Annotated in this window: 101 protein-coding genes, 5 tRNA genes, 1 pseudogene, 2 riboswitches and 1 other annotated feature (1 of these 110 cut by a window edge); of the genes and pseudogenes, 8 read left to right on the plus strand and 99 right to left on the minus strand. The window is 40.4% G+C overall.

Features of this window, described 5'->3' with window-relative positions:
* The 8 genes from VEB00_14865 to VEB00_14900 form a co-directional block, all read right to left on the minus strand.
* Nucleotides 1-131: the start of a sigma-54-dependent Fis family transcriptional regulator gene (locus tag VEB00_14865; protein ID HYF84299.1), read on the minus strand. The gene continues 1,585 nt to the left of window position 1, outside the view; the window shows 131 of its 1,716 coding nt (coding positions 1-131); it begins with the start codon at nt 129-131; the stop codon falls past the left edge of the window.
* A 117-nt stretch (nt 132-248) separates the two neighbouring features.
* A complete protein-coding gene (locus VEB00_14870; GenBank protein ID HYF84300.1) occupies nt 249-1,880 on the minus strand; it encodes a hypothetical protein in 1,632 nt (543 codons plus the stop codon).
* Between the two features lie 25 nt (nt 1,881-1,905).
* Nucleotides 1,906-3,120 carry a CdaR family protein gene (locus VEB00_14875; protein HYF84301.1) on the minus strand — a complete coding sequence of 405 codons (1,215 nt, stop codon included), beginning with the start codon at nt 3,118-3,120 and terminating at the stop codon, nt 1,906-1,908.
* Nucleotides 3,113-3,931 carry a diadenylate cyclase CdaA gene (cdaA, locus tag VEB00_14880; GenBank protein ID HYF84302.1) on the minus strand — a complete coding sequence of 273 codons (819 nt, stop codon included), beginning with the start codon at nt 3,929-3,931 and terminating at the stop codon, nt 3,113-3,115. Before cdaA ends, VEB00_14875 begins: the two co-directional genes overlap by 8 nt.
* Before the next feature lie 181 nt (nt 3,932-4,112).
* The gene (locus VEB00_14885; GenBank protein ID HYF84303.1) at nt 4,113-4,898 is read right to left on the minus strand and encodes an undecaprenyl-diphosphate phosphatase; all 786 of its coding nucleotides are present in this window, start codon (nt 4,896-4,898) and stop codon (nt 4,113-4,115) included.
* Nucleotides 4,899-5,190: 292 nt separating this feature from the next.
* Nucleotides 5,191-6,144 carry a polyprenyl synthetase family protein gene (locus VEB00_14890; protein ID HYF84304.1) on the minus strand — a complete coding sequence of 318 codons (954 nt, stop codon included), beginning with the start codon at nt 6,142-6,144 and terminating at the stop codon, nt 5,191-5,193.
* Nucleotides 6,134-6,661 (minus strand): Gx transporter family protein, encoded by a 528-nt coding sequence (locus VEB00_14895; GenBank protein ID HYF84305.1) that lies wholly within the window; start codon nt 6,659-6,661, stop codon nt 6,134-6,136. The genes VEB00_14890 and VEB00_14895 overlap by 11 nt, the downstream gene beginning before the upstream one ends.
* Nucleotides 6,662-6,784: 123 nt before the next feature.
* Nucleotides 6,785-7,168, minus strand: a complete 384-nt coding sequence (locus VEB00_14900; GenBank protein ID HYF84306.1) for a NusG domain II-containing protein — start codon at nt 7,166-7,168, stop codon at nt 6,785-6,787.
* Nucleotides 7,169-7,518: 350 nt separating this feature from the next.
* Between VEB00_14900 and VEB00_14905 the strand changes: the two genes are divergently transcribed.
* Entirely contained in the window at nt 7,519-8,589 is a 1,071-nt protein-coding gene (locus VEB00_14905; GenBank protein ID HYF84307.1) for an FAD:protein FMN transferase, read from the plus strand.
* A 244-nt stretch (nt 8,590-8,833) separates the two neighbouring features.
* Here VEB00_14905 and VEB00_14910 read toward each other — a convergent pair whose 3' ends face one another.
* From VEB00_14910 to VEB00_14940, 7 genes are all read right to left on the minus strand, one after another.
* On the minus strand, nt 8,834-9,655 hold the full coding sequence (locus VEB00_14910; GenBank protein ID HYF84308.1) for a nitroreductase family protein: 822 nt from the start codon (nt 9,653-9,655) through the stop codon (nt 8,834-8,836).
* A gap of 114 nt (nt 9,656-9,769) precedes the next feature.
* The gene (locus VEB00_14915; GenBank protein HYF84309.1) at nt 9,770-10,063 is read right to left on the minus strand and encodes a hypothetical protein; all 294 of its coding nucleotides are present in this window, start codon (nt 10,061-10,063) and stop codon (nt 9,770-9,772) included.
* A 93-nt stretch (nt 10,064-10,156) separates the two neighbouring features.
* Nucleotides 10,157-10,594 (minus strand): GNAT family N-acetyltransferase, encoded by a 438-nt coding sequence (locus tag VEB00_14920; GenBank protein HYF84310.1) that lies wholly within the window; start codon nt 10,592-10,594, stop codon nt 10,157-10,159.
* 30 nt (nt 10,595-10,624) lie between these two features.
* The gene (gene helD / locus VEB00_14925) at nt 10,625-12,910 is read right to left on the minus strand and encodes an RNA polymerase recycling motor HelD (protein HYF84311.1); all 2,286 of its coding nucleotides are present in this window, start codon (nt 12,908-12,910) and stop codon (nt 10,625-10,627) included.
* A 142-nt stretch (nt 12,911-13,052) separates the two neighbouring features.
* Entirely contained in the window at nt 13,053-14,654 is a 1,602-nt protein-coding gene (locus VEB00_14930) for a methyl-accepting chemotaxis protein (protein HYF84312.1), read from the minus strand.
* 242 nt (nt 14,655-14,896) lie between these two features.
* Complete coding sequence (locus tag VEB00_14935) at nt 14,897-15,175, minus strand: hypothetical protein (protein HYF84313.1); 279 nt, start codon at nt 15,173-15,175, stop codon at nt 14,897-14,899.
* Nucleotides 15,176-15,239: 64 nt separating this feature from the next.
* Nucleotides 15,240-16,103 carry a class I mannose-6-phosphate isomerase gene (locus VEB00_14940; GenBank protein ID HYF84314.1) on the minus strand — a complete coding sequence of 288 codons (864 nt, stop codon included), beginning with the start codon at nt 16,101-16,103 and terminating at the stop codon, nt 15,240-15,242.
* Nucleotides 16,104-16,406: 303 nt separating this feature from the next.
* Here VEB00_14940 and VEB00_14945 point away from each other — a divergent pair, with 303 nt between their 5' ends.
* Nucleotides 16,407-17,201 carry a nitroreductase family protein gene (locus tag VEB00_14945; GenBank protein HYF84315.1) on the plus strand — a complete coding sequence of 265 codons (795 nt, stop codon included), beginning with the start codon at nt 16,407-16,409 and terminating at the stop codon, nt 17,199-17,201.
* Between the two features lie 34 nt (nt 17,202-17,235).
* Here VEB00_14945 and VEB00_14950 read toward each other — a convergent pair whose 3' ends face one another.
* The 9 genes from VEB00_14950 to VEB00_14990 form a co-directional block, all read right to left on the minus strand.
* A complete protein-coding gene (locus tag VEB00_14950; protein HYF84316.1) occupies nt 17,236-17,562 on the minus strand; it encodes a metal-sensitive transcriptional regulator in 327 nt (108 codons plus the stop codon).
* A gap of 17 nt (nt 17,563-17,579) precedes the next feature.
* Complete coding sequence (locus VEB00_14955; GenBank protein HYF84317.1) at nt 17,580-17,795, minus strand: copper ion binding protein; 216 nt, start codon at nt 17,793-17,795, stop codon at nt 17,580-17,582.
* Nucleotides 17,796-17,995: 200 nt separating this feature from the next.
* Nucleotides 17,996-19,450, minus strand: a complete 1,455-nt coding sequence (locus tag VEB00_14960) for an MFS transporter (protein ID HYF84318.1) — start codon at nt 19,448-19,450, stop codon at nt 17,996-17,998.
* Between the two features lie 231 nt (nt 19,451-19,681).
* Entirely contained in the window at nt 19,682-22,126 is a 2,445-nt protein-coding gene (gene leuS, locus VEB00_14965; protein HYF84319.1) for a leucine--tRNA ligase, read from the minus strand.
* 52 nt (nt 22,127-22,178) lie between these two features.
* Nucleotides 22,179-22,426 (minus strand) — a binding site (T-box leader).
* 211 nt (nt 22,427-22,637) lie between these two features.
* Nucleotides 22,638-23,591 carry a TIGR01212 family radical SAM protein gene (locus VEB00_14970; protein ID HYF84320.1) on the minus strand — a complete coding sequence of 318 codons (954 nt, stop codon included), beginning with the start codon at nt 23,589-23,591 and terminating at the stop codon, nt 22,638-22,640.
* A gap of 26 nt (nt 23,592-23,617) precedes the next feature.
* Complete coding sequence (locus VEB00_14975) at nt 23,618-25,843, minus strand: PAS domain S-box protein (protein ID HYF84321.1); 2,226 nt, start codon at nt 25,841-25,843, stop codon at nt 23,618-23,620.
* A gap of 161 nt (nt 25,844-26,004) precedes the next feature.
* Nucleotides 26,005-26,724 (minus strand): L,D-transpeptidase family protein, encoded by a 720-nt coding sequence (locus tag VEB00_14980; protein ID HYF84322.1) that lies wholly within the window; start codon nt 26,722-26,724, stop codon nt 26,005-26,007.
* Between the two features lie 105 nt (nt 26,725-26,829).
* Nucleotides 26,830-27,489, minus strand: coding sequence for a DUF4397 domain-containing protein (locus VEB00_14985; GenBank protein ID HYF84323.1), 660 nt, complete (start codon nt 27,487-27,489; stop codon nt 26,830-26,832).
* A gap of 135 nt (nt 27,490-27,624) precedes the next feature.
* Nucleotides 27,625-28,749 carry a peptidoglycan-binding protein gene (locus VEB00_14990; protein ID HYF84324.1) on the minus strand — a complete coding sequence of 375 codons (1,125 nt, stop codon included), beginning with the start codon at nt 28,747-28,749 and terminating at the stop codon, nt 27,625-27,627.
* A riboswitch (cyclic di-AMP (ydaO/yuaA leader) is annotated at nt 28,750-28,897 on the minus strand.
* Nucleotides 28,898-29,078: 181 nt separating this feature from the next.
* Here VEB00_14990 and VEB00_14995 point away from each other — a divergent pair.
* A complete protein-coding gene (locus tag VEB00_14995; protein HYF84325.1) occupies nt 29,079-30,416 on the plus strand; it encodes an aminotransferase class V-fold PLP-dependent enzyme in 1,338 nt (445 codons plus the stop codon).
* Nucleotides 30,417-30,487: 71 nt separating this feature from the next.
* Entirely contained in the window at nt 30,488-30,964 is a 477-nt protein-coding gene (locus tag VEB00_15000) for a DsrE/DsrF/DrsH-like family protein (GenBank protein HYF84326.1), read from the plus strand.
* A gap of 28 nt (nt 30,965-30,992) precedes the next feature.
* Here VEB00_15000 and VEB00_15005 read toward each other — a convergent pair whose 3' ends face one another.
* From VEB00_15005 to moaC, 10 genes are all read right to left on the minus strand, one after another.
* On the minus strand, nt 30,993-31,253 hold the full coding sequence (locus VEB00_15005; GenBank protein ID HYF84327.1) for a hypothetical protein: 261 nt from the start codon (nt 31,251-31,253) through the stop codon (nt 30,993-30,995).
* Nucleotides 31,254-31,437: 184 nt separating this feature from the next.
* On the minus strand, nt 31,438-33,279 hold the full coding sequence (asnB, locus tag VEB00_15010) for an asparagine synthase (glutamine-hydrolyzing) (protein HYF84328.1): 1,842 nt from the start codon (nt 33,277-33,279) through the stop codon (nt 31,438-31,440).
* 525 nt (nt 33,280-33,804) lie between these two features.
* Nucleotides 33,805-34,923, minus strand: coding sequence for an amidase domain-containing protein (locus VEB00_15015; GenBank protein ID HYF84329.1), 1,119 nt, complete (start codon nt 34,921-34,923; stop codon nt 33,805-33,807).
* Nucleotides 34,924-35,053: 130 nt separating this feature from the next.
* On the minus strand, nt 35,054-35,665 hold the full coding sequence (locus VEB00_15020) for an HD-GYP domain-containing protein (GenBank protein HYF84330.1): 612 nt from the start codon (nt 35,663-35,665) through the stop codon (nt 35,054-35,056).
* A gap of 142 nt (nt 35,666-35,807) precedes the next feature.
* Nucleotides 35,808-38,477 (minus strand): formate dehydrogenase subunit alpha, encoded by a 2,670-nt coding sequence (fdhF, locus tag VEB00_15025; protein ID HYF84331.1) that lies wholly within the window; start codon nt 38,475-38,477, stop codon nt 35,808-35,810.
* 238 nt (nt 38,478-38,715) lie between these two features.
* Nucleotides 38,716-40,452, minus strand: coding sequence for an NADH-dependent [FeFe] hydrogenase, group A6 (locus tag VEB00_15030; GenBank protein HYF84332.1), 1,737 nt, complete (start codon nt 40,450-40,452; stop codon nt 38,716-38,718).
* A gap of 401 nt (nt 40,453-40,853) precedes the next feature.
* On the minus strand, nt 40,854-41,609 hold the full coding sequence (locus tag VEB00_15035; GenBank protein ID HYF84333.1) for a flagellar motor protein MotB: 756 nt from the start codon (nt 41,607-41,609) through the stop codon (nt 40,854-40,856).
* A complete protein-coding gene (locus VEB00_15040; GenBank protein HYF84334.1) occupies nt 41,602-42,411 on the minus strand; it encodes a flagellar motor protein in 810 nt (269 codons plus the stop codon). The genes VEB00_15035 and VEB00_15040 overlap by 8 nt, the downstream gene beginning before the upstream one ends.
* Nucleotides 42,412-42,479: 68 nt before the next feature.
* Nucleotides 42,480-42,977, minus strand: a complete 498-nt coding sequence (locus VEB00_15045; protein ID HYF84335.1) for a MogA/MoaB family molybdenum cofactor biosynthesis protein — start codon at nt 42,975-42,977, stop codon at nt 42,480-42,482.
* 31 nt (nt 42,978-43,008) lie between these two features.
* Nucleotides 43,009-43,521 carry a cyclic pyranopterin monophosphate synthase MoaC gene (gene moaC, locus VEB00_15050; GenBank protein ID HYF84336.1) on the minus strand — a complete coding sequence of 171 codons (513 nt, stop codon included), beginning with the start codon at nt 43,519-43,521 and terminating at the stop codon, nt 43,009-43,011.
* Between the two features lie 262 nt (nt 43,522-43,783).
* Between moaC and VEB00_15055 the strand changes: the two genes are divergently transcribed.
* A complete protein-coding gene (locus VEB00_15055; GenBank protein ID HYF84337.1) occupies nt 43,784-46,138 on the plus strand; it encodes an EAL domain-containing protein in 2,355 nt (784 codons plus the stop codon).
* A gap of 11 nt (nt 46,139-46,149) precedes the next feature.
* Here VEB00_15055 and VEB00_15060 read toward each other — a convergent pair whose 3' ends face one another.
* From VEB00_15060 to VEB00_15100, 9 genes are all read right to left on the minus strand, one after another.
* Nucleotides 46,150-47,859, minus strand: coding sequence for a methyl-accepting chemotaxis protein (locus tag VEB00_15060; protein HYF84338.1), 1,710 nt, complete (start codon nt 47,857-47,859; stop codon nt 46,150-46,152).
* A 356-nt stretch (nt 47,860-48,215) separates the two neighbouring features.
* A complete protein-coding gene (gene groL / locus VEB00_15065; protein ID HYF84339.1) occupies nt 48,216-49,844 on the minus strand; it encodes a chaperonin GroEL in 1,629 nt (542 codons plus the stop codon).
* 17 nt (nt 49,845-49,861) lie between these two features.
* Nucleotides 49,862-50,146 (minus strand): co-chaperone GroES, encoded by a 285-nt coding sequence (groES, locus tag VEB00_15070; GenBank protein ID HYF84340.1) that lies wholly within the window; start codon nt 50,144-50,146, stop codon nt 49,862-49,864.
* A gap of 289 nt (nt 50,147-50,435) precedes the next feature.
* Nucleotides 50,436-51,119, minus strand: coding sequence for a DUF554 domain-containing protein (locus tag VEB00_15075; protein HYF84341.1), 684 nt, complete (start codon nt 51,117-51,119; stop codon nt 50,436-50,438).
* Between the two features lie 274 nt (nt 51,120-51,393).
* Nucleotides 51,394-52,281, minus strand: a complete 888-nt coding sequence (locus tag VEB00_15080) for a DNA glycosylase (protein HYF84342.1) — start codon at nt 52,279-52,281, stop codon at nt 51,394-51,396.
* Nucleotides 52,282-52,428: 147 nt separating this feature from the next.
* Entirely contained in the window at nt 52,429-53,235 is an 807-nt protein-coding gene (locus tag VEB00_15085; protein ID HYF84343.1) for an Asp23/Gls24 family envelope stress response protein, read from the minus strand.
* Nucleotides 53,236-53,361: 126 nt separating this feature from the next.
* Nucleotides 53,362-53,493 carry a hypothetical protein gene (locus VEB00_15090; protein HYF84344.1) on the minus strand — a complete coding sequence of 44 codons (132 nt, stop codon included), beginning with the start codon at nt 53,491-53,493 and terminating at the stop codon, nt 53,362-53,364.
* Between the two features lie 30 nt (nt 53,494-53,523).
* The gene (locus tag VEB00_15095; protein HYF84345.1) at nt 53,524-54,627 is read right to left on the minus strand and encodes a sodium ion-translocating decarboxylase subunit beta; all 1,104 of its coding nucleotides are present in this window, start codon (nt 54,625-54,627) and stop codon (nt 53,524-53,526) included.
* 260 nt (nt 54,628-54,887) lie between these two features.
* Nucleotides 54,888-55,541, minus strand: coding sequence for a redox-sensing transcriptional repressor Rex (locus VEB00_15100; GenBank protein HYF84346.1), 654 nt, complete (start codon nt 55,539-55,541; stop codon nt 54,888-54,890).
* A 255-nt stretch (nt 55,542-55,796) separates the two neighbouring features.
* Between VEB00_15100 and VEB00_15105 the strand changes: the two genes are divergently transcribed.
* Complete coding sequence (locus tag VEB00_15105; protein HYF84347.1) at nt 55,797-57,713, plus strand: ABC-F family ATP-binding cassette domain-containing protein; 1,917 nt, start codon at nt 55,797-55,799, stop codon at nt 57,711-57,713.
* A gap of 33 nt (nt 57,714-57,746) precedes the next feature.
* On the opposite strand, the gene VEB00_15110 is transcribed toward VEB00_15105, so the two are convergent.
* The 12 genes from VEB00_15110 to VEB00_15165 form a co-directional block, all read right to left on the minus strand.
* Nucleotides 57,747-58,742: an isocitrate/isopropylmalate dehydrogenase family protein gene (locus VEB00_15110; GenBank protein HYF84348.1), complete on the minus strand. Its 996-nt coding sequence runs from the start codon at nt 58,740-58,742 to the stop codon at nt 57,747-57,749.
* A 35-nt stretch (nt 58,743-58,777) separates the two neighbouring features.
* Nucleotides 58,778-60,097 (minus strand): DUF512 domain-containing protein, encoded by a 1,320-nt coding sequence (locus VEB00_15115; GenBank protein HYF84349.1) that lies wholly within the window; start codon nt 60,095-60,097, stop codon nt 58,778-58,780.
* 18 nt (nt 60,098-60,115) lie between these two features.
* Nucleotides 60,116-61,132 (minus strand): tRNA (adenosine(37)-N6)-threonylcarbamoyltransferase complex transferase subunit TsaD, encoded by a 1,017-nt coding sequence (gene tsaD, locus VEB00_15120; protein HYF84350.1) that lies wholly within the window; start codon nt 61,130-61,132, stop codon nt 60,116-60,118.
* A gap of 48 nt (nt 61,133-61,180) precedes the next feature.
* Nucleotides 61,181-61,408: a hypothetical protein gene (locus VEB00_15125; GenBank protein HYF84351.1), complete on the minus strand. Its 228-nt coding sequence runs from the start codon at nt 61,406-61,408 to the stop codon at nt 61,181-61,183.
* 233 nt (nt 61,409-61,641) lie between these two features.
* Nucleotides 61,642-62,514: a hypothetical protein gene (locus tag VEB00_15130; protein ID HYF84352.1), complete on the minus strand. Its 873-nt coding sequence runs from the start codon at nt 62,512-62,514 to the stop codon at nt 61,642-61,644.
* The gene (locus tag VEB00_15135; protein HYF84353.1) at nt 62,507-63,418 is read right to left on the minus strand and encodes a hypothetical protein; all 912 of its coding nucleotides are present in this window, start codon (nt 63,416-63,418) and stop codon (nt 62,507-62,509) included. The genes VEB00_15130 and VEB00_15135 overlap by 8 nt, the downstream gene beginning before the upstream one ends.
* 12 nt (nt 63,419-63,430) lie before the next feature.
* Complete coding sequence (locus VEB00_15140) at nt 63,431-63,988, minus strand: zf-HC2 domain-containing protein (protein HYF84354.1); 558 nt, start codon at nt 63,986-63,988, stop codon at nt 63,431-63,433.
* The gene (locus VEB00_15145) at nt 63,966-64,541 is read right to left on the minus strand and encodes a sigma-70 family RNA polymerase sigma factor (protein HYF84355.1); all 576 of its coding nucleotides are present in this window, start codon (nt 64,539-64,541) and stop codon (nt 63,966-63,968) included. The genes VEB00_15140 and VEB00_15145 overlap by 23 nt, the downstream gene beginning before the upstream one ends.
* Before the next feature lie 77 nt (nt 64,542-64,618).
* Complete coding sequence (gene tsaB, locus VEB00_15150; GenBank protein HYF84356.1) at nt 64,619-65,755, minus strand: tRNA (adenosine(37)-N6)-threonylcarbamoyltransferase complex dimerization subunit type 1 TsaB; 1,137 nt, start codon at nt 65,753-65,755, stop codon at nt 64,619-64,621.
* Complete coding sequence (gene tsaE, locus VEB00_15155; protein HYF84357.1) at nt 65,736-66,212, minus strand: tRNA (adenosine(37)-N6)-threonylcarbamoyltransferase complex ATPase subunit type 1 TsaE; 477 nt, start codon at nt 66,210-66,212, stop codon at nt 65,736-65,738. The genes tsaB and tsaE overlap by 20 nt, the downstream gene beginning before the upstream one ends.
* A 192-nt stretch (nt 66,213-66,404) precedes the next feature.
* A complete protein-coding gene (locus tag VEB00_15160) occupies nt 66,405-67,562 on the minus strand; it encodes an amidohydrolase (GenBank protein HYF84358.1) in 1,158 nt (385 codons plus the stop codon).
* A gap of 20 nt (nt 67,563-67,582) precedes the next feature.
* Entirely contained in the window at nt 67,583-69,733 is a 2,151-nt protein-coding gene (locus tag VEB00_15165; protein HYF84359.1) for a Tex family protein, read from the minus strand.
* 311 nt (nt 69,734-70,044) lie between these two features.
* Here VEB00_15165 and VEB00_15170 point away from each other — a divergent pair, with 311 nt between their 5' ends.
* The gene (locus VEB00_15170) at nt 70,045-70,485 is read left to right on the plus strand and encodes an ACT domain-containing protein (protein ID HYF84360.1); all 441 of its coding nucleotides are present in this window, start codon (nt 70,045-70,047) and stop codon (nt 70,483-70,485) included.
* 31 nt (nt 70,486-70,516) lie between these two features.
* Here VEB00_15170 and VEB00_15175 read toward each other — a convergent pair whose 3' ends face one another.
* The 39 genes and pseudogenes from VEB00_15175 to VEB00_15365 all read right to left on the minus strand — a co-directional run bounded on the left by VEB00_15175 (nt 70,517) and on the right by VEB00_15365 (nt 110,150).
* Nucleotides 70,517-72,709, minus strand: a complete 2,193-nt coding sequence (locus tag VEB00_15175) for a methyl-accepting chemotaxis protein (protein HYF84361.1) — start codon at nt 72,707-72,709, stop codon at nt 70,517-70,519.
* 157 nt (nt 72,710-72,866) lie between these two features.
* Nucleotides 72,867-73,974 (minus strand): annotated as a pseudogene (prfB, locus tag VEB00_15180) (peptide chain release factor 2).
* 204 nt (nt 73,975-74,178) lie between these two features.
* Entirely contained in the window at nt 74,179-76,680 is a 2,502-nt protein-coding gene (secA, locus tag VEB00_15185; protein ID HYF84362.1) for a preprotein translocase subunit SecA, read from the minus strand.
* 132 nt (nt 76,681-76,812) lie between these two features.
* Complete coding sequence (locus tag VEB00_15190; protein HYF84363.1) at nt 76,813-77,178, minus strand: hypothetical protein; 366 nt, start codon at nt 77,176-77,178, stop codon at nt 76,813-76,815.
* A 182-nt stretch (nt 77,179-77,360) separates the two neighbouring features.
* The gene (locus VEB00_15195) at nt 77,361-77,939 is read right to left on the minus strand and encodes a DUF5317 domain-containing protein (protein ID HYF84364.1); all 579 of its coding nucleotides are present in this window, start codon (nt 77,937-77,939) and stop codon (nt 77,361-77,363) included.
* Entirely contained in the window at nt 77,929-79,206 is a 1,278-nt protein-coding gene (locus VEB00_15200) for an HD-GYP domain-containing protein (GenBank protein ID HYF84365.1), read from the minus strand. Before VEB00_15200 ends, VEB00_15195 begins: the two co-directional genes overlap by 11 nt.
* Before the next feature lie 218 nt (nt 79,207-79,424).
* Nucleotides 79,425-80,057, minus strand: a complete 633-nt coding sequence (locus VEB00_15205; GenBank protein ID HYF84366.1) for a hypothetical protein — start codon at nt 80,055-80,057, stop codon at nt 79,425-79,427.
* A 248-nt stretch (nt 80,058-80,305) separates the two neighbouring features.
* Nucleotides 80,306-80,836 (minus strand): ribosome-associated translation inhibitor RaiA, encoded by a 531-nt coding sequence (gene raiA, locus VEB00_15210; protein ID HYF84367.1) that lies wholly within the window; start codon nt 80,834-80,836, stop codon nt 80,306-80,308.
* 573 nt (nt 80,837-81,409) lie between these two features.
* Nucleotides 81,410-81,697 (minus strand): zinc-ribbon domain containing protein, encoded by a 288-nt coding sequence (locus VEB00_15215; protein HYF84368.1) that lies wholly within the window; start codon nt 81,695-81,697, stop codon nt 81,410-81,412.
* Between the two features lie 428 nt (nt 81,698-82,125).
* Nucleotides 82,126-82,608, minus strand: a complete 483-nt coding sequence (gene flgN, locus VEB00_15220; GenBank protein HYF84369.1) for a flagellar export chaperone FlgN — start codon at nt 82,606-82,608, stop codon at nt 82,126-82,128.
* 162 nt (nt 82,609-82,770) lie between these two features.
* Nucleotides 82,771-83,208 (minus strand): flagellar export chaperone FliS, encoded by a 438-nt coding sequence (gene fliS, locus VEB00_15225; GenBank protein HYF84370.1) that lies wholly within the window; start codon nt 83,206-83,208, stop codon nt 82,771-82,773.
* An 84-nt stretch (nt 83,209-83,292) separates the two neighbouring features.
* Nucleotides 83,293-85,788: a flagellar filament capping protein FliD gene (fliD, locus tag VEB00_15230; GenBank protein ID HYF84371.1), complete on the minus strand. Its 2,496-nt coding sequence runs from the start codon at nt 85,786-85,788 to the stop codon at nt 83,293-83,295.
* Between the two features lie 5 nt (nt 85,789-85,793).
* A complete protein-coding gene (locus tag VEB00_15235) occupies nt 85,794-86,177 on the minus strand; it encodes a flagellar protein FlaG (GenBank protein ID HYF84372.1) in 384 nt (127 codons plus the stop codon).
* Nucleotides 86,178-86,327: 150 nt separating this feature from the next.
* Entirely contained in the window at nt 86,328-87,506 is a 1,179-nt protein-coding gene (locus VEB00_15240) for a polysaccharide pyruvyl transferase family protein (GenBank protein HYF84373.1), read from the minus strand.
* 21 nt (nt 87,507-87,527) lie between these two features.
* Nucleotides 87,528-88,691 (minus strand): FkbM family methyltransferase, encoded by a 1,164-nt coding sequence (locus VEB00_15245; GenBank protein HYF84374.1) that lies wholly within the window; start codon nt 88,689-88,691, stop codon nt 87,528-87,530.
* 11 nt (nt 88,692-88,702) lie between these two features.
* On the minus strand, nt 88,703-89,641 hold the full coding sequence (locus tag VEB00_15250; GenBank protein ID HYF84375.1) for a LicD family protein: 939 nt from the start codon (nt 89,639-89,641) through the stop codon (nt 88,703-88,705).
* Between the two features lie 14 nt (nt 89,642-89,655).
* Complete coding sequence (locus tag VEB00_15255; GenBank protein HYF84376.1) at nt 89,656-90,720, minus strand: acyltransferase; 1,065 nt, start codon at nt 90,718-90,720, stop codon at nt 89,656-89,658.
* A gap of 12 nt (nt 90,721-90,732) precedes the next feature.
* Entirely contained in the window at nt 90,733-92,235 is a 1,503-nt protein-coding gene (locus tag VEB00_15260; protein ID HYF84377.1) for a CDP-glycerol glycerophosphotransferase family protein, read from the minus strand.
* Between the two features lie 18 nt (nt 92,236-92,253).
* Complete coding sequence (locus tag VEB00_15265) at nt 92,254-93,360, minus strand: NAD-dependent epimerase/dehydratase family protein (GenBank protein ID HYF84378.1); 1,107 nt, start codon at nt 93,358-93,360, stop codon at nt 92,254-92,256.
* 8 nt (nt 93,361-93,368) lie between these two features.
* Nucleotides 93,369-94,097: an IspD/TarI family cytidylyltransferase gene (locus VEB00_15270; protein ID HYF84379.1), complete on the minus strand. Its 729-nt coding sequence runs from the start codon at nt 94,095-94,097 to the stop codon at nt 93,369-93,371.
* A 13-nt stretch (nt 94,098-94,110) separates the two neighbouring features.
* Nucleotides 94,111-94,971: a LicD family protein gene (locus VEB00_15275; GenBank protein ID HYF84380.1), complete on the minus strand. Its 861-nt coding sequence runs from the start codon at nt 94,969-94,971 to the stop codon at nt 94,111-94,113.
* Between the two features lie 131 nt (nt 94,972-95,102).
* Nucleotides 95,103-96,989 (minus strand): glycosyltransferase, encoded by a 1,887-nt coding sequence (locus VEB00_15280; protein HYF84381.1) that lies wholly within the window; start codon nt 96,987-96,989, stop codon nt 95,103-95,105.
* A 131-nt stretch (nt 96,990-97,120) separates the two neighbouring features.
* Nucleotides 97,121-97,882, minus strand: coding sequence for a flagellin (locus VEB00_15285; protein HYF84382.1), 762 nt, complete (start codon nt 97,880-97,882; stop codon nt 97,121-97,123).
* A 251-nt stretch (nt 97,883-98,133) separates the two neighbouring features.
* Entirely contained in the window at nt 98,134-98,367 is a 234-nt protein-coding gene (gene csrA, locus VEB00_15290) for a carbon storage regulator CsrA (GenBank protein ID HYF84383.1), read from the minus strand.
* Nucleotides 98,361-98,801 carry a flagellar assembly protein FliW gene (locus tag VEB00_15295; GenBank protein HYF84384.1) on the minus strand — a complete coding sequence of 147 codons (441 nt, stop codon included), beginning with the start codon at nt 98,799-98,801 and terminating at the stop codon, nt 98,361-98,363. Before VEB00_15295 ends, csrA begins: the two co-directional genes overlap by 7 nt.
* Before the next feature lie 125 nt (nt 98,802-98,926).
* Nucleotides 98,927-100,201 (minus strand): flagellar hook-associated protein FlgL, encoded by a 1,275-nt coding sequence (gene flgL / locus VEB00_15300; protein ID HYF84385.1) that lies wholly within the window; start codon nt 100,199-100,201, stop codon nt 98,927-98,929.
* A 12-nt stretch (nt 100,202-100,213) separates the two neighbouring features.
* Entirely contained in the window at nt 100,214-101,683 is a 1,470-nt protein-coding gene (gene flgK, locus VEB00_15305) for a flagellar hook-associated protein FlgK (protein HYF84386.1), read from the minus strand.
* Nucleotides 101,684-101,693: 10 nt separating this feature from the next.
* Nucleotides 101,694-103,142 carry a flagellar hook-associated protein FlgK gene (gene flgK / locus VEB00_15310; GenBank protein HYF84387.1) on the minus strand — a complete coding sequence of 483 codons (1,449 nt, stop codon included), beginning with the start codon at nt 103,140-103,142 and terminating at the stop codon, nt 101,694-101,696.
* Nucleotides 103,143-103,154: 12 nt separating this feature from the next.
* Nucleotides 103,155-103,673, minus strand: a complete 519-nt coding sequence (locus VEB00_15315; GenBank protein HYF84388.1) for a flagellar protein FlgN — start codon at nt 103,671-103,673, stop codon at nt 103,155-103,157.
* A gap of 172 nt (nt 103,674-103,845) precedes the next feature.
* Entirely contained in the window at nt 103,846-104,151 is a 306-nt protein-coding gene (gene flgM, locus VEB00_15320) for a flagellar biosynthesis anti-sigma factor FlgM (protein HYF84389.1), read from the minus strand.
* A gap of 101 nt (nt 104,152-104,252) precedes the next feature.
* The gene (locus tag VEB00_15325; GenBank protein HYF84390.1) at nt 104,253-104,678 is read right to left on the minus strand and encodes a TIGR03826 family flagellar region protein; all 426 of its coding nucleotides are present in this window, start codon (nt 104,676-104,678) and stop codon (nt 104,253-104,255) included.
* 68 nt (nt 104,679-104,746) lie between these two features.
* Entirely contained in the window at nt 104,747-105,451 is a 705-nt protein-coding gene (locus VEB00_15330; GenBank protein ID HYF84391.1) for a ComF family protein, read from the minus strand.
* Nucleotides 105,452-105,464: 13 nt separating this feature from the next.
* A complete protein-coding gene (locus tag VEB00_15335; protein ID HYF84392.1) occupies nt 105,465-107,675 on the minus strand; it encodes an ATP-dependent RecD-like DNA helicase in 2,211 nt (736 codons plus the stop codon).
* A 336-nt stretch (nt 107,676-108,011) separates the two neighbouring features.
* The gene (gene metK, locus VEB00_15340; GenBank protein ID HYF84393.1) at nt 108,012-109,202 is read right to left on the minus strand and encodes a methionine adenosyltransferase; all 1,191 of its coding nucleotides are present in this window, start codon (nt 109,200-109,202) and stop codon (nt 108,012-108,014) included.
* Between the two features lie 89 nt (nt 109,203-109,291).
* Nucleotides 109,292-109,397: riboswitch (SAM riboswitch) on the minus strand.
* A 193-nt stretch (nt 109,398-109,590) separates the two neighbouring features.
* Nucleotides 109,591-109,675: transfer RNA gene (locus tag VEB00_15345), tRNA-Tyr, on the minus strand.
* Nucleotides 109,676-109,679: 4 nt separating this feature from the next.
* Nucleotides 109,680-109,755 (minus strand) — tRNA-Thr (locus tag VEB00_15350).
* Nucleotides 109,756-109,889: 134 nt separating this feature from the next.
* Nucleotides 109,890-109,965: transfer RNA gene (locus tag VEB00_15355), tRNA-Val, on the minus strand.
* Between the two features lie 15 nt (nt 109,966-109,980).
* Nucleotides 109,981-110,055 (minus strand) — tRNA-Glu (locus VEB00_15360).
* 19 nt (nt 110,056-110,074) lie between these two features.
* Nucleotides 110,075-110,150: transfer RNA gene (locus VEB00_15365), tRNA-Pro, on the minus strand.
* A gap of 378 nt (nt 110,151-110,528) precedes the next feature.
* Between VEB00_15365 and yyaC the strand changes: the two genes are divergently transcribed.
* Nucleotides 110,529-111,083, plus strand: coding sequence for a spore protease YyaC (gene yyaC, locus VEB00_15370; GenBank protein ID HYF84394.1), 555 nt, complete (start codon nt 110,529-110,531; stop codon nt 111,081-111,083).
* 66 nt (nt 111,084-111,149) lie between these two features.
* Here the strand turns inward: yyaC and fabZ are convergent, their stop codons facing one another.
* The 5 genes from fabZ to VEB00_15395 all read right to left on the minus strand — a co-directional run bounded on the left by fabZ (nt 111,150) and on the right by VEB00_15395 (nt 115,136).
* The gene (gene fabZ / locus VEB00_15375) at nt 111,150-111,578 is read right to left on the minus strand and encodes a 3-hydroxyacyl-ACP dehydratase FabZ (GenBank protein ID HYF84395.1); all 429 of its coding nucleotides are present in this window, start codon (nt 111,576-111,578) and stop codon (nt 111,150-111,152) included.
* Complete coding sequence (locus VEB00_15380) at nt 111,568-111,945, minus strand: rod-binding protein (protein HYF84396.1); 378 nt, start codon at nt 111,943-111,945, stop codon at nt 111,568-111,570. The genes fabZ and VEB00_15380 overlap by 11 nt, the downstream gene beginning before the upstream one ends.
* A 74-nt stretch (nt 111,946-112,019) precedes the next feature.
* Nucleotides 112,020-112,814 carry a flagellar basal-body rod protein FlgG gene (gene flgG / locus VEB00_15385; protein ID HYF84397.1) on the minus strand — a complete coding sequence of 265 codons (795 nt, stop codon included), beginning with the start codon at nt 112,812-112,814 and terminating at the stop codon, nt 112,020-112,022.
* A gap of 13 nt (nt 112,815-112,827) precedes the next feature.
* Nucleotides 112,828-113,877, minus strand: coding sequence for a flagellar hook-basal body protein (locus tag VEB00_15390; protein HYF84398.1), 1,050 nt, complete (start codon nt 113,875-113,877; stop codon nt 112,828-112,830).
* A 224-nt stretch (nt 113,878-114,101) separates the two neighbouring features.
* Entirely contained in the window at nt 114,102-115,136 is a 1,035-nt protein-coding gene (locus tag VEB00_15395) for a rod shape-determining protein (protein ID HYF84399.1), read from the minus strand.
* Nucleotides 115,137-115,343 lie beyond the last annotated feature (207 nt).

Genomic DNA, 115,343 nt, shown 5'->3' on the forward strand with positions numbered 1-115,343 from the left:
ATAGCATCTTCTGAAGGTATCTCAGTGAGCCTTTCGGCGGCTTTGTTGAAAAGCGTTATTATACCCTCAGTATTGACGCCAATCATAGCATCATGAGTAGAGTCCAATATTAGTTCTATATCCCTTTCCATAAAACAACCTTCCTTACGTCAGGTTCGAGGTTCGCGGTTCGTGGTTCGTGGGCTTGGGTTGCTCTTCGGAGCATCGCTCAAATCCTCGTACCTCGCACCTCGCACCTCGCACCAGTTTTATACCGGCTTAAAAGTTTCAATTATCCTTTCGGCTGCCTTCATGCCATCCACTGCTGCGCTCATGATTCCCCCTGCGTAGCCTGCCCCCTCGCCTATCGGATAGAAATTTTTTACTGTCTCGCTTTCCATGTTTTCCTTTCTGACTATCCTTATGGGTGCAGAAGTCCTTGTCTCAACGCCTGTAAGAATTACGTCCCTGCTAGCAAAACCTTTTATCTTCCTGTCAAAGTCCCTGAGAGCTTCCTTCATTGTCTGCGTTACATAATCAGGCAGACACAAATGCAAGTCGCAGAGCTTTATCCCAGGCTCATAGCTTGGTCTGACTCCACCCAGCCTCTGAGATGCCTTACCTTGAAGAAAATCACCCACAAGCTGTACCGGTGCATGAAAATTCCTGCCGCCCAGCTCATAAGCCTTGCTTTCCCATGTTCTTTGATACTCTACCCCCGATAAGGGATGACTGCTCCCAAAGTCATCGGGAGTTACAGAAACAACCAGTGCACTATTGGCATTATCCTTATCCCTTTTATACTCACTCATGCCATTGGTGACAAGCATGCCCTGCTCTGAAGCAGCTGCCACTACCTGACCTCCCGGGCACATGCAGAAGCTGTATGCTGCTCGCCCTGTTACTCTGCTCCTTGTCGTAAGCAGATAATCGGCAGCACCAAGTCTTGGGTGCCCCGCAAAACTGCCATACTGCGCTTCATCTATCATGCTCTGCACGTGTTCAATCCTTACCCCTATGGAGAAGGGCTTCGGTACAATGCTTACACCTTTCCCGAAAAGCATTTCGTAGGTGTCCCTTGCACTATGTCCCAGTGCTGCTATTATTACATTGGATTCAATAGTTTCGCTGCCGTTTACAACTACAGCCTTTGCTGCACCATTGTCAACTAAAATATCAGTAACCTTGGAGGAAAACCTTACTTCTCCTCCAAGCTCAATTATTCTGTTCCTTATATTTTTTATGACAGTCTTTAAAATGTCAGTCCCTATGTGGGGCCTGCCGAGATATAGTATCTCTTCTGGAGCCCCTCCTCCTACAAAAGCATCAAGCACCATGCCGATTCTTCTATCCTTTATTCTTGTCGTGAGCTTTCCATCCGAAAAGGTACCCGCTCCTCCTTCTCCAAACTGTATGTTGGAGTTCTTATCAAAAGCGCCGAGTTTAAAAAAGGAATCAATTGCCTCAGCCCTTTTATCAACATCACAACCTCTTTCGAGAATCAGCGGTCTGTACCCATGTTTTGCTAAAATTAAACCGGCAAACAATCCTGCCGGTCCACTGCCTATAATTATAGGCCTGTTATTTATTTTCCCGCTGCCATACTGAACCTCAGCTTCAATATCAGCCTGGCTGGCTTCTTCATCTATTATTACAGCATCCTTTATCTGACGATACTTGGAAATACTCATATTCCCCACTGTCTCAATCTCTGCGGAGTATATCAGCAGTACATCCCTCTTATCTCTTGCATCTACAGATCTTTTTAATATTCTGATACCGGATATTTCCTTTTCACTTACCTTGAGCTTCCCGGCGGCAAGAAATCTAACCGTCTCGATATCACTATTATTGGTTATCTCTTTAACAGGCTGCTTCAAGTTATTTATCTCAAAACGCACTTAATCATCTCCAAAATGTTTCGAACTATGTACCGCTCTTTTTCAACACCACCTCAGTCTGCTGCGGTGATACTCCCATAACCTCAACCCCTTGGGGCACTTCCCACAATATATTCAGGACATTGGTGCCCTCATTGGCATGCTTCAGGTCAACATAGAATTTGATGGTATTCGTGGCATCAATCAATAAGCCCTCTGCACCTCTCAAGCTAACCACCATACCGTTTTGTATGCTTCCAACCTCCAAGCCCTCTGCAAGATTCACATATTCGATGCTGCCGATAGTCATATCACTTGTTATTACCTTCTCTATATTGATGAATATGCTCATCTTTTCACTGGCATTCACAAGTTCAACACCATCAGGCATTACCAGCTTTACTTCCCTCGATACATCTGCTGTTCCATCAGTAATATCAATTTTCTCAGTTTTTATAGAATTTATACCTTCAAGGATCTGCTGCTTTCCGGTAACAAGTATCTCCGCAGGAGATACTGACATATTGCTTATTACATATCCAGCAGCCGGCTGTCCTGACAAATCCATTTGCAAGCCGACACGCTTCGTATTCTCTATAGGAATGCTTACTTCTATATTGCCGGGTTCTATAGTGATATTTTGTATATCCTTCCCGTTTTCATCCAGAGCCCTCACAGGCAGTATCTTCTTTACTTCCGCATTAACACTGGCAATATCCACATCAACCCTTACGGTATTTATTTTGTTGATTTGGGATTCTGCCCCGGTTATGACAACATCATTTGGTGCTATCATAGGGGTCATAGCCGCCAAGCCGTGGGATGGATTCCCCATTATATTAACGTGTACGCTTTTCTGAACGCTTACTTTGGGTTCGAGCACTACCTTAAGGCTATCCGCTGATTTCATCAGGATATTCACATCCTCAGGTATGCCATTGATATTTATTTTTACAAAGTTATCACCCTTAAGCCTATGACCTTCTAAATCAGCAACAGCGTCAACAGTGGTCTCGTTAAGCTTATCCAACTCATTATTCTTGCCTTTTAATCTAAGAGTAAGTTTAAAGCTGTTAGGGTCGTTAGCCAGCATCATGTTGCTCTTCTCAAGGAATACAGTGTTAATAAGCCTGACCGGAATTGTTATATCCTTTGTAATTTCAGGATTCTGCTCTGTTATAACATAGAACCAGAGCAGCAACGCCAGCATAACTGAAAATATCCGTATAGTAATATCCTTGTTTAAAAATCTATCATTCATTTTTGGCACCCCACTTCATCCATACGGGCTGCTTGCTTTCCTTGATCTTATAGCTGTTCTTGATTATTTCCTTCATGGACTTGGTATCCAGATACCTTGACAGTCTTCCCATTTTGGCGAAGGATATGACACCAGTCTCCTCAGATACGATTATTACCAAGGAGTCGGATATCTCGGTTATACCTATTGCAGCCCTGTGCCTGGTACCGAGCTCCTTGCTCAGGTTCTGGCTCTGGGTAAGGGGCAGGAAGCACCCTGCAGCAGTAATTCTATTCCTTCTAATTATCACAGCACCATCATGGAGAGGAGTGTTGGGAACGAACAGGTTCACCAATAGTTCATTTGTAACTATGGAATCAAGCTTGGTGCCCGTCTCTATATACTCATTTAAACCAGTTTCCTGCTCTAATACTATGATGGCCCCGATTTTATTCTTTGAAAGGTGTGTGACTGCAATATTAATTTCATCCAGCATCTTATCAATTTCTTGGTCAAGCAGCTCCCCCTTCACGAAGAACTTGCCCCTCCCAAGGTGCTCAAGTGCACGTCTTAGCTCTGGTTGGAAGATTATCAGTATTGCAATAACTCCCACTGTCATTGCGTTTTTCAGCAGCCAGTATACAGCATGGAAGCCAAGGACCTCACTGAGCTTGGTTGCAATTATAAGCATGGCGATACCCTTAATCAGCTGCTCTGCCCTTGTTTCTTTTATTAAGTTCATTATTTTATAAATAATAACGGCGATTATTCCAATATCTACATATGTATTCCACATTTTGAGATACGGAAGCAGCTCCCTAAGTTCCTCCACGTCTATGCACCTCTCATATTGCAATTTTTTTCATACTTCAATTATATATTAATTTCCCGTTGTTTTAATATTACAAATATGTATCATTTTTAAAAATTCCGGCAATAGGCTATAGGCAATGGGCAATAGGTTTCTGCAGGGCTTCGAAGCCTTTCTGATTCCTCGAAACCCGAACCAATCCCTAAAAGAACAGATGTGTGATATATTGATCAATTATTACCAGTGTTCCAACCGCAAACACATAATAAGAAAAATACCTCATACTGCCCTTTTTCAGCAGAACAATCATAAATCTTATAGAGAAATAGCCTGCCGCCGCCGCTGCTATAGTCCCTGCAACCATTGGCGTTGTGATGATGCTGCCGCCTCCCGCCTCGAAAATGTCCTTTACCTGAAATACCGCAGCTCCTAATATAGCAGGGATTGAGAGCAGAAAGGAAAACTTAGCAGCAAACTCCCTGTCCAGACCCCTAAGCAGCGCACCCGAGATAGTAAGTCCCGACCTTGAAATAGCAGGCATGATTGCAGCCCCTTGCATAACCCCGATAAAAGCGGCATCAAGATATGATGTCTCCTTTATATTCTTTCTTCCTGTGCTCAGCCTTTCAGCAAAAAGAATAATTACACCGGTCGCCAGGAACTCAAAGCCTAAGGTGCTGCCGCTCTTGTACATTGCTTCGAAGGAATCCCTAAACATTATTGCTATGATTCCTGTCGGTATAGTACCAGCAACCAACAGCCATGTAAGCTTTTGAAAGGGTTTTTTAAGAAGGGAGAATATTTCTTTCCATAGCACCGTAACTACAGCCGCAAGTGTTCCTACATGCACCATGGTATCAAATATCAGTGTAGGCTCAGTTATTCCGAATATCTTTTGAAACAGCACCAGATGTCCTGAGCTGCTTATAGGCAGAAACTCCGTAAGTCCCTGAATAAGTCCCAGTATTATTGCTTGAATAGTGTTCATTATTAAACCTCCCAATAGTTCGTTTTGTGAAATATCCTTTTATTAATTATTCAGATTTCACAAAAAGTTTCCTTAATGTTATTGAATTTGCACCATACCCAATATAATTACTTTTGTGCGTTCAATATATATATCCATTATAATTATGATACAATTCCTGCCATCATTCAATATATCTTCAGCAGTTTTCACAACTGGTATAATTGTCCTATTTAAACACCCGCTGAAAAACAATATGGGTGCGTTGCATAGCAATACACCCAATGACAACAGTATATATAGACGAAAGCGATTAGAATTTTCTTTCAAGTTGGTCGTTAATTATTTCTATTATTATTTCTTTTCCCATCGAATCAGGCAACTCCTTGGCACTTTTCAAGGCTTTACTTATATATTTCTCAGCAAGGTTCTTTGACCTTTCAATAGCCTTTGAGGCATCCATGACTGCATACAGTGATAATCCATTATCCTTGCGTATTCTGCTTAAGGCTTCCAAAACCTGCTTTTTATATTCTGAACGAAGTGCATATATTATCGGCAAAGTATATACTCCCTGTGCGGCATCATTTAGCAATGGTTTGCCCACCTTTGCCGCATTGCCGGTTAAATCCAGAATGTCATCAATAATCTGGAAGGCCATACCAATATTATTGCCCAACACCCCCAGCTTATTCACAAGCTTCTTGGGACATCCCGCCTTATAAGCGCCCATATACAGGCTTATTGCAAATAAAGCGGCGGTTTTTCCGCCAATCCTTTTGAGATACTGTTTAACACTTACATCAGTATCAAATCTCTGCTCATTTTGGGATATTTCACTATCACAGATATATGCCGAAGCTTTTGCCACCTGTCTTAGCATATCCATATCCGAATAATCAGCTACCAGCATGAAGCCACGGGTAAGCAGAAAATCTCCGCTGTATACAGCTACATCTTTGCCCAGTACCGAGTGTACTGTTTCCTTTCCTCTCCTGAGCTTTGCATCATCTATTATGTCATCATGTATGAGAGTGGCCATGTGGATTATTTCCAGAGCTGCAGCTACTTTCACAATAGTATTGCTATGATATTCACCAAAGGTTCCGCCAAGTATTGTAAAAGCAGGCCTAAGTCTTTTGCCTCCGCTGTTTACAAACTCCACCAACGCTTCTTTGACCGTTTTATTTCTTGTTCTCAAAGACTTCTTTATTGTATCTTCTACAGATTCCAGCTCTTTTCTTAAAAATTCATTATCATTCCACATTTCCATCACTTCCTATTCCAAGTATGTGTCTCATTGGTCTCATGGTATATTGTACTGCGAATCCTATAAATAATCCTGTAATCACTGCTGAAACCAATAAAAGGGGTAAGTAGTAAAATAGCTTCATATTCTGTACTATAAGGCTGGCTACCAATATTTGTCCAATGTTGTGAAACACAGCGCCCACTACACTTATCACAGGCAGACTGAAAAGGTTCCTGAAATTTTTATACATCACTGCCATTGCCAGCGTGCTTATCGAACCTCCTATGAAGCTGTATATGAAACCAGATACTCCGCCGCCAAATACAGACCCCAGAAGGGTTCTCATACCCACAACCATAAGAGCTTCCTTAGGTCCGAACAATATGATTGTCACAAGCGAAATTGCGTTCGCCAGACCAAGCTTTATCCCTGGGACAGGAATCGGTACAGGAATCATTCTCTCAATTATATGAAGTATTAATGCTTGTGAAACCAGAATGCCCAGCAACACCATTTTTTTTGTCCTACTCATACTATTCTCCTCACTAAACATTTCACACCAATACATTATGCTTAATTCAAAATATGCAAATGTTTTCCTTGCTTGTCATAAATCGCATATAATCTTATAATCTGTCACGGCGATTTATACATATCAAAATGAAATATCATCAACTTCAGATTCTGTCTTTCCCTCAACGTAGACAGCAACTTTGTTAGGCAGGCATACTATGCTCTGTCCAACTTTGTTCACCACTCCTGTCTTCTGGCACACCTTGTCCGGACATATTACATCTTTAACATAGGCACCATTTTCATCAATTAGGATATCAATGTATTTTCCATCTTCAAAGTCTATATGGACCTTCTGCTTCTTCATTCCTGCTTCTATAGGAATCGATTTATAAAAATTCCCGTTTGTTTCTACCACAATCTGTCTCTCATCTTTCGACTCACTCATATTGTTAATCCAAAACCATGAAATTGCCGCGACAGCTAGTATTATTACGATGATCAAATCGCCTTTTTTTAGCTTCATTATATCCCCCGTCCATTAGTTTTGCGAAAAAAATTTCATTACCGGCTTAGGTTTCGCAAAACGTTTCCTTATCACTCAAATACACTACAATTGTATATTATACAACAAAAAAAGCCTATAGTAATAGTATGGATTTAATTATTTTTCATAACAGAATATATACTGTAATTAAATCCAATTGCACCCATATAAGCATATGACAGACTTCCTTTTGAAATGAATTTAATTATCATTATTAAATTTTTGTTGCATTGATATTAATGTATCATATAGAATTAGATATGTAAATTTAATATCGCATTTTGTAATATTACTGTAGATTATCATCTATTTAATGGAGGTGCCCTATTTTGATTCTAAAAAGAAAAATGCTTCTCGTTACTACCATAGCCTTAATAACTACATTCGCATTGGCTGGATGTCAGACACCAGCTTCCACTCCCGCTCCTGCTCCCGCAGCAAAAGGAGAGCCTATATCCAGAACTGATTATATGCTGGGAACAGTTATTGACATAACCATATATGATAAGAGCGACACAACAATACTGGATAAGGCCTTTGCCAGAATAGCTGAAATAGAGAGTAAAATGACTATTAATAACGCTGAAACCAGTGAAATCATTGCTCTCAATAATGCTTCAGGCGTAAACGAAGTGAAGCTTAGCCCCGACACCTTCTTAGTGGTGGAAAAAGGGAAGCAGTATTCTGAGCGATCCGATGGAAAGTTTGATATAACTGTAGGCCCAATAGTTAAGCTTTGGAATATTGGTACCGAGTCTGCAGCGGTACCTGATAAAGATGAGCTGGCAGAAGCTGTGAAGCTGATAGATTATAACAAACTGATCCTTAACAAGGAAAACCTTACCGCCAAACTTGAAACCCCGAATATGAAAGTGGATTTGGGTGCTATTGCAAAGGGCTATACTGCTGATGAAGTTGCCAGAGTCCTCAAGGAGAATGGGGTAGAGCATGCCATTATAAACCTCGGTGGAAACGTTATGACCGTGGGTGGGAATCCAAATGGCAACCCATGGAAAATCGGAATTCAGGACCCCTTCAACCCAAGAGGTGATTTCCTTGGTATAGTCCCTATAACGAACTGGACTGTAGTGACCTCAGGCACCTACGAAAGATTCTTTGAAGAGAACGGTAAGAAATACCATCATATTTTGGACACAACAACCGGCTATCCTACTGACAATAATTTGTACAGTGTATCAATTATAACTGACAAATCCATAGACGGAGATGGGCTGTCCACTACCACACTGCTAATAGGGCTTGAGGAAGGCATTAAGCTTATCGAAAGTCTCGAAAATACAGAAGCCATATTTGTGACCTCAGACAAAAAGGTTTATGTTACTTCAGGTCTAAAGAAAGACTTTATAATCACTAATCCTGATTTTAATCTAGCTAATTAAAAATCTGGAGCAGAATATCTGCTCCAGATTTTTTCTTTAATATCCAATCCTTATATCAGGCATAGTAACAACAAGTATAAAAAGAACAAGCAAAACGAAAAGAAGCAGCAGCTGCTTTCTCAACACAATCCCCCCTAATTATCTACCGCAAATATATACGTTATTACTTCTTCGTTAAATGCTTTAGTTAAATATATGAGGCAGGGATTGTATTTCTTGCCTAAAAGTTATAAATTGCACTCATTTATATCCATTTTACCTTTGGCAGATTGCCTTCCACCGTTTTCGTAAAGCTTACCGCAGGGTATCCCATAAACAGTATGCCCTGAATTTTCTTACCTTTTGGCATCTCTAATAATTCTTCTGCTTTTTTACTCCTGGCTAATATCATTTTCCCCGCCCCGGATATGCAAGAACCCAAACCCATTGTTTGTGCCGTCAGCATCATATTGTACATGGCATACTGGCAGCTCTGCTCGGTATAATGGATTTTGGGGTCTGCAGTCAGTATTATCAGTACAGGCGCCTTTTGAAATATATTTCCTCTCTCCAATACCCTTTTTATCTTTTCTCTATCAGTGTCATTCGCTGCTGTTTTAAATAGCTTAAGAATATTGAATACCAGAGGGTTCTTGTATATAAGCCCATCCATTCTTTTAATATAGGAAAGGTTTATCTCTTCCAGCTTTGCCATTTTCTCCACATCCCGTACTACAATAAGCTCAATATCATAGTTGTTCGTAGGAGCCAGCTTTGCAGCAGCGCAGATCTTCTCCAGCTTCTCCGTCTCGACGGGCTTATCCTTGAAGCTTCTTATGGAATGCCGTGCTTTGAGAAGCTCAGTTAGGCTTTCATCTTCAGGGAGCAGCTCCCTTATTATCTTTCTCGATTTAATACCATTCCAGGACAACGCGCCCGTCGGGCAGCAAGCTATACACTGGCAGCATGTGCTGCACAGCTTGTAATCTATCTCTATACTTTCACTGCCATTAGAAATCGCAGATGCATGGCATATACTTCTACAGTCACCGCATCTTACACACTTGGAACTGTCAATTGTTATCATAAGTACCCCCATCGCATTTCCATAAATAAGTCATTTTACTGTATATTTCTAGAAATGTTCCGGAAGTCCTTCATTTTACCGTCTCAATCTATTGCCTATAGCCCATTGCCTTTCTTAGTGGCTGTTATCCTCTTGATCCTTGAGGTACTCCCTTAAAAATACTATAAGCTCTTTTTCATCCTTGCTCAGAAATTCAAGACCTCTGGACTCATCCACTATATATTTCTTAAGAAGCAGTGCGCTCTGGTTCCAAAGCTCAGGGATATACTGCTTCATAAGTATTATGCAGTTGGCTACCCTATCATCATCCATTGACTTAAGGCATTCCATGATTTTCTCATATTTAGACCCTGCATCCTCGTCCCCTGCTTCAGCCATAGCCTTTAATCCATCAACATATTTGTACATTCTTCTACCTTCCTGCATTAATGATTTTGTTTTCTCATATATTCTGGCATATACAGCTTTTTTAATGCAGGCAAATATGAAAAACCCGGCCAATCAAGCCGGGGACAGTGGCACTCTTCTCTTTGCCATATATGTATTCGTTTCAGGCGACGGCACTACAAATCCATACCTTTGGTATAATCCCTGAGCATCCTTGGTACACAAGGTTCCGTTTAAGTGCATTAAATCCGGGTGATTCACAATAAATTCCACCAGGAACTTACCGATACCCTGCCCTCTGTATTCCTCATCCACAAAAACATCACACAGCCAGTACATCACAGAATAGTCTGTAACAGCTCTTGCAAAACCCACCTGTCTTCCTGCATCGTACACTCCAAAGCACAGAGAGTTTTTTATAGACTTTTCTATCTGTTCCTTCGTTCTGTATTTTGCCCAATATGCTTTGTTGACCAGAAAATCATAAACAGTATCTACTGACAGAAGTGATTTCTCAGTACTTATCAGATATTTCCCGTAGGTCTGTTCCATAATCTATACCCCTCCTTTAGAATAATTGTCTTATAACTTCTCAATCAGCTTACTGGGAGTGCCGCAGTGATATATATAAAGTCTATGCAGAGGCCTTGTCATCGCCACATACAGCAGCTTGATATCCAGTTCGCTGTCCCCATAGCTTTCAGTCTCTGCATCCGCAATGAACACCACATCAAACTCCAAGCCCTTTGACAAGTGTGCGGGAACAATGACTACCCCACTCTTGTACTCCCTGTCCTTTTCTGTGATTATCCGCGGAGCATCCTTTCCTGCCCTGAAGCCCTTGCGCAGTTCGCCGCAGGTATCCGCAGTCTTGCATATGATTGCTATAGACTTGAACTTCTGCTTTTTTAGCTCCTTGATTTTCTCCCATATATCAGAAGCAATATCATGTCGACTTTGCTTCTCTATTACCTCTACTTCGCCTCCATGTCTTATAACCGGTCTGGCAGGAATCAAATTCTCATTTTTTAAATTAGCAATAACCTTGTTGGCAGCCTCCATAATCTCTACAGTTGTCCTATAACTCTGCTCCAGCACAAGCTTGCCGCACCTGCCCTCGAAAACATGCTCATCCACATCCCCCCAGTCCTTTATTCCCCTATAGGAATGTATCCCCTGGGCTAAATCACCAAGTATCGTAAAGGAACTGTCCCTAATTATGCTTTTCAGTACATAAAGCTGGAATACGCTGAAATCCTGCGCTTCGTCTATTACTATATGTTTAACGGGAAGCTTTTCGTCTACTCCATGGATTTTATACTTCAGATATATTATAGGTGCCATATCTTCAATATCAATACTTTCTGATTTCAAATTCAGAATAGTGCTCTCCCTGATAAAACCTGCTGCTTCCCTGCCTATTACCGCATCCACCAGGCTGTGAAACAATTCCTCATTAGACACAAAATCTTTGTAATATTCATACGGGTTGAGTCTGGAGATTTTATTCACATATTCTTTTACAGCACCTTTACAGTACTGCTCAACTCTCCCAATGAACTCATTTTTCTTGTCGATAAGCTCAGTAATTACCTTCTGCCGCTCTTCTCCCTCCTCAAGAACCAGCTTTGCACGGACTATCCTCTTATCACATGCTGATTGGGCTTCCTGGAGAATTGCCTGCTTTTTAGCTTTCAGTCTGTTTGCAAGGTGTTTCTTTATTTCCTCTATCCTTTTCACAAAGGGCTGTTTCCTGTAATCTATACTGAAGAGTTTATTTATTTCTTCATAGCTGTATATGACCTTCGTCAGCAGCCTAAAGTCCTCTTTAGGTATGAAATCCTGTTCTGCTGCAGTTATATAATCATCCAGCACATCTCTGAAGGTCATGGAGCTTTTAAACTCCGACTCCTGCCGCAGGAGTCTGTTCCGCTCCTTCTGTTCCGGACTTGGGTTGTTTATAATAAAGCTTAATAGCTTTTCGTTGGCATCTCTTACTTTGAACTTCTGTCCAATTATGTTTGCTGCAAATTCCTCGAAGGTGGTCTGCTTTGTCTTCTCCACCCCCAGCTCCGGCAAAACGTCAGATATGTAATTCAGGAAGAATTTAGTAGGTGCAATAATCATAAAGTTGTCCGGCATGAAAGTCTTTTCGTATGTATATATCAGGTAAGCTATCCTATGGAGGGCTATGGTGGTTTTCCCGCTTCCGGCTGCTCCCTGGACAATCAGGGGCTTCCACATATCAGCTCTTATAACACGGTTCTGCTCCTCCTGTATGGTTGATACGATTTCCTTCAGCCTGCTGTCGGCATTGGCACCCAAGGATGCCTGAAGAAATTCATCATTTGTGGTAATGTCTATGTCAAATATCTCCCTTAGCTTGCCCTCTTCAATGGAAAACTGCCTTTTTAGCAGCAGCCTTCCGTTTATATTCCCGCCAGGGCTCTGGTAGCTCGCATCCCCCAAACGCCCTTCGTAGTATAAATTGGCTATTGGCGCCCTCCAGTCAACAATGATAAGCTCTTGATCCTCATCCCGTATAAGTGCCATTTTCCCTATATATAAGTTCTCCGCTTTTACTTTTTCATCCTCATGGAAGTCAATTCTGGCAAAATAAGGCCGGCTCCTTGCACTCATCAGATTTCTGAGCCTTAATGCAGCTCTCTCCTGCAGCATCGAGTTAATCATAAGATCAATGTACTGCTGACTGTTATCACCAGTACCATGCCTTTTATTCCTATCTATATCGTTTTCAAGCTTTCCCTTTTTCTCTGACATTCCCGCTATGCTCTTTTCCACATAGCCAAGAGTTGTTTCCAGCCTAAGCTTTTCTTCTTTATACTGCGGATGCTTTTCGGCAGCCATGGCAACACCTCCATAAATGGATTCTAATCGTAATTTCAGCTGTAGTCAACACAAATTAGAAAGAGGTTATCGTCTGACAACGTAACCTCTCTCTAATTTGTAATCCCTTGCTTTTAACTATTCAAAACCTATTTTCATTGCATTAATTTTCATTAATATTTATATCTGCCATTACAACCCCTTTAAATACTCCGTCCTTTTGAATGGGCATGGACACTGATATATTGTAGTTGTTAGAAACAACTGAGATATATTCCTCCGATACAACGGTTTCCCCCAGGGCAGCCCTTGTAAAATAAGGCTTTGCGCTGCAATCCCTGAAATTATCAGGAACTTCAACAGTTGCTGCTGTAAGATAGCCATTGCCGTCAATAATTGCCATAAGTTCTATATATTCAGATTTCTTCTGCTGCTCTTTAAGATACTTCTCTGCTGTTTTCTCGTTCATAACAAGCAGGTTTTCCTTTTGTACCATTTCGTTGAGCAATGCTTGAGCTTTACTGATTTTCCCTTTGATTGCCCCAGTAACCTCAAAGCCCTTCATGAAATTTCCCACAATTGCATCAGATTCTTCAAGCCTCTCCAGGAGCTTTACAATATGCCCGTGCACCGATTCAATAGTTGCCAGCTGCTCCTGTGTTGATGCGCCTATTTCCTCCGATACCGCCGCACTTTGCTGTGTTATGTCGTTTATCTTTTCTATTTCTCTTTCAATGCTGTCAATGTTCTTTATCTGCTCTTTGGTAAGCACTGTTATTTTCTCTGCAGCATGCATGTTTCCGGTCAGTGTATCATTTATTACGTCGGATTTCTTCAATACCTCTGTTGCATATAGCAGATTCTTATCAATAGCATCCGCTTCCTCCTTTATATGGAGAGACAGTTCACTTATCTGTCCTGTTATGCCATCGACCAGCTGCTTGATTTCCTTTGCAGACTGAGAAGAGTCATCAGCAAGTTTTCCTACCTCACCGGCAACCACCGCAAACCCCCTGCCGGCCTCACCCGCTCTGGCCGCTTCTATAGCGGCATTCAAAGCCAGAAGTTGAGTCTGGGCTGCGATTCCTTCTACTGCTTCTGTTATTGAATCTATGGCTCTTATCTTATCATCCAGGCTGCCCAAAGCTGTGAGCACCTTTTTATTGTATTCTTTAGACTCTTCTATTTTGGACCTTATATCTGTAAATTTGCCAAAGCTGTCCTCTATGGTTCCTTTTGTTTCTTTTGCAACGTTAAGGCTTGTCTCTGCGTTTTCGCTGATATCCTTGGCATCTCGTGCAAAGCTCTGTATCATATCCATCATGTTTTGAGTGTATGCTGCCTGATTGCTTACAGACTCTGCAATACTTTGTATCGTCGAGGCTATTTCCCCAGCTGCATATTTGATTGTCTCTGCCTGCTTCTCAACCTCATGGGCATCCTTCATTACTCTCTTGGATACATCTCCGAAAGAAGCGATTAGCCCTCTGATTTTAAACAAAAAGTCATTTATCCTGGATGACAGACGGTCCAACATCTTGATGCGTGTTTTCTTGATGTTTTGGTTCAACTGTCCTTTGTTTATTACTTCAATATTATTTTTGATCTTTCCCGCAGCACTGTTCAGCCATACTAGAAAACCAGCTCCCGAAGCAATCATAAGTGCAATTAGCACAGCAGCCGCTAATTCATTGCTGCGCATCATGAAAAGCGCAGCTCCAAGAACAACGTTAATTAGAATATAACCTGATAATAAACCTGTCATCCAAACCACTCCCTCATTCTTGATTTGTCTTGAGTATGAGCTAGCTGCAGTTCTATTAAATTACAACGAAAGTCACTATTAGCATCACTTAAACTAATTTAATAATATTACAAATAGTTCAAATAATCAATTAAATATTCCACAATAATGCAACATTCAACATGGCAATCTGCAAAAACAATAAATTCCAGTCCGGAGATGCCTTTGCAAAGCTTTTCTCCAGACTGGAATTGGCTAGATTTCTAGTTGAGGCTGTTTTCATAAAGTGACAATATATCATTCACACTTTTCATTGAGTTCTTATCACTTATATATAGCCTGACCTTTCCTGTCAACTTTTTGTTATACCTGATTTTTGTGTTTTTCTTAAAGAAACTGACTATTTGCTTTACCTGCTTTACTTCACTATTATCCAGTTTAATACTTGCAATCATATTGCCACCCCTTTCAATTACTTGAAGAGCCTCTGTTTGTCTGGAACCTGACTCCAGCAGCAACTTCGGGTAAAATAATCCTACCATGTGCATCATCTGGTGTCAATCTCAAAAACTATCCATGCTATATTTAATAATATTATATCATATATCAAATATTGCATGCGGTAACAATATATTCCGCAGCTTCCAAACCCTCAATACTTACAGTTCTGTCATACTCCTCCGGTATTATGATAGTATCGCCCTTATGAGCCAGTATTAGAGAATCCTCAAATCTTAGCACAACAGAGCCGGATATGGTAGTGAACGCCCTGAACCTGCCTGGTTCATAGCTTTGAAATTCTTTATGCTTCAAGCATCTATAGCTGCTCTCAAAATGCTTGCAATTGATTATATTAATAAAGTTATCCTTTAATGAATTATATATATTGGTGATTTGGGGCAGTTTGGCAGAGTAATTGATAGCCTCTGCAGCTTTATCTACATGCAGTTCCCTGCTTTTCCCCTGCAGATCTTTTCTGTCCCAATCATAGATTCTGTAGGTCAAGTCAGAGGGCTGCTGAACCTCATATGCAAGTATCCCTTTGCCCAGGCTGTGCACCGTACCTGCCGGTATATATATGCAATCTCCCTTTCTAACCTTTACATAATTCAGTACCTCAGCTATTGACCCTTTTCCCAGAAGGCTCATGATTTCTGCCTTCTCAACAGGCCTGTTGAACCCATATATTATAAAGGCATCCTCTGAACACTCCAACACTACCCAAGCTTCACTCTTGCCGTTCTTCTCATTTTCAATCTTAAATGCGAATTCGTCATCAGGATGCACTTGCACCGACAGAGTCTCCCTGGCATCTATGAGCTTGATAAGGACAGGAGTGTCCCCTTCAAGAGACCCCGTCTCCCAGCTTTCTCCGATTGTGCTTCCTTGAATACTCTTATTGTATCCACATAATCTGCTTCCCCCCCAAACCCTTTCTACAATCACAGGATTTGTCTTATATGGTCTCACATTTCCTCCTCCCAACAGAACTAAATGCGGGCTAAAGGTCCCTTACTACAATCTATTAAAGTACAAGAAAATGTGAAACCCTTTAATATCAGAATACAATGCCTATGACACAGATTTTATTTATCGATGAATTGTATTGGTGGGGATATGAACAAGCATTGACTCATTTCAACCTAATTAGTATCCTATATATATCAGCAGTGAAGCATAGCTTCACTGAATGGACTGATTAAGGAAACATTTACGCTCCATTGGAATGAAGAATATAAATTGTTTTTCGCGAAATGTATAGGAGGGTATCTTATGGAATTATATGACGCAATTATATATAGAAAGTCCACAAGGAAATACTCCGACCAGAGTCTGACAGATGAGCAGCTTCAAGCTGTAAGGGGTGTTGTTGATACTGCCGAAAGGCTTTATAATAACATAAATTTGGGAATCCACCTGATAGAAAACGGTCAGAAAATACACCAGCTCTTACCAGGTATTATAGGTGGATATGGTAAGGTAAAGGCTCCTTACTACCTTATTATTACTTCAGAGGAAAAAGAGGGTTACCTCCTGAATATCGGATATACCTTGCAGGGAGTGGTGCTTAGGCTTACTACTATGGGACTTGCAACCTGCTGGCTTGGTGGAAATATAAAGAACAACCAGATGAGAGATACGATAGATGTGCCTGAAGGTCAGGTACCGCAGCTTATGATAGCCTTCGGATATCCTGAAAAGGGCAAATCCCCATTCAGGCGGAGTTCCTCTGAGGCAAAAAGAAAGGACGTGTCGGAAATAACCTCTGGCGCTATGGATATAACCTGGAGTCGGATAATTAGTGCAATAAGGCTTGCACCTTCAGCAGTAAATACCCAGCCCTGGCAATTTGCTTTTAAAGAGGGCACAGTCCATGTGTACTCTGTAAAGTCGGGCAATTTCCTAATAAGACGTTTCCTGGATCCCTTCAATTTTATAGATGTCGGAATCGCCCTGTGCCATGCGATGGTTGCTGCCCGGCATTTTTCCAGAAACATACGCTTTACAAAGGATCCCTCTGCTGTAAGCAAGGAGTATGAATATTTGACAACTATTATTGAAGTCTAAAAGACCGGCGGTTTAAATTATACCGCCGGTCTTTTCATCTCATCATTTTTTCAATGGTTTCCAGAAGCTCATCGACTACTTCGGTTTCTCCTGCCTGAATCCTATTGACCAGGCATCCCTTCATGTGGCTCTCAAGTATCAGCCTGCTCACTGACTTCATAGCCGATTGTACAGCTGCTATCTGGTTCAATATGTCATCGCAGTAAATATCCTTCTCCACCATACCTTTAATGCCTCTTACCTGTCCCTCGATACGGTTCAGTCTTGCCACCAGAGAGGATCTCATTTTCTGCGTGCGAGCGGACATCTTATATCCACTTTCATCTTCACAGCTGCTGCAATCCTTCTTCTCCTCATCCATGTAATATCCTCCCTTAATTAAAGGTTAGTTATCCCATTTACATCATAACCTACTTCTTGAATAACCTCTGACAGTTGTGAATCTTGTACATCGCCATCCAGCTCAACAACTGCATTCTTCCCGTTCAGGTCTACCGTCACCTTGATGACTCCCGCCACTTCTTTAAGAGCCTCCTCCACATGCTTTACACAGTGCATACAGCTCATACCTTCGATATTAATCTTCTTTTTCATTTTTATTCCTCCTTCTTAAACTTTTAATTATATTCTCACCTTGCTAAAATGCATACAGATGTAATGTATGCTTCCACATTCTATATTTCTTATAACATAATATTATTATTTAAATAACTATTACTATACCCCCCTTATGTATATTATAGTTTCAGTTTATAACACATCCTTTTATCTGTCAATAGAATAAATGGATACATTTATTCAGACTTGGTAGAGCCTTTCATTAGTGATGTCAATATAGCTGCTGCGGCAAGCACTGACGAAACAGCAAGTGTAAAACTCAGTGCTCCCATAAATGAAGCAACTTCAAGTTTACTGCCTGCAATGCCTTGAGAAGACATCACACTCTTCAAATATCCCAACCGACTGCTGAATAAAGCTCCAGAAACAGCGACCCCCATTACCATTCCCATGTTTCTCATAGTGGCAAGCATGCTGGAGGCTATTCCCCTCCTGTTCCCGGGGACGCTTCCCATGATTGCACTGTTATTCGGGGTCTGGAATAATCCGGAACCAAGCCCTATTATGGCTAAAGTCAGGATTATATAGGCTGTGGTTGAGTCGAAGCTCAGCCTGCTTAAAAGGAATATTCCAAAGGATATCAACCCCATGCCGGCTGAGCTTATATACCTGCTGTCGAACCGATCTGACAATGCTCCGCTTATAGGCGCCACAATCATCATAGTAACAGGCATCGGTATAAGCATTAAGCCTGCCTTTGACGGTGGAAGTCCTTTGAGCTGCATCAGATAAAAAGGCATTAGCAGAGTGACAGAAAACTGAGCCATATAGTTAATAAGGGCAGATACGTTGCTCATTGTGAATAACCTGCTCTTGAAAAGTCCCAAATCCATCATAGGGCTTTTTATTTTATTTTCTATGTATACAAAAAGTAAAAGCAGCAAAACGCCAAAAATAAGTGAAGCTATAATGTAACTGTTGCCCCAGCCATACTTTTCTGTATAGCTTAAGGGTATCAAAATACTCATTAAGGCTAAAAACACAGTAGCAGCACCTGCCACGTCAAAGTTCTGAACCTCGCATAGTGATTGGTTGGGTACTATTTTGTAAACCCAAAAGGTACCTATAATTCCTATAGGAATATTTATAAAGAAAATACTCTGCCAGCCAAAATGTGTGGTCAGGAAACCTCCCAGCACAGGGCCAGTCGTTAAGGCAACAGAGACTGCTACCGCTGTGATGCCAAGGGCTTTTCCTCTTCTGTAAGCAGGAGTGACATCTGTGACAATTGCCGGCCCCATGGACATAAGCATCCCGGCACCTAAAGCCTGAACAGCTCTGAAAGCTATAAGCATGGCTATTGTCGGGGCAACCCCGCATAGCAGTGACCCTATAGTGAATATAACAAACCCGGCTATGTATATTTTCTTATGTCCATACATATCTCCAAGCCTGCCATAAGTCAAAAGCAAGCTGCTTATAACAAGCAAATACGACATTACCACCCATTCAATAATAAAAAGAGGAGCTTTAAAATGGCTGCTTATGCTTGGAAGAGCAATGTTGACAACGCTGGAATCCAGCGCTGACATGAAGGTACCTACTGCAACCGCCAGTAGAATAAGCTTCGCCCTTCTGCCATCAATTTCATCAGAGTCAGTGTCTTTTTTATGTTCAGTGTTTGAGGTCATGGTATTCTCCTCTCTATACCGCTTTGTTCTATATGTAATCAATTCATCTATTATTAATACTAGCATATTAATATATTGAACGCACTTAGAGTATTACATCGGGTATAGTGCGAATTCAATAACAACCAAGGAAACATTTACGCGAAACTTGAAATAATAATGTAAAATGTTTTTCGCGAAATGTATAATAGATGAAAAAGAAGCTGCGAAATTATCCGCAGCTTACTATTACTATTTAACTACTATGTTAACCAATCTGCTTTTTATTACTATTACCTTTAGAACCTGTTTGCCGGCAAGGGCTGCTTTTATTTCAGGATTTGCCATTGCCATATCCTCTATTTCCTTTTCCGCAGTGGACGATATTACTTCTATTTTGCCCTTTACCTTGCCGTTTATCTGTATCGCCAGTTCTACCGTATCCTTGACAAGGGCTTTTTCATCCCATGTCGGCCACTGATGGTTGAATATCGAGTATCCATATCCCAATTCTGCCCACATTTCCTCTGCAAAGTGAGGTGCAAAGGGAGCCAAGAGCTTAAGCAGGTCTGCAACAACGCCTTCAAGATATGGTATGTTCTTGTTTTCCACATCCTGATCATATTTGTACAAAGCGTTGATAAGCTCCATCATCTTGGCAACGGAGGTGTTGAACTGGAATATTTCCGCATCCTTGGACACACCCTTTACAGCCATGTGCCTTACATAATCCAATTCCTTTTCGTCCTTTGATACTTCATTCCTGCTCTTCCGATTTCTAAGCTCAAGTATTCTTTCAACCATTCTTTCCACTCTGCCCAGGAACCTGGATATTGCTTTTATACCATCATCATTCCAAGGCCCTCCGTCTATATAGTTGAAGCCGAAGCACAGGTAGAGTCTGAATACATCAGAACCGAATTCGTCTATATAGGTATCAGGGGATACGACATTGCCTCTGGTTTTGCTCATTTTCTCACCGTCAGGGCCTAGTATTGTGCCCTGATGAACCAAGGAAAGAAACGGTTCGTCAAACTTGAGGTATCCGATATCCCTCAATGCCTTTGTTACAAATCTTGCATAGAGCAGATGCATTGCTGCATGCTCAGCCCCGCCTATATATTTGTCAACCGGCAGCATTTTGTTTATCCATTCCTTATCGAAGGGCTCGTCATTGTTCTTATTGTCAGGATATCTGAGATAATAAAACGAGGAACACACAAAGGTGTCAAGGGTATCAGGGTCTCTATGTGCTGGTTTGCCGCACTTGGGGCAAACTACGTTCATGAATTCATCGCTCTTCTTCAGAGGAGATTCTCCATCCGGAGTGAATTCCACATTGTATGGAAGCATTACCGGCAGATCCTTTTCAGGCACCGGCACTATACCGCACTCCTCGCAGTGTACAACAGGTATTGGAGCTCCCCAATATCTCTGTCTTGATACCAGCCAGTCCCTGAGTCTGAAGTTTATCTTAAGATCACCCTTGCCCACCTTGGCAAGCTCTTCGGTTATTTTCGTCTTTGCGGCTCCAGAGGTTATCCCATCGAATTTGCCGCTGTTTACAAGAACTCCATATTCCGTATAAGGAAGCTTATCGTCTGCATCTCCCACTCCCTTGACTACTCTGTTTATTGGCAGGCTGAACTTTTCAGCAAACTCAAAGTCTCTTTCATCATGGGCCGGAACTGCCATAACACAGCCAGTGCCATAGGTTGCAAGAGCATAGTCAGCTATCCATATCTGAACCCTTTCGCCAGTTATGGGGTGTGCTGCATAAGCGCCTGTAAAAACTCCCGTCTTTTCTCTTGTTGTTGAGAGTCTCTCTATTTCGCTTACTTTTCTTGCATAGTCCTTGTAAGCCTCCACAGTTTCCTTCTGTTCAGGAGTGGTAAGGAGGTTTACAAGCTCCAGCTCAGGAGCAAGCACTACATAGGTAACTCCCATAAGAGTATCTGCTCTTGTGGTAAATACCTTGAAGGATAGGTCCTTGCCTTCTACTTTGAACTCTATTTCTGAGCCCTCTGACCTTCCTATCCAGTTCTTCTGAATTTTCTTTGTCTTTTCCGGCCAATCAAGACCATCTACCATATCTAAAAGTTCTTGTGCATAAGCAGTTATTTTGAAGAACCACTGGGTCAAGTTTCTTCTGGTTACTTCTGTTTCACATCTCTCGCAATGTCCGTCTATTACCTGCTCGTTGGCAAGAACGGTATTGCACTTTGGGCACCAGTTTACAGGTGCTTGCTTTCTGTATGCAAGACCGTTTTCATAAAGCTTCAGGAATACCCATTGAGTCCATTTATAATAATCAGGAGCGCAGGTTACTACCTCGTAATTCCAGTCGAAGGTCGCCCCCATTTCTCTGAGCTGCTGCTCCATGGTGGCTATATTTTTCAAAGTGGAGTCCTGTGGATGTATACCCGTCTTTATTGCGTAGTTTTCCGCGGGGAGTCCAAAGGCATCAAAGCCCATAGGCTGGAATACCTCATACCCCTGCATTCTCTTCATTCTTGCCCAGGAATCACTTGGCCCATAGTTGTACCAATGTCCTACATGAAGCTTTGCTCCTGAGGGATAAGAGAACATTTCCAAGCAATAAAGCTTTTTATCTGCATTTTCAGGATGGAACTTATAGAGCTCTGTTTCTTCCCATTTTTTTTGCCACTTCTTGTCAATGTCTTTAGAATAAGGCATAATAACACTCCTTTCAGATTGAAAAAATAACAAAATAAAAAACTCCATCTCAATAAGAGACGAAGTCTATTCGCGGTACCACTCTTTTTGATTTCTCGGCCTACAATGCCAAAAAATCCACTTCTTCGATGGCGAATTACTACCATCTATCCCTTTAACGGAGGAATGCCGGCTTGCCCTACTAGTACTTCAGGAAGCTGCTCCAGGGTGAGTTCAAAGAATTCATACTGCCGGATTTCACCTTTCTCCAGCTCTCTGTAAGTCATTCATTCTTCTACTATTCCCATTCCTTGCATATAGCGATATTTACGATTTATGTTAGCATGTTTTACAACCTGTGTCAATATTTTTTGGTTCGAGGTTCGAGGTTCGGGGTTCGAGGAATATCAGGGCATTTCTGTTGGGTACGGTTGCACGTAGGTCTAGTATGCCTTCGGAGCCTCACTTTTATACTCGGGTTTAATACCTCGTATCCCCCCGCACCTCGCACCTCGCACCTCGCACCCGTTATTTATATAAATATATTCTGTATATCTTTATTCGGTGTATACTTTTTGCCCTGCCAGGTATCTCTATCCATCATAAGATGCTCAATGGCATTTATTACTTCAAATTTCTTCAGGCTCCATTCTGGACCTATAAGAGTATCTCTTGGTCCGTCGCCGGTTATTCTATGTATTACCATGCTCTCAGGTATCCTTTCAATGCAGTCGACTACCGTCTCGACATAATCCTCCATTGACATCAGCTGAAACTCTCCACGCTGGTGCATCTCTACCAGCTTGGTGTTCTTCAAAAGATGAAGCAGATGCAGTTTTATACCCTGAGTCCCGGTATTAGCTATAAAATCTACCGTCTGAAGCATTTCCTGCTTATTTTCTGCCGGCAGCCCCAGTATTTCATGGGTTACAACCTCTATATTGCGCTTCTTAAGCTCTTTTACTGAAGCTACATATGCATCCAGCCCATAGCCTCTGTTAATGAGCTTGGCTGTCCCTTCATGCATGGTCTGCAAACCTAGCTCCACCCACAAATAAGTCTTGGAATTTATCTCTTCCAGAAGGTCCAGCACATCCATAGGAAGACAGTCTGGTCTGGTTGCCACAGCAATGCCAACCACATCCTCCAGATTAAGAATGGAATAATACCGTTCTCTTAATGTTTCAACAGCAGCATAAGTGTTGGTATATGCCTGAAAATATGCAATATATCTGCCCGCCTTCCATTTCTTGTTCATCATGCTTTTTACTTCATGGAACTGCTCTACAAGATTGCCGGCGGTTCCCGCAAAGTCTCCGGATCCCCTTGGACTGCAGAAAACACAGCCTCCGGTAGATACACTGCCATCCCTGTTCGGACAGGTAAAACCTGCATCCAATGATATCTTGAATACCTTGTCTCCAAACTTTTCCCTCAGAAAGTGATTTAGGGTATGGTACCTCTTTTCGTCCCAGGTTTTTGCCATGCTGTCTCCACCTTTGTGTTTTAATATTAGTATATATCCGAGAATTCAATATTAACCATATCTATACATACACTTGCCTTCTCTTCTGCAGTTGCCGCTATTTCATCGCTATCAACCAGCCATATGGGAAGCTTCACAATAAACTCGCTCCCTTTTCCATATTCACTTTTCACCTCAATTGAGCCGCTATGCATTTCCACAAGCGATTTTACCAGGGAAAGACCTATGCCGCTCCCCTCACATTTTCGTGTGAAGGACTTGTCCACTTGCCTGAATCTCTGGAAAATAAGCTCTTTCATTTCATCTGCTATCCCGATGCCTGTATCCTTAACAGATATGTAAACATAACCATTCTTGCGAAATAATGAGACATTTATAGTGTCCCCTTTGTCTGTGAATTTTACCGCATTGGAGAGGAGATTTAAAAGTACTCTTTTAATTTTATCAGCATCGCAAGCAGTTTCCAGACAAAGGTCCTTTGAATCCAGAGAAAGCTGTACGCCTTTACTCTCAATAAATCTGGAGGCATCTGACAGTATATTCTTTACCATTTGTACCAGATCATGATTCTGCACATGCATCTCTACAAATCCGGAGTCGATTTCAGTAATATATATTAAATTATTAAGCATCCTTAACAGTCTAAAACAGTTCTGCCTCATAATAGTTGTGTACTTTTCCAATTTATCAATGCCTTCAAAAGTATTTTGACCATTTAGAATAAGCTCAAAAAGCTGAAGTGTCCCAATAATTATATTTAGAGGCGTCTTAATCTCGTGAGATATATTTGCAAAAAACTCAGTCTTGATTTTATCATATTCAAGGGTCTCTCTGACAAGCTTCATATTTTCGTCCATCGTATGCTTCATCTCTTCAGTCCGCTTGCGCTCAGAAATATCCCTTGCTACACACATCACTGCATTTTCGCCCCTATAGGGTACTATTGAGGATACTGCTTCAATTTCAATACTCCTGCCATCTAATCGTCTTATCTTCTGCTCGGACATGGACAGTATGTCTTCGCCGTTTATAATACCATTGATGTGCTGCTCCGTCAAAGCTTTTGTGTCCAAATGTATAAAATCAAGAATATCCCCCTTGTAAATACTCTCTCTACTGTTGGCACCAAGCATTTTTACCCCTGCCATATTGGAAAATACAGTTTTGCCGTCCACACTGACAAATATAGCATCAGGACTTAGCTCCACCAGAGTTCTATATCTTTCCTCGCTCTTATGCAGCTCATTCTCCGCATTTACTCTCGCTGTGATATCCCTGAAACTGCACACCCTGCCAATCATATGTCCCTTATCCATCAATGGGGTGGAGAATACTTCATATATTCTTCCATCTGTGAGCTCTGCGGTGTAATGCTCCGTTACAGGAACTTCATATGTGAAGTTCACCCAGGCTTCGAAAATATCAGGCTCTTTGAGCTGCTTCTTGATATGCTTTAGAAGTGCTGTTTCATTGTTTAGACTGTATATATCCCACGGTATACTCCACATCCTGAAATAAAGCTCGTTTGCCTCCAGAACCTGTCTGTTATTGTCAACTACCAATATACCATCATCTGTCGCATTAAGGGTTGCTCTCAGAATTTTTTCCTTTCTTTCGAGCTTTTCCTCCGCTTCCTTATGCATAGTAATATCTCTTGCCAGTGTCACTATCCCCTTTCGTCTTCCGTCCTTATAAAAAATAGGAGTTTTTATTACATCATAGGTTCTTCTTACTCCACCAGATATATTTATTATATCTGTTGACCTGTATATAGAACCCTTTTTCCAGGCCTTTTCATCTGAAGCACTGCACTTTTCGCTTACGACATTATAAGACGGACTTGATCGTGCCAGTTCATGCCTATCCATGCCTTTATAATTTTCTATGTCAAAACCAAATGCATGAAGCATTGAATCATTCATCTCAAGATATCTCCCATTTGCATCCTTGAAAAATATCAAGTCTGGTGTGCCATTAATGAGAGTTCTAAGCACTTCCTCATTTCCCATCATGGAAACTTCTGCGTCTTTTCTTTTATTAATATTAACTATTACTATTATTTTAGCAAGCAGCAATATAAAAATAAAAGATATAACAACTGACCATACAACACTTTTTTTTATCTGATATAATACATCGGAATCATCAAAAAATACCCTTGCATGACTGCTCCCATAGACTGCAGAAAGTGGGAAAAGCCCAGCAATAGCAACGGTCAATATAATTGCAAAAAGAAACCACCTTTTATTCATGCGCTACACTCCCGGATATTATGAATAGCATCATTTCATAAGTTAATATGAAAAAAATGTTTTTCGCGAAACATATAATATAATTATTCCACAGCAACTGAGTTATTTCAATGAACTTCGTCATACAATAAACGACACGAAATTCCATGACAAAAATCGACTTATTCCTGAAGTACTATGCCCAGCCTTTCATACGTCTTATCATCTATAACATTGCTGATTGGGAGCTTGCTGGCCTTCTGAAAACTATTCAAAGCTCTCTCTGTAGACACGCTGTAATAACCACTTAAATGCCCTTTATAATAGCCCTTAAGCTGTAGATTCCTCTGCACCTCCATGACATCGGCCCCTGTATCGCCGGGATGCAGCTCTCTGAAGCCTTTTCCAAAAGGTCCAAAAGGTCCCCCATATATTTCGACAGTCGTCCCATGCTTCACCAGTTTATACAACTCGACTATGTCCCTGTTTCTCATTCTTATGCAGCCGTGGGAGGCCGCTCTTCCAATGCTGCTTGGTTTCGTAGTGCCATGTATCCCATAAACCCCCCAGGGTACATTCAACCCCATCCATCTGCCGCCGAAGCCCTTACCCCAATCTCCCTTTTCTATGACTCTGAATATACCTATTGGAGAGGGATTTTCATTTGTGCCTATTGCTACGCTGAATTTTTTAATTTGCTCTCCGTTTTCGAAAAAATACAGCGTCCGCTTGGTTAGATCAATGAAGATATATAGCCCTTTGCTCTCATTGTACTCTTTCAAGCATGACTCTTCCCAGCGTATATAATCTATTTGAACAGTCTGACTCTTATTTGAATCCATTAGCAGCAAAAGTGTGATGCTAAAGACGAGTATCCCAATAAGGTGAATAAATCTTCTCAACACAATCCCCCCAAAACATTCTATTAATTTATATGAATGCTGGAGGTTTAAAATAACAAGGGCAGTGAAAAGCCATCCTTCAAAACTTTAAAGGATGGCCTTGATCTATCTGGCTGCACTTATATAACTATTCCCATCAAGAGCTATGAGCATTTGCAGTGTCGGATTTTCCCCTGCAAGCCCTACAGCATAAATTGTATAAAACCTGCGGGGCTTTATATTGATATTCGGTACATTCAATATTACCTGGTTCATTCCTGCAGCTCTTGCCTGAAGGGTATACTGTCCCGGGTTTACAGCGATGTAGTTGGTTACTTCCTTGAACTCTACGTCACTAAAGAGCTTTGTACCATTAGGCAGGGTGACATCCACACTTTGTGCATTTGGCGATAAGTGTACAAATCTAATATATGTTTTACCAGGAGGTATAGGCATCAATCTGTCTGCGACAGACAATATACTCAAATTTGGTGCAACTCCTACTCCCGCCACCGTAAGTATGGATCCTGCAGGTACGCTAATATTTGTTGACAATACAGGGTTGGACTTTTGTCCTGTTGGAAATGCACTTATGCGATAGCTGCTCGCAGGCACTGGAAAATACTCTGTGAATTCCTTGTACGACAGGTTTCGAGCTACTAAATTATCATTCGCATATACATCAACGGTTGGTGTATTTGGCGAAGCGTGTAAAAGCCTGATAAAGGGGCTCTTCGCTATCCTACTGTATTGACGGTTGTATGGACAGCATGGCGAACCGAACATATCAAAAACCACCTTTTAATAAAATACAATATATAATAATATATGTAGCTTACTGCCTCTCTGTGAATAGTGGAATAAAAAACCGGATACAAAAAATCGTATCCGGAATTACCGCACTGCAATATCATGCTCTTTTTATAACTTCGCTGCTGCAGCCTCTTTTATAGCTTTTTGATGAGCCGGATCTACTCGGTTCGTACCATGAGTCCTGCTCTTTAGGAAGTGTATGTCAAAATGCCCGCTCATATTGTTATTCTTTATAGTATCAAGATTAGCTCCTCGTCCATAGCCTAAACTCCTGCTGCTTACTGTTACATTAGCAGGCTTGCTGTCAAGGCCGGCATGGGGCATTCCAGCCATTGAAGCTGCCAAACGTCTTCCGTCAACTTCAACTATCACCGGTCTTCTGCTCCAACTAAACTCGCCGCCCCAGATCTCTTTCATAATTTTTGTGTCCTCTTTTGTGAGGGTTTCACAATCAGCATGATTGCCGCCATACGTTCTTTTTATATTAAAGCTTTTGCCGGTTCTGACATCAATGACCTTTGCATTGCTTCCTCTTGCAAATACCTTACTGGCCTGAGTCCACCAGTCCAGCACTTCAATTTTGCCTTTGCTGTCTGTTTCAACAGGTTCTTGGCTTTTCTCTTCACTCTCAGAAGCTGCTGCACTGTCTGGCTCAATTGCCTCAACCGCTTCTATTCTGGAAGTCTTGCTGTTTGATGCTGTACTTCCACCTCTGCTGCTTGCAGCTGCAGTGGCATAATGGCTGAGAATCCTTGTCTCTGTTTCTTTGTCAATAACTCCTGTTGATTTCATGCCATATTTCTTTTGAAATTCTTTTACTGCAGCTGATGTCAGCTTACCGTACAACCCATCGATTTTTCCTTTGTAAATGTCCATTTTATTAAGTATCGTCTGAACTTTCTTAAGTACCTCTTTTTCAGCAGCACTCTGTACTTTGCTTTTTGAGTTTCTACTGCTTGTCCCAGTGCTGTAAAGAGCTTTTGTCGTTTGCGGTCCAAAAGTTCCTGTGGTGCTTATGCCTTTTTTTGCTTGGAACTTTTTAACCGCTGCTTTCGTCTCACTTCCGAAGTAACCTGTAGCTTTTCCGCTGAAGTAACCCAGTTTCTTAAGCTCTGTCTGGAGCTTTGTAACTTCAGATCCCTTGCTTCCAAACTTCAAAGTATCTGCAAAAGTGACTGATGTCAAAGAAATAATTAACACCATCAAAAAAATAAAAAGTTTACCCTTCTTCATTTGCTCTCCTCTCGCAGCTTACGAGGTTAGTTGACGGATTCGGACTGAGAGTTCGCCCTAAGGATTCAGCTGCATTGCCACATCCTATTCACCCCAAAGAAATCCCCCGTTCCTGAACAAAAATATCAGGATTCAGCCTAACAATATTTATGTAGCATCAATTGCAGTACGGTATGTCATAAGTTTACATAATCAATACCATTTTTTCAATGGAACTATATCCCATGCCATAATGTGGGGATTAAATTGGCAAATATTTATTGTCAAAACACATATATTCGACCTTCTGAATAGAATGAATATATAAAATATAATGGCGGGTGAAATGGATGTTTGTAAAATATAACACAAATTATAGCGAGCTCATTGTCGGCGCCGATTCTAAAATACCCCTTTCCAACGGTCAAATGGTCACTTCAATAAATTTCGACAATGCTGCCACAACCCCACCCTTTTCATCTGTACTCCAGTCAGTAGTGAGCTTTGCGCCTTGGTATTCTTCAATACATAGAGGAACAGGCTATAAATCTCAATACTCCTCGGAGATATATGAAAAGTCCAGAGCGGTAATAAGAGATTTTGTCAAAGCCGATTCGAGCAACACGGTAGTTTTTGTAAAAAATACCTCCGAGGCAATAAACAAGCTTTCATATAGGCTTTATCACAAAAACAAGCACAGCGTGATTCTTTCTACGCATATGGAACACCATTCCAATGATTTGCCCTGGAGGAACAAATATGACGTCGATTACATTAATGTAGATGAGAACGGAAGGCTCTCAATGCACGACCTTGAAAAAAAGCTCCGAAAGTATAAAAAAAATGTTGCACTGGTTACTGTAACGGGAGCTTCCAATGTAACAGGCTATAAGAATCCTATCCATGATATTGCTGAGCTTGTCCATAAGTTTGATGCAAGGGTTATGGTTGACGCAGCTCAGCTAATAGGTCACTCCTGCGTGGATATGAAGCCTGATTACTCCAGTCAGCATATTGACTATATTGTATTTTCTGCTCATAAAATGTATGCACCTTTTGGCGCTGGGGTTCTTATAGGTCCTGAATGTGCTTTTGAAAAAGGAGAACCTGAATATAGCGGCGGCGGTACAATTGACATTGTCACCCACGATCTTGTTAAATGGGCGGCGCCGCCTCACAAGGATGAAGCTGGGACCCCAAACATAATGGGTGTTGTAGCTCTTTGCGAAGCAGTCAGAACACTTAATTCCATAGGTATGGAGAATCTGGAGGCTTATGAGAGCAGTCTAGCCGAATATGCACTTGCAAGACTGGCAGAAATACCCGGATTAGAACTGTATTGTGATAATGACATAAGGGATAGGGTTGGCATCATACCCTTTAACATTTCTGGTATACATCATCAGATAGTAGCTGCTGCATTGTCTGCCGAATCAGGTATATCGGTAAGAAACGGCTGTTTCTGTGCACAGCCCTACGTTCAAAGGCTTATGAAAATACCCCGCAATGAAATAAGAAGACGCATTAAGAATCCATCGCTGCCTCGTTCCGGAATGGTCAGACTGAGCTTTGGACTATATAATAATTATGACGAGATTGATGTTCTTGTGCAGAAGCTGAGTGAGATATCAAACCACAAGGAAGAGTATCTGGAAAGGTATGACGGAGAAATGGCACCGCATGATTAATGTATTACTTCCCTGCTTTCTGGATAGAATACAGGATAATCTATAGTCAATAATAGGGAGGTATTTATATATTGAGCAAACGAATGAACATACTCATGTTCAGCGGTGAGTATGATAAGGCTATGGCGGCACTTATACTTGCTAATACGGCGAGAGAAATGCAGGTAGAGGTTACTATGTTCTTTACCTTTTGGGGACTCTTTCTTGTAAGAGATCCTGAAAAGTTTTCAGCAGAGGATAAAACAACTTATGAAAAAATGTTTGGAGCAGTTACACCTAAGGGACCGGAGCAACTCCCCCTCTCTCGTATGAATATAGCTGGCATCGGCAAGAAAATGCTTCTTGAGATGATAGATGACGACAGTGCCCCCCATCTTATAGACTTCCTCAAAGGTGCAATAAAGAAGGGTGTAAAGTTCTATGGCTGCAAGCTCTCAATGGAAATAATGGGGCTTAAGCAAGAAGAAATGATTCCTGAATTGGAGGTAATAGAAGCGAAGGAATATCTCAAGGATGCTTTGGAATCAGATATGCAGTTGTTTATATAAAAAAACAAGGAAGGGCATGAATGCCCTTCTATTTTTGTGCAGCCTCAGTCAATTTATTAATCCGCTCAGTAATCTTATCATTTTCTTCGAGCATGCCATTATACTGATTCTCCAGTTCACTTAGCTCCGCATCCAAACTGGCCAATTCAGCCTCCTTAATAGTGATTTCCTCCTCTAGTGTGTAAATATATCTTTTTAAATCTTCCCTGCGCTCCTGCAGATCGGAATCCAACTGCAAAGGTATAACTATAGGCATTATGCACAAAACAACCATTACAAGAAGCTTCAATAATCGCACCCCTCTCTAGGTCGAAAATAATTCGACTATTCATTATCGATTATAAACGAGTTAATAAAAAAAGGGTACTGAAACATGTCCATAAACTATAAAACTATATTACAAATTATGCTGTCACTATTACTTTTTTCATCTAAATATACAAATTTTTTATATTATAATGCGGCTTCCAAATCTACTTGATCTTCACCTTGTATTCTCTCATCCAGGTATCTATCTGTATGAAATAGGCCAAAAGCTGCGGTCCTCTCATCAGCTGTCCGTACCATGGCTTTCCAAAAGCTATGCCACCACTATTAACAATCTCATTTACCAATTTAGCATTTACAAGTTGAAGCAGAGGCGACTCTTTATCAGCCATTATTTCAGTCATCTTTTTCTGTACTGCACTTAGATATTCCGGATTGTGCGTCTTTGGGTAGGGACTCTTTTTTCTATTTAGAATATCCTCGGGCAATATTCCTTTGAGTGCCCTCCGCAAAAGACCTTTTTCCCTCTGATCGCAATACTTGATGCTCCAAGGTATATTGTAAGCATATTCTACAATTCTATAATCAGCAAAGGGAACCCTTACCTCAAGGCTATTGGACATGCTCATCCGGTCTTTTCTATTTAAGAGTGTTATCATTTGCCATTTGAGGTTCAGATAGAACATTTCCCTCATCCTATCCTCCGTTTTGCTCTCCCCTTCAAGTCTTGGTACTTCTTTTATGGTTTCGTAATATTTTTCCTGAATGTAGTCTTCTAAAGCAAGCCCCTGAAAATCGCCTGACAATATGCTCTTACGCTCCTGAATCGCTTCAGACCAAGGAAAAGTGCTGCTGTTAATGAGTTCCGGCTTGGTATACCAAGGATAGCCCCCGAATATCTCATCTGCACATTCACCGGAAACTGCCACTGTTGCATCCTTTCGAACCTCTTTACAGAAAAGATATAGTGACGAATCAATATCTGCCATACCAGGAAGGTCATTGGCAAGTACAGCCTCTTTAAGCGAAGATACCAGCTGTCCAGTATCAATATATATAGTTTTGTGGTTGCTTCCTATGAATTCCGACATTTTATTAGCCCACTGACTGTCTGAATTGGGTTGGTAATCGTCCGCCTTAAAAAAAAGCTCATTGTCCACATAGTCAATAGCATAGGTATTCAATACCTCTTTCCCATGCTTCCTAAAATAATCAGCAGCCACTGCAGAAATTGCACTTGAATCAAGACCTCCTGAAAGGAAGGTACATACAGGAACATCGGAAACCATTTGCCTTTCAATGGCATCTACCAGCAACATCCTCGTCTTTTCCACCGTCGTATCAAAATCATCAGTATGTGGCTCTGCTGTGAGCTGCCAATATTGTTCCAATTTAATTCCTCGGGAGTTATATGTCAAGCAGTGGGCAGGAGGTATTTCCTTCATACCCCTGAATACCCCACATCCGGGAGACCTTGCAGGTCCCAAGCCGAATATCTCCATTATACCTGTTTCATCCAGTACCGGCTCTACCTCAGGATGTGGCAAAATAGCTTTTATTTCAGAACCAAAGATTAAGGAACCGTTCACTTGCGTATAGAATAATGGTTTTACCCCCAGAGGGTCTCTGGCTGCAAATAGGGTTCTCTTGTTCTTATCCCATATCCCGAAGGCGTAGATCCCATTGAACCTTTTCAGGCAGTCTACTCCCCACTCCACATAAGAGACAAGCAACACCTCTGTATCTGAGTATGACTTGAAATGATGGCCCTTGGCACGCAGTTCAGATCTCAGCTCATCGGTATTGTAAAGCTCCCCATTATATACCAAGGTATAGCTGTTCCCCTCTACCCAGCGTGTCATTGGCTGCCCCCCGCCCTCTGGATCGACAACCACCAGGCGTCTGTGACCCAGAAGTGCATTTCGCGACGTGTATATTCCTGAGTCATCAGGTCCTCTTTTACTTAAGGTCGCTGTCATTTTCTCTATGGTTTCTCTCTCATTCATTAGATCTCTTTCCGTATTGACCCATCCGACAAATCCGCACATAGTGCTCCTCCTTAATGAGTTTTGTTATCACCTAATTAATACAGATTATGAATCGATAGTGTAAATGTTACAGGTAAATAAAAAGAAGAAGCTCTAGAGCTTCTGGGATAACTGGAAAACATCCAAATAAGAACAGCCATGTCATAGCCACATATGAGTATACGTAGAAGAATGTGACACAAAGGAACGTGTACCACTGAACACACGGATGTTCCACGGATTCCTACGGAATTGCACGGTTAATTTACATAATAATAGCGACATTATAGAGTTTTGATACTTACTTCATTATCGGTTATTACTTATGCTTCAGAATACTTTTTCCCGCCGTGTATTTCGTGGATTTCAGTGTTTTTTCGAAGAAAAACCGTGGTACCCGTTCCCCCATTCTATTTGTCGCAGTCTTGGGCTTATGTGCGTTAGGGTTTTACAAGTATCAAGCTCTAATTCTGTCCAAAGCTTATATTGTGTGAGTCGATATACAAAGCTTATGCTTACTTATGTAGCGATACATTGCTATTTTATCTAAAAGTGCACCCGCACAAGCCAGAACTTAATTTTGCTGCCGCTCCAGCCAAGATCCCAGGGAACCTTGTTTCTGTCAGTGTTGTGGCAGCTGACCAAGGAGTATCCCCTTGAGTCGGCACCAGTTACCATGGATATATGTGTGATATCCCCTTTTTTTTCATAGGCTATAAAGTCTCCGGGCAAAAGCTTATACGAAGCCTTATACACCTTCTCATAGCTTCCATAGGCAATAAGTGAAGCCCTGCCGCTGTATATCATATAGCTTTTGAAGCCGTCCGCATTGACCCATGCCCTGGTAGCTCCCCCGCTGTCATAATTCCACATGTGGTTTTTCTTGAACTTCCCGCCTTCATAAAGCACCTGTGATGCGAAGTTAGCGCAGTCACCGCCCTGAGAATTATAATTTCTGTACTTCTTGTTGTATTTAAAACCATACTTTTCTTCACTTGCAGCACCACAATACTTATCAGCATACTCCACTGCAGCCTTTCTCCTATCACCTATATTCGAGAGGTCTCTCGCTTGATGGGTGGATATGTACTGATTTATAGAATCTACATTTATTCTCCCCAGATTTAGAATGTCTTCAAAAGGATCCTTATACCACTCCCTTGTTATTATCCACACTTCGTCCATGTACAATAGATCAAGCACATGGTAGGTCCCTACCCTGAAGCTATTGACAACATCCGGCTCATCCACATATGAATACTTATACTCAGTTGAACATAACAGGTTGATTGTAAACTTTTCTCCTTTAGGCTTAATGCTTCTTATCTTCACTGTAGGTATAATTTCAGTGAATTTCACACCCTGCTTTTGCTCCCAATTGCCGATATATTTCACCTTTGACGATTCATGCTGATATGCCCAAATCCCGTACTTAGTACTTGTATCATACATAGATTCAATAAGCTTCAAATCCCCATTTATAATTGCATTATTCCTATTTCGGAATATCTGATATACTGAATCCTTAAGCTCTTCATTTTCATTCAAGTTAAAGAATACATGCATTATTCCTTCAGGCTGCTCAATAAATACTGTTAACAAGACAATCAATATCATCAGGCCTGCTGCAACCTTCATCACCTTACTTGTCATAATCCTTCTCATTATACTACCCCTCAATTTGCATTTACTTAAATATACTTTTGCCTTGCTGCTTTTATTACTTTTAAGGGGCAAGAAAAATCCCATGTCCTAAAATTCAGACATGGGATTTGGTATTCTTCTGTCAAATCATTCAAGAAGCTAAATCTCCTCCTGATAATATATCCACAAATATATCAACTATATTTTCATCAAACTGTGTATTCTTATGTCTTACAAATTCATTGATAACTTGTTCCCTGCTAAGTCTATCCCTTCGGTATGGTCTAACCGTAGTCATTGCATCATAAGCATCCGCCACTGCCAGTATCTTGGCTAGTTTATGGATTTCCTGCGCTTCCAGTCCATATGGATAACCCCTGCCGTCTATTCTTTCATGGTGCTGCAGTAGAATTTTGTTGCTGGAATCAAGAAACGCCATGCTTTTCAGTAAGTCATAACCTATCTCTGGATGTCTTTTTATTAACTCATACTCTTCAAAAGTCAGTATTCCTTGTTTATTGATTATTTCACTGGGAATTCCAAGCTTTCCTATGTCATGCAGCAGTCCCGCAAACTCAAGGCTTAGGAGTTCTTCGTCATTTAGTCCCATTTTTTTTGCTATAACGAGAGAGTATTCGGTAACTCTCTCACAATGATTTCTCGTATATTTGTCTTTCTCTTCCAAGGAGTTAGCCAGGTTCCTCACTGTACAAAGATAATTGGCACGAATTTCGTTAAGTAAATTATATAATTCTTTGCTCATAGTACATCCTCTTTACCATTATTTTTACGTATAAGCTTTTATGAATTACAGCACTATTGCTTATTATATCAGAAATATCTGCATAATTAAACAATAAATACATCTTTAACGTAAAATCGTCAAAGATGTATTTATAATGCTATTATTTACTTATCGCTACCGCGCATACCTTTAGCTCCGGAGTTTTGCTAACAGGGTCCAGTACCCCGTTTGTCAGTATATTTGCAGAAGCTTCAGCAAAGTGGAAAGGTATGAATACCACATTTTCATCTACGATATCTGTTACCTTTGCCTTAACTAGTATGCTGCCCCTTCGTGAGGATACCTTAATCATTTCGCCGTCTTTGATTTTCAATTTTGCCGCTGCAGCTGGGTTTATCTCTATATAGTTTTCGGACATTTTAGCTTCCAAGCCTTTTACCCTGCCTGTCATTGTCCTTGTATGATAATGATATAATACACGACCTGTTGTCATAATGAATGGGTATTCCTCATCTGTCGTTTCTATGGAGTCCTTATGCTCTATGCCCTTAAACAAACCCTTGCCCCTTGAGAATGCATCCTTATGCATGTATCTTGTTCCTGGATGGTCAAGTGTCGGACACGGCCACTGCAAACCTTCCGCCTCAAGCCTTTCATAGCTTATTCCGCCATAGGATGGTGTCACTGCTGCAATCTCCTCCATAATCTCAGAAGGGTTCTTATGGCTCTTGTCATAGCCCAGCTTTTTCATCAGCTCTAAAAGTATAGTCCAGTCTGCTTTTGCATTTCCTGCCGGTTCCACTGCCTTTCTGACCCTCTGAACTCTTCTTTCGGTATTGGAGAAGGTCCCATCCTTTTCTGCAAAGGCTGCTGCCGGCAGTACAACATCTGCAAGCTCTGCTGTCTCAGTCATGAATATGTCCTGAACTATCAAAAACTCTGTGTGCTCCAATGTATGCTTCACATGATTGGTATCAGGATCTGAAACCATAGGATTTTCTCCCATAATGTAAAGCAGCTTTATTTCTCCCGTTCCCGCCCTCTCCATCATTTCCGGCACAGTAAGACCAGCTCTCGATGAAAGCTTTGTACCCCAAGCCTTTTCAAACTTTTCAAGTACTCCCGGCTTAGCTACTGGTTGATATCCTGGCAGTGTATCCGGCAAAGCTCCCATGTCGCACGCGCCCTGAACATTGTTCTGCCCCCTCAGAGGATTTACTCCTGAGGCTTCCTTCCCAATGTTGCCGCACAGCATTGCAAGGTTCGAAACTGACATTACATTATTTACTCCGCTGCTGTGCTGTGTTATTCCCATGCAATATATTATGCCGGCTTTATCTGCTTTTGCATAAAGCCTTGCCGCCGACCTGATATCCTCCGCCTTTACCCCGCAAATCTCTGCCGCTTTTTCAGGGGTGTAGCTCCTTACTGTCTTTTCTAGCTCTTCAAAGTTTTCGGTCCTCTCTGAAATATATTTCTTATCCTGAAGATCTTCTTCCAGAATCACGTTCATCATGCCATTCAACAGTGCTACGTTCGTTCCTGGCTTTATCTGCAGGAATATGTCAGCATTCTTTGCCAGTTCAATTTCCCTGGGCTCTGCAACAATGAGCTTTGCCCCACGTTTTTGCGCCTGTTTTATTTTTGCTCCTATAACGGGGTGATTTTCAGTAGTATTAGAACCCATTATAAATATTGCCTCAGCATCAATTATCTCGCTTATGCTATTTGTCATAGCTCCGCTGCCTAATGTAGTTGCAAGACCTGCAACTGTTGAGGCATGTCAGAGGCGGGCGCAGTGGTCAACGTTATTGGTGCCGATCACCGCCCTAAACAGCTTTTGAAACAAATAGTTTTCCTCGTTGGTACACCTTGCAGATGAGAAACCGCCTAAAGCGTCGGGACCATATTTGCCTTTTGTTTCCTCTATCTTATCTGCTATCAGTTGATAAGCCTCATCCCAGGTTGCTTCTACAAGCTTACCGTCCTTTCGTATATACGGAGTCTTAAGCCTGTCCGGATGGTCGATGAACTTATAACCGAACTTTCCTTTCACACAGAGAAGTCCATTGTTTGGCTCGGCATTGACAGGTTCCACACCTACCACTTTATTACCCTTAACCAGGAGTTCCATCTGGCAGCCTACACCGCAGTATGAGCAAGTAGTCTGCACCTTGCTGAGTTCCCAAGTCCTGAACTTTTCCGGATGTTTTGGCATCAATGCTCCAACCGGACAAATCGATACACAATTACCACAAGATACACAGGTTGATTGCTCAAAATCTCTTTCATAAGGAACTCCTATATGAGTTTCAAAGCCCCTGTCATTGAAATTAATAGCCCCGCTGCACTGAAGCTCATTGTCTACCCTTATGCATTTGCCGCACATTATACATTTGTTTCTATCCAAATAGAAGAATGGATTGCTGTCATCAATAGGATAATTTTTTTTCTTCCCATTGTATCCACCCTCCTTTATGTCATATTCATAGCAATAATCCTGGAGCTTGCACTTTCCTGATTTTTCGCAGGTCAGGCAATCAAGGGGATGATTCTCAAGCATAAGTCTTAATATTTCTCTTCGCGCTGCAATCACATCAGGTGAGTGAGTCTCCACCACCATTCCCTCTGCAGCAGGAGCAGTACATGCAGTCTGAAGAGCCCTTGCACCCTTTACTTCAACGACACAGATTCGGCAAGCGCCATGACCTGCAAGACGCTCGTCATAGCAAAACGTAGGAATGCTTATACCCAGTTTTTCTGCTGCTTGAAGTAAGGTGGTGTTATTCTCAACCTGCACTTGCTGGTCGTTAATAGTCAAGTTCACCATATAAACCACCCTTTATTTAATATTATTATTTAATATTAAATCTTTACAAGTATTTTATCAATACCAAATACTCCTACCATAAGGCTTCTTGATTGTCTAAATATTATCTATCATATAGAGTCTTAGTATCATAATTATAGACAATGTCAGATGTCAGCCTGCTTTTCATACAATTTTATTAAAAAACAAAAGCCGACCAAAGCATATTTCTGCTAAAGCCGGCAATATTTTTATTTTCTTATACTTTGCTTCTCTTGGTGTAGTGTGTGTGCAGAATGTGATGAGCTTTATGGCTGTTAGGTTTTTCCATATATTCTTCATAAAGCTTCTTAACTTCCGGGTTCTCATGGGATTTTCTCAGCTTTCTCCCTCTATCAATGGAGTACAAGCCTTGCGCCCTCAACTTCTTTACTTCTTCAGTCTTCTCTTTATTCATTATTATCGGCTGTCCGCCGCCGTTTATACAGCCTCCAGGACAACCCATTACTTCGATAAAGTGGTAATTTGCTTCACCGCTCTTGACCTTGTCAAGCAGCTTTGATGCATTTCCTGTGCCGTGGACAACTGCAACCTTGATATCCATGCCATTAATATTCACAGATGCTTCTTTTATGCCTTCCATACCTCTTACAGGTGTGTATTCAATTTCCTTCAGGTCCTGTCCGGTCAATATATCTGCAACAGTTCTGAGTGCTGCTTCACATACTCCGCCAGTTGCTCCAAATATAACCCCGGCGCCTGTGGAGTTGCCTAATATGCTGTCATACTCCCCATCTCTGATAGCCGTAAAGTCTATTCTTGCCTGCTTTATCATCTTTGCAAGCTCCCTTGTAGTAAGAACCGCATCAACATCCATCAAACCGTCGACACTGAGCTCTTCCCTGCCTGCTTCATACTTCTTGGCTGTACATGGCATGATTGATACAACGAAAATGTCTTTAGGATCAATGCCTGCCTTTTCTGCATAGTATGACTTTGCAACAGCGCCGAACATCTGCTGCGGTGACTTGCAGGTTGAAAGATTGTCAAGGAATTCATGGTAGTTATGCTCGCAGTACTTTATCCAGCCCGGTGAACAGGATGTAATGAGTGGGAGTTTTTCGCCGCTCTTTACCCTGGAGATAAGCTCTGTGCCTTCTTCAAGTATAGTAAGATCGGCTGCAAAGTTTGTATCAAATACTTTGTCAAAGCCTAATCTCTTAAGGGCTGTTATCATTTTACCCTCTACATTTGAGCCAATTGGCATTCCAAACTCTTCTCCCAGTGCAACTCTTACTGCCGGAGCAGTCTGCACCACAACATGCTTGGTCTGGTCTCCGATTGCTTTCCATACCTTCTCTGTGTCGTCCTTTTCTCTTAATGCTCCCACAGGACATATCTTAATGCACTGACCGCAGTTTATGCAGTTAACTTCTGTGAGACCCTTGTTATAGGAGGTAGTTACTGTTGTGTTTACTCCCCTTTGTGCAAAATCAATAGCACCTGTGTCCTGCACCTTTTTACATACAGCAACACATCTTCCGCATAATATACATTTGTTCTGATCTCTTACAACAGACGGTGATGCATCATCCAGCTTATATCTTATCTTTTGGCCTTCATATTTTACCTTGTCTATTCCAATTTCTTCACAAAGCTTCTGAAGCTCACAGTTTAAATTCCTTGAGCATGTGAGACATTCTCTTTCATGTCTTGCGAGAATAAGATCCAATATTGTTCTTCTTGCTTCTAAAACAACTGGTGTGTTAGTCTTAACAACCATACCCTCAGCCACAGGCTGCACACATGAAGCCTGCAATGTTCTTGCTCCCTGAACCTCAACCACGCACATCCTGCATGCGCCAACCTCATTGAGTCCTTTCAGAAAACAAAGGGTAGGTATGTTTATGTTCAAAGTCCTTGCAGCTTCAAGTACGGTATAGTTCTTTGGAACCTGGGTTTTGATACCGTCAATAGTAATGTTTATCATTTCCATTTACTCATACCTCCATAAAATACATCTGTTATAAATAACATGATTTTTATCACAAAATATACCATAACCAATTTACTATATCCAGCAATGATTGTCAATAGTTTATCAATGTCATTGGGATATCATGGAATTAGTGTATACAATGTTCTTTACAATCCTATATCTATCATATATAATACGCCTTAGATTGTCAATAGTTTAACACACTTTTTCATTCTTTCAAATAGAACATATATTTACTAGAACTGCTTTCTCTGTCAATTAATTCTAACCCCATTTTGAAATTATTGCTATATATGCTAGCTATTTTTTGACCAATAATAAGGGAAATCAGTATGTCACAGAAATGGTCCCATGAGAAATGATTTAGACTTCCATGATGAATATCAAAGAAGCAGATACTATTTAGCATCTGCTTCTTCGTCTTTACTCTCGTTATTCATCTTGGGCTCTAACTTGCTGTTTGCCTGAGTCATTACTACTATATCCACTCTTCTATTTAGCTTTCTATCAATTTCATTATCATTCGGAACCGTAGGCCTGTATTCCCCATAACTAACAGTCGAAATTCTCTGGGGAATAAACCCTCCGTCAATCAATATCTGTGCTACATTGATAGCTCTCTGGGATGCAAGCTCCCAGTTGGATTTATACCGAACAGACCTTATTGGAATATTGTCTGTAAAACCTTCAACACGCACATAATTGGGCAGCCCTGAAATCGCTCCGCTTATTTTCTTGAGAATCTCATTGGATTTTTCATCCAACTCTGCGGAACCCGAGGAAAAAAGCAATCCCTCACTGAGACTGACCACCATACCTCTCTCATCCTTATAAATTGAGGCCATAGACCCAAGACCGTTAGCTTCAATATACTCTTGAAGCTTCATTTGCGTCTCATCCAATTCTACCTTTGGATTGTATGGAATGTCTTTCAAAAGCCCTCCCCCGCCTGCATCCTTTACTGAAATAACCTGACCGTTACCAAATACAACACCCATTTGTTCTGCCATTGCCATGAATTTATTCTTGTCTACTGCACTCATGGAATACATTACTATAAAAAATATCATTAGCAGCGTTATAAGATCCGCGTAAGTGAGAAGCCATCGTTCATGGTTGTCGCCATGCTCTTCTTCCATATGCCTCTTAGCCATTTAATTCTGCCCCCTCAACTGGCGCTGCCTCAATGCTCTTGTCTCTATCCTCCGTTTTAAAGGTCTGTAGTTTTCTGCGGATTATACTTGGGTTTTCTCCCGCTTGAATTGATAAGACACCTTCCATAATAAGCTGCCTTTCTATTGTTTCCTGTTTAGCCTTCTGCTTGAGCTTGGATGCCATGGGCAGATAAACTAAATTCGCAAAGCAAACTCCATATAAAGTAGCAATGAAGGCACCAGCAATTGACTTGGATAATTCCTCGGGAGAAGAAAGGTTGCCAAGTACATGAACAAGCCCCATAACAGTACCTATAATACCCATTGTCGGTGAGTACCCTCCAGCTGCTTCAAACATAGATGCTTCATTTTTTCTTAGCTGGTCATGTATATAAAGCTCATTTTCGAACATGCTCTTTACCAGATCTGCATCTGTGCCATCTACAACCATTTTAACCCCTTCCTTAAGCATTGGGTCAAACTTGCTGCCATACTCCTTGTCCACTATACCCTCAAGACTCAATAAGCCTTCTTTTCTAGCTGATTCCCCCAGTCTTACAAAAGCATCAATAAGCTCGTCCTCTGAGCTTTTATGCGCGGTCATCGTTGACATGACAAGCTGCGGAAGTCTCTTAACATCCTTCATATTATAGGAAACTAATATTGCTCCCATTGTTCCTCCAAATACTATGATTGCGGGAGCCAGGAGAAAAAGCGCATGCATTTCCCCACCCTCAAGAAGAAATCCAAACAATAGCATTCCAAACCCAAATATCAGACCTAAAAGCGTAGATAATTCCATATGATTACCCCCTACATATCATCAATAATTTTGTAAATATTGAATAAATAATAAGTGTTTATGTGTTACTACTTGCCACCACACTCGGTCGCCTGACCTGTTAATATCTCTATTCCATGCTCCAACGCAGGCATTATTACTTCAAGGTTCTCTCTTACACCCTTGGGGCTTCCCGGAAGGTTTATTATAAGTGTCTGCTTTCTAATACCTGCTTGTGCCCTTGAGAGCATTGCCTTAGGAGTAACCAACAGACTTCTCGCCCTCATTGCTTCGGGTATGCCAGGCACATGCCTTTCGATAACCTCAAGGGTTGCCTCAGGAGTCACATCCCTTTGGGAAAAACCGGTTCCTCCCGTTGTCAGTATTAGGTTGAGCTTGAGCTTGTCGGACATATCTATAATCGCATTTTTTATATCCGCCTTTTCATCGGGAACTATAACATATTTCTCCACCCTGCCGCCTATCTGTCTTATCATATCCTCTATGGCAGGGCCTGAAGTATCAACCCGCTCTCCCCTTGAACCCTTATCACTTACTGTTATGATTCCCACACTGAATCCATCCATTTTAAGTCCCCCGTTCGCTTCATTCCAAACCTTAACATTTCGTATTGTTTATGCTTTCATTCAGCTTCTCGCTGAAATTGAATTCTCCAGACTTGCCGCCTCTTTTATGTACAAGATGTATATCACTTATCACCATAAACTTATCAATGGCCTTACACATGTCATATATAGTCAGCGCAGCGACAGATACCGCTGTCAACGCCTCCATTTCGACTCCCGTAACACCCACAGTCTTCACAACTGCTTCAATATCAAGCTTTGAATTCTCCAGATCAGCCTGGAACTCTATATCAGCACCATATATGTTCACATTGTGACACATAGGTATTATATCCGATGTCGACTTGGCACCCATTATGCCTCCTACCTGAGCTACCGAAAGCACATCACCCTTTTTTATCCTGCCTTCTGCTATAGCCTTCAAGGTTTCTCTTTTCATATACACTGAGCCTCTTGCTATAGCCTCTCTTACGCTTTCCTCCTTTTCAGAGACATCGACCATTCTTGCGTAGCCCTTATCGTTTATATGTGTGAATTCCCCCACGCCCTGAGCTTCCTTCTTATTCTTATCGTTCATACAATCACCTCAACATAATTTTACACTGTACTATTATTGTTGTCTACAAAATAAATATAACTCTTAATGAACAATCTATAATCTGCTATTTATAACATAATCATGCAATTCATATAGCTATCCATGCATCTTTTTGATATAATTTGTCATATAATGTTTTTTATAGTCTTTATTTAAGTATTCTCAGTATCGCTACACACTATTCCAATCGTATAAGGGGGACTTAGGCATGTTTAAAATCAAAAGCCGAAGTATAATGTTCAAGATACTATTGATGATATTGACTATATGTGTATTGGAATCTTTGGTTTTTACCATCATGTCTGAAAGACTTACCGAGCATACCTTGGAGAGCATGATTACCGAAAACAGTAGAAAAAATGCAGAGCTCTGCTCTGAATTCATCGGCAACTGGCTCATAGAGCGAATGAGGGAAATTGATGTCTATGCAAATTCACCCTTGGTAAGAACAATGGATTGGGATAGTATAGAACCTTATCTAAAAACGGAAGTGGCAAAAAAGCTTGAGCTATATGATCATTTCATAGTTGCGGATACAAGTGGAAATTACAATTCAACCCTAAAAAGGAATGTAGGAAATGCCGCCGATAGAGAGTACTTTAAAGCTGCCATGGAAGGCAGCGCCATTGTGTCAAACCCCATTATCTCCAGGACTAATGGAAAACCGATAACTGTTGTCTCAGCACCTATACGAAATGATGATGGGAAAGTAGAAGGAGTAATGGCCGGTACTATTAACCTTATCAAGCTTTCAAATATTATTGAGAATCTGAAATATAATTACTCTAACTCATACTCTTACATAGTAGATAAAAACGGCTTAATTATTGCTCACCCCCAGGTCGAGTACATATTAAAGGAAAATATAACAGTAAAGTCCGACACTATCACCGAGGAGACAACTAAAGCATCAGCTGAAATACTGAAAAATGATGAAGGTTCCAATAAATATTCATTTAAAAATGTGACCAGCATGAGCTATTATCACATTATTCCCAACACCGACGACTGGAAACTGGTAATTAAGACCCCTGTAGAATATTGGCATGCACCCATTAGATATGCAACAACACGTCTTATATTAATAAGCCTTGCAGGGCTTATAATAACTTCGATTCTCGGGTACTTTGTGACAAGAAGCATATCAAATCCTATTATAAAGCTTAGGGAGGTATTTACAAAAGCAGCCGCCGGAGATCTAACAGTCAGGTCAGCAATTGACACTGATGATGAAATTGGGGATGCAGCAAGAAGCTTTAACCAGATGATGGACACCATAAGCAGCTTGACCTATTATGATGTCATTACTCTTCTACCCAACAGAATGCTATTTAATGCAAGCCTAGATATAGAACTGGAAAAAGCTAACCTTGAAAATAGCAAGCTTGCTATCATGATATTGGACATAGACAAGTTTGAGAGTATAAACAATACCTTAGGTCATACAGCAGGGGACAAGCTTCTTAAGAGCTTGGCAGAAAAAATCACCTCTCTTGTTGACCATAACCATATGGTTTCCCATATGGGAGAGGACAGATTTGCAGTTCTATTTAAAAGCTTTGTACATAAAAATGACGTGATAGAGCTGGCCAATTTAGTCCGGGATGCCGTCAAACAGCCATGGGTTATTGATGAACATAGATTTTATATCACTGCCTGCATTGGTATGGCCTTCTACCCTGAAGACGGTGAGCATAGCGACAGCTTATTCAAGAATGCGTTTTCTGCAATGCAGAAAGCAAAGGGTCGAGGCCGTGATAATTATCAACTGTATGAATCTTCTATAAACGCACGGCTCCTGGAGCAGCTGAATTTGGACAGCAGCATGCATAATGCATTGGACAATGGTGAGTTTTCCTTGCATTATCAGCCCCAGGTAGATACCAAGACCAAAGAAGTGCTCGGCTGCGAGGCCCTTATAAGATGGAATCATCCCGAGCTTGGAATGATTAGTCCACTTAAATTCATCCCTGTTGCCGAAGCAAATGGATTAATAATGAACATAGGCAGATGGGTTCTTTATACAGCTTGTATGCAGAACAAGCTGTGGCAGGACTCAGGCTGCAAGCCGATTTATGTATCGGTTAACTTATCCGCTGTGCAGCTTATTCAGGAGGGCTTCATCGATGTAGTTTCTGATGTTCTGAAAGAAACAGGCCTTTCATCAGAATATTTGGAGCTTGAGATAACTGAAAGTGTTGCAGTAAAGAATCCAGAATACATAACCGGTATTCTGGAAAAACTCAAGAGCATGGGAATACGCATAGCCCTTGACGATTTCGGAACCGGCTACTCTTCCCTGAATTATCTTAAGAATTTTGCAATTTCTACTTTAAAGATAGACCGCAGCTTTATAATTGATATTAATGATAATCCCAAGAATGCCGCAATTGTATCTACCATACTTGCAATGGGCCACAACTTGAAGCTGAAGGTAACTGCGGAGGGCGTCGAAACTGAGGAACAATACGAAGCCTTGAGGGATAAGGGCTGTGATATCATACAAGGATATTACTTCAGCAAACCCCTTCCACATAATGAATTTGAAAAGCAGTGGCTGTAGCCACTGCTTTCTTATACCTTAAATACTTCAATTGAGTCCTTTAGCTTTGTAATCATGCTGTCAAGCTCCTGGATAGAGGCTGATACCTCTTCAACAGAAGCTACTTGCTCTTCTACCGAAGCATTCACCTCTTCAGCCGAGGCAGCCGACTGTTCAACCACGTCAGAAATACTGCTGATAGAATTAATTACCTTATCCTTCGCCAGATCGACTTCATTAGCATCTTCACTCAGGGATTGTATTTCTTTCATTACAGACTCAGTTGACAGCTTTATTTCTTCAAAGGCTTTCATTGTTGATTCAAGTGAAATATCAGCCTCCTCTACCATCCTGCCTGCATATTCCATATTAATTTCTGTACCTTCAATAGTACCGATTATTTCATCTATTATTTTATTTATTTCGATAGTAGCTTTTGCAGATTGCTCAGCTAGCTTTCTGACCTCTTCCGCCACAACCGCGAAGCCCTTTCCATGCTCCCCTGCCCTTGCAGCCTCAATAGCCGCATTCAAAGCAAGCATATTAGTCTGGTCGGCTATATTGCTAATTGTCCCAACAATTTGACCAATTGATTTGGATTTTTCATTTAGCTCTCTTACTTCTTCTGCCACCTTCATAGTAGCTGCCTTATTGTTTCGGAATTTTTCCTTCAGTATTTCGACAGACTCGATACCAATATTGTTCTTATCTCTTACAGTATTTGTGCTTTCCAGAGTATTTACTGATTTCTGGAATATGCTTTTTATCTTCTCTGCAAGTCGGTTGGTATTATCCATACATTCACCCACTTCACGGGTCTGTTCCATCGAACCAGCCGCAATTTGCTGTATTGCCTGTGCCACTTCTCCACTTGTTACATTCATGGTTTCAGCTGAGTCAGATATTGTGCCGGAGGCATCCTTGAGCTTTGTTATTATTCCCATGATATTGTTAATCAGGCTTTGCAGACTGCTGATTGTGCTGTTCAATCCCTTTGATATATCCCCGATTTCATCTTTTGTTCGAACCTCACATTTGCTGGTCAGTTCTCCCTTTTCCACTTTATCCAGTGTAGACATAATCTCTTTTACATTCCTGATTATTTTGTTAATAATAAATCCAAAGATAATCATATTAATCATTAACATTATTATACCGGTATAAGCTATCCAACGGTTCAGGGCAAACACTTCCTGGTTTATTTTACTGTCTTCAATGCCCGCGAACCACATTCCTATTACATTCCCACCTGCATCCTTTAAAGGCATATACATGGTCTGACACTTCTTTCCTGCAACATCTGCAATGCCTTTATATATATTCCCGCCTTTTAGAACTGCCTCAACTACCTTATCTGCAGCCTTTGTCCCTGTAGCCCTGCTTCCGTCGGCTTTAGCCACATTTGTGGCTACTCTGGTATCTCTCAAAAATATCGTTGCCAAAGAACCAGTGTTTTCTTTAATTAAGTCCACAATATTTGTATCATCATTAATAAGCTTGTCACCCTTAAAAAGCTTGTCACCCTCCACTCTCCAGTCACCCGGGTACTCCTTTTCCAGGAGGGTATAACCAAGGTTAGATGTTGAACTCAGCAGGTTATTGGTTACAAAGCTTTTGAATTGGAAGTTCACAATAGCAAATATTGCAATCCCAAAGATTATAAGCTGCAGCGCCATAAGAACCATTAGCTTGCCTTTCAGTTTCAAAATAGGAGCCTTTGACTTATTAGTTTTAGAGCTCATTAAATACTATTCCTCCATTCAGATTATTTAGTTGCGACATGGTAAATATTTGTTATTAATGGATATACTTACCATATAGGCTAATATTAATATAACACATTTCCCCATATTTAGACAATTTATTTCTTTTTTTGACATTTACACTTTCGATTATATATTCAATATTGGTTATCAATATATTTCGCGAAAAACATTATACATTACTAATTCAAATTTCGCGTAAATGTTACCTTGATTTTCATTGAATTCGCACTATACCCCATGTAATACCCTAAGTGCGTTCAATCTAATCTGAATTTGTTAAGTATTAATGCATAAAAAAACCTGCTGATTTTATCAGCAGGTTTTTGCCTGTCTTAGTACATCATATCTCCGCCCATGCCGCCGCCTGGCATCATTGGCTTATCTTTCTCAGGAAGGTCTGCTACTACGCTTTCTGTTGTAAGCAGTAAAGCTGCAACAGAAGCTGCATTCTGAAGTGCAGATCTTGTAACCTTTGTTGGGTCAACTATACCAGCTTTAATCATATCTATATATTCTTCGCGTAAAGCATCAAAGCCTATTCCAGGCTTGCTTGCCATAACCTTTTCTATGACTACTGAACCTTCTAAGCCTGCATTTTCTGCAATCTGTCTAACTGGCTCTTCCAAAGCCCTCTTGACTATCTTAACACCGGTTCTCTCATCGCCTTCTGTTTTGCCAATAAGTTCACTCACAGCCGCTATTGTATTCGCAAGTGCAGTTCCGCCGCCAGGCACTATTCCTTCTTCTACTGCTGCTCTTGTTGCTGCAAGCGCATCTTCTATCCTGTGCTTTCTTTCCTTCAGCTCTGTCTCTGTAGCAGCTCCAACCTTAATTACCGCTACACCGCCGGAAAGCTTAGCAAGTCTTTCCTGAAGCTTTTCCTTATCAAAATCAGAAGTGGTATCTTCAATCTGTGCTTTAAGCTGTCTGATTCTGTCTTTAATTACCTGAGCATCTCCAGCTCCGTCAACTATAATGGTGTTTTCCTTTTGAATCTTAACCTGTCTTGCTCTACCCAACTGGCTCATTTGAGTTTCTTTAAGCTCCAAGCCCAGTTCTTCGGATATAACCTGACCATTTGTGAGTATAGCAATATCTTCAAGCATTGCCTTTCTTCTATCGCCAAAACCAGGTGCCTTTACAGCTACGCAAGTGAAAGTGCCTCTTAACTTGTTGACAATCAATGTTGACAATGCTTCGCCTTCAACATCTTCAGCAATAATCAGGAGCTTCTTGCCCTGTTGAACTATCTGTTCAAGAATCGGAAGCAATTCCTGTATGTTAGAAATCTTTTTGTCAGTAATGAGTATATATGGATCGTCAAGTACAGCTTCCATCTTTTCTGTATCAGTAACCATGTACAGTGAAATACATCCTCTGTCAAACTGCATGCCTTCTACAACATCAAGAGTTGTTCCGAAAGTATTGGATTCTTCAACTGTAATAACGCCGTCCTTGCCTACCTTTTCCATTGCTTCTGCAATAAGCTCGCCTATTGTATCGTCAGCAGCCGAAATAGATGCAACCTGTGCAATAGCTTCTTTGCTTTCAATTGCTCTTGACATCTTCTTAAGTTCTTCAACAGCAGTATCAACAGCTTTGTTGATACCCTTCTTTACTATCATTGGGTTTGCGCCTGCTGCAACGTTCTTTAGACCTTCTCTTATTATTGCCTGTGCAAGCAGTGTTGCTGTAGTTGTACCATCACCTGCTACATCGTTTGTCTTTGTAGCAACTTCTTTAACAAGCTGTGCCCCCATATTTTCAAATGGGTCCTCAAGCTCAATTTCCTTTGCTATAGTAACACCATCATTGGTGATAAGGGGAGAGCCGAATTTCTTATCTAATACTACATTTCTGCCCTTAGGTCCCAATGTTATTTTAACTGTATTTGCAAGCTGGTTTACACCGCTCTCAAGCGCTCGTCTTGCTTCTTCTGCATATTTAATCTGTTTTGCCATTCTTGTTCCCTCCTTAATTATTCAATAACTGCCAATACATCGTTCTGTCTCAATATCAAATACTCTGTGCCATCCATTTTAACTTCTGTTCCGGCATATTTTGAGTATATGACCTTGTCTCCAACCTTTAATTCCAGCGGAATCTTCTTGCCATCCACCATTTCTCCTGATCCTACTGCAAGCACTTCACCCTGCATTGGTTTTTCCTTTGCAGTACCCGGAAGCACTATACCGCTCTTTGTTGTTTCTTCACTCTCAATAACTCTGATAATGATTCTGTCGCCTAGTGGTTTGATGTTCATGCATAACCCTCCTTAAAAGTTCTTATTAAAAATAATATGTACTTTTTCTTATTAGCACTCACTCTAGTCGAGTGCTAACTACACTTCTTATAATAATTAATGGGAATTACATTATCAAACTCCAATATTGCCCGAAATAAGCATGATTCGCTTATTCTGGGTCATTATTTAGTATTATATCCATATTACGCTATATTTATGCTGTTTTATCAGTATTTCTTTAAAAATTGAAAAAACTGCATAAATAAGCATCAAATACTTACAAATACAGCTTGTCCATGGTCCTCAGTTACTTCATAAACAGCATGAATAATATCGGAAGGAATATTGCAGGCAGCATATTGCCAACCTTTATCTTCTTTATCTCCAGTATGCTTATACCCACTCCTATAAGGAGAACTCCCCCTGTGGCTGTCATTTCTGTCATTACCGCCTCACTGAGGTATGGAGCTACCGCTGAAGCAAGTAAAGTAATAGTGCCCTGGTAAATGAACACAGGTAGGAAGGATAAAGCAACCCCAATGCCCAAAGTAGATGCGAAAACAACCGCTATGACTCCGTCCATTATCGCTTTTGTATATAATATCTTGTGGTCATTCATCAGTCCGCTTTGCAGTGCTCCCATTATTGCCATGGAGCCAACACATAAAAGAAGGCTTGCTGTTACAAAACCCTGTGAAAAATTCCCTTCCTTGGATTTGAGCTTGTCCTGAACAAAGTCTCCCAAATCATTCATTCTTTTCTCAATGTCAATCCATTCCCCTAATACTGCTCCGAGCACCAGGCTGAAAACTACAACCATGATATTTTTGGACTGTATTGCAAACATCATCCCTAATGCTATGGTTAGCAGCCCTAAGGCTGAAATAATCAAGCTGCTGAAACGCTCTGAAAGTCCTTTCTTTAAAATGCTTCCTGCTATTCCTCCAACAACTATTGCTGCTGCATTTGCCAAAGAACCTAGTAAGATCATAGTAATAACCCCCTCATAATAGTACGTCTTAAGCAACGGGGGAACGGGTACCACGGTTTTCCTTCGGAAAAACACTAAAACCCACTGAATTCACGGAGGGAAAAATTTCTAAAACATAAGTAATAATCGATAAGGAAGTAAGTATCGCAATTCAGTAGAGTCGCTATGTAGTAATAATAGTTACCGTGTTATTCCGCAGGAATCCGTGTAACATCCGTGTGTTCCGTGGTTCCCGTACCCCCGTTCCCCTGTGTCTCATTTATCTACTGATACTTTAGATCTTTTTATCCGGATTTATCTTGAATTCTCTTGCGTAATAGAAAAGATACTCCTGGGCAAAACCTGCCAAATCTCCGAACTTTTCTACTGCAAACTGCTGTATTTCTTTCATTTTGACATCTCTTTTAAGGAAGAAATATTCAGTTACTCTCTTTACCCATACATCGACAGGATAGGCTTTATATTTCTGCATGGAAAAAAGCATGATGCAATCTGCTACCTTTGGACCCACTCCAGGAATCTTAATGAGCTCTTTCCTGGCATTATCCATATCCATGCTGACAATGTCATTCAGCTTTATTTCTCCCTTATTCAGCATTCTTACAGCCTGATATATGTACTTGCATCTGAACCCGGCTCTGCACATGGATATTCCTTCAATAGTTACCTCTTGAAGCTCCGACTGGGTTGGAAAGGTATAATAGGTTTTCCCCTTGTAATGGACTTCTCTGCCATACATTTCAGAAAGTAGTCTGATGCTTCTTGCTATCATCGGTATACTATTGTTTGCTGACATTATATATGATATCAGGAGCTCCCAAGGTTCCTGCTTCAGTATTCTAATCCCTCTTCCATACTTAATAGCCATATCAAGTACAGAATCCTTGGATAGCGTTTCTTTAATAAGCCCATAATCCCTTCCCAGATCAAAGTAATCAAACCATATATCCTGAAAATCCCTCAGGTTGGTATTACTAAGCATCACGATTCCTTTATCATAATCCGACTTGACATTCAGCACTTTATCAAATGCAATTCCGGTATAGCTTCCATCCTCTTCTTTTGTCCAGCGGAAGCATTGACCGCATTCAAATATATGCTTGGCATCAAAATCTTTTATGCCTTCCAATATTAGACCATTCTCGACTTCATTTATTTTCATATAGATACTCCTTCGAATAAAGTTGCATTTGGTTACGGGTTTCGCGTTTCGCGTTTCGCGTGTTAAAGCCAGCCTTCGAAGCACTGTCCCGAACACCCGCAACTCGTAACTCGTAACTCGCAACCATACCCTATAGGAATCCCCATGCTACGTAGTTATCCCCTTTACAGTTACATTTATGCTTAATACATTCAGCCCCGTCATATATTCAATTTCTTCAACCAGATTTTTCTGAAGCTCAACTATCATAAGATCAATTCTGGTTATAAGCTTTATAGATAAATCAAGGTCAATAATTACTCCATCAGGCTTATTCTCTATCCTGACTCTCAGAATCTTATTTATCCTCTCCACCTTGGATACGCAAATGCTTATCAACTGCACAAGAGCCACTTTTGAGAGCTCATACTTACCAAGGTAGCTGAAGGTTGGTCTTATTATTGTCTTTTCTACAATATCTGCAAATCGATCCTTTTTACTGAATACCTTCAGTGAGTCTATAAAGTAGCCGGAAAAATCCTTTTTAATCTCAAAGGTAGGCACCGGTATTACATGCTTTCCATCCTCACGGCGTGATTTCCTTGCCAACTCTATTTCTTTTTCTGTCGATACATCTTCTATATGGAGTATTTCATGAAACTCCGGCAGCCCAAGGACTTGACATATTTCCTGAACCATTTTGAGCGAAGTGCCGAGAACAATAATCTTTTCCGGTTTTATTTCTTCCAGAGCATTCTTAACCTTTTCCCTGTGATCAGGATCATTAAATAACGCTCTTCTTACTGATGCAATCTTTGTGCTTTCTCTCTTAGCTGATTGACCGGCAATTACTCTGGTACCGCCTATAAGAAGTCCATCATCAATTATATACCCAATATCCCTGTCTTTTGCAACTATGAAAGCCTTGTAGCTTTTCCCTGTACCACTTTGACCAATAAGCGCGTATACCTTCACGGCTATACCCCCAATGCCTTAAAATGACTTGTTATATACGTTTTATTCTATCATATTTGGGCGATTTTGAAACAAAAATTTGTTTTAAAATAAAGAAAGTCGACATGTTCACATGTCGACTTTCTTTTAGTTCCCTTTCTCAGGGAAGACCTTACCAAGTAATACTATTGTTCCGTAAAATACAGCAATTACTATAAATATTCCAAGCATCCCAAATCCCATGACCCTAATGCTTTCATAAAATACACCCATATTCATTTTCCCTACCTCTTTCATTAATAATGGATTCTATTTAGCCACCAATGCAAGTATCAAGCCACCGGCAATTATTGAGCCAATCTGCCCTGCAACATTGGCACTTACTGCTTGCATCAGTATGAAGTTCGTGGGGTCAGCCTTCTGTGCTTCCCTCTGTATAACTCTCGCCGACATTGGGAAAGCAGATATACCTGCAGCTCCAACCATCGGATTTATCTTATTTTTTGAAAACAGGTTCAGGAACTTGGCAAACATTACTCCGCCGGCAGTGTCAAATGTAAAGGCAACAAGGCCCATAGCCATTATCTTGATAGTATCTATATTAAGGAATCTGTCGGCAGACATTGTTGAACCTATTGTAATACCAAGAAGTATAGTAACAAGGTTTGCAAGTTCATTTTGAGCGGATTTCGAAAGTCGCTCAGTAACGCCGCTTTCCCTTAAGAGATTACCAAACATCAGGAAGCCTACCAAAGCTATGCTTATAGGAGCCACCAGACCTGCTATAACAGTAACAACTATCGGGAATAGTACCTTAACCTTCTTGGATACAGAATGCTCCTCATATGGCATCCTAATCCTTCTTTCCTCCAATGTAGTAAGGGCTCGTATGACAGGAGGCTGTATAATTGGCACCAGCGACATATATGAGTATGCCGCAACCGAAATCGGAGCCAGCAGGTGTTCAGCAAACTGCGATGCTACATATATTGAAGTAGGACCGTCCGCTGCTCCTATGATGCCTATTGATGCTGCTTCTTTGAGACTGTAGCCCATCAATGCTGCCATTGACATGGTGAAGAATATTCCGAACTGTGCTGCCCCACCGAAAAGCAGCATCTTAGGATTCTTTAAAAGCGGTCCGAAATCTATCATGGCACCGACTGCCACAAATATCAGCAAAGGGAACAATTCCGACTTTATACCTGCATTATAAAGCTCAAGAAGAGGATTCATTCCTCCGGTCTCAAAAACCAGGGGAATATTTGCCATTATGGCTCCAAAGCCTATCGGCAGAAGAAGTACCGGCTCATATTCTTTTGCAATTGCCAAATAAATAAGTATTCCTGCTATTAGCAGCATAATAAGATGTCCAAGTTGAAATGCTTTTAGTCCGACTAATAAACTCTCCATTTTATAACTCCCTCCAAAGGTGAATTTGCGCTTCCCACTCAACAAATGCCTCGCTTATATATACTAGCAATATGTTGTGTTGAAACTATTGCTTATAACGATGCAATTAATACTATATATGTAAAATTACGCACATCTTATAGTTTAACGTAAAAACTCACAAATGTAAAACTGTACATTTGTGAGTTTTGGCTTTAAACTATTGATATTTTTCTATCAATTCAAAATAAGTATGCTTATCACAGTAAATCTCTGTAACTCTACTTTTTCTTCTTCTTAGTCTCATCTTGCTCCTTGAGCAGGTATGATATTGTAAACAAACTTTCACTTAAGTGAACATTTTCAATAATGACATTGCTGTCCAGCTTTAAGTCTACAGGCGCAAAATTCCATATACCCTTTATTCCGCACTCCACCAGTCTTTCTGCAATCTTCTGTGTGCCTTCCTTGGGGGTGCAGAGTATGCCAATCTCTATTTCGTTCTCTTTTATGAAGCTTTCAAGCTCATCAATTGGCATAACTGTAATATTTTTAATATTATCGCCTATTTTTTTAGGGCTATTGTCAAACATGCCATGCAGTTTAAAGCCACTCTCATCAAAGAAGGTGTAGTTGGCTATTGCCCTTCCTACATTACCTGCGCCTATAATAACAGTCTTATACGTCTTGTCCAGACCAAGTATCTTCCCAATCTCCTTATACAACTCATCAACATTATACCCATAACCCTGCTGCCCAAAGCCGCCAAAGCAATTCAAGTCCTGCCTTATCTGAGAGGCTGTAAAACCTGTGATACGGCTAAGCTCTTGAGATGATACCCTCCTTATGTCGTTGTTCAATAAGTCTCCCAAGTACCTGTGATATTTAGGAAGCCTTCTAACTACCGCCATAGAAATATTACTAAATCTTTCCATCTTATCTACTCCCAACTATTGATATTTATTATAACATTACGGTTAAGATAATAGAGATTTCTCTTTAGTTATTTTTTTAACGTAGCTATTCACATATGTATATACTTATAGTTTCGTAAATTAATTTTATTATATACTTTACACGTTGTCAAGAATTTACATATATTGGTATTTTTTAACACTATATACAAAATAGCAGATTTTTTGGTAAAATGGTTATTGGGTTAAGACAAAGTAAGTTCGGAGGTCACTTTCATGATTATTATTTCTAGTAAGGATGTAAAAAAAAGCTATGGTATAGATGTTATTATTGAGGATATAACCTTCACTGTGCAGGAAAATGATAAAGTAGGCATTGTAGGAGTCAATGGGGCGGGAAAGTCTACTCTTTTCAAGATTATTACCGGCGACCTTGAGCAGGAGGTCGGTGATATATTCATCAGCAAGAATTCCAGCATAGGATATATGTCGCAAGATTTCAGCTTTGAATCCAACAATAATATCTGGGATGAAATGCTGACGGTTTTTGCCCAGCTTATCCAGATGGAGAAAACTATACAGGATTTCGAGCTAAAAATCAGCAGTATGAGCACTTCTTCAGATAATGAGGCTTTGGAGCCCCTGCTTAAAACATATGCCAATTTGCAGGAGGAGTACAAGAACAGCAACGGCTTTGGTTATAAAAGCCAGATAAAAGGTGTACTTAAGGGTCTTGGCTTTTCACCTGAGGATTATGATAAGCCTATATCCATACTCAGCGGCGGGCAAAAAACAAGAGTCGCACTAGGAAAGGTGCTTCTGCAGAATTTTAATATACTGCTTCTGGACGAACCAACCAACTATCTTGATATTCAATCTGTGGAGTGGTTGGAGGAATACCTTAAGAACCTTAAATGTGCGGCACTTATCGTATCCCATGACCGTTATTTCCTTGACATGGTTACCAACAGAACCTTTGAAATCGAAAACAGGACTCTTAAGGAGTATAACGGCAATTATTCAAAATATGTTGAGAAGAAGCAGCAGCAAAGAGAAATAATGCTGAAGGATTATGCAGAGCAGCAAAAGGAAATTGCCAGGCAAGAGGCAATAATAGCAAAGTTCAGACAGTATAACAGGGAAAAAAGCATAAAGCAGGCAGAGAGCAGGGAGAAAGCTCTTGACCGCATTGAAAGGATTGACAGGCCTGATGCACTTCCCAAGAATATAGGCTTCAAATTTGATCCAGGGATTAGAAGTGGAAATGATGTGCTCTCAGTGGAAAATCTCTCGAAAACTTTTGACAGACTGCTTTTCAAGGATGCAAGCTTTGCTGTCAAACGGGGGGAAAAAGTCGCGCTGCTGGGACCTAATGGAATAGGCAAAACCACCATGCTCAAAATAATAGCTGGTTTATCAAAGGCAGATGCCGGTTTTGTACGCCTCGGGACCAATGTTATTATAGGTTATTATGACCAAGAGCAGGAAAGCCTGGATTACAGCAAGACAGTAATAGACGAAATATGGGATGAGTACCCTCAATTAAACCAGACGGAGATAAGAACCAAGTTGGCCGCCTTCCTGTTCCAGGGTGAGGATGTGTTCAAAGAGATCAGCAAGCTCAGCGGCGGAGAGAGAAGCAGAATTGCACTTTTAAAGATTATGCTCTCCAAGTCCAATTTTCTCCTTATGGATGAACCCACCAACCATTTGGACATATTATCAAAAGAAGTGCTGGAGAGTGCATTGACAAATTATCCAGGCACAGTGCTGCTGGTTTCTCATGACAGGTATTTCCTGAACAAGGTCGCTACTAAAATAATCGAACTTAAGCAGGATGATTGCTTGCAATACAACGGCAACTACTCTTATTATATCTATAAAAAAGGCTTATTGGAAAACAGCGCTGACCTCCAGCAGGCGGAGGATTCCGAAGCAGCCACAGCCACTAAGAATGATTGGCTTAAGCAGAAGGAGGAAAAGTCAAGCCTACGAAGGCAGCAGAAAAGGCTTGAGACAGTTGAGATGGAAATAGCGCAGTCCGAGGAGCGCATTAAGGAAATAGGCGCTTTACTGGAGACCTCTGAGGTGTACAGCAACCACGTCAGATGCCAGGAGCTCCATCATGAGCAGGAAAAACTTAAGAAAAACCTGGATTCGCTTTATGAAGAATGGAGCGAGCTTAGTGAATAAAATTAAGGGCGAACACTGTTCGCCCCTACTATTTCATAGATTCTTAATTATTTCTGCTACCATTTCATCCGTGGAGGCTGCTCCACCCAGGTCCGGAGTTACATGTTTCGCTTCAGCAAGCACTTTGATAACGGAATTATGTATCTTTTCTGATGCCATTTTTTCTCCGAGACGTTTAATCAGCATCGCTCCACAGAGTATGCTGGCTGTGGGATTGGCAATGCCTTTACCTACCAGATCCGGAGCTGTGCCATGGGTTGCTTCGTATACTGCAGATTCCGCACCTATATTGGCGCCGGGCACTACGCCAAGTCCTCCCACAAGTCCCGCCCCAAGCTCTGATACCAGATCACCGTATAGGTTAGGCAATACGAGTATATCAAACTCTTCAGGACACATGACAAGCTTCATACATAAGTTCTCAGCAGTCATTTCATCATATTTTATATCGGGGTATTTGCTGGCTATGTATCTTACGCTTGAAAGAAAAAGTCCATCAGTAAGCTGCATAATATTCGCTTTGTGAATGCAGGTAACCTTTCTCCGCTTCTCCTTAACTGCGTAATTGAAGGCAAAGGAGGCTATCCTCTCAGATGCATGCCTAGTAATCAATTTTACGCATTCAGCAGCATCAGTACCAATCATATGCTCAAATCCCATGTATAAGTCTTCAGTATTTTCCCTGAATACTACAAGGTCAACATTTTTAAACCTTGACTTTACTCCTTCGAAGGATTTAATCGGCCTAATATTGGCATACAGGTTAAGCTGCTGTCTGAGACTGACATTAGAACTTCTGAAGCCTCTGCCTATCTGTGTCATTACAGGACCCTTCAATGCTATTTTGTTATTTTCAATGGATCTTACCGTGTCCTCAGGCAAAGGAGTCCCAAACCGTTCTAATGCAATCTGTCCCATATACTTTGTCTCCCATTGGATATCAATACCTGCAGCTTCAATTACCTTAATAGCCGCGTTGGTTACCTCCGGTCCTATGCCATCCCCGGGTATGAGTGTAGCTCTATACATACCGTCACCTCCAAAATCTTGTTGTTAAATATATTCTATATCACTTCCACCTTGATTCCAAGAGCTTCTTCCATTTCTTTAAAATGTCTCCCTCGAAGATCCCTTCCTGATGAGTCAAACATTATCCCGGGCAGCATTATAACCTCAGGTCTATGTTCTCTGCTGTCCAGATGAGTTTCTATGTCGTTCAAAGTAAGAAGCCCTGCACACATGATATTTCCACCAAAGTAATTATTTCTGACAGCCTCAATTTTTATCCCGTCATTTTGCGTGATACAGCCAGCTAATATGTCATAAGCTAATTCTGAGGTTAAGAGAAGACATTGGCTCCCTCTGTTTCTTAATATGCCTCTTTCAATCTCATCTATTGCTTCTGGATGAATATCATAATTAAATACCATTCCTGAAGCGGTCTTCACCGGTTTATTTACAGTTATATTCTTGAATTCCCCGTTTCTTAACACTCCAAGCTTAGGGCTGCAAGCTTTGAGGGTTCTATAATATGCATCAACTCTTGATGCTGCAGCTTTGCCATTGACTCTTAGTACTATATCACCCTTTAAGATTCCTGAATCCCAGGCAGGCGAGCCTCTCAGCACCCCCTCAACCCTGGCATGAAGGTCTTTTATTCCGGAAGGCTCCATAATAAGCGGCGTATCCACAGAATTTCGAAGTTCACCAGTGAATCTCTCCAGACTGCTTCTGATATCCTCAGGGGGCAGTATTCCTTTTGAAAACCTTGTATAGCCTGGCATAAAGATCCTAATAGTGGCAGCCCCATATTTGCTGAGGAACAGCACTGTATCCCTTATGTCTTCCCAACCAACCAAATGTGGCATTGCAACTATGCTGCCACTGTAATTAATGCCATAATGACTCAGCTGCTTCACTGAAGCGACAGCTTCCATATGCGCCTTTCCCCGGTAAAGCTTTTCTCTGCCTTGGATACTGCTGCTGTTCAACGATACATTAAGCTCAATATTACCTATTTGGCTCAGCCCTGATAAAACAGCTTCGCTCAGATGTATACCGCTGGTAGTTATCTGAATTGGCGTATCGCTGTACTTGAGTCTTAGATTACCCAGTATTTCCATTATATCATTACGCAGGAATGGCTCACCCTCGCAAATGCGGGTAGCTGATTCTCCTATAACTATCTTTCTTGTCTCATCCAAAAACTCAGTCAGAGTATCGATTTGCTCCCTGCTTAGTTTTTCAATATAGAATGCGTTTATCTCTTCAGGATTCTGCAAATGGCTGCAGAAAATACAGGAAGTACTGCAATCGGTTGTGAGTACCAATATGTTATCCTTGCTTGCAGTCTCAAGCAATAAATTAAAGGGAGCCGGTTTCATAATACACCTACCCCCTTCTTATTCCAACGCAAGATTCGGCATTGCGTTAAGCGTGAAATCAGATCTTGTACCGTTTATATATCTATAATATGCCGCACAACCAATCATTGCTGCATTATCTGTACACAGTATGGGCGAAGGGTAAAGCACCTTTAAGCCCGCCTGTTCCCCTCTATGCTTCAATAACTCTCTCAGTCTGCTGTTGGAAGCCACGCCTCCTGCCAGGACCACATATTCCGACTTCTTATCAAGCGCTGCTTTTACAAGCTTGGCAGACAATACATCCACCACAGCCTCTTGGAAACTTGCAGCAATATCTGCTGTATTTATTTCCTCATCCCTCATTTTCTTTGAGTTAAGATAATTAAGCGCAGCGGATTTTAGACCGCTGAAGCTGAAGTCATAGCTGCCTTCCTCTAAAAAGGCTCTTGGAAAGCTAATCGCATCACGATTGCCGGAAGTTGCAAGCTTATCAATCAGAGGGCCTCCCGGATAACCAAGCCCCAGCGCCCGTGCTATTTTGTCAAAGGCTTCGCCGGCAGCATCATCTCTTGTCCTGCCCAAAATCTCATACTTGTTATAATCAATGACATTCACAATATGGCTGTGGCCTCCCGATGCAACAAGACAGGTGAAAGGCGGCTCCAGCTCCTTATTTTCTATGTAGTTGGCTGCAATATGCCCTTCAATATGATTTACCCCAATTAAAGGCAGATTGCAGCTGTAGGCAATGGCTTTAGCTGTTGAAAGTCCTATTAGCAGAGCTCCTACAAGCCCCGGCCCGCAAGTAACCGCAACAGCATCAACATCTTTTTGTGAGGTGCCCGCCTCAGATAGTGCTTCATCTATAACCCAGCTGATGCTCTCAAGATGTTTCCGTGAAGCAACCTCAGGCACAACCCCCCCAAACTTCTTATGTATGTCTATCTGGCTAGATATAACATTTGACAGTATTATGCGGCCATTTTTTACAACTGCCGCTGAAGTCTCATCACAAGAGGTCTCAATAGCCAGTATTGTAATATCCTTAACCATAGTTAACACTCCAAACATACTATTAAAGACAGGGATAGCCTGTCTTTCTTATGTAGTACTTTTCTCAAGTATTCCAATTACATCCTTAATATCAACATTGTCCGAGTTAATAGCCTGTACTATTTCATCAAAACATATCTTAATAATTTCATAATCCTTGTACTCATGGCAAAAAAGCTTTTTCCCGCTTTTATTTGTAACCTTGGCTATATATAGCGCACCTTCCTGTATAAGGCTGATCATGTGATTCTCTATAACAAATTCTCTAAGCAGCATTCTGTCCCCCCCGTTCATCACTTGTGGAAAGCGTAATATAAAACATTATATCACAAGGGTATATTAATTAGAAGCATACATTATTCTTATATATCAGTCTAAATATTATTTCCCTCTTTATTAATATTATTAGGCAATAAGAACAAAGTTCCCATTGCCTATGTTAAAAGTTCAAATACTATTTCACACACAGGCGAACAATGTTCGCCCCTGCCTTCCTCGTACCCTGTGACCTACTCTATGGTCAAGGTGGTTACATTCAAATCTACGTATATCTTAAGAGTACTCTCTGTCTTTTCATAGTTTTTTGTAACATATTCCTTATCAGAACGGCTTAATACATCACTATTATTGATCTTTACTGAGGATATATCATATTTATCTATTACAATTCTTACCCCAACGTTTTCAGGCAGTCTAAGCTTAAGGCTGGAGGCATTGGCATCTATCCTGACTTCTCCATCCCTTTCATTTTCTCCTGTCAGGTCCAAAGTTATCTTTGATGCATTAGCATCTATATCCAGAGTTTCAAAGCCGCTGTTGCATGCTTCATATATACTTGCACTACTTGCATCTGCTTTCAGTTTAAACTTTTTCAGCAATTCTTTGTTGGGTTCATCAAAATAAATCTTCGCCATTGACGCATTCAATGTAGCATCTACACTTTTAATAAGCATGCTGCCCATATTCAGCTTCAAATCCGAGGCATCAGCTCTAAGCTTCACCTCCAAGGGCAATTTATCCGTAAGCTTGACATCCCACAGATTTACAGGTTTGCCTAGGCTAAACCCTTCCAGTTCATTTTTAATGCTTATCTCATCATCTTCTACTGTAAACTCCGGTTTTAATGATTCCGAGTTATATGAGAATTTCACATCTGCAAGCTTATCATCTGTACTGTCAATTACAGCCTTTGCTACCTTCATATCCAGGTTCAGCTCCATTGACTGGCCACTTTGATGTTTATCACTCAACTCGACAGCTTCCTTATATTCCTTCAATACTCCCGAAACCATGCTCTGTGCATTATCGAACTCCATTACACAAGCCGTAAGCGATAGTCCTATCGCTATAGACAGTATTATCAAAAACCCTTTCTTAAACATTTGATGCCTGCTTTCTGACTGCAGGAGCTCCAATTCTGGTGTCAGCAGCGACACCAATGGCATAAGTCACCAATGCAAGGTATGCCAGCCATCCCAGTATAGGGATTATCTTCAGCACATATACCAGTACAACCCCAACTAATAGGTGTATATACATCGAATTCCTGCCTTCCAAGTAGCCCGTGACCCGATAGCCAATAGCAACTTCAAGAGCTACCATTCCGGCAAAAGCGATCAGAACGAATGCTATGAATATAAATGGTATGAAAATGATTCCTACTAGGGTTATAGCCAAAAGTACTGAAAGCACAACGGCCGCCGGTATAAACAATATCATAATCAAGAACCCTATCCCAAAATGTCTGCCTATCCTACGCTTGCTTTCCTCTGCCATCAGTCCTACCCTGTCAGGTGCAATGAGCAATGCGAGACAGGAGAATGCATATACAACAAACAGGCCAATCATGTCCCCGTAAGAAATTCTTGGAACCAATCCATCATGCCTTTTTATATCGAAGGGGGCATTTATATCCGCAATTTCTCCTCTTATATTCGCATTCGGAGACTTATCCACCCCACCGAATACTCCGGCAGCATCCCCATTTATCAGTCCATTGTTTTTTGCGGATACTCTCCCGAATACAGCTACAGCATCTCCGTCAATGGTTCCGCTAACCGTCACATCCCCAAATATCGCAACCGCATCCCCGGTCAGGCTGCCATTAACAGTTATATCCCCAAATATTGCAACTGCATCTCCATTGACAGTAATTCCCCCGGGAACCTCTATGTTATTAAATATCGCTACTTTATCTTTATTGTCTACATCTAATGCAAAGGCACAAAGCATCAGTACAATCAGCATCATGCCCGCCAGCGCTGCTGCTCCCCTCTTCATTCTCATTCAAATAACCTCCTAATTCTCTCGCAAGTTAAGCCTAAATATTAAGATCAAGTTAATTCCCATAAATGCCATTACTATAGTTGTAACAAAAGTCACATAATCTCTAAGCAGAACATTCCTCAAAACCAGAATCTTTCCTAGAAGTACTGATATCGTAACAAGCACCTCTCTTAAGATGCCAGAAATTATGTTTACTCCGTATATGAGTACATTTTGTGCTGCTATCAGCACTCCACTTTCTCTTACAAAAGGTATTGTCACGAAAGTCAGCATATTCCAAGCAAAAACTATAAGTCCCAGCACTGAAATCAACCAGAAGGCTACGATTTTAGGGTTTGTGAAGTACATCCTCTGGGTCTTTATTCCTTCCATTACCCTTGACTCAAATCCAATAGGAACTTCTATTTCAAGAAACTCTTCCAGAGTGCCTATAGCTTCCCTGAGTACTCTGAATTCCTCTGCACAACCAGAGCATTTGTCGTTATGCTTTATTATCATTTCTCGTTCCAGTTCACTGATATTCCCATCGAAATACTTCATGACTAAACTACTTATTTCCTTGCACTGCAAACTTCTCACGCTCCTTTTCTCTGCTGAGCAATTCATCCTTAAGCATTTGCCGGGCTCTATATAGCCTATTCTTTACTATAGTGAGTGATTCACCTGTAATATCCATTATTTCCTGGTAGGATAAATTTCTATGATGGAACAATATCAGAAATTCTCTGTATTTTTCCGGCAGCTTCATTATTGCATCCTGCACCAGCTTCTGGTTCTCTTTCCTTATATACTCTTCTTCCGGAGTATCTTTCCCATCCTTGATTTCGAACCCATCATCTATAGGTATAGTTTCTGCTTTTCTTTTACGCAAGCTATCCAAACAAAGGTTTGTGGTAACCTTCAATGCCCATGTCATAAACTTATATTCAGGATTGTATTTAGAAAGGGAATTGTACATCCTTATAAATGCCTCCTGAGAGACATCCTCGGCTTCTTCCCTGTTTCCCATCATCCTGAATGCTGTGTTGTAAATAGCCTTCTTATACCTCTCAATGAGTACCTCAAAAGCATTTAAATCTCCAGCCAGGCACTGGTTCACTATTTCAATGTCAGAGGCATTCAAACTTATCCCCACCTCAATATACTTCTATTAATATATACGCTCCCAAAATACAATTGTCTGAAAATGTATGAAAATATCTATTTCAGTTCCTTCCACATTATCACCGCATCTTCTCCTGTATCCGCATAGTAGCCCTTTCTTCTTCCGCTGTCTACAAAACCCAGCTTCTTATAGAGATTCCGCGCAACTTCATTTGAAGCTCTTACCTCTAAAGTAACATGTACAGCCTTGCTGTCCTTTGCTGCCTTAAGCAATGACTGCACTATCTTTTCTCCAATCCTCCGGCCTCTAAAATCAGGGTGAACTGCTATATTTGTTATATGACCCTCATCAAGTACAATCCACATTCCTCCATAAGCCGCAACCACACCATCCACCTTTGCTACAAAATACTTTGCCAAGGTGTTTTTGGAAAGCTCCGATTCAAAGGATTCACGAGACCAAGGGGTTGTAAAGCTCAAGCTCTCTATTTCATATACCTGATCAATATCTTCAAAACTCATCTCTTGCAGCTCTAACTTCTGTTTCTTCTCATATTCAACTTCAGCTTGGGATTTTCTTATATATGTGAGTTTAAAAGTGTTATATGTATCAGCCATGCCCTTACCATACAAATCCTCAGCTAAGGCTGCACAGGAGGAAGCACGCGGCAGCAAGCCGTCAGCAGGTGCCATATAATATTCTCCAAGACCTTTTTTCAAGCTTTCTTGAAAAAGCAGCACACCATCTCCAAGGAAAGTGGTAGGTACCGCCTTCTCCTTAATCAGTTTAATAAGGTCCTCAATTAGAATCGCCCTAAGATCCTCCAGTTTCACCAGCCTGCCCTTTTCCCATGAGTACAGACTGCTGTAGACCATCCCTCTTTGAGCATCAAGCATTGGACAAACCAAGCCTGTACAATTGTAAAGGTTGTATGCCAATGCATCAAGCGTGGGCACTCCGACAATAGGCTTCCTGAAGGTTTGAGCCATCCCCTTCATTATTGATGCTCCAATGCGAAGCCCCGTAAAAGAGCCCGGGCCTGAAGAGCATGCATATATATCGATTTCAGCAGGTTCCATTCCTGATTTCTTGAAGAGGTCATCTATTATGCCCATTATCTTCTGTGAATGGGCTCTATTAATATTCAATATATACTCTGAAACAAGTCTTCCATCTTCCATTATTGCTGCTGTCGCTGCAGAAGTGGACGTATCAACAGCCAGGATTTTCATTATGCTCCATCCCTTTCACTATATCGTCATAAGCTTCACCGGTGGGCTCCATTATTATTTCACGGGAATCGTCTCCCTTTGTATTCAATATGGTTATCCAAAGCCTGTCTCCCGGAATTATATCTCTTACTATATCCGCCCATTCCAATACCACTATCCCATCACCGAAGAAATACTCCTCATAGCCTAATTCATACATTTCTTCAACATCATTGAGTCTATATACATCAAAGTGGTAAAGAGGCAATCTGCCCTGATACTCATTGATAATTGTATAGGTTGGGCTGGTCACATAGTCCTCAACGCCCAGACCCTTTGCTATTCCTTTTGTAAAAGCGGTCTTACCCGCCCCGAGATCTCCTGAGAGACATATGATATTCCCTTTGCTTAGCAGTCTGCCCAGCTGTTCACCAATAATTGACGTCTCTTCAGCACTTTCAGTAATAAATCTAAGCATTAGCTTACCTCCAGAAAAACTTTCCTATATAACAAAATATCTATAGCAATCCCTTAAGAATTGCTATAGATATTATACTCTGTTTAAAGGTAAATGTATACATCTATGCCCTGCTCTACGGAGCATACGCTCAGTCCACGCGGAACTCGAAACGCGTAACACGCAACCATGCCCAATAGGAATGCCCCATGATTAACGTCTAAATATGACCTTACCGTCTATAAGCACTGCATATGTTCTACTGGTAAGCTCGAAAGGATGTCCATCCATTATTACGATATCAGCGTCCTTACCCTTTTCAAGACTGCCTATTCTGTCCTCAAGACCCAATATTTCCGCTGCATTAATTGTTATAGCCTTTAATGCCTCCATCTCATCCAGCCCATCTCTAGCTGCCAAGCCCGCACACACAGGCAAGTACTGTATCGGTACAACCGGATGATCTGTTGTAATGGAGAATTTGATTCCTGCCTTGCTAAGAACCGCCGGAGTCTTAAAGGTTTTATTCTTAAGCTCAAACTTTGTCCTTTCTGTCAGGTGAGGTCCATTTATTATGTATTTCCCTTCCTTTGCAAGCTCATCAGCTATAAGGTGACCTTCTGTGCAATGGTCAATAGTGATATCTACGTCAAACTCTTTGGCAATCCTAAGTGCCGTAAAAATATCGTCAGCTCTGTGAGCATGTGCTTTAAGAGGTATCTCTTTGTTGATGACCTTTATCATCGCTTCCATTTTCATATCAAACTCCGGCTTTTTATCCGGGTCCTGCGACCCCTTTTGAAGCTTCTCATTATATGCCTTTGCTTTAAAAAGCTGCTCTCTTAGTATCGCTGCTGTAGCCATCCTCGTTGTGGGGGATATCTTCTTTTCTGCATAAGTTCTCTTCGGATTTTCTCCAAAGGCTACCTTCATAGCAGCAGGCTCTTTTAGAATCATATCATCCACTCTGTTTCCATAGGTTTTTATGGTCACAAAGGTTCCTCCGATTACATTTGCGCTTCCTGGGCCGGTACATACTGTGGTTATGCCGCCCTCCCTTGCTTCTTCAAAGGTTCTGTCCATAGGGTTTATGGAATCTATTGCCCTAAGCTGCGGCGTGACAGGATCTACCGCTTCATTGCCATCCGCTCCCTCGAAACCAATGGCATCCTCCCACATCCCCAAATGACAATGTGCCTCTATCATGCCGGGCATTACCAGCTTGCCCTCAGCATCAATAACCTCAGCATCTGCCGGAGCCTCAACATTCTCCCCTACAGCAACAATTTTCCCATTGTCCACTAATATGCTGCCACTTTCATATATCTTTTCTGCCATAGTATAGATCTTACCGTTTTTAATGAGTATCATCCATTAACCCCCCCCTAGTATTAATTCAAGCCCTTCATACTTAGGCTAATTCTATTCCTGTCCATATCCACATCCAGAACCTTAACCTTTACAATGTCCCCTACCTGAACAACATCAAGAGGCCTTTTTACAAATCTGTCTGCCAGCTCAGATATGTGCACCAAACCATCCTGATGTACTCCAATGTCCACGAAGGCTCCAAAGTCAATAACATTCCTTACTGTCCCGGTGAGAATCATTTCCGGCCTTAAGTCCTTAATATCCAGTACATCTGACATTAATATAGGCTTCGGCATTTCGTCCCTTGGGTCTCTGCCAGGCTTCTGCAGCTCATTCAATATATCTCTCAGAGTAGGAACTCCTACACCTAACTCAGCTGCCAGAGCGTTTATATCCATACTCACTAATTGGTGTACAACACCGCTCATTTCCTTCTGCTTTAGCTCTGACAATGAATAGCCGGCCTTTTCCAATAGCTTCTTAGCCGCCTCATAGGATTCTGGGTGTACCGAGGTATTATCCAATATATTTTTGCTTTCAGGTATCCTTAAGAAGCCTGCTGCTTGTTCGAAAGCCTTCGCTCCAAGCTTTTTAACCTTCAGCAGCTCCTTCCTGCTCTTAAACATCCCATTTTCTTCCCTGTAAGCCACAATATTTTTAGCAATACCTGAATTTACTCCTGATATATGCTGGAGTAGTGATGGAGAGGCTGTATTCAAATCCACTCCGACACTATTCACGCAGTCTTCCACAACACCCCCAAGAGAGTCAGAAAGCTTCTTCTGGGTGACATCGTGCTGATATTGTCCAACCCCTATAGCCTTAGGGTCTATCTTTACCAATTCGGCAAGAGGGTCCTGAAGCCTTCTTGCAATTGAGATAGCTCCTCTAATGGATACATTAATATCAGGATATTCCTGTGCTGCCAGCTCTGATGCTGAATAAACCGACGCACCCGCCTCATTGACTATTACATAATGAAGCGGTATATTCATTTCCTTGATTATCTCTGCACATATCTTTTCTGATTCTCTTGATGCAGTCCCATTGCCCAAGGATATGACTTCTACATTATATTTCCTAATAAGATTCTCCAACACTCTTTTGCCTTCTGCCAGCTGGTTCTCCGACGCTGTAAGATATACTGTGGTTGTATCCAGCAATTTTCCGGTCTCATCCAATACTGCAATCTTGCAGCCGGTTCTGAAAGCCGGGTCAAAGCCCATTACCACCTTTCCCTTTATAGGTGCCTGCAGAAGAAGATTCCTTAGATTAGCGGCAAATACCTTGATTGCTTGCTCCTCAGCCTTATCAGTAAGCTCGTTTCTTATCTCCCTCTCTATTGATGGAGCAATAAGCCTGCTGTATGCATCCTTTACAACAGCTCCCAGCACGTCTCTATAAGGCGAATTTTCAATTATTGAACCGTTGCTTAAGTAAGTCAATATTCTGTCCACAGGAGCTTCAACCTTGATAGAAAGAAATTCTTCTTTTTCTCCTCTGTTTATTGCAAGTATCCTATGTGGGGCAATTTTGAAAACTGGCTCACTAAAATCATAATACATCTGGTATTCCGATTTTTCCTCCTTAGTGCCCTTTGCAGCAATGATACCGTTTCTGAAGGTCAGCTCCCTTATTTCCTTCCTGAACTCCGCATTATCAGATATGCGCTCTGCAATAATATCCGAAGCCCCATTGATTGCATCCTGAGTTGTTTCTACTCCAAGCTCGGGATTTACAAATTTCATTGCGATTTCTTCCAGAGATTCCTTTGAACTCTCCTGAATCCATATTATATCCGCTAACGGCTCCAAACCTTTTTCCTTGGCTATGGTAGCCCTTGTTCTCTTTTTTTGTTTGTATGGACGGTATAAATCCTCAACCTCCTGCAATAGCTCAGCTTTATCAATAGAAGCCCTGAGCTCGTCAGTGAGCTTGCCCTGCTCTTCAATTAGCCTTATTACCTCTGCCTTTCTATTTTCAAGATTTCTGAGATATGTAAGCCTTTCATTCAGGTCTCTTAATATAGTGTCTGAAAGCTCCCCTGTAAGTTCTTTTCTGTATCGAGCAATAAAAGGTATTGTATTGCCATCGTCTATTAGTTTTACTGTACTTTCAACCTGCCAGAGTTTAACCGACAGTTCCTTCGCTAGTTTTGCAACTATATCCATGTTTATTCTCCTTCGCTTATGCAATAATATATAGAACATTGTACGGGCGATTCATGAATCGCCCCTACTAATTATATTAACCGTTTTTATATATACTTTTCAATAGGTATGAGTCCCTAGTTCATCTCTTGCCCGCAGTACATAAATATGTTAGTATACCATATAAGTACAAATGTTTATTATACGCAGACATGGTGCCTCGTAAAGTATATCTCTTCCAGAGCAGGCGAGGCACCAAACAGATGAAATGCATTTTCAACACTTGAAGGAAGAATTCAGATGTGTTGAAAAGCACTAGGAGGTAATATGTGATGGTAGAAACAAAGATGTTCATAGTTGATTCCAACATACTCCCAAAGGTATATGAGAAGGTCATAGCTGCAAAGCTCTTGTTGAAGGCAGGAGATGCCACGACAATTCAAGAGGCATGTCAAAAGATAGGATTAAGCAGAAGTGCTTTTTATAAATATAAGGATAGTGTCTTTGATTATACTACTCAGGATCTCGGGCGGATTGTTACTTTGTTTATGGTTCTCAAACATACCCCAGGAGTGCTATCTGATATTATAAACAGGATTTCATCTGCTAAAGGCAATATCATTACAATTAATCAGAACATACCTGTAATGGGCTCTGCCTCACTAACAGCATCCATTGATACACAGTCTATGGAGATAAATCCCGAGGAACTGATGGAGCTGCTGCTGTCCTGCAAGGGCTGCAAAAAAGTAGAAATCATAGGGATGGAATAAAAAGGGGCGAACACTGTTCGCCCCTACGTTTTTAGCAATCAAATTTATTAACTATAGTTCTCAGCTCAACTGCCATTTCATTCAATCTGACAGCAGAACTGTTTATCTCCTGCATTGCAGAAGATTGCTCCTCTGTGCTGGCCAGAACATTCTGAGTGCCTCTCGAAGTAGTTTCAGCAATAGAACTTACTTCTCTTACCGCATCAATTACCTGTATATTATCATTCCTAAGCTCAAGCACCGAGTTAGATACAACCCTTACTTCCTCAGCTACAAGATGTATTTCCTTTATTATCTTATCAAAAGTACTATATGTAGAGCTAATGGCTTCAGTACCCTTTTCCACCTCTATCAGTCCTTCGTTCATTGCTACAACTGTTACCTGAGTTTCTCTCTGAACTTCCAACAGAAGAGTTTCTATACTCTTCGAAGCATCCCTTGTCTGCTCTGCAAGGTTTCTTATTTCATTTGCAACTACTGCAAAGCCTTTACCGGCATCTCCTGCACGGGCAGCCTCAATTGCTGCATTCAACGCAAGCATATTTGTCTTCCCTGCTATATCCCTTATTACCTTTACGATTCCTGTTATTTGAGCTGATTTGCTGCCTAAACGCTCAACCAGTGAAGCAGAATTGACAACACTTTCTTTTATTATACCGATTGTTCCGTTTATAATATTTATATTCTCAGAACCCTCTTCGGCAATTTTAGCAGCTCCCTCAGCTGACACTGCAACAGCCTGAGTTTTTTGGGCTGTCTCATCAACTTTGTTAGTAATTTCTTCAACAACTCCAGAAGTCACCTCTACTGATGCCATCTGGGACTGAGCTCCTTCAGCAACACTTTCCACTATTGCAGAAATTTCCTCTGTCGCTGCCGAGCTTATATTTGCACTTTCACTAAGTTTTTGAGCTGCTTCAGTAATTTCAGAAACCGCATCACTTACCTCATTCAGTATAGTGCATAGAGAATCCGTCATAAGGTTGAAAGAGCTTTGGAGTTCTCCAATTTCATCCTTTGAAGTGACAGCCAACCTTTTCTTAAGGTTTCCATTCTTGATTTCTCCGACGACCTTTGACATATTGACAAGAGGCTTGACAATTATGTATGCCAGAAGCAAGCTGCCTCCCAAAGATATTATAAATGCTATTGCTATTAATGCATAAGCTTTGCTCTCTGCAGCTTTCACAGGCTGCAGAGCTTCCTTAACTCCCGTCTCAGTTACAAGTCCCCATCCGGTTAGTGGTACTCTATAATAAGTGCCTATTACTTCTTCACCCTCGTTGTTCTCATACTGTGAGGAACCTTCCTTACCTTTCACCAGGTTTATAGGACCTTCTATCATATTTTCTACTGTATTATAGCTTTTCAGCACCATGTCCTTATATTGAGGGTGTGCAAACACTATTCCGTTTTTATCTATTATATATGCAACCCCGCTTTGGCCTATCTTAGTTTGGGTTATAAACGCCTGGATTTCGTCCAACACAACCTTGGCGCACAAAACCCCAGCTACAGACTTATTCTGGTCCAATACCGGAACAGCTATATTGAAGGCCGGAGCACGGAGCTTGGCATCCAGGTATGAATCAGATATAAAGCTTTGGCCTCTCATGGACTCGGTGTACCATCTTTCCTGTCCTATGTTTGTACCATTTAACTGCGTATTCATTGAATACAGCACTGTACCATTTACATCCGTGAGTGTGATCTCCTTAAAAGCTGACTGCTGGCTTGAGGCAATTTTTCTTATAAGCCTTTCCTGCTGGTAGCTGTCCATTGCAAGTACATCCACCGACTGTGGTATCAGCTCCAAGGTCTTAAGACTTTGTGTAATATTTGCGTTTATCCTCTCAACAAGCCCCTTATTTACAGATGTATTCAGCTCATTCATATTGCCCATTATCGTATCTTTCTGAGCGTTTATGCTGGACAGTGTGAGAAATGTAAGTGGTATGAGAGTCATAAGCATAACAAGCAAAATAATTCTTCCCCTGATACCTCCGACCAACTTGTGGATGTCGAATTTGACCTTTATATGTTCCTTTGGTCCCTTGGGGCTTGGAGTCTTTGCATTTGACTTCCTTATCTTAAATGCAGGAAGCTTAATGTTCAGCTTAGGGAATTTGACATTTTTTAAAAAACCAAAATAATTCCTTTTATGTTTAAAAGACAGGCCTTTACCCATTTTAGGGAATTTAAAATAGTTATCTCTCTTTCTCATGCTATTCACCCCTGTTTCGCCTTATTATGTGCTTATATGATTTTATTCTAATATAAAGCTGGTAAATAAACAACACTTTTGTCATATTTGGTATATCTGTGAGTTTTTGGTTTATTAGATAAAAAAACAGACCTATTTTTTTAGGTCTGCAACTCTTTTATACGCCATTTTTCTGATTCAAATATGCATTAATGAAATTATCCAATTCTCCATCCATTACTGCACTGACATTTCCTGTCTCTTCACTCGTCCTGTGATCTTTAACCATATTGTAAGGATGGAATACATAGGAACGTATCTGACTGCCCCAAGCTATTTCCTTATACTCACCCTTTATGTCATCAATTTTGTCCTTTTGCTCCTGTTCTCTTAGGGTAAGGATCTTGGCAGTAAGCATTTTCATTGCCATATCCTTGTTGCTGTGCTGGGATCGCTCATTCTGGCACTGGACCACAATACCCGTAGGTATATGTGTTATTCGTACAGCAGAATCCGTTTTATTTACATGCTGCCCGCCAGCCCCTCCGGAACGGTAAGTATCAATCTTCAAATCATCTTCATTAATCTCTGCTTTTACATCATCATCAAGCTCCGGCATTACATCTACTGAAGCAAAAGATGTATGACGCTTTCCGGCTGCATCAAAGGGTGAAATCCTTACAAGTCTGTGCACGCCCTTTTCTGATTTCAAAAAGCCATAGGCATTGTCACCTTCAACAAGCAGAGTGGCACTCTTTATACCCGCTTCATAATCCCTTTGCATATCAAGAATTGATACAGCATAGCCCTTCTTTTCAGCCCACCTCGTATACATTCTTAGCAGCATTTCAGCCCAATCCTGAGCTTCCAAACCTCCTGCTCCTGAATGAACTGTAAATATTGCATTGTTCCTGTCATATTGTCCGTTGAGCAAAGTTTCAATCCTAAGGCTCTCAACATCCTCCTTTAAACTCTTAAAAGAGGTCTCCACTTCAGGTATCACAGATTCGTCCTCAGCTTCTATTCCAAGCTCTATGAGAACCTCTAAATCCTCATATTCCTTTTTCAAACTGTCAATTCTATCTGCTTTATCCTTCAATGACTTTATCCTTTTAAGAACTTTTCCTGCATTCTCAGCATCATTCCAGAAGCTTTCCTGATGCATTTCCTGCTCCAGCTCATAGACCTGTTCCTGAATTATTGTCAGGTCAAAGTGACACCTCAATTTCCTTTATTGTTTCCTCTATCTGGGATAGATTATATTTATACTGCTCCAATTCAAGCATATGTTATTACCTCCGTTTTTGTCTCGTGCTACGTGCCTCGTGCCACGTGCAATGCCTGGGTATTCCTTTTAGGTCCTATAAGTGACGGAAACCACTGAACACACGGATGTTTCACGGAATCACACGTTATTGATTTTATTTTTCCCGCCGTGTATTCAGTGGATTTCCGTGTCTCCAGTGTTACCCGTTCCTTGTATCTCCAAGCTAGTTCTTGCCTTGCCCGCAGCATTTCTTGTACTTCTTGCCGCTTCCGCAAGGGCATGGATCATTTCTGCCTATTTTATCTTCCTTTACAATAGGCTTCCTCACACCTTCTTCATGGTTTGTCACTACTGGCTCAGCTACCTGTTCTCTCTTAGGCAGGTTAGACGTATTTATATTGTAAATGAATCTTACAGTATCCTCTTTAATATTTTGTATAAGCTCTACGAACATATCATAACCTTCAATCTGATATGCCTGCACTGGATCCTGCTGTCCATAAGCTCTGAGTGAAATCCCCTCTCTGAGCTGATCCATTGCGTCTATATGGTCAATCCACTTGGTATCAACTGATCTTAGGAGTGCAACCCGTTCCAGCTCACGCATCACTTCAGCATCTATCTGAGATTCTTTATATTCATATATCTGTACAGCCTTATCCTTTATGGCCTCTTTGAGTTCGTCCCTTGTAAACTTCAAAAGTTCTTCCTTGCTAAAAGCATTCTTTGGAAGGAAAATTGGATGCAGATATTCCAAGAGTCCTTTGAGATCCCATTCTTCAGCAAACTCACTGCCTACTGTATAGGTAACAACCGCACTGTCTATTATCTCTGCTATCATTTCCATGATAGTTTCCCTGATGTTCTCTCCAAGCAGCACCTGGCGTCTCTGGCTGTATATGACTGTTCTCTGCTTATTCATTACATTGTCATACTGAAGCACATGCTTTCTTATGTCAAAGTTTCTTCCTTCTACCTTCTTTTGAGCATTTTCTATTGACTTCGAAAGTAATGAATGCTCAATGGTCATATCTTCTTCCATACCCAGAGTCTCAACAAGCTTCATTATTCTTTCCGACCCGAACAGTCTCATTAAATCATCTTCCAAAGAGATAAAGAATCTGCTGGATCCCTCATCTCCCTGCCTTCCGGCACGGCCCCTGAGCTGGTTGTCTATACGTCTGGATTCATGTCTCTCTGTACCTAATATATGAAGTCCGCCAAGCTCCTTCACACCCTCACCAAGGACTATATCAGTACCTCTGCCGGCCATATTGGTTGAGATTGTAACCGTCCCACGCTGTCCTGCCTGAGCCACTATCTGAGCTTCTTTTTCATGATACTTGGCGTTCAATACCTCATGAGGCACCCCTCTTTTCTTTAGCATATCGCTAAGCATTTCGGAGGTCTCAACAGATATTGTTCCTACAAGTACAGGCTGCCCCTTGGCATGAAGCCTGACGATTTCTTCAGCAACTGCGTTGAACTTGCCCTTTTTATTCTTATATACAGCATCCGGATTATCTTCTCTAATCATTGGCCTGTTTGTGGGTATTTCAACAACATCCAGATTATATATGGTTCTGAATTCATCCTCTTCTGTCTTCGCGGTACCTGTCATACCTGCCAGCTTGTTGTACATCCTGAAATAGTTCTGGAAGGTTATTGTTGCCAAGGTCTGTGATTCTCTTTCGACCTTTACCCCTTCCTTTGCCTCTATAGCCTGATGCAAACCATCGCTGTATCTTCTTCCTAACATGAGTCTTCCTGTGAATTCGTCAACTATTATTATCTGCCCTTCCTTCACCACATAATCTATATCACGGCGCATAAGGTTTCTGGCTTTAAGCGCCTGATTTATATGATGCTGTATCTCCATATTGTTGGCATCGGCAAGGTTTTCCAAATTGAAGAATCTTTCTGCTCTTTCTACGCCTTCCTCAGTAAGAACTACAGTATTTGACTTTTCATCTATTGAAAAATCAGTTTCTTTCTTAAGTCCTTTAACAAAAGTATCTGCAACAAAATAAAGCTGAGTGGATTTTTCACCTGCACCTGATATTATGAGAGGTGTTCTGGCTTCATCTATCAATATGCTGTCCACTTCGTCCACTATAGCAAAATTCAGATCTCTCTGAACCATCTGGTCTCTGTATATTACCATGTTGTCTCTCAAGTAATCGAAACCATATTCATTGTTTGTGCCATAGGATATATCTGCGTTGTAAGCCTTCTGCCTATCCTCCGGTTCAAGTCCGTGAACAATGAGTCCAACCGACATACCCAGGAAGTTATACAGCTTCCCCATCCACTGACTTTGATAGGTCGCCAGGTAGTCATTTACTGTAACCAAGTGAGTACCTTTGCCGGAAAGGGCATTCAAGTACAGTGGAAGCGTTGCAACCAATGTCTTTCCTTCACCTGTTTTCATCTCTGCAATCCTACCCTGATGCAGTATGATTCCACCAATAAGCTGCACATCAAAGTGTCTCATTCCGAGAACTCTTACAGAAGCCTCCCTTACCACTGCATAAGCCTCAACCATAAGATCATCCAAGGTCTCCCCTTTTGCGAGCCTTTCCTTGAATTCATCGGTCTTTTTCTGAAGCTCCTCATCGGTAAGCTTTTTCATACCAGGTTCCAATTCATTTATCTTTTCAACTATCTTTGATACTTTTTTAATTTCTTTCTCATTCTGGCTGCCGAATATTTTATCTAAAAACATACTATTATCTCTCCTTATAACCTCATAATTTTTTGCTACGTGCTTCGTGCCACGAGCCACGTGCAAAGCTCGGGTATTCCTACCAGGTTTGGTTTCGCGCTGCGAGCTTTTAGGTATTAATTATAAGGTTAATCAGAATACTGCTTTCTTCCATATGCTGTTTTTCAAAATTAAGTTATTTAAATAGTATACTAATACTATTAACGGCAATATATAGAATTGAATATGCTTCAGACCTGAGTCCTCCGCATTAATATCCATGAAATCTCTAAAACCCTCATTATCTTTTTCAGATTTCCTTATGCGTGCTTCGTTTATTGAGACTTTTGCATCCTGTATGAATAATTTATTTGTTGCAAGTATATCAATAAACGCTTTCTTTCCAATTTTGACAAAATTATCAGAATCAATTCTATCAGATGAACCTGAAAGCACCGTAAATACCATGAAAATGAAAGCTGCATACTTTTTTATATTGTTATAGCTGTCTCGTGACATTCAGACTCACCTACTTTCCAGGCAATGGGCTATGGGCAATGACTTAAGCCTGTCTTCGAAGCTTCGCCTGAAACCTCGAACCTCGTACCCCGCACCTCGTGCCAAAAATACATACATAATATTTTATCACAATTTCATGTTCTAGTCTGCACATTTACAAAAAAACAAATGCAGCACATGTATTAACCCATATACTGCACAGTCTTATCTTTTTTTAATTTTTTAACCATTATTTCTTGTATATATATGAAAATCCCCAATGCCATGATTATATCGCCAATGCTGAAAATCTTTGGTCTTGGATAAGGTTTGCCAAGCACAAAAATATCTCCCAGATATTTGAATACCGTGTGATTGTTAATTAATGCATGTGTAATAATCTTCCCATCTCTAATAGCATGCATGTTATCTATCAATCCGATATTGGTCATCGCCTCTCCCGAGACCGGCATCTGTCCGCCATTTGCCATTATTACAATAAAGTTCAGGAATACTCCTATAAATACTATCTTAAATGCTAAAATGCTCCGATTAAAGAATATACCTGCAAAAAGGAGCAGATATGATAAGCAATGGATGTATAATATATTTTCATTGAAAAGGCCAATACCTTTTGAAGCCATGAAAACAGCTGCAAATTCTATTGCGAATGCGGAAATGAAAAAATACCATTTTTCCAAGTTTGCATCCTTAATATTTGAAAAGCTTCCACCCCTAAGCTTCCCAACTACAATTGAGGTACCTACACTCTCAACCAGCAATCCTCTTCAACTCCCTATTTTCCTTTATCATTTTAATGAATGTATCTGCAAGCTTGTAATCAAACTGGCTGCCCTTGCCATTCTCAATAACCTCAATGGCTTCCTCCACTGTCATTGCGTTTCTGTATGGACGCTCTGAAGTTAATGCGTCAAAAACATCGGCTAGACTCAGTATTTGTGATTCAAGCACTATATTCTCAATTTTTCTGCCCTCAGGATAGCCTGTCCCATCATATCTTTCATGATGGCTGAGTATGATTCTGGACACATCCTTAAGAAAATCAATATCTTTAATGATTTTTACGCCGATTTCCGGGTGCTGTTTAATCTTATCGAACTCATCCTCTGTAAGCCTTCCAGGCTTGTTCAGTATACTTTCTTCTACGCCTATCTTCCCTATATCATGGAGTATGGCAGCTATTTTAAGGTTCTCCATTCTTTTCGGCGACAGTCCAAGTCTTTCAGCCAGTCCGCACGCGTATTCACCAACTCTTATTGAGTGACCGTTTGTATAGGGATCTTTTGCCTCAACAGCCTGGGACAAAGATTTTACAGTATCTATATATATGTCTCTCATATCAACATACAGCTTGAAAGAATATCTGGCAAAAAGAAGCGGACCGAAGAATAGCAATACACCGACTATCCTGTAGTTAATGTAAGCTATTGCCATTATAATGGCAAGCGGAGCCATAGCAAAGTAATCCTTTACTACCCATGCAATATTTTTACAGAAATTGCTAAAGAAGTTCTCACCTGTAATAAGGTGCATAAGAATTGACATGATTACGGCATTAGTCAGTATATAGACTATCATACTTGCAACAATCGCAATCACCGCAAGAATTGATGAATTCAAGTCTATTATACCGGGAGTTGCTCCCAGGCTTTCATAGCAAAACCCCGCCAAACCTGCAGAAAGGGCAGCATTTGCCCCATTAAAAAATGTTTTCTCTATTGGAAAATTAAAGGGATGAAATATCTTTCCATCATGGTTTATTACCCTAAACATAACTCCCAAGCTAGTTATCCATGCTGCTTCAGGCACCCCGAATATCACTATAGCAGCAAGGCCTATAGCAAATCCTACAGATAATGCTCTTTGTCCCTGGGTAACTATAACCAGTGATTCAGCAATTATAGATAATAATGTAAAAATAACCAGACCCACTACATCAATGTCATGAGCCTGATTTATTGTATATAGAAAAAAAGATGCCCCTAATAATACTATAATTGCTACATATGCTCTAAGTTTATTCGACATATATTCACCTCATTATAATGGCCGACATATCTTATTCTGCTATTAGAACCAAGTCTGGTGTGCTCCTCCGGCTAATACTAATGTAAGTATAGTCATAAGAATACCTATTATTTTTCTCACTGTTTGCCCCTCCCTTTTTTTCAAGGCTCTGCCTCACCGCTAAACAAGGCAGGCAAACTCTCCGCTAATTAATATGTCGGCCACATTTTTCCATTTGTTTATGCCACTGAGTTCATTTTTCTATTTACTGCTGCAAGTACAGCTTTAACTGCAGACTCATTTTCATCAAGATTAATTATGCAACTGCCCGCCAGGGACTCTTCAACATTATCCTGAGAAAAGCCTACTAAGGTAACATATACCTCCTTACCTGAAATTTTGAGGCTTTCCAAACCTTCCAAGTACATTACCCCATTAACGCCCATATATACTTCAAGCGCTGCCAATGCTGCTTCAGCAACTGCTTTAACCCTGTTGGACTTTGCTTTGACCTTGCTGCTCTTTCCTTCATATACTTTGTCATCATAGGAAAGTCCCACTGTCGCTTCTATCATATTGTCTACATTCTTCACTGCTATACTTTCGATTCTAACTCTTGCTTCCTTAAACTCCGCTTCATTTATCTGTGCAATGCTTATTTTCTTATAATCTACAGCAATGTTGAATTTCGCATTTATTGCTGATTGGATGTCTCTGACCAGCTGCTTTATATTTCTGCTTACAGCAGCCAATATATGTATTTCTTCAATGTTGCCTGATTCATCACAGACAACACTGCAGTTGATTATATCCGGAAGCTTGCATATAAGGGCTTTGACATCATTCTGTACAGAAATTTTTATATCGCTCAAAGAGAACTCCTCCTAAAATGAAATGCGATGTATTAATTTCTACCAAAGTATCTTAATACCTTCACTGTTTATACAAACTACCATAAAAGCAATACGTATTAGGTATAAAATACTATATATATGTCTATTAGTACCAAATAAATATGGCATTGGCCACTTAGCCAGCTATTTTACTATGTTTCATTAATAAAGCCAGCAAACTTCACCCTCTTGACAAAAAAACAGCCGAGGACTTCTCGGCTGTTTCATTAGAACTCCGGTTCAATCAAACCGTAGTTTCCATCCTTTCTTTTATATATCACGTTTACCTCTTCAGTCTCTGCATTTGAGAATACGAAAAAGTTGTGTCCAAGAAGCTCCATTTGCAGCACTGCTTCTTCGGTAGGCATTGGCTTCATGGCAAATCTCTTTGTCCTTACTACCCTTGCTTCTTCCTCATCATACTCCTCTATAGGATTCGCCCAGTTCTCAAATTTGATGTTGCCATCTTTAATTCTTTTTTCCAGCTTGGTCTTCTGGCGCCTCATCTGCCTTTCCAATTTATCTACTACGTTATCTATAGAGATATACATATCACCGGTAGCTTCTTCTCCTCTTAAGATAACACCATTAAAAGGAATTGTGACCTCAATGATGTGCCTGTTCTTTTCAACGCTTAAAGTTGCGTGAGCCTCGGTATTAGGGCCGAAATATTTCTCAAATTTTAAAAGCTTTTTTTCCACCCTATCCTTGAGAGCATTAGTAATATCAAAATTTTTCCCGCTGACTATCGTACGCATAAACACATCTCCTTTCGCAACTATTATGCTACCGTATATACATATTTTATTCTACATTTGAGAAAATAATCCTTCTGATTTTTTTCAATTTTCAAATAGTTTTCAAACGTAAAAAGATATCTTTACAATATTTTTATACAATATGCTGTAAATATTAGCATAGTAGCTGCAAAATCATTATGTAAAGCGAACAAGCGCATAAAATAATTGCAACTACTCTATTACCCCTTATATTTCTAAGTTAGTCACACTATCCACAGAGTTATACACATGATTTTTATGTTATCTGTGGATAATGTGCATAAGTCTGTTGATAACTTGAACCTGTTGGTTTCTAATTGTTAAAAAAATGTGTATTACTTTGGGATAGAAATTTGTCGAGCGAACACCATGTAAATTATTTTTTGCAGTTATTGCGTCGATTTTTAGATTTCCCTTTTGGTTAATATGGAACATATTGTCAGATGGTGGTATTTCATTTGTTTACACTTTTATCTAAAATATTCCTGAATATGAAAATGTTGTGGATAAATGAAATTGGGCATAAAAAAACCGCCTGTAAGGCGGTTTCAATTACTGTCTCTTTGCGTCAAAACACTCTTTGCAATATACTGGTCTAGCATTTGTAGGCTTAAATGGAACCTGAGTTTCCTTGCCGCAATCTGCACAAACTGTGTCGTACATAGCAACTTCTCTTCTCTGTCCATTTCTGCCGCTAGCATTTTTTCTGGATGTTCTGCAATCCTTGCATCTAGCTGGTTCGTTCTGGAAACCCTTCTCTGCGTAGAACTCTTGCTCTCCAACTGTGAATACGAAATCATTACCACAGTCTTTGCACACTAACGTTTTGTCTTCAAACATGTAAAAATCCCTCTCTTTTCTCTCCAGGTTGGTGTTGGGTAAGAACTTTCCGGAATCCTTACAGTCTTGAAAAACGTTCTTGCACCGCCCACGCATACCTTTAAATATTTATGGCATTATTCTAGCTGACCTGGTCTTTGACCCCACACTCGCCGTCAGGATGTTTCGCTACTAGGAATCAACCCCTCACTACTGCATCTCTCAATAAAATTATATTTTAAAACACAATTTTACTGGACGGGCTTATTTCTAAGCCGCACCATGCTCACAGGAATTTTTCCTGCTTACGTGGATCGTTTTGCCTGCGACTAGCATCGACTTTCAACCACAGACCTAGATAATACACCACAGGTTATATTATATAATGTAATTTTTATTTGCACAAGTACTTTTAACAATAAATAGGAAATTAATCTTATTAGATTATATCATTTCTTCTTATCGATATATATTCCATCATTGCTTAAAATTGGCTTTTCATACGCTTTGATGGACTTTTTCCCTACACTTATCTGCTTCATTTCCTTTTTTAACTCATTCATTATCAAAGCAAGCTTTTCTTTGTTGGATTCCTCAATCTTCATTATCTTTTGCGCAAGTGACATTATTTCTTCGACCTTAAGCTTTAAAGTTTTCATCATCGGATATTTTGTAAAATCCAGCTCTTCCAAATTGTTGATATTCAAGTGCTTTTTCAGCAGGTTAAGCTTTTCAGCAAAAGACTTGTCGATTTCGTCTAACATGTCTATTACAGATTGCTTTTGCTTGACAAGCTCTTCTATGTTATTAGCTTTATTCCCCTTTATATCCTTGTCTTGTTCTAGAGTTATTTCCATGATATTAACGAATAACTGCCTCTTTCTATCAATCAGGCTGAGAAGCTCGGCTATTGCACTGTTTATAGTCTCCATAAAAACCCTCCATGTTTTAATTTATTAAAACATTCCTTAATTTGCCCATATGGTTAAGCACCGCTTAACTATGCTGACAGGCTGTGCCTGGAAGGGGCATGCATGGTCTATTTAATTAGGGACATGCATATTGCATATCCCTAATTATTATTCCATAATTTTTTATTTTACAGCTTGCTGCTTTGTAAGCTTCATAGCTTGTGCCCAAGTATCCCGCAGTTCCTCGGAATAGCCTATCACTTCTTCAATAATAGCCATATCCTTCTTAATATTCGCTTCTACAAGCCTTCTATTCATGTATTCATATAGTGCGTAAAGACCGTCAGAAACCTCGTACTGCATATCAAGGGTACATATGAACTCAGTTATTATGTCCTGGGATCTAATAATGTTATTATTTGATTTCTCAATGTTCTTTTCCTCTATTCCTTGATGTGCAAGCTTCAGAAACCGAACCAAACCATTATATAGCATCAGTGTTAACTCCTGAGGAGTTGCTGTATTTACAGTATTTTGCTGATACTGCTGATAGGGGTTTTTGTTTGCTGCCGCTGTTTTTAGCTCATACTCTGTATTTTGGCCCTTATTGCCACTTTCCACAACATTCTTTGCATATCTGGGCAGCTGATATACCCCGTTCATTAAAGCCATGTCATTCCCTCCATTACATTATTGGCTGCTGTATTACTGACCTCCGCCAAACTGCTGCGACAGCCAAGCCGACTGGCTATTCATCTGGCTCAGTGCCTTTTCCATTGCTGTAAATCGCTTGTAATATTGATTTTCTTTATCTGTCAGCCTATCCAGCAAAGTTGCTATTGTATCTTCCTTGCTCATAATCTGTTTTGTCAGCATATTCTGATAGTCCGATCCATCCCCTTTTATACCAGCACGTTCAAGCAACAGACCCTTTTGATTTTCACTGTTTCTGGAGGTTGTTATATAATCCTGCAAAATGTCATTAATTCTATTTGCTATACCGTTCTCTTCATTTCTTTTTGTCCTGCTTGCTGCATCCATATCAGGGGAGTATGCAGTTGTAGATTCTTTTGTGAATATATTGGACACCAGTTCCGGATTATTGGTTAATGCGTCTTTGAGTCTAGTTTCATTTATAACCAACTTTCCTTTCTGATCCCATGTCCCTGTGGTTATGCCAATTGAGTACAGTGAACCTCCAGCATCCTTTATTTCTTTGTAAAGCGAGTTTCGCATTTCACTTAAAAAACCTCTAAGAAGGCTATCGTTGCTTAGCATCCCTGATCTTGCTTTTTCTTCCCATTTCTCAATCTCCGAGTCGCTCATAGCGTCTCTTTGCTCATCAGTTAGCGGCAAGTAGTCTCTTTCACGCACCTCCGACATCTCTGCATTAAGCTTATCAACAATTTCATTATACTTACCAACAAAATTCTTTATTAGATCAAGGGATTTTGAGGTGTCCCCAGAAACCTTCATTTCTACTGCTGCAGCTGATGTTGCCTTCAGACTGAAAGCAATTCCGTTTACAGTGAAATCATTCGAAGAACGGGTTATGGTTTGGGTAGTTGTGCCATCTTTATAATCAATACTGGAATCTGCGCCAATATCACTAAGCCCATGTAACCCCAGAGCGTACATGAGATTGCCATTACCGGCAACATCGCTTATATTAACTTTAGCTGCTGCTCCCGACCCCTTTGACTCAACAACAAGCTTATCATTGAGTTGGTCATACGTCATCTTTACATTTGCATCAGCATCGCCATTTACAGTGCTGATAATTTCGCTTAATGTCTGGGATGATTTGAACTGGAAAAGCTTCCCGTTTATAGTAAATTCAATATTATAATTATCACCATCACCGTCTGCCGGAGTTAACACTCTCCCCAGCCTGGAGGCAAGATCCGTAAGTGTAAGGCTTGTATCAAGCTTATTGGATGCATTTACACCCTTAAGTCCCAAGGCTGCCAGTCCACCGTTTTCCGCCCTGTCTGACTTTATAGTGTCCGCAGATGAAATCTCTTCAAAACGAAGCTCTTTAGTAACTTCATCCATGCTTACCATAACCTTGTTTGCCCCAAAGGCAGTATTAAGCTTGGACTGAACTTCCTTCAGCAGGTCATTCCTGGTAGCATAGTTCTTTTCGGTCAGTACAATTTGCTGGTGGTTGGTTCCTCCTATTGTAACATCTATAGTCTTGTTATTTGAATCAACCAACTCTCCGTTTGATATATCTGCACCCAGAAGATTCCCGCTTGTAACGGCAGGGGCTTCAATAGGTTTTAAAACAATATAGTTATTTTGATTCAGCACGCGAATATTACCACTTAACCCTGCCGTTGCGTCTATCTTTTCCTGAATCTTCTTTGCAAGCGCATCTGCGTCTGCATAAGTGCCTGGGTCAACAGTAATTGTTGCTGCGGTACCATTGTTATATGATAAAGTAAATTTGTTATTTTGATTGTTTATTACATAGTTTGAAGTAATAGCTTTTCCTAACATATCAGACAAGCCTGTATTATATGAAGTGGATATTGACAGTGTATTGGTGCTGCTGGTTGCAAAGGTCAACTTGTTCCCATCCACCAGATCCTTGCCTACAGTAATCTTACCTGTTCCAAACGCAGCTTCCAGCTTGGTATTCAAGTTTGTAACCACTGCATCTATTCCGCTTAATCCATCATCTATAGTAATTTCTTTGCTTGTCCCATTAAAGTTTACATAAACCTTATTATTATCATTCAGCGCGCTGATATTATTGATGGTTGTTGATATTACGCTTCCAGTAATACCACCAGTTACAGCTATACTGGAACTGACTTTCGCTGTTTCAGCCACTTTCACGTTGCTTATGGTGTAAGTGCCTGGAACTGTACCGGCCCCGGGCGTAGCTGTAAAGGCACTATATGTATCTGCTCCGCCGTATGTGACCTTAAATGCACTAAGTGAAGCTGCTGATCTTAAATTGGTTGCCGGCTTCAGATAATCAAAGTATTCATCCTTAAAGCCTCGTAGAAGATTAGTTATAGACCTGTAATCATCTCGCTTCCATTCAAGAAGCTGCTTATCCTGCTTTACCTTATCCACTCGCATACTTTCAATACGCATAAGCTGCTTTATCACGCTGTCCGTATCTATTCCCGATGATAGGCCTGACAATCTAAGCGTTGTACTAAGTGCTCCAGATATATTTGTTGCCATATCAATCACCTTCTTTCGTCAACTAATAAGCCTGCGAGCTCCCACATCTTAGCAATCATATCCTGAATTTTTCTTGGTGGAAATTCTCTTATAACCTCATTAGTTATTGTATCCTTCAGCACATACATAATTGTGTGTGTCTTCTCGTGTACAGATCTCACAATGTACTTGTTGTATGTCCCCAAGGTCTTATTTGCCTGTTCCACAGCATTGTCCAGCATCTCATTGTCGTTGACATTTTCCAAATTCACATCCGTACTTGCCTCATTTGAGGCTTTTCTGACTATCAAATCAAACTCTGAGCCGTTTTTCTGCTGAATCTGCCTTTCACCTTGGTTATTGCTGTTCTGAATGTTCATATTATTAGAAACCACTGAGTCAATCTTCATATTTCTTCCCTCCTTGGAAAACTTCAAATCCATTCGTATATTATATATCGTCCAAATTGGGATTTTTCTTTAGAGTATTTATTCCTATATATTACTTTTTTCTATTGATCCGCCATTACAGCTACAGTCCCAATTAATAGTCCAATTTCTCTAAAGCATTTTAATGAAATTGTCTATATATTCAACAGTTAACTGCTTTAGATTGTTTCTCTGTTCCACATCATAGCAATCATTTCGTTTCTTCTCTAAAATATCGACGATATACTTCGCATTTAATTGCTCCACATTGATAAAGTTCTCTTTTTTACCAATTAATTCACCAAACAGTTTTAATTTTTCATTCCAGACCAGTCCAATTGCTGGAATATCTAAAGAATACGCAGTAATACAAGCATGTAACCGCGCTCCTATGATAGCTTCAAATCCTGACATTGTATCTGCGAAATCCTTTGAATTTTGTGGACATGGAACATATTTACTACTATTAATCCCTAAACTTTCCAGTAATCTCATTCCAAAATTGTAATCAGAAGTAAGACCATTAGAAAAAAGCTTCCATTTAATCTTTCGTTTCTCAAGTTCCTTTATTATCTCTTGATATAAATTCATTACCTCGTCTTCAGTGTAATTAATTCCGTATTTTACGAAAATATCATTTCTGATTACTCCCAAGCCTATAATATTACTATCTTTCCTATTAATCTGATAACATTCAGGAGTATAAAACGCAGGATCACCAACCAATTCTGTAATAATTAATTTATTTGCTATATACCGTTCATTAAGTAATGATAAATTATCTCTTGCGGTAATAACCTTTACACACGGTCTGTTGATTGCATTTTTAAGTTTTTGGCAACGCAAGTCAGTTGAGCTATAGCCTTCTATCCCCATTGCATTCATCATAACCGGGATACCCTTTTCCTGTGATAGCTTTGTAATCATATCTACTAAATAATTCAATTCCTGGGCCCGGTATTTTATAAACCCGCCACCTGAAAAAACCACAGCATCTGCCGTTTTAAGCTGCTGATCATAATATCTGTACAGCTTTATTTTCCACGAAAAATACTGTATGTAATATAATAACTTTTCCGAAGGCCATACACTTGTAAGAAAATGCTCTAGTTTTCGAATTAAATTAAAACATTTGAATCTAAAGGGTAAATGCACCCTACAGTAGGAATCGTATGGACTCACATCTACAAAGTATGACTCAACTTTGTTTTCGCCCTTCAGTTGAATCAGATAATTCGTAGTTTCTGCGATTATCCGGTCTCCTATATTATTAAAATTATTTAAACCAACTAAAGCAATTCTTTTTTTCATTATTATACCTGCCGCAATTTTCTATTTATTATAATCAGCTGTTGCATAACATACTGTTTCATACCAACAGTAATGATGATGTTTTAGCTTGAAACGATACTCTGGAACGAGCTTTCGCAAATATCTCGGAATTTCCCACAAATCCTCTATTTTATGATAAATAGACAATGCACAAACAGGCTTGTTTTCCTTTATAATTTTTTGTGCTCCTATCAATGCTTCCAATTCACTGCCTTCAATGTCCATTTTGATAAACGTTCCTTCTTTGCCAGCCTGATGATCATCCATTGAAATTATTTCGCCCTCATAAGCTCCGTTCTCAACAACCATAGACTCGGTTTCGGACGAATCATATGTGATTTTTTTATTTTCACTGCCTACTCCATAGTTATAGGCTTCAACTTTACTTGATATATCTTGTGGTAATGCATCTATGTATTTTTTAAGAATGTTATAATTGTTTGCATCTAATTCATAGCAAATATATTTCTTAAAATCAGAATATCCTAAACCTTCTACTAATCTTTTTAGTGAACTGCCTCTATATGCCCCACAGTCAATAATTACTTCATCTTTTCGAACATTACCTGCATTATCTCCAAAAAATTGATTGCCCTGATAAAGATCTGCAAAACTGAACTCTTTCCATTCTTCTGTCCTTGCTACTAAAGAACGAACTTTATAGTATAGTATCTTGTGTGACTCTTCATCCGGGAAAAAGTCAAACGCCTCTGATAAATTATTCCAAAAGGTTGTCTTATCCAACTTTTCAGCCATAAGCGTGTATTTTAAATTAACATACTCTTCTCGCCTTACAATATTAGTCAAACCTGCGTTTACAAGTTGTCGATATATAACATTTGAGTTTGAAATTCCAGCTGTAACAAAGCATAGTACACTGTATTTCATCTCATATAATTCTTGGAGCGATATACATTTTATACCGTCAACTATTTCTTTGCCCCATTTTTCCGGATTACTATCACAGAAAAAGTCCACTTTAACTCCCAGTGGTAATATAGACTTATATGTATCATTTCCTACTTGTCCTGCTCCATAAAAGCAAATTTTATTATTTCCGCTTAAATTCCAGTCAGACCAGGCTTTAATATTATTCTCACGTATCTTTTTTATATCTGAATATCTTTCTTCTACTAATTCATAGGTTTTCGCTTTGTAATCCATATTTTCTCCCTCTATTCATTGTATTGTTTTAGCATCAACTCTTCAAAATCATCCAAATCTGGTACTACCAGCTTTAACTTTGAACAAGGTATATGACTTACTCTTTTTTCTTTTGGCGGCAATTCCATATAATTGGTAAATGCAGTCTTTAAGACTAAGTCATATGTTTTAAGCGCCATAAAATATCTTCCTTCAAATTCCAAGTCCGTCGATGAATAATCCCATGGCAATTCGCCATTCTTAAACTTCCATGCCATATCTATATCAGCAACCTGGTATCCCCATCTTGAACTACTGTTTTTTGAAACTTCATGCGCCATATTGCGGATCAACTGAGTTGGGTTTTCACCAGCCCAGCTTATAACCCAATCGCGATAGCGGAAAACCGCATTGCGCGGGATCCATGAAAGAATCGTATACCATCTGCGCATAAACCAATTCTCATGCAGTTTTTTGCCTACCTTTGACCATAATATCTTTCTGATGGCAAAGCATGAGAAGCAGTGCAGAGGCCTAAGAGTTGGTGAATCCGGAACGGTATCGCTGCATATGATGTCAACAAAGATACCTGTTTTTTGATTCAGGTGTTCATGCCCTGCTCGTTGAAAAACCGTATCCTTCCTTAAAACCCGTGCATAATTCCAGCGGTAATTGGGATCTGTTCTCCACTCCTGTAAAAAAAACCTGGATTCATCCAGTTCCTTTTTACAAACCTCGAAGAAATTGCTATATGCAGACCTGCTCATAGATATGTCAACATCCGGGTCCCATGGAATGAATCCCTTATGCCTCACTGCCCCTAACAACGTTCCGCCTATAAGTCTGTAATTTATATGATGCTTTCTACATATGCTATCGATTTCAACCAATATTTCCAATTGTATCAACTGAATCTGTCTTCTTGTTCCGGAACCAATTTCAATTACTTTTTCTATTCTTTTCTCTTTCATATTACCCCGCACACCTACTTGTTATCGGTATATTTTATATATTCATCATCTATAACGCTCATGTCTACAGCATTGTCTTCCATGCTCCATGCGATATCCTTCCGAATTACCCTCGCAGGGTTTCCTGCTATAATGCAATTGTTAGGATAAGTTTTTTTAACAAAACTGCCTGCTCCAACAACACTCCCATTACCTATATCAGCACCATACATGATTGTCGCTCTTGCTCCCACCCATACATGATCACCAAGAATTACTTTTCTATCATAGTTCGATTCAGAATCTGAATTTATATTTTTGCCGGTATGAATATCAAAAATCGAATGTCCATCATTTGCTCTTATAAAAACATCCCGTGACCATAAACAATCTTTCCCTATCTTGATTTCCGTGTGTAGTCCCGAAACTATCAAATACCCCATTCCAAGCCAATTATTCCGTTCTATCAGTATCTTTGATTCCTTTCCGCAACGTAGAATGCCTCCTCTGGAGAAAATAGTATTTTCGTCAATAACGCAATTGGACTTCGACATACAGTACCAATCTGAATCCTTTTGAATAGTCACATTTTTACCAATTGTCAAACTTGAATCATCATACATATTTATAGTAACATTAGATGCCGCATTAAAATTTTCGTCTACTGTCAATAAACTATTGTATCCATAAAAAAGAACCTTGGCTTTGCCGATATCACCAATAATTTTATTTCCATACCCGTCTCTATATTCTGAGACATTTTCAACTGCTGTAGGAGTATAAGAAAGATATGCAAAATCAGCACTTTTTTCATATCCCCATTCCACTAACTGCTGATAAATCTCATGAAAGTACCTCAACACACATATCACATATATCCTGTCCTTTTGTCCCTTCAGTGAATTAATGGATTGAACCCTTTCATCCCTTATAACATCAGCCTTTGTATCTACATAATATGCCACACTAAGTCCATACTCTGCTTTCAGCTTATCCTCCAAAGTTTTGGAACGATTGCATTTCCCCCAAATTACCAATTGGCGTCCATTGTAATTTTGTAAGGTCAATGAAATTGTCTCCATGATAATGTCAGCTTTCATTTATATCCCCCTCTATTCCTGGCATGTTTTGTCTGCTTTATCTAATTGCGACATTATATACTTATGAATCTTTTCACCGCAAGTTCCGTCGCTATTCGCAACAGAACGTCTTACATCTTCTTCCCTCAATGCTTTATTAGGATCTTCACCCTTCTTAAGCATTGTAAGAAAATTGCCTATCCTAACTCCGTCACCTAAAAAATAACAGGAAAAATGATCAAATAAGCAGATTCTCTCTTCTCTCATAGAGCTCTTTAGATTCAAGGCAAGAACCGGCTTTCCCGTAACCATATACTGTCTCAATAAAGAACTTGTGTCACTTATCAATCCATCTGAATAAGATATTGCCGCATATGCACTGCCCAATTTATCTATGACAGCATTTTCACTATTAGCAATATCATTGGTTAGTTTCTTGAATCTTTCCATATACTGAGGTCTCATAGATTTGATAGTTGCCTCCAGCAATGGATGTGGCCGCCATATTAACCCAATTCCTTCGGTATATATTATCTGCCGTACGAATCTTTCGAATCTTTCCATATAAGTTTCTAATACGAGCATGGATCCAATACTAGTATTATATAATACTATCTTTTTACCGCTTAGCTTTTCTTTCCATTCATCAGGGACCTCTGGTGGATTTTTCATTGCATTAATAACTGCATCAATTTTCGGCGAACCCAACGCAGCTATTTTTTTTGCCGGCATCTCCAAAGATACCATTATTTGTTTCATTAATTCTGACTGTACAATAACTCTGTTACTACTTACTACACCACTAATAATATGTTTTGTTCCGATGTCATCAACATTTTTGTAGGCACCTGCAATGAAATATGGTACATATACCAGCATATTTGTATATTTTATAAGTTCCGACGAATAAAACGCCGGATGTACCGAAGTAACATAGTTATATTGATCATAAGGATTATGAAAATATATTATATCCGGCTTACAGACACTAAGATTATAATCAGTATATTTCGTTATTGGAACGTAGCCTGGCAGCTGGTCACCCTCATAGTACATTTCACCCAGGCGACGATCTTCTGTCCTGTCATAATATGGAATAGGCATAACATAACATTCACATTCACTATCTTCTTTTGCAGTCATCCATATACTTTCCATAGAATCCCACATTGAAGCTTTGTATGGCAGAAAAACTATTTCTTTCTTGCAGCTGATTGCATTTATACCTGCTTCGATGCTATTATGATAGTTCTTAAGAATTTCAATGCTTCCAGCTTGATTTTCTCCCATCATCATACTATTATTTACTTGGAATAAAGTCTCACAATAATTTCCAATGCATCCTATAATTTCAAGCCCTTCTCCTTCGGATTCTTCAATTGAATTCCCGATATGAATAGCACTTTCCTGACAGGCCGCCAAGATATCCATTGCCTGTTCAATATTATTAGCGTCAATATTTATACTTAATTCTTCATGTGCTTGTCCGATAAGTTCTGCTAGTTCTAATAGCGCTATTTTCTTATATTTTTTCATAGCCTGTCATTCCTCTTTTCATTTACCAAGGCAATTATTCTGCTGATATTGCTTTTTCATACTATCAATCGTGCGTCTGTACATTTCTTTTATACCTAGCTCGGCTTTCCAACCTAATTTCTGCAGCTTAGCCGTATCCAGATTGATTTTCACAGTCGGGTTATATCCGAACTTTTGTATATCCTCTGTAATATCGTATACTACTTTAATTCCGGCCTCAGGGAATTCCTTTGATAACATTTCTGCCATATCTCTGATTGATATGACCGTATCCATATTTGCAACATTATATGCCTGACCTTTTTCACCTTTAAGCAGAATAAATATCAACGCTCTTAAAGCATCCCTGGTATAGCAGTAGCTTCTTACCGTATCTCCTGATGTATGAAGAACGATATTTTTCTTTTCTATTACGCTTCTGGCAAATTGTGCAAAAACTCTGCCATCATCGTATTTAACACCTGCACCGAAGGTCTGTGTTAATCTTGCAATTTTAACAGGCACACCATACTCCTTTTCGTAGGAGATACACAAGCACTCCGCTATCCTCTTTCCTTCAGAATAACTGCTCCGTGAATCTAATATATCAATATATCCGTAATTTTTTTCGGTAACATATTTAAGCGATGGATCTGTGACACCATAAACCTCCAAGGAGGATAAATAGACAAACGCTTTAACGTGCTTATCTTTTGCCAATTCAAGCAAATTTCTGGTACCTTCGAAAACAGTCTGTATAGTTTCAACAGGATAGGTTACAAAATCTTTTGAGCTTGTAACGCTTGCAGTATGAATAATATAATCTATATCTTCAGTTATTTTAACAGGTTTTGTTACATCGCCCAAAATCAGTTTTAAATCAGGATGCTCCAACATATTTCCAAATATAGCTTTTGCTTTTTCCACACTTCTAGCCAAAGCTATTATTTTTATATTTGTATTGTGCAATCTATTGCAACAGGATAATGCTTTCACAAGCTGAGAACCAATAAGACCTGTTGCACCCGTGACTAATACTTTTCTATTATTAAGCTCATTAAAAGGAATATTACTATTTGCAATTAATTCCAAATCGTCTTGTAATATTTCATCATTTGGACTTTCAATACACTCATAAGTCAGCATTTTCCACCTCAAAACCCAAATATCTGAGAGTTTTCTCTTGCTTCATAAATTGCTCTGAAAATATAGTAATCCATTGGAGTGGTTATTTTGATGTTTTCGGGAGGACCTTCAATGGTGTGCAAATTATAGCCATAGTACATCATAAGCGATGCAGAATCAATCATCCCTACCACATTATCTTCATTAGCGCGTTTATGCTCTGTCATAATATCTTTAAGATAAAAGCTCTGTGGGGCTTTTGCAATTCTAGCCACATTCCTGCATGCAATTTCACTGATTTTTTCATTGCCATCTATTGATACTATGGTTTCCTTTGCTTGAGATACTGTTATTGCAGAGCCGTATTTTCTGACCGATTCTATATTTTCTGTAATAAGTTGCTCAGATATAAGCGGCCTAACTCCGTCATGAATTAAAACAATATCATCCTCCGGATTATCACAATCATTGTAAATTGCTTTTAGCCCGTTAAATATAGATTCCTGACCTGTTTGTCCTCCTTCAACGATCCATTTTACCTTTGTAATATTAAATAACTTCAAGTTTTCTTTCAAAGCATTAACCCATTCAGCGATACATACAACAGCTATATTGTCTATTTCATCATGATCCTCAAAATATTCAATTGTATGTATGATTATTGGCTTTCCATGCAAATCTAAAAACTGCTTTGGTTTTGACTTGCTGTTCATTCGTTTTCCAGTTCCGCCTGCAAAAATTAATGCTGTTACCACAATACTCACTCCTCACCTAAAATATTGGATCTGTAAGCTTATAGCTTGAACAAGGTATATGGCTTGTCCTTCCTTCCGGAGGGGGCGGTGTCATATAGTCCCCATAAATTGACTTTAAATACCAATCGTAATCCTTAAAGGCAAAAAACTTATGTCCTTCAAATTCATACTCAACAAGATCATCAAACAGTTTTCTGGGAAAACCATATATATGCCCCTTAGGATGAGGTGAACACATATGGCGAACCAACTCAGATATTGAATTTTTATTACAGCATGCAGCAACCATATCTCTGATTTTAAACATAAAATCTCTGGGAATTAGTGATAGAAGTCCATACCATTTGCGTTTCAAAAAAGACGGGTGCACTTTTCTTCCTGCCTTAGACCAAAGAATCTTCCGGATACAAAAGCACGAAATACAGTGAACTCTTCTGAAAATAAATGAATCCGGGACACTATCCATTGTAAAAATATCAATGAATATACCATTTTTAGCCCCAATATGTTCATGACCTGCACGGATATATTCCGTATTTTTACGTAATATACGTGCATATCCCCAACGGTAATACGGGTCTGTGCGATAATCCTGCAAAAGAAATCTTTCTGAATCAAGTTCAGTTTTACATAATTCAAAAAAACGATTGTATTCATCTCTCATAATTACAATGTCCGCATCAGGATCCCATGGAATGAATCCCTTATGCCTGACAGCGCCTAAAAAAGTTCCCCCATCAATAGAATACTTAATGTCATGCTTTCTACATATCCTATCGAATTCAATTAACATTTCTAAAATTATCATTTGCATTTTTCTAAGGTCTTGAGATGGCATTTCTATGCTTTTTACTGTTTTATACATTTTATAGCGCACTACTTCACCACCTTTTCTTTACCTCAAAACCTCACCTATGATATACTGATATATCTTTTGTCCACAACTTCCATCTGCATTAACGAGGGATTTTTTATAACTCTCCACACATTCTTCACGAAGTTGATCTATTAAGCATTTTTCAGCCATATAGAGAGTGGGAATTTTTTCTTCATTGTACTCTTTAAGTCCTCCATTTTACCTGACTCTCCCATTTTTTCACAAGCATCATATATTTTCTCATATATATAGTACTCATCTTTGAATCCTAATGCAGCAGAATAGCATTCCAGAGCATCAGCAGCCTTATTCCGAATTGAATAGGCATCTCCCAGTATGATATAATTCTCCATGCAGTTAGGATATTTTTCTATATTCATGGTTAGAAGATCCATAGCTGTATCAGTATACCCATTTGACAACAGCATTGATGCCAGCTTGACTTGAGTCTCTATTGAACACTGCAGTAAAACTGCAGAAATATATTCAAACTGCTCAAATTCATCGATATGGAGCAAATACTCGCCAATTTTAAGAAGCAACTTTTCTACTTCCATAGTCAGGCTGAATTCCCCAATGGTCTCATTTAGCAATATTTCACTGATAGATTTCCATTCCTTATTGCTGAAATTTGAACTGGCTTTAAGCTTATCCAAAAGCAGTCTGTCTTTACTGAGCAAGCATAGCACAGCTGCATCCAGGATATTGAGCTGAGGTATAACATCAATTTTCTCCCATTCTTCAAGAGATTTGTCAAACTGCTTATCCAAAATAAATGCAACAGCTCTTACGTCGTATAAATGTTCATCTTGGAACGCAAACCCGAATTTGTTCATCAGTGGGTATCTTAACTCATATAATGAGTAAATCAGTGCTTTTAATTCTTCTACAGTATCTATAATATAAATCTTACTTAGATGCTCTTTTACCTGATCAGGTTGTATGCCTGCGCACTGCATAAGCTTCAGATATTTAGAAAGCGCCGGTGTAAAGCTTTTTTTTAGTAGTACTGCTTTGTATGCTTCATCAAATGCATCTCCAATTTTCCCCATCTTATCATATACTATTGCAAGCTGATAATTAGCCATATAGCTTCCCATACCTTCAACAGTTACAATATCAACCTTTTCACCTATCTCCAAGCATTTCTTGAACTCTATCTCAGCATCCTTTAGATACCCGCTATTTAGAAATAAAACTCCCAAAGGATAATGCAAATCTGCATATTGAGGAAAAACCTTTATAGCATCCAATAAAAGCGTGATAGCTTCCTCTGTTCTATCTAGTAGACATAGACATTCCCCTGTACGAACTATCAAACTCTTCAGATATGCTTGACCTTCACTTAGTGGATACGACTTCTTAAACATATCCAAGGCTTTATCATAGTTTTCCTCACTCACATAGACAAGACCCATGTTGTAATAGCTGTATCCCGTGGGGTTATCCTCCAATTCTTTAACCATGATGTCATAGTTTCTCTTTTTCTTGCCTTTATCTGCAATGACCTCGGGTAAGTAACCCACATGGTTAATCACTATGTTGGATTCTGCTCCTATATAGTTAGTACCTCCGTCATACGCGGATAAATGCTCATGAAGCTTGCCACTGTATCTAAGTCCGATTCCAGATTTGAAAAGCCTGATATTCTGATTAAAGACAATCCGTCCCTCACTTTGATAATTTTTTATTAGCAGCTTATAATAATCCCTTTTCTGCACTAAATCATTTTCAAGACTGGCACTATCATCAAGATATTCATCTGCATCCAATACAAGTATATATTCTGATTTTGCTTCGCTGATTGAATAATTGCGAGCAGCTGCAAAATCATTTATCCACTCGAAGCGGCTTATAATAGCACCATACTTTTGGGCAATTTCAATAGTTCTATCTGTAGAGCCTGTATCAGCTATAATAATTTCATCAACTTTTCCCTGCACACTTTTTAGACATCTATCTAGATATTTCTCCTCATTTTTAACTATCATACATAACGATATAGTATTCTTTTGCATTAGCAAGTCTCCTTAGCAATAAAAAATAATTATATATCTAATATATCGACTTATTACGACAGGTTCTTTAGAAGTGCGAGTGTCAAAAAATAAAGAAGACCCTGGAAAATCCAAGGTCTTTTGAGAATTAACTATCTCAGAAGCTGCAGCACTCCCTGTGGAGCCTGGTTAGCTTGAGCAAGCATTGCCTGAGCAGCCTGCTGGAGTATGTTGTTCTTTGTGAACTTCATCATTTCATCTGCCATGTCTACATCACGAATACGTGATTCAGATGCTGTAAGGTTTTCTCTAGTAGCGCTCATGTTGTTGTACATATGTTCAAGTCTGTTCTGGTCTGCTCCATATGTAGCCCTAATTGTGTTTACTGCACCAATATTGGCATCTATGGTAGCCACCAGGTCTGCTGCACCAATTACAGGAGCACTTATTCCAGCGATTACTAATGCATCACCGCCATCTTGACCCATAGCGATAGTAGCACCAGTAGTCATATCTACACCATTGAATTTAGTATTTGTAAAAATGTTATTTGCAGCAGATGCAAGTGCTGTTGCTTCAAGAAGAATATTAGCCTTATCATTTCCTTCATAAGTGCCGTTTAAGTTCTGAACAGCCAGTTCCTTCATTCTTCCGAGCATATCAGATACTTCATTTAATGCACCTTCAAAAGTCTGTACTAAAGATATACCATCCTGAGCATTTCTCTGAGCCTGACCAAGACCTCTGATCTGGCCTCTCATTTTTTCTGATATGGACAAACCTGCTGCATCATCAGCAGCTCTGTTGATTCTGAGACCTGATGAAAGTTTCTCCATTGACTTTGATGAATTCAAGCTGTTTGCACCCAACTGTCGATGTGTGTTCATGGCCATAATGTTATTGTTTATTCTCATTTTATTTTCCTCCTTGAATTTTTTATTATCGGAATCCTTTCCGACATTTATTTGCAAACACTACATTCACTCTTCCATGGGCCCTATGGTTGAAGAAGGCAGTATATTGCTTCTAGTAAATATATCGACCTGTAACTAATAAACTTTAGCATTTTTAAATAAATTTTTACTTTTTTCTCTAAAATAATTACCAATTCATAAAAAAAAAGAACATGTATAGCGGCGAATTTAGTCGCTTTACATGCCTTTATCTATTTCTCATTTTTTATTATACTGGCCAATTCGTTGATATCAACCTTGACTGTAAGGTTGGACTTGACATTCTCATCCTGAATCTCTTCTATGAGCTCCTTACGGAAGATTTTCAAGCTCTTTGGAGCAATTATACCTATCTTTACCTTATCCTCAGACATATCCGTAATAATTATTTCTATATCGTCACCTATCATTATGGATTGGTTCTTCTTCCTTGAGAGTACTAACAAGAGGCATCAGCCTCCTTTACTATTCTGTGTTTGATTGAATATCTTTCATCATCTAAAACTTCCTGCAATGCTTTTCTATTCTTCACATTGACTACCAGGGGGGCTTTCATGTTTGCTGTCATTTGCTTTATGTCTTCCGGTATCGTTACTATTGAATATAGCATTACATCCTTATCTTCTTCAAGCTCAAGCTTCTTCACTGAATCAGCACTGATATCCATGCTGTAGTCAGGTATTATAAAGAAGGGAGATGTGATTATGAAACATACGTTTATATCATCTATTGCCTGCAGATAGTTGAAATGCTCATTTTTATTGTCATGCACCATAAGGTATTCCTTCAAATCCGGAAAACCCAGTATATTATCCTCAAAGGATATTATATCCTTTTCGTCTGCTTCCAATTCACCGAAAAACTTTGTGTTTACCTTCATCTTGACACCTCTTTCATACTTTTGTATCAATCTTATTATCAGTAGCTTTTATGCTGATGCTTGGCTCCTGCCAAAGTACCGCCCCTGACCTCTATTTCCCGCCTGCTCCCAGGCATATGACCACCCTACCTTAAAAAGTCAATAAGCGATGGTTGTATTATTCTAGCTCCAGTTGAAAGGGAAGCCTGATAGACATTCTCTTCCATTTTTATGTTCATTATGACTTCTGCCATATCAGCATCTTCATTTTTCGAAAGAAGTCCCTTCAAGTTGAGCGTATCATCCAATATCCTGTTAGTAGTAAGCTCAACTCTGTTCGATTTTACCCCTATCTCTGCTCTTATTGCATTAATATTAGATGCTTGATTCTCGATTCTTGATATGGCATTGCTTATACCCGGAGTATTATTAGCTGTAAGATCCGTTATCAATTGGTTGAATATAGCTATTAGCTGTGAGTCGTCCCCTGGATCTATCCTGGATACGGATTTTTGATTGTTGGTCATACCCAACAATGTAACATCCAGACCTACTGATTGGATAGTAAGATCATTATCCGACTCGAAAATAAGCTTATTATCCTTGATAGAAACAATTACATGTGGATCCTCCAAATCAGTGCCCACCAGTTGAGCCGTTATTGCATCCTCCATATCAGTTAAGCTGGTAAAAGGCCCCGTAATACTTATTGTCGCACTATCAGAACCATTTATCAGTGTAAAACTGCCCGTGGCATTCAGCGGGTCTGTTAATGTAGCATTTATATATTTACCCTTCATGCTTTGCTGTGGCTCCAGTGTATTTGCAGTCATCAAATCCAGGTCTCCAACACCGGAGTATAGCCCAAATGATCTTTGACCTACTGAGTTCATGCCTATTTTATCTCCCATGCCTATATTGACCTCTATAACCTCATCAAGGGTTAAACTGCTTGCCCCGCCAAAGTCGTACTTGCCATCGGTCGTAAAAAGCGGTTTATCAGTCTTAAACCCTGAGAATATATAACTGCCTGCATAGTTTGTATTTCCTATTTGTATAAGCTGATTTCTGAGTTGGGTTATTTCACCAGCTATGGTATTTCTCTCATCTATGGAATTCGTCTCACTAGCGGCCTGTATAGCGAGCTCACTCGCCCTTTGGAGTACCGTATTGATATTGCCTATAGCCATTTCTGTCGTATCCATCCATGACTGCGTATCATCTGCGTTCCTCCTGTACTGTTCCATGGTCGCCACTTCAGTATTAAGCCTCAAACTCCTGGATACCCCTATGGGGTCATCAGAAGGACGTGAAAACTTCTTACCACTGGCCATCTGCTCCTGCATCTTTTCCATTCTGCTCAAGTTCCTGGTAAGATTTCTCATCATATTATTTGCCATCATGGTATTTGTAACTCTCATGATATCACCTCACTACCTTCCTACTAATCCAAGTCTGTTCACTGTGGTATCCATTATCGCATCCAATGTTGTAATCATTCTGGCTGACGCATTATATGACTGCTGGAACTTCACCATATTGGTCATCTCCTCATCCAGAGACACTCCTGACTCTGAGAGGCGTCGATTCTCCGTCTGATCTACCAGAACCTGTGAGTTTGTACTCATCCTTTTGGCCTGGCTGCTGTCAACTGCCAATGCTGACAGTAAAGACTTTATATAGTCATCTGGCGTCCCCTTTACTGATGGAAACATTGTTGTACTCTTACGCAGCGCTATCAATAAATTGACGTTGCCATTATCACTCTCTCCATCGTTAAGAGCTGCTGCTGCTATCTTGTTTGAGTTGGTTAATATGTCAGGATCCACTTTGAAGTTGACGCTATTTACTGAAGGAGTCCCCGATTCATCGAAGAAATCAGTTCCCTGATTCCCCTCAGAGTCTACTCCCTGATTGTGCTGTTCATTGAAGCTGCTAGCGAAACTACTAGCAAATTCATTCAGTTTGCTCAGATAGTATGGAAGTCCCCTATAGTTAAAACCAGTTCCGTTACCATCTCTTACATCCAGCATACCCTTGAGCTCTCCACCTTCTATATTAACCTTCTGATCCTGCACCCCATCCCATACCACATCACTAATTTTACCGCCACCGATATCAGATATTCCAGGGACGCTCTTATCCTGGGTGGTTAGCTTATTGTAGCTTATATGATTTACGAGGGTTATACCCCCTATTTTCACATCCATATAGTTGTTTCCATTTGGCCCTGGCATCTCAGATACTGTAATATTTACGATTGAGGAAAGCTTATCTAACAGAACATTTCTCTGATCTCTAAGGTCATTTGCCTTGGTTCCATTCAGTTCAAAACCGAAAATATGCTTGTTCAGGTTGGCAATCTGCTCTGACAGTGAGTTTACTTCACTGACCTTGTTCTTTATAGAGAAGTTTTGATCTTTAATTGCATTTAGCAATTCCTGTCCGTTCCTATTTATTGAAACAGTGAGTACATTGGCCTTTTCCAGCACTGCTACCCTGCAGGTGTCGTCTCCCGGTTTTTTCGAAAGCTCTTCAAGTGAGGTAAAGAACTCATCCATAACTTTCCGTATTCCTGTTTCCGATGGTTCATTGAATATACCTTCTATCTGCCTAAGGCTTTCTTGCTTTATGCTCCACTCCTGGTAAGTCTTGTTTTGCCCCCAATATTTCTGGTCAAGGTAGCTGCTTCTCATTCTGATTATATCGTAGGCTTCTACACCTGTACCTACAACTCCCGTGGGGTCTCCATAAGTAGGCATAGTAGCCCTTTGAAGGGATGACTGTCTTGAATACCCTTCTGTATTTGAATTTGAAATGTTATGACTGGTGACATCCAGAGACCTTTGGCTGGCAAAGAGCCCTGATGTCGCAATATTAAAGGTTCCAAATGTGGTTCTCATGCCTTAATCACTACCTTCCGACCAACCCTATTTTATTAACTATTATCTCAAGCATCTCATCCATTGCGTTTACTATTCTTGCAGCTGCATTATATGAATGTTCGTATTTAATGAGGTTGCTCATCTCTTCGTCCATTGAAACAGCAGACACAGACTGTCTGCGATATTCTATCTGGTCAACCAGAAGCTTCTGCGCATCAACTGCAGTAGATGCTTCCTGCCCTATATTTCCCAAACTGGAAATGAGATTTCTGTAGAATTCGTCATAATTGAACTTTCTGTTTGCCGGAGCTGTCTCATAACCATCATCCGAAAAATAATCGCCCAGCCTTAAATCTGAAATTTTCAATGCTATCCTGTTGTCCTCATAGTTAGATGCCTCTTCAGCGGAGGCAATATTATCAAAATCATTCAGTTCCGGGTTGAAGGCTATCGTTTCCAGATCTATGTTGTTTGCCGTACCATTCAGCCCATTTATGAAAAAATTCCTTTGGACATTATCTTTTACTCCGTACCCGGTTATATGTATTGCATTAACTTCTGCTGCTATACCCTTTACAAACTCATTCAGCTTTTCTCTATAGCCCTTTACCACTGTATCCCTTGCCTCTACCAATGATTTTATGCTTCCTCCGGAGAGTTCAAGCTTTTCATTGCTGCCCTTCCAAGTGAGCTGTACAAATCCACTGTTACTAGTGTCGGGTACAGTCCCTATCTGTTCATATCTGCTGCCCTCAACCAACATTCTCCCTTCCAGAGAAATATTAATTGTGCTTCCTTCCATGACTTGTAACTTAGTCTTCTTGGCAAGCTCGTCTATGAGGTAATTTCTCTGATCCCTAAGGTCATTTGCTGTGACTCCATGGGATTCTATCTTGCTTATCTCAAGGTTCAGTCCTGCAATATCTTTGGCTATATCGTTTATTTTATTTATATTCTCAATAATTTCCTTGTCCTTGCTTTTTCTGAAGTTAACCATCAGACTGTCCATATTCTTTACAGTCTCCACTAAGGCAATGGCGTTCTCTTTAACCATTGACCTGGCAACCAAACCTCCTGTGGGTTTGGAAAGCTGTTCCCATGAATTCCAGAAATTGTTCATTGCTGCCTGAAGCCCATCCTCCGAATTAACACCGAATACTGTCTCAAGCTCTTCAATGCTTGAAAACCTTGACTCCCAATAGCCCAGCTCAGTGCTTTCCTTCTTGAATTTCTTATCCAGGAATTCATCTCTGTACTGCCTTATTTCCTGAACATCAACACCATAGCCCAACTGCAATGAATTACCATTGCCGGACTGTCCAAGCTTCTGATAAAAAGCCGATGAATTGGATATCATCTGCCTCGTGTATCCAGGAGTATTCACATTACTTATATTATGACCAGTAACATCCAATGCTCTCTGGTTTGCAAAAACTGCAGATATTCCTATTCCCAATCCTCTAAATGCTGATGACATATAACCACACCCCTAAACCTTTGTATCGAAAATGTTCTTTTTATTCTGCTTACTTTTGTTCTTACCGATGTCTCCATATAATGAGCCTGTCTCCATGCCAGCACCGGTGACAATGTTTATTGAATAATCTATATATTCCAAGGACTGCTCAATAAGCTGTCCGTTTACGTCATTTACTGACTTCAGTTCAGAGAATGTCTCCTGAAGCTTGTTTTGAATATCCTCCAGTCCCTTTTTCAGTTCAGGCTGAAGTACCTTCGCCAGCTCGGAAATAGTAAGGTGCGCGCTGTTAAGATTCAATATCCCGCTAAGCTTGGCTACCTCTTCCTCTCTTTTTCTCTCAAGCTGTCCAATATTAAGAATCATGTCCTGCTCAAGCTTGACTATCTTATCCAATTCTGCGACTTTGCCTTCAACGATTATCTTTTTCTTGGATTTTGAAAGTTCAAGCATGTCCGCGTAATAACCATGCTCCTTCTTCAATATGCCGATAACAGCATTCACTTCTTTATCAATATTCATTATAGACATCTCACCCTCTCAGCATTTTGCGAAAAACCTTTTATATTTGAAATTCAGATTTCGCACAAATGTTTCCTTGATTTATTGAATTCGCACATTACCCTATAGAATTACTAAAGTGCGTTCAATATTTGGATAAAAATAGCCACAGCCAGGTTATGGCCTTAAGCTGTGGTTATTTTCATACTTTAATATTAAACTTGCGAGCTAAAAGCTTATCTGCTATACCTTTGCTGTCTACTTCGTAAGTGTCGTTGTCAAGTCTGTCCTTAATTGGAGCAATTACTTCTTCTCTAATGTCCGGTATGTCCCTGGCAGCCTTTGCAGCCTTCATAACCAGCTGAAAATCCATAGCTTCCTTGGATATTTGTACTTCATCCTTTTTCCCTTTAACCTGTGAAGCCCCATGAATATCCTTTTTGGACTCCACCTTCTGATTATTGTAGACTCCGCCTACGCCGCCAATTTTATTAATATTGAATCCCATGTTAACACCCCGTTTTGTATTTCTTGTTTCAATTATTTTATCGGTATTACTTATATATTAGTTTAGTGTTTTTTACGAAAAAAAAAGCAGCTTTATGCTGCTTATTGATCTTTTCTTCTTGTAGCTGTATACATTCTCTCTTTATCTGCCCTAATCTGCGGCTGCGGCTTTGGCTCTTTCTTGTCTAATCCAAATTCCCTCTTGAAGTCTTTATTTATTTCCCCCTTGCAATTCTCACAGAATCTGCCGGAATTTATTGCTCTTCCGCACCTTTCACATTCCAAAAGAAGATTGCTGTTTTCAGATCTAATTTCTAGTCTTTCCTCTCTAAGGAACCTCATTATTTTCTCAACAGAAACCTCTGTTTCATTTGATACCTCTGATATAGTGGCTCCGGGATTGTCATACACATATTCCTTTACCACCTTGAATTCATTTTCTTCTGTCGCTATACAATTGCCGCAAATAGGTCTTCCTAAACAGGTGAATATTTTCCCGCATCTGGGGCAATTCCTTATTTCCGCCATAAATAGACCTCCCTTTAACAGTGACTAATTTATCATCTGGACAGGCGAACACTGTTCACCCCTACGATTTATGTATTACTGCCTGTAGCGGCAGTTATAACGTATATGTTCCTCGCTCCGAATTCCCTAAGTACTCTGCTGCATTCATTCACAGTGCTTCCAGTAGTATATATGTCATCAACTAACAGAATACTCTTATTTTTATCATTATTATACAATAATTTTATTGAAAATGCATCAACTATATTCAAATACCGCTGGGCTTTGTCCAGGTTGTACTGCACCTTTGTCTCCTTCGTTCTTAAAAGGCAGTCCGATACCGGTTTTCTGAGCCTTCCAGCCAGTTCCCGCGCTATAAAAAGCGACTGATTGAAGCCTCTCGTTCTGAGCTTGTTCTCATGTATAGGCACTGGTACAATTGCATCTATTGACAGCACTTCATTCCTCAATCTCTCTTCCATTAAACCTGCAATTACCTTCGAAAGCTGCGTTTTCCCTTCATATTTGAACTTATGTATGAGCTCCTTCCCCATCCCGCTATATGCAAAGCAGGAATAAGCTCTGTCATAATGAAAAATTCCGTCTCTGCAATCGGGACAGATGCTTTTGGGGTATTTCTCATTAAGCTGTTTACCGCAGTGAAGACATGTGACTCCCTGGAGATAATCCAATGATGCCATACATATATCGCAAGGGTTGACCGTCCCGACGCTCCCACATATATCACACTTTGGCTTTGAAGGATATAATAGGTCAATTACATATCTTAACATAGCATCACCTGCCCTAGAAGAAGTTTAATTTATCAAGCCTTCCCCGTAGTCCTGAATGACGTGTTGTTATATGGTTGTTTTTAATCATCTGCTGAAGAAACCGTTCCTTCCCAACAAGCACTACCATGCTTTTTGCTCTTGTCAGTCCCGTATAGAGGAGGTTCCTTGTCATAAGCATCGGGGGCCCGAAGGTTAACGGCATTACAAGAACCGGGAACTCTGAGCCTTGGCTTTTATGAACCGTCAAAGCGTATGCATGCTCCAGCTCATCCAGCATGGTAAAATCATATCTGACCATTCTTTCTCTGTCAAATATCACTTCGATATACTGTTCCTCGTTATCTATCTCTATAATGGTGCCCAGGTCTCCGTTGAAAACTCCCTCCCCTTCCTTTTCAAAGTTGTTGATGCTTTGCCATTTCATTTTGTAGTTGTTCTTTATCTGCATTACTTTGTCTCCAACCCTAAAAACAGCTTCTCTGTGAGGTTTCTCAGCCTTATCATGCCCCTTAGGGTTTAGAGCCTTCTGCAGCTCCTGATTCAAGTTCAATACCCCGCACACGCCTTTCTTCATTGGGGAAAGCACCTGAATTCCTTCACAAAAATCCAGCCCTGTATATTTGGGAAGCCTTTCTGTGCAAAGCTCAATTATTGTGGAGACAATATCTTCCTGGCTCTCTTGCCTTATAAGAAAGAAATCCCCGTTTTTAGAGCTTATTATCGGAGGCTCACCCCTATTTATCCTGTGGGCATTGACAACAATCATACTGCTCTCAGCCTGTCTGAATATCTCATCCAATCTTACTACCGGCAGTACTCCGCTTTCTATAATATCCTTCAACACATTCCCCGGACCCACGGAAGGGAGCTGATCAACATCACCTACCAAAATGACCCTGGTTCCTTCCGCTATAGCACCCAAAAGGTTGTTCATAAGCAGTATGTCAATCATTGATACCTCATCAACTATTATTACATCGCATTCCAACGGTGACTCTTCATTCTTCTGGAAGAACATTTCCTCATCGCTGTCCCCGTACCCGAATTCCAGAAGCCTGTGGATGGTCTTAGCATCCCTTCCCGTTGCCTCCTGCATCCTTTTCGCTGCTCTCCCTGTAGGCGCAGCAAGCAGCACATTAAGTCCCTGCTTTTCAAAAAGACTTATTATTGTTTTGATGGTTGTGGTTTTCCCCGTGCCCGGCCCCCCCGTTATCACCAGTATCCCCTGAGTCAAGGCCTCCCGCACTGCAGTTTTTTGCTTGTCTGCCAATTCTATTCCTTCTGACCTTTCAACCGCTGATATCTCACTATCGATATCAACGTCCATAGGGGGAATCTTGAAATATAAAAGCTGCATAAGCCTTCTCGCAGTACCTGATTCTGCCTTGAAGAAAGGAACTGCGTATACACCTCTTATGTCTCCGATATTCTCAACAACCAGTTTTTTATCTATGAAAAGCTTGACTATTGTGTCCTCAACAAAGGTTTCGTCAACGCCAAGCAATGCTGCTGCAGATCTTACAAGCTCCTCCTGGGGTACAAAGGTATGTCCATTTGCATGATATTGGTTCAGAACATATCTCGTGCCTGATGCAGTGCGATATTCTGAGGATTGTGAGACTCCCATGCTCAGCGCTACCTTGTCTGCCATTTTGAAGCCTATACCGAATATGTCATCTGCGAGCTTGTAGGGGTTCTCCTTTATCTCTTTTATGGTATTGACCCCATAGTTCTTATATATCCTGACTGCATAAGCAGGTCCTATGCCATATTGCTCAAGAAACATCATTATATCCTTCAGTTCCTTCTGCTCCTCAAAGGCTTCAAATATTGCCGCTGCCTTCTTTTCTCCTATTCCCTCCACCTCTGTGAGTCGGTCGGGATTATATTGTATAATTTCAAGAGTATCCAGCCCAAACTTATCTACCAGCTTTTTAGCTGTATGTGCACCTATCCCCGGAATCAAACCTGAGGCAAGATACTTTTCTATTCCATTAACAGTTGCAGGAGTAACTGCAGTATAGGTCTCCACCTTGAACTGATTGCCATAATCAGGGTGCTGCACCCACTTTCCATATGCCTTTATGGTTTCACCAATATTCAAGAAGGAAAAGTATCCTACCAATGTAAGCAGCTCTTTATCCCGCTCCAGCTCCAATACTGTGTACCCGTTCTGCTCATTTCTGAACACAACATCATATATCGTTCCTTGAACTTCATCCATCCTTAGCACCTCGAAAAGAATCTACGAATACTTGTTCTTTTTATTATAGCACATTCAAGTATAGGGTGCGATATTAGGGTCAGGGGAACGGGTACCACTGAACACACGGATGTTTCACGGAATTCCAACGGAATTACACGGTTAACTTTTATAGAATATATAGCCGCATTAGTGAATTTTGACACTTACTTCATTATCGAATACTATATATGTTTTAGAATATTTTCCCCACCGTGTCTTCCGTGGATTTCAGTGTTTTTCCGCAGGAAATCCGTGGTGCCCGTAACCCCGAAACCTGTAACAAAAGGTGCAGTCCTAGTGAACTGCACCTTCCTATTATATCCCTGCTAATTTTTTAATTTCTTCAGCTTTGTCAGTTTTTTCCCACGGAACATCTATATCCGTTCTTCCCATGTGCCCATATGCCGCCACTTGTTTATATATCGGCCTTCTGAGATCCAGGTTTTTTATTATAGCTGCTGGCCTCAAATCAAATATCTTCATTACTATCGCTGCTATCTCGTCATCTGAAAGCTTTCCGGTTCCAAAGGTCTCAACCAATACTGATACTGGCTTTGCAACACCTATTGCGTAAGCAACCTGCACTTCACATTTAGATGCAAGACCCGCTGCAACCACATTCTTCGCTACATATCTTGCAGCATAGGAAGCAGATCTGTCAACCTTAGTCGGATCCTTGCCGGAGAAGGCTCCTCCTCCATGTCTTGCGTATCCTCCATAAGTATCAACTATTATCTTTCTTCCTGTAAGGCCTGAATCTCCGTGAGGTCCTCCTATTACAAACCTTCCTGTAGGATTAATGTAATACTTGGTCTCCTTGTCCAGCATGCCTTCAGGAACAACAGGCCTTATTACATTTTCAAGTATATCCCTTTCAATGGTATCATGGTCCACCTCTGGACTATGCTGTGAGGAAACAACTATAGTATCTATTCTCACTGGTTTTCCATCATCGTATTCTACAGTAACCTGTGTCTTGCCATCTGGTCTTAAATAGTCGAGGATGCCTTCCTTTCGCACCTTTGAAAGCCGTATTGCCAGTTTGTGCGCCAAGGAAATGGGCATCGGCATAAGCTCAGGGGTTTCATCGCAGGCATACCCGAACATCATACCCTGGTCTCCTGCTCCCGTAGCAGCTATATCCCGCTCTGTCATTTCGCCTTTTTTGGCTTCCAGAGCATTATCGACGCCAAGAGCTATATCTGCAGACTGCTCGTCTATTGCAGTTATTACACCGCAGGTGTCTGCGTCAAAGCCGTATTTTGCTCTTGTATAGCCTATATCCTCAATGGTTTTTCTAACTATTTTCGGAATATCAACATAGCAGTTTGTGGATATCTCTCCCATAACCAATACCAAACCTGTAGTAACCGAAACCTCACATGCCACTCTGCCCATCGGGTCGTTTTCAAGTATGGCATCCAACACTGCGTCAGAAATCTGATCGCATATTTTATCCGGGTGTCCTTCAGTAACAGATTCGGATGTAAATAATTTTCTTATCATAATAAGCCTCCTTCAAATAATTTCTCTTGTTAAGCTGCAAAAAGTAAAAAAACTCCTTCTGACGAAGGAGTTGCGTATTTCTTATTACTCCCTCATCTTTCAGGATCAAATAATTAATCCTGTAGGAATTGGCACCGTACATTTGCCGGTTGCCGGGTTTCATAGGGCCCTTCCCTCCACCTCTCTTGATGAGCTTTTTTGCTATTTAGTTGACAGCTTCATACTATCATAGCGAAAACCCTCTGTCAATATGTACATTTTTATCGAAAAAATCCCTTCATTTTTTGTTCATATTTCAGCCAAAATATATTATAACCAAAAAACTATTTGTTACCCGTTACCGTTTTTTTGCATAAAAAAAAGTCCTTTCGGACTTTTAGATTACAAATGGTGGAGAGAGATGGATTCGAACCATCGAAGTCTGAGACAACAGATTTACAGTCTGCCCCCTTTGGCCACTCGGGAACCTCTCCATGATGGAGCTGGTGATGGGACTCGAACCCGCGACCTGCTGATTACAAGTCAGCTGCTCTACCAATTGAGCTACACCAGCTTATGTTTAATTTTTAATTATCAAAAAGGAATGTAAGTCTTTCTTTCTCCGTAGCCTCCAAGTTACTCCGCAAATGCTACGTATTACATTAAGGAATTTTGGTCTTTGTTTCTCCACTACGTTACGAAAAAAGTTGGTGGGGACAATAGGGCTCGAACCTATGACCCTCTGCTTGTAAGGCAGATGCTCTCCCAGCTGAGCTATGCCCCCATGTAATAATAGTAATGGTGACCCATAGGGGATTCGAACCCCTGTAGCCGCCGTGAAAGGGCGGTGTCTTAACCGCTTGACCAATGGGCCGTATTTAATTTTTTTATGATGGTCGGGGTGACAGGACTTGAACCTGCGGCCCCATGGTCCCAAACCACGTACGCTACCAACTGCGCTACACCCCGACGCGACTTCTCTATTATATAAAATATCGGAGCATCTATCAATAATCAAATTGGGCTGAAAACCACTAAATAGAGAGATTACATCGCTCATTATTTAATATGCTTAATCATAATGCGGATTATTCATAATTATAATACTAATGTTTCAAAAAATCAATAGTTAAACCTGAAATGCGCCTTTACTGACAAGGGTTGCAGCAATCGCTTGATTTACTAGGGATTTGAGCTCCCATTGTATAAAAATGAAGGAAGCCTTTCCAGTTCCTTCACTTTAATACAATGTATGACTATTAGTAGAATAATTGAGCTTGGCCACCAATATATTAATAGTAGCTTAAATGGTCGCAATGCTACTATTAATAGTTGGGAGGTTATGTTTTGATTGAGGGATTCAGCACTCTCGAGGATGTATGTGCGCATTATACAGATGACAGGGCACATCTTAAGATATCTGAGTTTTTAAAACAGTACAGCTGTGATAAATGCATCATACTCTGCATAGGTACCGATAGGTTCATTGGTGACTGCTTGGGGCCATTGACAGGCACTTTACTCAGCAAGCTTAACTTGGCAGTACCTATCCTGGGCACTCTTGAAAGTCCTGTCCATGCTGTCAACCTCAGAAGTACAATATCTCATATTAAAACACACTACAGAGGCTCTAGAGTCATTGCTATAGATGCTTGTCTGGGAACAAGCCAAAGCGTAGGCTATATTCAAGTAAAGGAAGGCAGCATCCAGCCTGGCAGAGGTGTAGGAAAGAGACTCTCACATGTAGGAGATTGTTCTATTGTAGGAATAGTAGATGAAGCAGTAGAATCGGACGACTATGAATATGAAAATTACCTGAGAATCAATAATGTAAGGCTTGGGCTGGTAATGAAAATGTCAGAAACCATTGTAAAAGGAATATATGCTGCCTTTCAGCATTAGGTGCAGGGTTACGAGGTAAGAGGTGAATAGATTAATCAATAAAAAAACGGTGGATTCACCACCGTCTTATTTGTTAATTATCGCAAACATCAGCTCTCCTGAGGCTGCAAGATCGTTGCCTACATAAGCTTCAGCCTTTGCTTTGCCTATGCCCCTTTTGAAGTACAGCATCTCTACTTCCATTCTCAGTGTATCCCCAGGTACAACCTGTTTTCTGAATCTCATACCGTCTATTCCGGTAAACACCGCCAGCTTGCCTTTATGCTCCTCCATCCCCAGTATAGCCACAGCTCCAACCTGAGCCATCGCCTCTACTATAAGCACACCCGGCATTATCGGGTTTCCCGGGAAGTGACCTTGAAAGAAGGGCTCGTTTACCGTAACGTTTTTTATTCCTATGGCTTTTTTGCCATATTCTATCTCAGTAATTTTATCTACCAGCAGGAATGGATACCTGTGGGGTATGATTCCTTGTATATCAATGTTACTTAACATCGTTCTCCTCGCTCTCTTTCTTCATGTTCTTTGACAGCTGCTTATAAAGTACATCACCCAGTCCTGTACCCTGACCCTTTGAGACTTCCTCAGCATACTTATCAAAAAGCATATCCTCATACATTTCTTCAGCAGAGCCGCCATCTACCAGGTCACTCTTCTGAACCGTGTTCCTCATTTGCTTGAACATCATGTTAACAAATATCGCTTCCAGGTCGCTGCATGCCTTCTTTAGCTTTTTTTCATCCTTTTCCTCAATAGCCTTTTCCAAAGCACTCTCGAAATCTCCTTGCTGCGCTTCCTGAACTTTATCCTTTATATTATTATAATCAACTATATTATTACCATTACTAATTGGATTTATCATATAAATACCTCTTATCAGGCGAACAATGTTCGCCCCTACCTTCCTCGTAACCCCGAAACCCCGTAACCTCGTGCCTACCTTCTAAGGTTATTCGCCATTCCCAGCATCTCATCAGCTGTCTGTATGGATTTGGAGTTTATTTCATATGCTCTCTGAGCCTGTATCAGCTTTACCATTTCCTCTACTATCTGTACATTGGAGTACTCCAGATAACCCTGCATTATGGTTCCTCCCGTACCGTCGTTCTGAGTATCGTGCGCTTCACCACTTGCCCCTGTTGCTACATACATGTTTTTCCCAACACTCTCAAGTCCTGCGGGATTTACAAAGCTTGTAATCGAAATGCTCCCCAAATCTTCAGCGGTGCCGTCCTGCCTCTTTACCGAAATCAGCCCTTTTGCATCTATAGTTACATCCTTTACCTCAGAGCCCAGTTCGATATTGCCATTTTCACCCTGAACGTAATAGCCTTCCGAGGTTACAAGGTTGTAGTTCTCTCCGTCTACCGATATCTTGAAGCTTCCGTCCTTTGTATAGTATTCCTTTCCTTCAGGTCCAAGCACTTTGAAAAAGCCCTGACCGTCAATCGCCAAATCGTATGGATTCTCGGTTGCATCCAGGCTTCCTGTGGTAAAAAATTTGGTTGAAGCCGCCGCCATAACTCCGTGACCTACCTGCAGATTTACCGGTTTGCCCTGCCCATCCTTTACCATACCTCTCTCCATTGTCTCATATAGCAAGTCCTTGAATTCCATCCTGGTTTTTTTGTATGAAATCGAGTTAACATTTGCCATGTTGTTCGATATGGTATCAACATTAAGCTGTTGGGCTTGCATTCCTGTACTGGCTGTCCAAAGTGCTCTCATCATAATATATTACCTCCTATAACCTTGCAATTTCATTTACAGCTTTTCCGATAAGCTCGTCATGTATCTTTATCATCTTCTGATTAGCTTCATAAGTGCGCATCATTGTAAGCATATTTACCATTTCCTTCACTGAATTCACATTGGAGCCCTCAAGAAAACTCTGCTGTACCATCCCTGCGATTGCCACGGGCTCTGCTTCAATGTCATCCGCAATTCCAAGAAGACCATTCCCTTCCTTGCGAAGGACCTCATAATCATTGAAATCAACGAGTTTAAGCTTGTCTGCCAGCTGTGAATCTGAATACACTTCACCTTTTTCATTTACCGTCATATTACTTCCTTCTATCTTTATGTATCCGGCTTCTCCGAGCACCTTATAACCTTCCTTGGTCACCAGGTAGGATTCTGAGTCCTTTGTAAAATCACCGCTTCTTGTATATCTTTCACCCTCAGGAGTCTCTACGCAAAAGAAGCCTTTGCCGCTTAAAGCCAAATCAAAACTGTTTCCCGTAGAATACACCGAGCCCTGCTCAAAGTTTGTCCTTACTTCACTGCTGCGTATTCCATAGCTTAACTGCCCTAATGTATTCAATGGGTTTGATACCTTCAGCCTGTCTATTGCTGTACCGCCTGCAAGAACTTGCCCTGCCGCATCCACGGTTACGGCGGCTCCTCCAGTATTTATACGTCCGTTCTGCCCTAATATGTAATTCCCCTGCGGTGTCACAAGGTAGCCTTCCTCGTTTACCCTGAAGGCTATACTCTTGCTTCTACTTATACCTTGGGGCGTTTCTACATTAAAAAAGCCGGAGGGAGTATTCGCGCTATATGTTTCACCGTTATTTCCGCTGCTAATACCCGCTCCCGAAGCTCCTCTGCCGAGCAGATCCTTGTCTATTCTCCCGTTTATCTTGGATATCAGGATCTCCGGAAAGTTATCAGTAACCATGACATCCTTCTTGAATCCTGTAGTATTCACATTTGCTATGTTATTGGCTATCACATCTATTCTTTTTGTCTCAGCAGCCGCAGAGGATGCTGATATATAAAGACCTCTAATCATACTCTCACCTACAAACGTTAAGTATTTTCTACATAATGTTTATCGGTAGGATAATTGGGGAACTTTAGCTACTGCGAAATAATTAGTGACTTTTTTGCTGCGTGCTACGTGCCTCTTGCTTAAAGAATTAACTTCGAAGACTATACAGGCGAACACTGTTCGCCCCTACACCTCGAACCTCGAACCTCGAACTATTTAAAAAGACAGCCTTTCGGCTGTCCATTTTAATAGTTCAATGTTACTATCTTCCTGTTTGCGTTTATGTCCGCATCTTCCAACAGGTCTATATGCTCTAAAGCTTTTCCGGTCCCTATAGCCACGCAGGATATTGCGTCCTGAGCTACATATACCGGTATGCCTGTCCTCTTGCTTATCAGCTTATCGAGGCCATTTAAAAGCGAGCCTCCGCCTGTCATAACTATTCCTCTGTCGCTTATATCAGCAGAAAGCTCCGGTGGTGTCCTCTCAAGCACTGAATGCACAGCATCTGCAATGGCAGAAACCGGTTCGGACAACGCTTCGAGCATCTCATCAGAATTAACTTCTATGGTCTTTGGAAGTCCTGATATAAGATTTCTCCCTCTGACTTCAACCTTAAGCTGCTCATCTCTCGGGAATGCAGTGCCTACATTTATTTTCAACTCTTCAGCAGTTCTTTCTCCGACCATTATATTATGCTTCTTTCTCATATATCTTACTATTGCTTCGTCAAACTTGTCCCCTGCAACCTTGATGGAGGTTGATACAACTATACCGCCAAGTGATATAACCGCTATATCTGTTGTTCCGCCGCCAATATCAATTACCATATTGCCGCTGGCCTTTGATATGTCCAAGCCTGCTCCAATAGCTGATGCGATAGGCTCTTCGATAAGTCTGGTTGTCCTGGCTCCCGCATTATTGGCAGCATCTATAACCGCTCTTTTTTCAACCTCTGTAACGCCGCTCGGGACACATACAACCATCCTTGGCTTGAATATTCTTCTCCTGCCAATGGCTTTGTCTATGAAATATCTAAGCATTTTTTCAGTTATATCATAATCTGAAATAACGCCCTCTCTAAGTGGTCTTATTGCAACAATATTGCCTGGTGTTCTTCCAAGCATCAGCCTTGCATCTTCGCCTACAGCCAATATCTTGTTTGAATTTCTGTCTATTGCAACAACTGAAGGCTCTCTCAATACAATGCCTTTCCCTTTTATGTATACTAAAACACTGGCCGTCCCCAAATCGATGCCTATATCTTGTCCTCCGAACATCTTACTACCTCCATAAAATTTCGATTACAGTATTTGAAGCTAAAGAACGAAAATTATATTGAACGCACAAGAGAATTCATATTGGGCATGGTGCGAATTCAATAAATCTAATGAAATGTTTACGCGAAATTTGAATAAGTACACAAATTGTTTTTCGCGAAACAAATAGCTCGTTAAAAACATGTTTAATCGATTACATATTCTATA

Source organism: Clostridia bacterium (genome assembly GCA_035628995.1).
Lineage (GTDB): Bacteria > Bacillota > Clostridia > Lutisporales > Lutisporaceae > BRH-c25.

What these genes read in the sequence shown, in the direction of transcription:
- VEB00_14875 (HYF84301.1), bottom strand. Translation starts at nt 3,120, where the DNA reads ATGAATGATAGATTTTTAAACAAGGATATTACTATACGGATATTTTCA.
- VEB00_14885 (HYF84303.1), bottom strand. Translation starts at nt 4,898, where the DNA reads ATGAACACTATTCAAGCAATAATACTGGGACTTATTCAGGGACTTACG.
- VEB00_14890 (HYF84304.1), bottom strand. Translation starts at nt 6,144, where the DNA reads ATGTGGAATGATAATGAATTTTTAAGAAAAGAGCTGGAATCTGTAGAA.
- VEB00_14895 (HYF84305.1), bottom strand. Translation starts at nt 6,661, where the DNA reads ATGAGTAGGACAAAAAAAATGGTGTTGCTGGGCATTCTGGTTTCACAA.
- VEB00_14900 (HYF84306.1), bottom strand. Translation starts at nt 7,168, where the DNA reads ATGAAGCTAAAAAAAGGCGATTTGATCATCGTAATAATACTAGCTGTC.
- VEB00_14910 (HYF84308.1), bottom strand. Translation starts at nt 9,655, where the DNA reads ATGATAACAATTGACAGTTCCAAGTGTGTAAGATGCGGTGACTGTAGA.
- VEB00_14915 (HYF84309.1), bottom strand. Translation starts at nt 10,063, where the DNA reads ATGTACAAATATGTTGATGGATTAAAGGCTATGGCTGAAGCAGGGGAC.
- VEB00_14920 (HYF84310.1), bottom strand. Translation starts at nt 10,594, where the DNA reads ATGGAACAGACCTACGGGAAATATCTGATAAGTACTGAGAAATCACTT.
- helD (HYF84311.1), bottom strand. Translation starts at nt 12,910, where the DNA reads ATGGCTGCCGAAAAGCATCCGCAGTATAAAGAAGAAAAGCTTAGGCTG.
- VEB00_14930 (HYF84312.1), bottom strand. Translation starts at nt 14,654, where the DNA reads ATGACAGGTTTATTATCAGGTTATATTCTAATTAACGTTGTTCTTGGA.
- VEB00_14935 (HYF84313.1), bottom strand. Translation starts at nt 15,175, where the DNA reads ATGGTAGGATTATTTTACCCGAAGTTGCTGCTGGAGTCAGGTTCCAGA.
- VEB00_14945 (HYF84315.1), top strand. Translation starts at nt 16,407, where the DNA reads ATGGAATTATATGACGCAATTATATATAGAAAGTCCACAAGGAAATAC.
- VEB00_14950 (HYF84316.1), bottom strand. Translation starts at nt 17,562, where the DNA reads ATGGATGAGGAGAAGAAGGATTGCAGCAGCTGTGAAGATGAAAGTGGA.
- VEB00_14955 (HYF84317.1), bottom strand. Translation starts at nt 17,795, where the DNA reads ATGAAAAAGAAGATTAATATCGAAGGTATGAGCTGTATGCACTGTGTA.
- VEB00_14960 (HYF84318.1), bottom strand. Translation starts at nt 19,450, where the DNA reads ATGACCTCAAACACTGAACATAAAAAAGACACTGACTCTGATGAAATT.
- leuS (HYF84319.1), bottom strand. Translation starts at nt 22,126, where the DNA reads ATGCCTTATTCTAAAGACATTGACAAGAAGTGGCAAAAAAAATGGGAA.
- VEB00_14970 (HYF84320.1), bottom strand. Translation starts at nt 23,591, where the DNA reads ATGGCAAAAACCTGGGACGAAAAGAGGTACCATACCCTAAATCACTTT.
- VEB00_14975 (HYF84321.1), bottom strand. Translation starts at nt 25,843, where the DNA reads ATGAATAAAAGGTGGTTTCTTTTTGCAATTATATTGACCGTTGCTATT.
- VEB00_14985 (HYF84323.1), bottom strand. Translation starts at nt 27,489, where the DNA reads ATGTTCGGTTCGCCATGCTGTCCATACAACCGTCAATACAGTAGGATA.
- VEB00_14990 (HYF84324.1), bottom strand. Translation starts at nt 28,749, where the DNA reads ATGAAGAAGGGTAAACTTTTTATTTTTTTGATGGTGTTAATTATTTCT.
- VEB00_14995 (HYF84325.1), top strand. Translation starts at nt 29,079, where the DNA reads ATGTTTGTAAAATATAACACAAATTATAGCGAGCTCATTGTCGGCGCC.
- asnB (HYF84328.1), bottom strand. Translation starts at nt 33,279, where the DNA reads ATGTGCGGATTTGTCGGATGGGTCAATACGGAAAGAGATCTAATGAAT.
- VEB00_15015 (HYF84329.1), bottom strand. Translation starts at nt 34,923, where the DNA reads ATGAGAAGGATTATGACAAGTAAGGTGATGAAGGTTGCAGCAGGCCTG.
- VEB00_15020 (HYF84330.1), bottom strand. Translation starts at nt 35,665, where the DNA reads ATGAGCAAAGAATTATATAATTTACTTAACGAAATTCGTGCCAATTAT.
- VEB00_15030 (HYF84332.1), bottom strand. Translation starts at nt 40,452, where the DNA reads ATGGAAATGATAAACATTACTATTGACGGTATCAAAACCCAGGTTCCA.
- VEB00_15035 (HYF84333.1), bottom strand. Translation starts at nt 41,609, where the DNA reads ATGGCTAAGAGGCATATGGAAGAAGAGCATGGCGACAACCATGAACGA.
- VEB00_15040 (HYF84334.1), bottom strand. Translation starts at nt 42,411, where the DNA reads ATGGAATTATCTACGCTTTTAGGTCTGATATTTGGGTTTGGAATGCTA.
- VEB00_15045 (HYF84335.1), bottom strand. Translation starts at nt 42,977, where the DNA reads ATGGATGGATTCAGTGTGGGAATCATAACAGTAAGTGATAAGGGTTCA.
- VEB00_15055 (HYF84337.1), top strand. Translation starts at nt 43,784, where the DNA reads ATGTTTAAAATCAAAAGCCGAAGTATAATGTTCAAGATACTATTGATG.
- VEB00_15060 (HYF84338.1), bottom strand. Translation starts at nt 47,859, where the DNA reads ATGAGCTCTAAAACTAATAAGTCAAAGGCTCCTATTTTGAAACTGAAA.
- groL (HYF84339.1), bottom strand. Translation starts at nt 49,844, where the DNA reads ATGGCAAAACAGATTAAATATGCAGAAGAAGCAAGACGAGCGCTTGAG.
- groES (HYF84340.1), bottom strand. Translation starts at nt 50,146, where the DNA reads ATGAACATCAAACCACTAGGCGACAGAATCATTATCAGAGTTATTGAG.
- VEB00_15075 (HYF84341.1), bottom strand. Translation starts at nt 51,119, where the DNA reads ATGATCTTACTAGGTTCTTTGGCAAATGCAGCAGCAATAGTTGTTGGA.
- VEB00_15080 (HYF84342.1), bottom strand. Translation starts at nt 52,281, where the DNA reads ATGAAAATAAATGAAGTCGAGAATGGTCTAATATTGGAAGGCATAAAA.
- VEB00_15090 (HYF84344.1), bottom strand. Translation starts at nt 53,493, where the DNA reads ATGAATATGGGTGTATTTTATGAAAGCATTAGGGTCATGGGATTTGGG.
- VEB00_15095 (HYF84345.1), bottom strand. Translation starts at nt 54,627, where the DNA reads ATGGAGAGTTTATTAGTCGGACTAAAAGCATTTCAACTTGGACATCTT.
- VEB00_15100 (HYF84346.1), bottom strand. Translation starts at nt 55,541, where the DNA reads ATGGAAAGATTTAGTAATATTTCTATGGCGGTAGTTAGAAGGCTTCCT.
- VEB00_15105 (HYF84347.1), top strand. Translation starts at nt 55,797, where the DNA reads ATGATTATTATTTCTAGTAAGGATGTAAAAAAAAGCTATGGTATAGAT.
- VEB00_15110 (HYF84348.1), bottom strand. Translation starts at nt 58,742, where the DNA reads ATGTATAGAGCTACACTCATACCCGGGGATGGCATAGGACCGGAGGTA.
- VEB00_15115 (HYF84349.1), bottom strand. Translation starts at nt 60,097, where the DNA reads ATGAAACCGGCTCCCTTTAATTTATTGCTTGAGACTGCAAGCAAGGAT.
- tsaD (HYF84350.1), bottom strand. Translation starts at nt 61,132, where the DNA reads ATGGTTAAGGATATTACAATACTGGCTATTGAGACCTCTTGTGATGAG.
- VEB00_15125 (HYF84351.1), bottom strand. Translation starts at nt 61,408, where the DNA reads ATGCTGCTTAGAGAATTTGTTATAGAGAATCACATGATCAGCCTTATA.
- VEB00_15130 (HYF84352.1), bottom strand. Translation starts at nt 62,514, where the DNA reads ATGTTTAAGAAAGGGTTTTTGATAATACTGTCTATAGCGATAGGACTA.
- VEB00_15135 (HYF84353.1), bottom strand. Translation starts at nt 63,418, where the DNA reads ATGAGAATGAAGAGGGGAGCAGCAGCGCTGGCGGGCATGATGCTGATT.
- tsaB (HYF84356.1), bottom strand. Translation starts at nt 65,755, where the DNA reads ATGAAAATCCTGGCTGTTGATACGTCCACTTCTGCAGCGACAGCAGCA.
- tsaE (HYF84357.1), bottom strand. Translation starts at nt 66,212, where the DNA reads ATGCTTAGATTTATTACTGAAAGTGCTGAAGAGACGTCAATTATTGGT.
- VEB00_15160 (HYF84358.1), bottom strand. Translation starts at nt 67,562, where the DNA reads ATGATACTCATTAAAAACGGTAAGATCTATACTATGGCAGAAAAGATA.
- VEB00_15165 (HYF84359.1), bottom strand. Translation starts at nt 69,733, where the DNA reads ATGGATATAGTTGCAAAACTAGCGAAGGAACTGTCGGTTAAACTCTGG.
- VEB00_15170 (HYF84360.1), top strand. Translation starts at nt 70,045, where the DNA reads ATGGTAGAAACAAAGATGTTCATAGTTGATTCCAACATACTCCCAAAG.
- VEB00_15175 (HYF84361.1), bottom strand. Translation starts at nt 72,709, where the DNA reads ATGAGAAAGAGAGATAACTATTTTAAATTCCCTAAAATGGGTAAAGGC.
- secA (HYF84362.1), bottom strand. Translation starts at nt 76,680, where the DNA reads ATGTTTTTAGATAAAATATTCGGCAGCCAGAATGAGAAAGAAATTAAA.
- VEB00_15190 (HYF84363.1), bottom strand. Translation starts at nt 77,178, where the DNA reads ATGTCACGAGACAGCTATAACAATATAAAAAAGTATGCAGCTTTCATT.
- VEB00_15200 (HYF84365.1), bottom strand. Translation starts at nt 79,206, where the DNA reads ATGTCGAATAAACTTAGAGCATATGTAGCAATTATAGTATTATTAGGG.
- raiA (HYF84367.1), bottom strand. Translation starts at nt 80,836, where the DNA reads ATGCGTACGATAGTCAGCGGGAAAAATTTTGATATTACTAATGCTCTC.
- VEB00_15215 (HYF84368.1), bottom strand. Translation starts at nt 81,697, where the DNA reads ATGTTTGAAGACAAAACGTTAGTGTGCAAAGACTGTGGTAATGATTTC.
- flgN (HYF84369.1), bottom strand. Translation starts at nt 82,608, where the DNA reads ATGGAGACTATAAACAGTGCAATAGCCGAGCTTCTCAGCCTGATTGAT.
- fliD (HYF84371.1), bottom strand. Translation starts at nt 85,788, where the DNA reads ATGGCAACAAATATATCTGGAGCACTTAGTACAACGCTTAGATTGTCA.
- VEB00_15235 (HYF84372.1), bottom strand. Translation starts at nt 86,177, where the DNA reads ATGAAGATTGACTCAGTGGTTTCTAATAATATGAACATTCAGAACAGC.
- VEB00_15240 (HYF84373.1), bottom strand. Translation starts at nt 87,506, where the DNA reads ATGAAAAAAAGAATTGCTTTAGTTGGTTTAAATAATTTTAATAATATA.
- VEB00_15245 (HYF84374.1), bottom strand. Translation starts at nt 88,691, where the DNA reads ATGGATTACAAAGCGAAAACCTATGAATTAGTAGAAGAAAGATATTCA.
- VEB00_15250 (HYF84375.1), bottom strand. Translation starts at nt 89,641, where the DNA reads ATGAAAGAGAAAAGAATAGAAAAAGTAATTGAAATTGGTTCCGGAACA.
- VEB00_15255 (HYF84376.1), bottom strand. Translation starts at nt 90,720, where the DNA reads ATGAAAGCTGACATTATCATGGAGACAATTTCATTGACCTTACAAAAT.
- VEB00_15260 (HYF84377.1), bottom strand. Translation starts at nt 92,235, where the DNA reads ATGAAAAAATATAAGAAAATAGCGCTATTAGAACTAGCAGAACTTATC.
- VEB00_15265 (HYF84378.1), bottom strand. Translation starts at nt 93,360, where the DNA reads ATGCTGACTTATGAGTGTATTGAAAGTCCAAATGATGAAATATTACAA.
- VEB00_15280 (HYF84381.1), bottom strand. Translation starts at nt 96,989, where the DNA reads ATGCAAAAGAATACTATATCGTTATGTATGATAGTTAAAAATGAGGAG.
- VEB00_15285 (HYF84382.1), bottom strand. Translation starts at nt 97,882, where the DNA reads ATGAGAATAAACAATAACATTATGGCCATGAACACACATCGACAGTTG.
- VEB00_15295 (HYF84384.1), bottom strand. Translation starts at nt 98,801, where the DNA reads ATGAAGGTAAACACAAAGTTTTTCGGTGAATTGGAAGCAGACGAAAAG.
- flgL (HYF84385.1), bottom strand. Translation starts at nt 100,201, where the DNA reads ATGAGAGTTACAAATACCATGATGGCAAATAATATGATGAGAAATCTT.
- flgK (HYF84386.1), bottom strand. Translation starts at nt 101,683, where the DNA reads ATGAGAACCACATTTGGAACCTTTAATATTGCGACATCAGGGCTCTTT.
- flgK (HYF84387.1), bottom strand. Translation starts at nt 103,142, where the DNA reads ATGTCATCAGCATTTAGAGGATTGGGAATAGGAATATCTGCAGTTTTT.
- VEB00_15315 (HYF84388.1), bottom strand. Translation starts at nt 103,673, where the DNA reads ATGTCTATAATGAATATTGATAAAGAAGTGAATGCTGTTATCGGCATA.
- flgM (HYF84389.1), bottom strand. Translation starts at nt 104,151, where the DNA reads ATGGGATTCAATATTAATAAAATTGGCGGCGTAGGCGGAGTCTACAAT.
- VEB00_15325 (HYF84390.1), bottom strand. Translation starts at nt 104,678, where the DNA reads ATGGCGGAAATAAGGAATTGCCCCAGATGCGGGAAAATATTCACCTGT.
- VEB00_15330 (HYF84391.1), bottom strand. Translation starts at nt 105,451, where the DNA reads ATGTTAAGATATGTAATTGACCTATTATATCCTTCAAAGCCAAAGTGT.
- VEB00_15335 (HYF84392.1), bottom strand. Translation starts at nt 107,675, where the DNA reads ATGGATGAAGTTCAAGGAACGATATATGATGTTGTGTTCAGAAATGAG.
- metK (HYF84393.1), bottom strand. Translation starts at nt 109,202, where the DNA reads ATGATAAGAAAATTATTTACATCCGAATCTGTTACTGAAGGACACCCG.
- fabZ (HYF84395.1), bottom strand. Translation starts at nt 111,578, where the DNA reads ATGTTAAGTAACATTGATATACAAGGAATCATACCCCACAGGTATCCA.
- VEB00_15380 (HYF84396.1), bottom strand. Translation starts at nt 111,945, where the DNA reads ATGATAAATCCAATTAGTAATGGTAATAATATAGTTGATTATAATAAT.
- flgG (HYF84397.1), bottom strand. Translation starts at nt 112,814, where the DNA reads ATGATGAGAGCACTTTGGACAGCCAGTACAGGAATGCAAGCCCAACAG.
- VEB00_15390 (HYF84398.1), bottom strand. Translation starts at nt 113,877, where the DNA reads ATGATTAGAGGTCTTTATATATCAGCATCCTCTGCGGCTGCTGAGACA.
- VEB00_15395 (HYF84399.1), bottom strand. Translation starts at nt 115,136, where the DNA reads ATGTTCGGAGGACAAGATATAGGCATCGATTTGGGGACGGCCAGTGTT.